We start from the raw sequence: 111528 nt of genomic DNA, 5'->3' as shown, positions 1-111528 counted from the left end.
GGACACGCGGTCCTTGAGGAGGTACCCGACGCCCTCGCTGCCGGCTGCCAGGAGCTCGGCGGCGTAGACCTCCTCGACGTACTGCGAGAACACCAGGACCGGGAGGCCCGGCCGGGTACGGCGGGCCTCGATCGCGGCGCGCAGTCCCTCGTCGGTGAAGGTGGGTGGCAGCCGTACGTCGACGATCGCGATGTCGACCTCGTGCTCGGCGATCGCCTTGGCGAACTCGTCCGCGTCGGTGGTGATCGCGGCGACCTGGAAGCCGGAGTTGTCGAGCAGCAGGCTCAGTCCCTCGGCGAGGATCGGGTTGTCCTCGAGGATGATCACCCGCACGGCAGGATCACCTCGACGCTGGTCGGCCCGCCGATCGGGCTCTGCAACTCCATATGACCGTCGATCGCCCGCACCCGGTGCAGCATGCCATGCAGGCCGCTCCCCCGGCCGAGCAGGTCGCTCTGCTCGCTGATCCGGGCTCCGCCGATTCCGTCGTCGGTGACGGCCAGGTAGAGCTCAGAACCTCGCCGCTCGAGCTGTACGTCGACGTGCCCGGCCGCGCTGTGCTTGGTGACGTTGGTGAGCGATTCTGCGACCACGAAGTACGCGGCGGCCTCTACTGCGGCTGGGACGTCGCCCAGCTGGCCTATGCGCAGTTCGACGGGTAGCGGGCAGCGGGCGGCCAGTGCCGAGACCGCGCCGGCAAGACCGCGGTCAGCGAGGATCGGCGGGTACATGGTGCGCAGGACTCCGCGCAGCTCGGTCATGGCCTGTTCTGCGCCGTCTCTGGCGTCGTCCAGCAGTTTGGCGGCCTTCTCCGGGTCTTCGGCCATCAACTGCTTGGCGACGCCGATGCGCATTGCCAGCGAGACCAGCTGCGCCTGGGTGCCGTCGTGCAGGTCCCGCTCGATGCGGCGCAGTTCGGCACCGTGTGAATCGACCGCGCCGGCCCTGCTCTTCGTCAGCTCTTCCACCCGCTGCTCCAGCCTGGCGGTCTCCAACTGCTCCGCACTCGGCGCGAGCAGCGTCAGCGCCGCCCTGGCATGGGCACGCGCTACCGCAGGTGCTACCCAGCCCAGGAATCCCAGGCTGACCAAGATCTGCACCGGGCCGTTCGTCAGCGCCTCGAACCAGCTGTCCACCCCCACGCCCATCAGGCTGAAGTTGCCTGGGTCAAGCTTCCACAGGAGCATGCCCGCCACAGCAGCAGGTGCGCCGAGGACAGCGAAGACTGCGACGCACAGCTCGGGGATCATGACCACCGGCATCAGCAAGCATTTGAGGCTGCGCCTGAAGGACTTGTCCCGGAACAACGTCACGACGTCCCCGGACTGCCTCGGCAGAGCTGGAGGCAACTCCTCCGCCTGCGGAGCGCCCAGGTACTTCGCAGCGCGGTACCGCTCACTGTTCGCCAACCGCACCAGCCCAGCGGTGGCGCCCGGGATGATCCAGCCCAGCAACAGGCTGATCGGCAGCGCGGCCAGCAACGTGACCGACTTGAGGAACCGCACCATCAGGTACGCCGCAGCCGGACCACCCCGGGACAGAATCTTCGAGAGCATGCCCCTATCTTCCGGCACTCGAGTCCGGAAGGTCGGTACAGCAGGCTCTACCTTTCCCCTTCTAGCAGTCTGGTACGCCGGGGAGCTTGGCGTTCGGGTCGTCGATGTAGATGTTGGTGACGTAACCCTTCTGGTCGCGGAGCTTGGACCACCAGCTGTTGGTGTAGCCGCCGGCGGTGACCGTGTCGCCCTGGACCTGACACTCGACGAACACGCGGGTCGGGCCGGCCAGGGACGTTACGACCGAGGCGGACAGCTTCGGCGCGGAGCGGACGTTCACGCCACTCCCCCAGGTGGTGAAGTTGTACTGCGGCGGGTTCGGGTTGCCGTCGTTCACCAGCTGCATGTAGTAGTCCCAGTTCCAGTTCGGACCGGGGTCGGTGTGGTCGTTGCCGGGCATCTCGCTGTGGCCCTTGATGTGGTCGCGGTCCTTCGGGATGCCTCGCCGGTCGGCGATGTTCTTCACCAGCGCGGCCGATGACCGGTACATCGCGTCGGTGAACCACGACGGCTGGTCGACGTACCCTTCGTGCTCGATGCCGATCGCGTACGGGTTCGCGCTGCGGGCGTGCCACGCGGTGTCCTTCTCGGCCACCATCTGGGTGATCTGGCCGTCGCTGGAGCGCACCACGTAGTGCGCGCTCACCTGCGCCGACGGGTTCTTGAACCAGCTGATCGTCCCGGCGTACGAGCCCTGGGTGACGTGGATGACGATCGTGGTGATCGCCTGCGTCCGGCCGACCTGGTAGTTGCTGGAGCTCGCCGGGTCCCAGCTCGCGCCCGGATAGTCGGCGCCTTGCACCTTCGCGCCGAGCGGCGCGACCTTCGCGTAGGCGCCGCGGTCCGGCGCGACCTGCCGCGGATCGGTCGAGACGCCGGCCGTCCGGACGCCGAGGCCGATCACCTTGTAGACCTCGTCGGTGTACAGCCGGGCGGTCGCCGCGTCGGCGGAGTGCGAGTACTTCGCGATCACGGAGTACCACTCGCCGAGCTCGGAACGGTCCTTCAGGCCGGCCTGGTCGGCGTACGAGTCGAGGACGGCGGCAGCGCCGAGGATGTTCGACGTGTCGTCCTTGGACAGCTTCGCGACCGGCAGCCCGGTCAATTTGCTTGCCTCGGACATCGTTGTGTTCGTGTTGTTCGCGGCGAGATGCATGACGCCGTAGCCGTTGGCCTGGCTGGGCGCACCGTTGTGGCCGTCCAGATGCGTCTCGGCGAAGCCGACGCTCACCAGCACCTCACGCGGTACGTCGTACTTCGCCGACGCGCTCTCGAACGCCGCGGCGAGACTCGACCGGGACGACTGTGCCGCGTTGCTCGGGAGGGCGGTCAGTGCGAGTGCACCGACGCCCAGGAGCGCGGCCAGCTTGGGTACTCGGGACATGGGGCGGTCCTTCCCGTATCTGGTCCGCCGAGGGGCGTCGGCGGTCCCGAGAGCCACGCTAAGGGAAGATCTTCCGCGGAGGCCACCCTCTCAGGAAGATTTTTCCGTCATCGGGAGAAGAGCACGCGTCCACGCAGCGCGATCAGTCGCGGGTGCGTCAGGATCCCCGGATTCGCCCGCGGGTCCTCGTCGTACACGACCAGATCCGCCGGATCGCCCGGGCGCAGCTCGCTCGGCGCACCGAGCCACTCGCGCGCCGCCCACGACCCGGCGGCCAGCGCCTGCTCCCCCGACAGCCCGATCTCGGTCAGCGCCTGGATCTCCTGCGCCACCAGCCCGTGCCCGAGCACCCCGCCCGCGTCGGTCCCCGCATACACCGGCACGCCGGCCTCGAACGCGTCCCGCAACCGCTGCAGCCGGCGCTCGTACAGGTCCGTCATGTGCGCGGCGTACACCGGGAACTTGCCCGCGGCCTGCTCGGCGTACTGCGGGAAGTTCTCCAGCTGGATCAGCGTCGGTACGACGGCCACCTGGCGCTCGGCCATCTCGCTCAGCAGGTCGGGCCCGATGCCCGTACCGTGCTCGAGGCAGTCGATGCCCGCGGCCAGCAGGTCCGGGAGGGCGTGCTCGCCGAAGACGTGCGCGGTGACCCGGGCGCCGAGCTCGTGGGCGCGCGCGATCGCCGCGTCCAGCGCCTCGGCCGGCCAGCACGGCGTCAGGTCGCCGGCCTCGCGGTCGATCCAGTCGCCGACCAGCTTCACCCAGCCGTCGCCCCGGCGGGCCTCCTGCTCGACGTACGCGACCAGCTCCTCAGGCTCGATCTCCCAGCCGTAGTTGCGCAGATACCGCTTCGAGCGGGCGAGGTGCCGGCCGGCCCGGATGATCTTCGGCAGGTCCTCGCGGTCGTCGATCCAGCGGGTGTCGACCGGCGAACCGGCGTCCCGGACCAGCAGCGCGCCCGCGTCCCGGTCGGCGATCGCCTGCTGCTCCTGGGTCTGCTCGTCGACGCCGCCGTGCTGGTCGAGGCCGATGTGGCAGTGCGCGTCCACCAGCCCCGGCACGATCCAGCCGCCCGTGTGCACGGTCGTCACGTCAGCAGCGGCGGGCCGGTCGACGACCAGCCCGCCGCTGAGGTGGATCTCCTGCTGCTCACCGGCCGGCAACACGGTGCCGGCCAGCCTCAGTACACCGGTCATACAGCGACCGTATCTGCTACCCGTGCGAGCCGCCGCCCGGCGTACACGTCGGGGTGGTGGTCTCGTTGCCGGCGCACGGCGTACCGCTCGGGGTACTCGTCGGGGTGTCGGTCGGCGTCGGGGTCGGCGTCGGAGTGGGGGTCGGCGTCGGCGACGGCGTCTTGGTGGGCGTCTTCGTCGGCGTCTTGGTGGGGGTCTTGGTCGGCGTCCGGGTCGGGGTCGCCGTCGGGCGGTGGGTCGGCGTGTCGGTCGGCGTGTCGATCGGCCGCGGCAGCGTCGGCGTCTCCCACGGCGTCGTCGGCTCCTCGGTCGGCACCGAGGTGGTGGTCACCGGCGGCGGCGTCGGGGTCGGGGTCTTGGTGTCGTCCGGAACGTTCGGCACCTTGCGCGGGTCGACCCGGCGGTCAGCATTGCCGGTCGGCTTCGCGGGCGCGATGTTGCCCTTCGCGTTCGGCACCAGGACGGCGTCCTTGCTGTAGAGCCGCATCCACTTCAGGACCGTCGCGACGAAGTCCTTGGAGTGGTGGTAGCGCAGCAGTGAGGCGACCAGGTCGCGCGGGTTCCGCAGGTCGTCGCCCTCGGCGCAGAGCACCACCGCGACGGTCGTGACCGCGTCGTACACGTTGTTCGGGTTGCGGAAGCCGTCGCCGTTGCCGTCGGCCCCGAACTCGCTCCACACCTGCGGGATGATCTGCATCGGCCCGACGGCGCGGTCCCAGGTCTGGTCGCCGTCGTACTTGCCCTTGTCGGTGTCGGCGATCCGGCCGTTGCCGTGCCGTCCGTTCAGCTCCGGGCCGAGGATCCGGCCGCGGGTGGTGCCGGCCACGTCGACCCGGCCGCCGGCGGCGTGGTCCGACTCGACCTTGCCGATCCCGGCCAGCAGCGGCCAGGTCAGCCCACAGTTCGGCCGCACGACCGCGAGATTCGCGGTGGCGCGGCGGTACGCGGGGAACACCCCGCGCGGGATGCCGTTCACGGCACCCGGCCGCCCGGGACGGACGACCGACCGCCCGTCGGTGGCCCCCTGCACGGGGACGTCGGCGAGGGCGGGTTTGTCGGATCCGAGCTGCCCGTCCACTCCGGGACGCTGCGGCACGATCATCGTCAGCTCGTCGAACTCGCCGCTGTTCAGCCCGGCTCCCGGTGACGGGGCGACCGGGCTGCCCGCCGTCAGCTGATCGGCGGCACCGGTCCCTCCCGAGGCGACGGTGACAACGGCCCCGACCAGGAGCGGGGCGGTACAGAGTGAAGCGATGATGATTTTGACCCGACGGTTACCACTACGGGTTAGGCGCATAGCCCCTTCAACGAACCATGCGCCAGAAAGTTACATCAAGACGACGCAAAGTTACGGGCCACAGAATCCGCTCGGAAAACCGGCACCGAGGTAACGACAGGCGCTACCTCGGAGAGCGTTCATCGGCCGGATCGGCGCGCTTCAGTTCGCCGGCTGCGACGCGGCGGCGGTGTTCGCCGTTCTCGTCTGGTCGCCTGCCGGAGCAGCCGAGTCACACGGGCTCGGCGTCGGGGTCGGGGTCAGGGTCGGCGAGTCCGACGGAGCCGGGGTGGTGGACGTCTCGGTCGGCGTCGAGCTCGGCGGGCAGCTCGGGTCCGCGGGAGTGGTCGGCGGCGTGCTCGTCGGAGTATCGGTCGGCGTATCGGTCGGCGTGCTGGGCGGAGTGCTGGTCGACGTGCTCGAGGTCGGGCCGGTCGGCGTCGGCGTCGGCGTGTACGGCGGCTTCTTGGTCGTCGTCGTGGTCACCGGCGCCGGCGTCGTCTTCGAGGTGGTCGGCTTCGTCGAGCCGGTGGCGCTGCTCGTCGGAGGCGGGGTGGACACCGGGCGCGTGGTCGAGGTCGTACCGGTGGTCGGCGCCGAGGTCGGGACCGTCGTCGGCGTGGCGGTCGGCGGCGGCGTCGTGGTCCGGGTCGAACCCTTCTCGTCGCCGCCCGCGTTGCCGCCGTCGTCCGGGGTGACGATCTGGCCCGGCTTGTCCGGAACGCTCACGGTGTCCTTGCTGTACGACTGCATCCAGCGCAGGACCGTCGACACGTAGTCCATCGAGTGGTTGTAGCGCAGCACCGCCTGCACCAGGCCCTGCGGGTCGGACAGGTTCGCCCCGCCGGAGCACAGGTAGTCGCCGGCCGCGCGGGCCGCGTCGAACACGTTGTGCGGGTCCTTGACGCCGTCACCGTTGCCGTCGGCACCGAACGTCTTCCAGGTCCCCGGCACGAACTGCATCGGCCCGACGGCGCGGTCCCACGTCGGGTTCCCGTCGTACACGCCCTGGTCGGTGTCGGCGATCGCCGCCATCCCGGGGCCGCCGTCGAGGACCGGGCCGAGGATCCTGCCGCGGGTGTTGCCGTTCGCGTCCACCTTGCCGCCGCTGGCGTGGTCGGACTCGACCTTGCCGATCCCGGCCAGCAACGGCCAGGTGATGTGGCAGCCGGGCATCGACATCGCCAGATCGCGGGCAGCCTTCTGGTACGCCGCCAGCACGGTGCCCGGGATCCCCGAAGCGTCACCGAACGCGCCGGGGATCGGCTGCACGGTGCCGTCCGTCGTACCGGTGAACGGGACCTGGATCGTGGACTTCGCCTGCGTCGGCAGGCTGCCGTCGACTCCGGGTTGCGCCGGCACGTTGTTCGCCAGGTCGTCGAAGACCGCGTCCTGGCGCGGCGCGGCCAGCGCGTGGGCGTCGACGATGAAGGTGTTCGAGGTGACTCCACCGACCACGAACACGGCGACCATCGCGGTGGGCGGAGCCAGGCAGACCCAGGTGGCGTTCAGCTTTCCCCGCCACGTGTCCAGGTTCTTGAACTGCTGCCTCATCCGAACCGTCCTCGACGCATTCCGCAGTTGGTGTTGCTCTTGGGCGTAGGGACGATCCTAACCGTTGGAAGATCAGCCACAACCGCTGCCGGTGCGCCGTGACCGAGTACCGAACAGTCAGTTCAGCTACTCGTCCCCCGGTGTTCACTCCCCCACTCACACCACCGTAGGCCCGGAAACCGCGGAGCGCGCCGGGTGAACGGATGACAGTCCTGTCATCCGTTCAGCCGTGCCCGTCCGGACTGTGCCCGTCCGGACTGTGCCCGTCCGGACTGTGCCCGTTCGGACTGTGCCCGTTCGGACTGTGCCCGTTCGGGAAGGGGTCAGTTGCCGCCGAGCATCTTCTTCAGGTCGTCAGGCAGCTCGAACTCGCCGTCCTGGCCGGCGCCGCCGAACGCGGCCGGCAGTTGGCCGGGCTGCGGCGCCTGCGGCTGCTGGTTCACCTGGTTGGCCCGCTTGGCCGGGTTGCCCGAGCCGCGCTTCTTGCCCTTCTTGGCCTGCTGCTTGGCCTTCCGGCCACCGCCGCCGCCACCCATGCCCGGCATCCCCGGCATTCCGGGCATCCCCGGGAGGCCCTTGCCGGACGCCATCGCGGACATCATCTTGCGGGCCTCGAAGAACCGCTCGACCAGGCCGCTGACGGTCGCCACCTCGGTCCCGGAACCCTTCGCGATCCGGGCCCGGCGGGAGCCGTTGATGATGTTCGGATCGGCGCGCTCGGCCGGCGTCATCGAGTGGATGACCGCCTCGATCCGGTCGATCTCGCGCTCGTCGAAGTTCTCCAGCTGGTCCTTGAACTGGTTCGCACCCGGGAGCATGCCGAAGATCTTGGTCAGCGGGCCCATCTTCCGGACCGACTGCATCTGGGCGAGGAAGTCGTCCAGCGTGAAGTCCTTGCCGCCCTTCTTCTGCAGCTTGGCGGCGGTCTTGGCGGCCTGCTCCGCGTCGAAGGTCTGCTCGGCCTTCTCGATCAGGCTCAGCACGTCGCCCATGCCGAGGATGCGCGACGCCATCCGGTCGGGGTGGAAGACGTCGAAGTCCTCGAGCTTCTCGCCGTTCGACGCGAACATCACCTGACGGCCGGTGACCTGCGCGATCGACAGCGCGGCACCACCGCGGGCGTCGCCGTCGAGCTTGGACAGTACGACGCCGTCGAAGCCGACGCCGTCCAGGAAGGCCTGCGCGGTGGTAACCGCGTCCTGGCCGATCATCGCGTCGACGACGAACAGGATCTCGTCCGGGCTGACGGCGTCGCGGATGTCCGCGGCCTGCTTCATCAGCTCCTCGTCGACACCCAGCCGGCCGGCCGTGTCGACGATCACCACGCTGTGCTGCTTGGTCCGCGCCTCGTCCATCGCCTTGCGGGCCACGTCGACCGGGTCGCCGACGCCGTTGCCGGGTTCCGGGGCGTAGACCGGCACACCGGCGCGCTCGCCGACGACCTGGAGCTGGGTGACCGCGTTCGGCCGCTGCAGGTCCGCGGCGACCAGCATCGGGGTCTGGTGCCGGGTCTCCTTCAGCCACTTGGCGAGCTTGCCTGCCAGCGTGGTCTTACCGGCACCCTGCAGACCGGCGAGCATGATCACCGTCGGCGGCCGCTTCGCCATCCGCAGCTCGCGGGTCTCGCCGCCGAGGATGTTGATGAGCTCCTCGTTGACGATCTTGATGACCTGCTGCGCCGGGTTCAGCCCGCCGCGCACCTCGGCCCCGCCGGCCCGTTCCTTGACCGCCGCGATGAACTCCCGCACCACCGGCAGCGCGACATCGGCCTCCAGCAACGCGATCCGGATCTCCCGGGCGGTCGCGTCGATGTCGGCGTCGGTCAGCTTGCCCTTGCCCCGCAGATTCTTGAACGCGGTGGAGAGCCGATCGGAAAGCGTGTCGAACACGAGAAACAGTCCGTTTCCTCGAAGCGATGAACTCCCCGAGTCTACCGGCCCCCCAACCTGTGGATAACTCCCACGCCCCACTCGTCCCCTTCGATACCGTGCCGCCACCGCCCCAGCCCCGAGGAGACCACCGATGCCCCTGGACATCCCCGCGTTCACGACGGCCTTCAACCGCGCCTACGACCGCCTGCATCGGAGCAGTCAGCCGTCCGATCTGGCCGCCGAGCAGGAGAAGCTGCGCGCGCTGATCCCGGAAGATGCTTCCGAGCACGACCGGGGCTGGACCGGCCAGCTCGTCGACGACCTCGCCGTACCGCCGCCACCGCCACCGGAACGCAGCGAGCTGTACGAGGAGGCAGTCCGCATCCACGTCGCCGTCTACCCACCCGAGGGCACCACCGAGGAGCAGATCGCCATGCTCGAGCAGGGCAGCCGAAAGATCTGGCAACTCGCCGCCCGCGCCGAGAAGGACGAGCAGGAGGACATCCGCGCGATGACCGAGGACCTCAAGTCGCTCGAGGACTGGCTGCGGGACCCACCGTTTCCGCTGACCGACACTCCCTTCCCCACCTCCGATGGCTGAGACGGGTCAGCGGGTTCCGGAGAACTCCGCGACGTACCAGCAGTTCGCCAGGCTCTACGACCTGGCGCGACACCTCCCCACCGGGCACCTGCTCACCACCGGGCGAACGGGCGCAGGGGTGACAGCACGGGCAGAGGAGGCGGCCGCGTATGAGGACCGGTGCGCGGAGATCCTCCGGGCTCGTCGCTGGTTGCTGATCGCGCAGGTCAAGGACCGGGCGATCAAGGCGGAACAGGCCGTTCCCCGAAGCGATGCACTCCCTGGAGTGCTCAACACCCGCCGGCAGCCCCGTCCCCATCCCGGTCAAACCCACCAACCGGTAACCGCCTAACCCGCGCCACCCAGAACTTTCCTCGCGCTGGGGCCTTGAACAGAAGCTGGTGGCTGAGCACCGGCCACAACCTGTTCAACGCCCCAGGCGCGCGGGTCCGGCCCCGACGCCGGGCTAGACCTTCACGCCCAGCAAGGCGTCACAGGCCTACCCGGCCAGGGCGGACCGCCCCCGACCTGTGGATAACTCCCACGCCCCACCCGCCTTCCCCGATACCGTGCTGCTACGCGACCTGCCCCGAAGGAGCCCGCCTATGCCGCTCGACCTGCCGGCCTTCAATGACGCGTACATCCGCGCCCGCGACCGGGTCCGCGGCGACGCCCCGGCGGTCGATGTGACCGCCGAGCAAGAGCGGCTGCGCGCGCTGGTCCCGGCCGACGCGACCGACCACGACCGCACCTGGACCGCCCGCCTGATCGACCGCCTGGGTACGCCGCCACCACCGCCACCCGCGCGCAGCGAGCTGTACATGCAGGCCGAGCAGATCCACGCCGAGGTCTACCCACCACAAGGCACCGCCGAAGAGAAGATCGCTCAACTGGAAGCCGGCCGCCACCGAATCTGGTCGCTGGCCGACCGCGCCACCCCGGACGAGGAATACGACATCCGAGCGCTGACGTACGACCTCAAGTACCTCGAGGACGTCCTCCGCGACCCCCCGTTCCCCCTGACCGACGAACCGTTCCCCACACCCGATGCCTGAGCCGACGCAGCGCGTTCCCGAGGACTCACCGGCGTACCGCGAGTTCGCGCGCCTGTACGACCTGGCCCGACAGCTCCGCCCGACCGAGGTCGACCGCTGGAAGGGCGACCTGTACGCCACGGACGGCCCCGGCGGCTTCGACCGGAGGACCGGCGCGATCGGCATCGACGAGCCGCTCTTGCTCCACGAGCTGACCGGACGGGCGTCGAGCACGCCTCGCCGTCAGGCCCAGGCGCTGGCAACTGTCCTGCACCGCGCGACGGAAGCCGGGATGCACCAGGACGCGGCGGGTGCGGTCAACGCGGTTCGGAACGGTCGGTCGCTGGCGTTGCACGACGGATTCGCGTCGGTCCGTGCGGCCAGCGACCTCGGTACGTTCGCCGAAATGGCCGGTTATCCGGAGCCCCGGTTCGATCCAGCCCGGACCGGTGGCACGTACGCCGCGGCGAACAACCTGATCAACCAGGTGTCCGGAGCGCGGGTCGATCGGGTGGCGTTGCTCCGACAGCTCAGTCACGGGCCGGTGGCGATGCACTTCGACCAACTGGCTGACGCCGTCGTACAGAATCGTCTGCACGACACCGTGCGGGACGAGCCAGGGGCTCAGCAGCGGGTTCGGCGCGAGTTGATCGCGACGATGCTTCATCCCGCTTGGGACTCCTTGGCCCAGCGATCGCCTGAGGCTGGTGCGCGCGTGGCAGAAGAGATCGGCTCCGCCCTGAACGCCAAGGTCGACGAGATACGTCGTCGTTCGCCGCAAACGCCCCAGGTCGCTGCCTCCGACGGCCCGCAGCCGGAGCCCACCAAACCACGTCCTCAGCAGGAATCAACGGCACGCTTCCTGACCGGCCTGGCGCCGGCAGGCAGAGCGACTGGGCAGACGCCCTCACTCGGAGACGGCTCACGCGCGGCCGCGCAGCACGCCACCCCGGCGGCCCGGCCACGAACACCTGGTGAGCCCACGCGCAGATCGGAGCGCTGATGGACCGCGAACAGTTCCGAGTGAGTACGTCGCCGCCTGGGAAGGACTGCAGCTAGGCACACTCACCGATCTCGCCGCGGCCCAGGCCCGGCTGAGAGAGTCGGCCGCGAAGCTCGAGAGCGAGTGGGAGCGGCAATCCGCGGAGCGATTGATCAGCAAGCTGGAGAAGGCCGTTCAGCCACCGCCTCCAGATCAGTCGCCGGAGATGACCGAAGCACTCCGGCTGCTCCTGATCTCGGACTTCGAGAGCGGCACCAAGGAGGAGCGGCTCGCGGCCCTGGCGGCACCATGCGGCTGAACCGACGCTTTCCTCGATCACCTCACCGGCGAGCCCAGCGGCGACCCTGTGCGCAGGGACACGCGCTGGCAACCGTCCTGCACGAGTCCAAGCTCGCCCGAACGCACATGGACGCCCTGGACGAGCGGAATGCAGTACGGCGCCTGGAGTCGCTCGGCCTGGATGAGGGGCTGACAGAGCTCAGCAGGATGGACGATTTCCAGGGTTTCGTCCAGCGGGCCCGGTATGACGGTGTACCGCAGCCCGACCCCGAGTCAGAAACCTGTGTTCGGGGACGGAGCTCGCGGTGCCGGGTCGGCCGGGCGGGCGGCGCACCGGGCGACGTCCGACCGGGGTAACACGCCTACCGACCGGGGCGGGCGCTGAGATAGGTTAACCGGAAGAGAGGCGTCTACCGGTTAGGGGTGTCGGATGCGGGTTGTGGTGGATGGGGTTTCTAATTTGGGGTTGCGGGCGCCGGTGGCTGGGGTGGTGCCGGGGTGTTACAAGTTGGCGGGGGCGGTGCGGGATCTGGGGTTTGTGGGGCGGGTCGGGGCTGAGGACGGTGGGTATGTGACGCCGCCTCGGTACGACGTGGGGGCGTGGCGGCCGGGGGACGGGGTGTTCAACGCGGGGGCGATCGCGGCGTACACGGTGCGGCTGGCGGATCGGGTGGAGCGGTTCCTGGGGCAGGGGAAGTTCGTGGTGCTGCTCGGGGGTGAGTGCAGCAATCTGTTCGGGCCGGCGTTGGCGTTGAAGCGGCGCGGGCGGTACGGCGTGGTGTACGTCGACGGGCACTCGGACTTCCGGACGGTGGACAACTCGCCGTACGTCGGGGCCGCCGGTGGTGAGGCGTTGGCGTTGGTGACCGGGCGGGGGCAGCGGGATCTGACGGACTTGGAAGGCCGCGGGCCGTACGTTCTCGACGCCGATGCCGTGTTGCTCGGGATCCGGGAGGACGACGAGTACGTGGCGGACGTGGAGAAGGCGGGGATCCCTGTCTGGCGGGCGGGCCGGATCGCCGAGGATCCGGAGACTGTCGCGAGCCGCACTCTGGCCCACCTGAACGGGGTCGAGGGATTTTGGGTGCATCTGGATGTGGACATCCTGGATGCGGCGGTCATGCCGGCTGTGGACAGTCCGGACCCGGGTGGGATCGACCACGCGCAGTTGCGCGCGTTGCTGACGCCGTTGCTCGCCGACCCGAAGTGTGTCGGCCTGGACGTCGGCATCTTCGACCCGGACCTCGACCCGGACGGCAGGTACGCCGCCGAGCTCACCGACACCCTTGTGGCGGTGCTGCAGTGAGCATGCTGGAGCTCTTGAAGGCTGACGGCCCGGACCCGGACCACGCCGAGGCGTTGATGCTCTACGGCCGCCTGGTCGGCACGTGGGACATCAGCAACAGCTACCGCTTCCCGGACGGCGAGTGGCGGACGGCTGCAGGCGTGTGGCGGTTCGGCTCGTACTTCACGCAGATCGGCCGGTCCGACGGTGCCGGCGGAATGATTCAGGAAGGGGTCGACGACGACGGCCGGCGGTCGCGGTGGACGTTCAGCGAGGTGACCCCGAGCTCGTTCCGCTGGCAGGGGTTCACGGCCGCGCCAGGTGGTGAGTTCGAGCTGTTCCAGGAGATGCGCGCGACGCTCAGCTGACCCAGACCAGGTCCTGGCCGTGTGGTGCCGCGGTGCCGAGGGTGCGGGTTTTTCCGGTCGGCCAGAGCGTGAGGTCGATGCGGTAGTCGTATCCGTCGTTGCCGCGGTCGTGGGTGAGGACGCGGTGCGGTTCGAGGCTGAGGTGGGCGAGGGGGGCGGTGGCCGTGGCCTGGGCGCCCAGCTCGGCCAGGCGGGCGTCGACGGCGGCGCGGTCGGGACGACGCAGGTACTGCCACATGATCGAGTGCCACACGACGGTCACGTGGCCCTCCGACAACTCGAGCCCCTGCAGGAACGAGACAGCGTCCTCCGGTCGTACGTCGGCCGGTACGTCGTGCGCGATCGCCAGGGCACCACGGAGCCGCGCCAAGCGGTCCGTCATGTCCGGCCAGACGTACGACGTCAGCGTGAGGGCACCGTTGGACGTCAGCGGGTCCACGGGCGCGATGTCGCAGCCGACCCGTTCCGCGATCCGCAGGTCCACCGACGGCACCCGGCCCGTCCACGCCGGGTCGAACACGACGGGGCTGTCATCGGGCCCGTACGACGTCCCGCCCGCTACGTAGCGGTACTGGTCCGCCCGCAGGTTCAAGCCGCCGCTCGCCCCGATCTCGAACAGCCGCACCGGTAACGGCACAGCCGAGACCAGCTGCAGCAGCCCGCCGTACAACGCGGCTGACCGGCCCACCTCGTTCGTCTGCGGAGGCTGTGTCAGCAGGGACCGCACCTCCCCCAGCCGCGACTGCAGCACCTGTTCGAACGCCTCCCAGCCGAGCACCGGATCCCACGTACCGCCCGTACTCGGATAGAACGCCGCCAGCTCAGGCGCCGTACCGGACAGCACCAGACCGTGTACGGCGGCCAGTAGCCGCAGGCCGATCGCCTCGCCGAACGACCGGCCGTCGTACCCCTGCAGCACGCGCACCGAGACCCCACCGACCTCGTAGTCGTCGACGAGCAGCCGGAGCAGCTCGGCGTACATCGGGGAGCCCAGGTCCTCACAGGCGGTCGCTTGGCGCTGCAGCGCTTCTACAAGATCCACGTAGCGAGATTAGAAGCTCAGCCGATCCAGCACCGACTTTGCGGTCGTCCGCGCGTCCTCGGGTTCCAAGGGCGCACCATGGCGATCCGTTAGATAGAAGACATCCACGCACTCCGCCCCGAGCGTGCTGACGTGTGCAGATCGGATATCCGCGCCGGTAGCCGCAATAGCTGCAGTCACGTCGTACAGGAGTCCAGGGCGGTCATGTGCCCGCACTTGCAGCACCGTTGCCGTCTCGGACGCTTCTGCCAACAAGTCGACACGGCTCGCAACACGTGGCTGGGCCGAGTCCCGCGCAGCAAGCCGCCGTACGACGTCTGACGAGTCCCGTAGCGCCACCGCCAGCCGGTCCCGGAGCCGCACCGGATCGGGAGCCGATCCGGCAACCGTCCACTGCGAGATCCCGAGGCCGTCAACGGATGTCACGACGGCAGACCGCACGGCCAGCCGGTCTACGGCCAGTACTGCGGCAACCGTCGACAGAGTGCCCACCTGGTCGGGTACGGCGACGTTGACGCGCAGATCGCCGTGGTGCTCGGTCACCGTGACGCCCACGCGCCCGACACCGACCACCTGGTGCAGAACGGGGACGGGAACGGGCGGAGTTTCGGTCCACATGCTCTCGCCACCTGCGAGCTCACTGCGGACCCGACGGCACAGGTCCCCGACCAGCCGCATCCGCCACGGCGACGACGCCGCCGGTCCGGCCGCCCGCGCGTCGGCGTACGTCAACGCCTCCAGCAGGTCCAGATTCTCGGTGGTACGTACGATCCCGGCGACCATGTCCACAGTCATCGGGTCGTCCAGATCGCGCCGGGTCGCGACCTGCGCGAGCATCAGGTGCTGGCGGACGAGCAAGGTGATCGTGTCAGAGTCCGCCTCGTTGAACCCGATCCGACGAGCTACCCGCGCCGCGATACCCGCACCGGTCACACTGTGGTCGCCGTCGAGTGCTTTGCCGAGGTCGTGCAGCAGGGCAGCCACCAGCAACAGGTCAGGCCGGCGTACGTCGCGCACCATCGCCGACGCCTCGACACAGGTCTCCAGCAAGTGCCGGTCGACCGTGAACCGGTGGATCGCCGACTGCGGCGGCCGGAACCGTACGGCGTCCCACTCGGGCAGCAGCCGCGAGATGTACCCGGCCTGGTCCAGCGCCTCCCACACCTCCAGCAGCCCGGAGCCGGCACCCAGCAGAGCGCAGAGCAACCGCCGTGCCTCCCCCGGCCACGGCTCCGGGAAGTCAGCAGCCGACGCCGCCAGCCGCGCACAGACAGCAGGCGAGAGCACCAGCTCCCGGTCAGCAGCAACCGCGGCAGCACGTAGCCCTAGCACCGGGTTGCGCTCCGGGCGCGCGTCCGGCATCAGCACGACCTCACCCTCGTGCTGAGCCACCCCTTCGTCCAGCGCGAGCAGCAACGGCCCACCGGTCCGCTGCCGGCGCCGGGACCGCGGCGGCTTGGTCATCAGGCTCTCGACGCGGCGCCACGACACGTCGCACACGTGCGCCAGCGTCCGTCCGGTCGCGTACACGTGCCGCAGCAACTCGTCCCGTCCCGACAACCCGAGCCCTGCCGCCACCTCACCGGCCAGGTCTGCCACCAGCCGGTCGGTAGCCCGCCCTGCCACCTCATGCAGTACGTCGCGGATCTCCAACAGGTCACGCCGCGCCCGCTCGACCACAGGGTGCGGTACGTCGACCAGCCAGGACGCCACCAGGGCACGCAGTACGACGGCGTCCCGCAGACCGCCGTACGCCTCCTTGAGGTCCGGCTCTGCGAGATGCGCGAGCTCTCCGACCGTGGAGGCCCGGTCACGGCACGCCTGGGCCAGCCCCGGCAGCCGGGACTTCGCCGTACGTCGCCAGTCGGCCATGAGCACGGACCGGAGCTGCAGGGTGAGGTGGGTGTCGCCCGCGACGTGCCGCGCGTCCAGCAGGCCCAACGCCACCCGGTCGTCAGCCGCGGCTGCCTGCTGCGCCTCGGCCAGCGTGCGGACGCTGTGGTCCAGCTTGGTCCTGGAGTCCCACAGCGGGTACCAGATCTGGGCGGCCAGCTCGTCGATCCGCGGGTACCCGTCGGCGTGCACGAGCATCACGTCGAGGTCGCTGTACGGCGACAGCTCCTCGCGCCCGTAGCCGCCCACCGCGACCAGCGCGACGCCCTCGGCAGGTACACCGAGGGCGTCGCAGGCCTTCGCGAGCAGCAGTCGCAGCAGCTCGTCGGCCTCTTCGGCACGAACCCGCCGCTGCTCTGCCCGATCGACCATCTAGAGTGCGTCTCCGTCCAGTTCACCGGTGCGGACCCGGACGATCGTCTCCACCGGGGTGACCCACACCTTGCCGTCGCCGATCTTTCCGGTCTGCGCGGCCTTCACGATCACGTCCACCACGTCGGCGCTGTCACCGTCCTCGACGACCACCTCGAGCCGGACCTTCGGCACCAGGTCCACCTCGTACTCGGCGCCACGATAGACCTCGGTGTGGCCCTTCTGCCGCCCGTACCCACTCGCCTCGGTGACCGTCATCCCGGTGACGCCGAACGTCTCCAGAGCGGCCCGCACGTCCTCCAGCTTGTGCGGCTTGACCACCGCCGTGACCAGCTTCATGCGTCGACCTCTGCTTTCTCGGTGGGCTCGGTGGCGTCATTGTCCTTCGCGGCCGGCGCGGGCGCCGCAACGGGGCGGGCGGCCAGCGCACCGCGCAGACCCGCCGCGCTGAGGTAGTCGTACGCCGTCTCCGCGTGCTCGACCTGGTCGACACCGGTGACCTCGTCGTCCTCGGTGAGCCGGAAGCCGATCGTCTTGTCGATCACCTTGCCGAGGATGAACGCCACCGAGAACGAGTAGATCGCGACGACGACGTTCGCGAGCGCCTGCCGGCCGAGCTGCGTGACACCGCCACCGTAGAACAGGCCGTTGACGGCCGACGGGGCGGCGGCCGAGCCGAACAGACCGATCGCCAGCGAGCCGAACAGACCGCCGACGAAGTGCACGCCGACCACGTCGAGGGAGTCGTCGAAGCCGAGCTTGTACTTCAGCGAGACCGCGAAGGCGCAGATCGCACCGGCCAGCACACCGACGGCGATCGCACCGAGCGGGGTGACCGCACCACAGGACGGGGTGATCGCGACCAGACCCGCGACCGCGCCGGACGCCATGCCCAGCGTGGTGGCCTTGCCGTGGGTGAGGCGCTCCACGATCAGCCAGCCGATCACCGCCGCGGCGGTGGCGACCTGGGTGTTCACGAACGTGACGGAAGCCGTCGTACCGGCGCTCAGCGCGGAGCCCGCGTTGAAGCCGAACCAGCCGAACCACAGCAGGCCGGCGCCGAGCAGCACCAGCGGCAGGCTGTGCGGCCGCATCGGGTCCTTCTTCCAGCCGACCCGCTTGCCGAGCACGATGGCCAGCGCGAGCGCGGCGGCGCCGGCGTTCAGGTGCACCGCCGTACCGCCGGCGAAGTCGACTGCCTTCAGCTTGTCACCGATCCAGCCGCCGTTGCCCTTGTCCAGGAACCACACGGAGTGCGCGACCGGGAAGTACACCAGGCAGGTCCAGCCGATCACGAACGCGATCCAGCCGCGGAACGTCGCCCGGTCGGCGATCGCGCCGGAGATCAGCGCGGGGGTGATGATCGCGAACATCAACTGGAAGGCGACGAAGGCGAGCGTGGGCGTCGTCCCGCTCACCGCCTTCGGGTCGAGCAGGCCCTGCAGCCCGACCTCGGAGAAGTTCCCGATCACGTGCCCGGTGTCACCGGCGAACGTCAGCGAGTAGCCGACCACCACCCAGAGGATGGTGACGACGGCGATGGTGATGAAACTCATCATCATCATGTTCAGCACGCTCTTCACGCGCACCATGCCGCCGTAGAAGAAAGCCAGTCCCGGGGTCATCAGCATCACCAGGGCGGCACTGGCCAGCACCCAGGCGGTATCGCCGGCGTTGATCTCCATCAACGTCATCCCTTCCATCGAACGGGGTGGCCGGCGTCCTCAGTCGGGAGGTCTCCACAACGCCGGGGAGCCCGCCGCTCGGCCACACGGACACGGTGCCGAGGTGCGGTTTCAGCCGATCGGTCCGTTTGTTTCAGGCATGTGACAAAGCGGGCTCCCAGGTGACAACGAGGTGACGTCGCCCACTACGGAGCGGAGTGTGGCACTCTGGCCTGGACCACACGGGACCGCAGCCGCGCCACTGCACCCGTCCGAACTGGGGAACGACGCCATGGAGCCGAGCCACGGGGTGAGGCCGCGCCGCGGCAGACCACGCGATCCGGAAGCGGAACCGAGGATCCGCCGGTACGCCGTGCAACTGCTGCTGGAGCGGGGATTCGACGGAATGACGGTGGACGACGTCGCCGAGGCCGCGGGGGTCGGCAAAGCGACGATCTACCGGCGGTGGGCCAGCAAGGAGCTGCTCGCCAACGACGCGATGTCCGACCTGTTCGACCTGGAGATCCCGGACGCGGACACCGGTTCGATCGCCGGGGACCTGCGCCAGGTCTACCGGGTCGCGCTGGCGTTCGCGAACAGCGAGCGCGGCCGGGCGATGATCCGGCTCGCGGTCTCCGAGGCGAACCGCGACGAGGGGTCCGCGGCCGTGTACCGCGGCGTGCTGGAGCGCCGGGTCGAACTGACCGCGCAGGCGCTGGAGCGGGCCCGCGCCCGCGGTGAGCGGATCAGGCGCTCCGCCGATCCGGTGCTGATGGTGGAGTGGATGGCCGGCGTGTTCGTGATCCGCGCGTTGACCGGCCAGCCGATGCCACCGCCGGAGGAGGCCGACCGGCTGGCCGAGCTCACGCTCCGGACGATCCTGGAGCCGTAGGAGACACGCCCTAGCCGACCTGGATGACGATCGACACGACGGTCAGGGCCACGATCACGGCCACGACTGCGAGCATGACGGTACGGCGCTGACGGCGCCGTGCCGCCAGACCCGCGGCCCAGGCCGCGTCCGCCAGGTTGAGCTCCGGCAGCAGGTCGCCGGCCCGGACGAGCAGCGGTGGTACGTCCTCACGCCTCATGGGGCATCCCGCCGGTCCCCGCGCCGAGCGCCGTCCGGAAGCGGCTGAACGCGGTCATGCCATGGGTGTGTACCGCGGGCTGGGACATCCCGAGCAGATCGGAGATCTCGAACTCGGTCAGCTCCTCCAGATGCAGCAGGACGAACACCGCGCGCTGTGCCGGCGTCAACTCGCCCAGGGCGACCTTCACCGCGTCCTCCTCGCCCTGGAACGGCTTGTCACGGTTCCAGGGCCGCAAAGCCGGCTGGTAGAGCAAGCGCTGGACGAAGACGTCCGGGTCGTCCACCTTCGTCCAGCGCATCGACAGCCGTGTGAAGGCACGCAGCAGCACCTGTTCAGCTCGTTGCAGGTCGCCGTACACGAGGTACGTCGTACGCAGCCATCTGCCCTGTCGTGCATCGACGAACGAGGCGAAATCCGGGTCGACCGTGTCGCGCATCCGCCCTCCCGGACCTATTCAACTCCTCAACTACGGCGGGCGGCTACTGCCAGCCGCGTCTCTTCGTTGATGAGGTCGAAGTTGATCGCGGCTCCGGCCATCAGCCCGGCGGCCGCGGACGGCATGACCTGCGCCATCGGGTTGCTCACATTGCCTGCGGCGAACACGCCTGGCACCTGTGTAGCGCCCATTCCGTCGACCTGGATCGCGGTACCGACCTCAACACCGTTCGACTCCACCATGGTCGTTTCCAGTCCCAGATCGGCCAGGAAGCCTGCCCGGGCGCGAACAGTCGTTTGAATCGCCAACACCTGCCGTGGGACCACCGTGCCGCCTTCCAGACGTACGCCGGTGATCTTGTCGTCAGCCACCTCCACCTGCTCGACCTTGCCCTGTACTACGGCGATTCCACGGGCAGCCAGCTCTTCCCACTGCTCCTCGGTCGGCTCCGGTGCGGTGTGCAGGAACAACGTCACGTCGTCGCTCAACTGCCGGAACAGCTGCACCTGGTGCATCGCCATCGGACTGGTCGCCAGTACGCCGATCGCCTGGTCCCGCGCCTCCCAGCCATGGCAGTACGGGCAGTGCACCACGTCCTTCCCCCACCGTTCGGCGAGCCCAGGTACGTCAGGCAGCACGTCCACGAGCCCAGTGGTCACCAGCAGCCGCCTGCCGAGGTACGTCGTACCGTCCGCAAGCTCCACCACGAAGCCGTCCGCCGTACCCCGGGCCGTCGTCACGGTGCCGTCGGCGAACTCACCGCCGTACCCCTGCACCTCCCGGCGGCCGAGCGCGTAGACCTCGGCGGGCGGTACGCCGTCCCGCGTGAGGAAGTTGTGGACACCGTCGGCGGGCGCGTTGCGCGGCGTACCGTCGTCGATCACCAGCACCGACCGGCGGGACCGGACCAGCGCCTGCGCACCGCTCAACCCGGCCGCACCGCCGCCGATCACGATCACGTCGTAGTTCTCTGTTCTCGAGGTCATGCCCCGATGATGCGTGGTGATTTTCATTTTCGACAAGTAATGTTGCCGGCATGGCAAACGACGACGATGTCCTGGAGTCGGTCGGCCCCCGGCTGCGAGCACTCCGGACCGAACGCGGTACGACGCTGGCGCAGCTGTCCGACGCCACCGGCATCTCGGTCAGCACCCTGTCCCGGCTGGAGTCCGGGCAGCGCAGGCCGACCCTGGAGCTGCTCCTGCCGCTGGCACGTGCCCACCAGGTGCAGCTGGACGAACTGGTGGACGCGCCGCCGACAGGCGACCCGCGGATCTACGCCAAGCCGATCATGCGGCACGGCGCCGTGCACGTCCCGCTGAGCCGCCGGCCGGGCGGCCTGCAGGCGTTCAAGCAGATCCTCCCCGAGGGTTACCCGGGCAACGACATGACCCAGAAGACCCACGAGGGCTACGACTGGTTCTACGTGCTGTCCGGCCGGATCCGGCTGAAGCTCGGCGACCAGGACTTCGTGGTCAAGGAGGGCGAGGTGGCCGAGTTCGACTGCCGGGTGCCGCACTGGTTCTCCAACCCGGGACCTGGTCCTACCGAGGTGCTATGCCTGTACGGCCCGCAGGGAGAGCGGATGCACGTCAGAGCACGGACCAGATGACAGGAGACACCGAGTGACCGTCGCGTTGTTCACCTTGGGCGGGACCATCTCGATGGCGGGCAGCCATCGGCTGACCGGAGCAGACCTCACCACCGCGATGCCCGGTCTCACCGACCTCGGGCACGAGGTGGAGATCCAGGACGTCGAGAAGATCCCCAGCGCCAACCTGACCGCGGCCAAACTGCTCGAGGTCGTCGAGGCCGCCGCCAAGGCCGTTGCCGCCGGTGCCGCCGGGGCCGTGATCACGCAGGGCACCGACACCCTCGAAGAGAGCGCCTTCCTCGCCGACCTGGTCTGGCCACATCCGCAGCCGCTCGTGTTCACCGGTGCGATGCGCAACCCAACGCTGGCCGGTCCGGACGGCCCGGCGAACCTACTGGCCGCCCTGCGGGTCGCGTGTTCCCCCGCAGCACGCGACCTGGGCGCACTGGTCGTCTTCACGGAAGAGATCCACGCAGCCCGCTGGGTCCGCAAGACACACAGCACGAGTACTGCGACGTTCCGGTCACCGAACGCCGGGCCGCTCGGCCACGTCGTCGAGGACCAGGTCCGCGTACTCACCCGCCCGGCGCGCCTGGAGAGCATCCAAGCCCAGGCAGACCTCGACAGCATCCGGGTGGCGCTCTACACGGTCACCATGGACGACGACGCCCTGCTGTTGCAGGGCCTCGCCGACACCCACCAGGGCCTGGTCGTCGCCGGGTACGGCGTGGGCCACGTGCCGGCGGCACTCGCCCCGGTGCTCGGAGACCTCGCCACCCGGATCCCCGTCGTACTGACGTCCCGGACCGGCGCCGGGTCGGTGGTGCGGAACACGTACCACTCCCCCGGCTCGGAAACCGATCTGTTGCGGCGCGGGCTGATCGACGGCGGCTTTCTCGATCCGTACAAGGCGCGCATCCTGCTTCGGTTGCTGCTGGCAACGAACTCCGGGATCGCCACAGTGTTTGAAAAGTACGTTTGATTATTGCCTCTGGCAACCTTCCCGGTGACAGAGTTCTTACCCGCCCCCAGGACACCCAAACCAGGCGGCACGATCATCGGACGAATTACGGGAATTACCGGTTTTGCGCTTGACCGCGGCACCCGTGAGTGCTCGGATCGTCACCGCTCGGGGACCGAATTTTCGAGGTTGGGAGATGGTTGCGCCGTGGTCGAGAAGACACCGGACGGCACTGATTACGACGCGGTCGGCGGGGGGCCGGCGATCGCGTCGGTGGTAGAACTCTTCTACCGGAACGTCCTCGCGGACCCGCAGCTCAGCGGCTACTTCACGAACAGTGACCTGACCAAGCTGAAGCGGCACCAGGTGCAACTGGTCTCGCAGGTCATGGGCGGCCCGGTGACGTACGAGGGCCAGGCGCTGGCCGACGCGCACAAGGGCCGCGGGATCACCGGCGGCGACTTCGGCCGGGTGGTGGTGCACCTGGTCGGTGCGCTGGAGGCGCACGAGGTACCGGACGACATCATCGGCCGGGTGGTGAAGGCGCTGGGCGCGACCCAGGGCGACATCGTCACCGCCAGCTGACGCGGGATGGATCCGGCCGCTCTGAAGAACAGCTGGGCCCTGGTCACCAAGGCCGGCGACGAGGTACCGCTGTTCTTCTACTCACACCTGTTCCTGTCCCACCCCGAGGTCCGGGAGATGTTCCCGGTCTCGATGGCCGCGCAACGCGACAAGCTGGTCGGCGCCCTCGGCGCCGTGGTCAGCAACGCCTCGCAGCTCGACGAGGTGGTGCCGTTCCTGCAACAGCTCGGCCGCGACCACCGGCGCTTCGGCGCCGTGGCCGACCACTACTCGGCGGTCGGTGCGTCCTTGCTCGCCACCCTGCAGCACTTCCTGGGGGCCGCGTGGACGCCGGACCTGGCAGCCGACTGGGCCGCGGCGTACGGCCTGGTCTCCAGCGTGATGGTCCAGGCCGCCGAGGAGTCCGCGGAGGACGACGCGCCCGCCTGGTGGGCCGGCGAGGTGCTCGGCGTGGACCGCCGCACGATGGACGTGACCGTCGTGCAGATCCACCCGGAGCAGCCGCTGGACTACCTGCCCGGGCAGTCGGTGGCGATGGAGATCCCGTACCGGCCGCGGCGCTGGCGTTACTACACGCCGGCGAACGCACCCCGGCCGGACGGCTCGATCGAGCTGCACATCGGGCTGGTCCCGGGCGGGCAGGTCAGCGGGCCGGCGGTGCGGTCGCTGAAGCGCGGTGACCCGGTCCGGCTCGGTGCTCCGGTCGGCGACTCGCTGAAGCTGCCGGCCGACACCGACCGCGACGTGGTGATGATCGCGGGCGGTACCGGGCTGGCCCCGTTCCGGGCGATGCTCGAGCACCTCGACCGGCAGGCCGCCGACCGGCCGGTACCTCGCGTACACCTGTTCCACGGCGCCCGGATGCCGTGGAACCTGTACGAGCACAGACAACTGACCAGCCTCAGCCAGAGGCCCTGGTTCAACTACACCCCAGTGGTGTCGGACGACACGTCGTACCCCGGTCAGCGTGGCCAGGTCGGCGCGGTCGCCGCCGCCCAGGGGCCGTGGGCCGACCGCACCGCCCTGGTGTGCGGTTCGCCCGCGATGGTCCGGCACACGGTCGCGGAGCTCACCGCGGCCGGCATGCCGGCCGCCGCCATCCACACCGAGTCCTTGGGGACCACCACCTCGGCAGGGAGTCAGCAGTGACGCGCCAAGATCCGTTCGGCCGGAAACCGGCTCAGTCGCCGTACTCGATCCGGAACCAGCTGTTCAGCATCCGCCGGAAGGGCTACGACACCGCCGAGGTGTCCGCCTACCTGGCCGATCTGTCGGACCAGGTGGAGTACGCCGATGCGGACCGGGCGGAGCTGCGGGCCGAGGTGGAGCGGCTGCGCGCGAGCACGACCGACACCGAGCAGCGGGCGCACATCACCGCACACGCCGTCGGGCTGCTCAGCCAGGCGCAGCAGATCGCCGACAACCTGGTGTCCGAGGCGGAGCAGTACGCCAAGGACCTGGTGGAGAACGCCCGGTCGCAGCAGCGTGAGGCATTGAAGCAGGCGCACGAGTCGGTGGAGTCCGCCGTGAAGCACATCCCGGCCGCTGATGCCCCGGTGGCCGAGCTGGAGTACGTGCGGACGTTCACCCGGGTGGCTCACGTCCAGCTGCGGTCGGTGCTCGACGCACTGGCCGAGCAGGTGGAGCGGCTGGGCAAGCTGCCGGAGACACCGTCCCAGCCGGATCACGAACCGGCTGGTGAGGTGTTGTGGTGGAACGACCTGTCCGCTGCAGCGGAAGACTCCGTCCTGGACACCAGGTCCCCGGTCGGCGGTCACCGGCGTACTAGCTGAGAGCTCCGGCCTTGGCCAGTAGGTAGTCGCGCTCCGGCGTGCTCGTCGTACCACGGGCCGCCGCCCGGAAGTGTCCGGCGGCGGTCTCGTGGTCACCGCGCATCTCGTACAGGTGCCCGCGGGTGGCGTCGAGCCGGTAGTGGCCGGCCAGTTCGTCGTCCAGCGGTTCGAGGAGCTTCAGGCCGGCGTCAGGACCGTCCACCATGGCGGCCGCGATCGCACGGTTGAGTTTGACCATCGGGTTGCCGGACAGGTCCTCCAGCAGCCCGTACAGCGCGAGGATCTGCGGCCAGTCGGTGTCTTCGGCGCGGGCCACCTCGTCGTGCAGCGCGGCGATCGCCGCCTGCAGCTGGTACTCCCCCAACGGTGGGCTGTTGAACGCCTCCACCGCGAGCGCCACGCCCTCAGTGATGTACGCCTGGTCCCAGAGCGTCCGGTCCTGCTCGGCCAGCGGGACGAGCTCCCCACGCTGGCCGGTCCGTGCTGCACGCCGGGCATCGGTCAGCAGCATCAGGGCGAGCAGCCCGGTGACCTGTCCGTCGTCAGGTAGCTGAGCATGCACGGCCCGCGTCAGGCGGATCGCCTCGCTCGACAGGTCGCTCCGGTGCAGCTGTGCGCCACTGGTACTCGTGTAGCCCTCGTTGAACATCAGGTAGAGGACATGCAGCACGTTGCGCAGCCGGTCCGCATCCGCGTCCAGTTCGAAGCTGGCACCCTTCAGCTTCTGCTTGGCGCGGCTGATCCGCTGCGCCATCGTCGCTTCGGGCACCAGGTACGCCGTGGCGATCTCAGCCGTGGTCAGTCCGCCGACCGCCCGGAGCGTGAGCGCGATCGCCGACGCCGGTGTGAGCGCGGGGTGACAGCACAGAAACAGCAGCCGAAGCGTGTCGTCGTGCTCCTCGACCTCACCCAGCGGTACCTCGCGGAGCGCCGCACGCTCCTCCCGGCGCCGCCGGGCCTGCTGCTGGCGTACCTCGTCGATGAACCGCCGTGAGGCCGCCTGGATCAGCCAGGCCTTCGGGTTGTCCGGCCGGCCGGCCCGGGGCCACGTGGTCACAGCCGCGACCAGGGCCTCCTGTACGGCGTCCTCGGCCGCCGCGAAGTCTCCGGACCAGCGCACGACCGCGCCGAGGACCTGCGGTGTCAGCTCCCGGAGCAGATCCTCCAGACCCTGCCCGCCGGTACTCCCGCCGGCAGTCCCGTCAGAAATCTTGGAGGTCGCCATCCGAGTCCATCACCCGGCGGACCTCGATCGGCTGCTCCAGCGGTACGCCGCCCGGCCCGGGAGCGCTGGACTGCTCCGCGGCGATCTCCAGCGCCCGCTCCTCCGACTCGACGTCGATCATCGTGTAGCCGGCCAGGACCTCTTTGGACTCGGCGTACGGGCCGTCGGTCAGCACCGGCGCGCTCACACCGGTCGCGCGGACCACCTTGGCGTGCTTCGGCCAGGTCAGCGCGTTCACCTCGACCAGCTCGCCGCTCTGACGCAGCCGCTCCACGTGGTCGCCCAGGTACTTCATGTGCGCGTCCATGTCGGCCTTGTCCCACTCCAGCATCGGAGTGTCGCAGTTCCCGCCGTCCATGGTCATCAGCAGCATGAACTTGGTCATCCCGGTCCCCTTTGCTCAGTCCAGCAGTGCGTCGACGAACTGCTCAGGGTCGAACGGTGCCAGATCGTCGGCTCCCTCGCCCAGACCGACCAGCTTCACCGGTACGCCGAGCTCGCGCTGGACGGCGATCACGATGCCGCCCTTGGCCGTACCGTCGAGCTTGGTCAGGACCAGGCCGGTGACGTCGATGACCTCAGCGAACACCCGGGCCTGGGTGAGCCCGTTCTGGCCGGTGGTGGCGTCGATGACCAGCAGCACCTCGTCGACCGTGGCGGACTTCTCGATCACCCGCTTCACCTTGCCGAGCTCGTCCATCAGACCGGTCTTGGTGTGCAGGCGGCCGGCGGTGTCGACGAGGACGACGTCCGCCTCTTCCTCGATGCCTTCCTTGACCGCGTCGAACGCGATGCTGGCCGGGTCGCCGCCCTCGGGTCCCCGCACGGTCCGGGCGCCGACCCGCTCGCCCCAGGTCTGCAGCTGGTCGGCGGCGGCCGCACGGAAGGTGTCGGCGGCGCCGAGCACGACGTGCTTGTCCTCGGCGATCAGCACCCGGGCCAGCCGGCCGACGGTCGTGGTCTTGCCGGTGCCGTTCACGCCGACCATCAGGACGACGGCGGGCTGGCCTTCCTTGCGGCTTGCCTTGATCGACCGGTCCATCGACGGATCGACCAGGCTTACCAGCTCCTCGCGGAGGATCTGCCGGGCCTGGTCGGCGCCGACGCCCTCGACACGCATCCGCGTCCGCAGCTTGTCGACCAGCTCCTGGGTCGGTGCGACGCCGACATCGGCGGTGATCAGCGTGGTCTCGATGTCCTCCCACGCCTCCTCGTCTAGCTTGTCCCGGGACAGCAGCGCCAGCAGACCCTTGCCGAGCGAGCCCTGCGAACGGGCCAGCCGGGCCCGGAGCCGGACCAGCCGGCCCTGCGCGGACTCCGGCTTCTCGAGCGTGGTCTCCGGCTGCTCGAGCGTGGTCTCCGGGAGGTCGGTGTCCTCGAGGGCGCGGGTCGGGGTGTCGCGCGGTTCCCCGGCGTCCTCGCCGACCTGCGGTTCGGCGCCGGCCTCGGGGGTGGTTTCCGGCGCCTCGACGGCCGGCTTGGTGGCCGACGGCAACTCTCCGCGGCGCCGCCGGGCGACGACCAGACCGGTGGTACCGACGACCAGGACGACCGCGATCACGACCACGATCGTGATCAGCGCCTGGTCGGTGAGCAGCGAGACGAGCTGTGGGGTCAACACGGTTCCCCATCTTGACAGACACCCGGCCCGCCGCACGCATTCGTCACGTCAGGCAAACCAGTTGTCGCGGAACGTGAGGAGGAACCAGCTCGGGCCTGTGGGTGAGCAGCACCACCGTACGGTCGCCTGCCGCGGCGAACAGGTCGGCCAGGAGCGCCCGGCCGGTCTCCTCGTCCAGGTGCTCCGTGGGCTCGTCCAGAACCAGTACGTCCCGGTCGGCGAGCAGCAGTCGCGCGAAGGCGAGTCGCTGGCGTTCACCGCCGGACAGGCGGGCGCCGTGCTCGCCGACCATCGTGTCCAGGCCGTCGGGCAGGTTCTCAACGAAGACGCCGAGGCGGGCGCGGTAGAGCGCCTTCCAGAGCTGCAGGTCACTCACGCCCGGCTTTGCCAGCAGCAGGTTCTCCCGGATGCTCGTGTCGAAGACGTGACTCTCCTGGGTCAGTAGACCGACGACTGTACGTACCTGGTCGCCTTCGAGGCTGGAGAGGTCTACGCCGTCCAGGAGGACCTCTCCGCCGCGTGGCTCGAGGAAACGGAGCAGGACCGCCGCCAGGGTGCTCTTGCCTGATCCGCTCGCTCCCGTGATCACGACGCGGCTGCCGGCAGGCATGTCGACGGTGAGACCGTCCAGTACGTCGGTGTCGTCGTACCCGACGCGGAGGAGGTTCACCTGGAGATCCCGGCCGGGTGGGAGCGGGAGGGGGTCGCGCGGGTCGGTGACCGGTTGTGGGGTGTCCACGAGTTCCTCGACTCTGGCGAGGGACGCCCGTACGCGGAGCGCCAGTTGAGCGGCGGCGGGGATGCCTCCCAGTACGTCGGCGAGGGCCAGCGGGGTGAGGACCAGTACGGCGAAGACCGCGCCGGCGATGTTCGCCGTACTGCCGAGGACCAGCGCGGCAATGCTCGCGCCGCCGACACAGACGACGAGCAGGGCGCTGCCGAGGCCGGTGCTCCAGGCAGATCGGCGTTCGGCCGCTGCCAGGTGCGCGTCGCGGCGGGTGAAGTCGTCCAGGACCGTCTCTACGGCGTCGTAGGCGAGTACGTCGGCTGCGGTGAGCAGGGTCTCGGTGGTGGTGGCTGCTACGTCACCACGGGCGCCTGCGATGCTGCGCTCGGCGTGCTCCGCGGTACGGGCTGTCAGCCACGGCACGACGGTGCAGGCGATGAGTACCGCGAGGGCGACTGCTACGCCTGCTGCTGGGAGCAGTAGGACGAGGAGGGCAACCGTCGCGGTGGCTGTTACCGCTGCGACCGCAACAGGCAGCAGGACACGCAGCCACAGGTCGAGTACCGCGTCCACGTCCAGCACTAGCCGCGCCAGCAGGTCGCCTTGTCGTTGACTCTTCAGCGGCGCCAGCTTCTCGAGTCGACCGGTCACGCGAGCCCGCGTCTCCCCGAGCACCCGGTACGCCGCGTCGTGTCCCACCAGGCGCTCCACGTACCGGAAAACACCCCGTCCGACCCCGAAAGCCCGTACGGCCACGATGGGGACCATCAACAGCAGCACAGGCGGCTGAGCGGACGCAGCCGTGATCAACCAGGCAGACGTAGCCAGCAAAGCCACGGCAGATCCAGCCGCAGCAACCCCCAGTACGAGTGCCAGGACGAGCCGCCACACCATGCCCCGCTGCGGACGAGCCAACTCGTTCATGCGTTCACCAACTGTCGGGATCCTACGGAGACGGTGCGGTCGGCCGCTGCTATCAGGGCGGGGCGGTGGGCTACCAAGAGGATCGTGCGGCCGGTGGCGCGGAGGGACGTGATGACCTCGGCTTCGGTGTCGGGGTCCAGGCCGGCGGTGGGCTCGTCCAGGAGAAGGACGGGGGCGTCGGTCAGGAGGGCCCGGGCCAGTGCCACGCGGCGTTGCTGGCCGCCGGAGAGTTGGTGACCTTGTTCGCCGACGGCCTTGTCCAGCGGCAGGTCGGCGGCCCCCGCGGCAGTCAGCGCCGCGCGGACCTGGGCGTCGGTGGCGTCTGGGCGGCCGAGGCGGACGTTGCCGGCGACGGTGCCCAGGCGAAGACCCGGGTTCTGCGGGACCCATGCGAACTGGCGCCGCCACACGGACGGCACGAACTCGTCGGCGGCGCTCCCACCCGCGACCACCACCCCGCGATCCGGTACGACGAAGCCGAGCAGCACGGCAAGTACGGTCGACTTCCCGGCGCCGCTCGGACCGGTCAGCGCGACCACCTCCCCCGGCCGCACCTCCAGGTCGAACCCGTCGAGCGCCGGCTCCTCCCGCCCCGGATACGTCACGGTCACGTCGTACAGGTGCAGCGGCGTCACGCGCAGATCCGGTACGTCGGTCCGCTCGCCCCGCTCCGGCAGCCGCGTCTCCAGCACCCGGAACACCTCTTCGCTCGCCGCCACCCCGTCCGCGCTCGCGTGGAACTGCATGCCGACCTGGCGCAGCGGGAGGTACGCCTCAGGAGCCAGGATCAGCACCATGAGCGCCGTCTCCAACCCGAGCTTCCCGTCCACCAGCCGAAGCCCGACGCCCACCGCGACCAACGCCACCGACAGGCTCGCCAACAACTCCAACGCGAACGACGACAGGAAAGCGACCCGCAGACTCCCCATCGACGCGACCCGGTGCTGATCGGTGACCCGCCGTACGGCGGACTCCTGCGCCTTGGCCCGGCCGAACAGCTTCAACGTGGTCAGCCCGCCGACAACATCCGCGAAATGATGGGCCAACACCGCCAACGCATGCTGCCGCCGCCGGCTCCGGGCTTGCGTCACCCACCCGATCAAGACCATGAAGATCGGAATCAACGGCAACGTGATCAGTACGGTCCCAGCAGCAATCAGATCGCCCGTAGCCATCCATCCGATCACTCCGGCCGGCACAGTGGACGCCAGCACGAGCTGAGGCAGGTACCGGGCGAAGTACGGGTCCAAATCGTCCAAGCCCTTTGTCAGCAGCGTTGTGAGCGCACTGCTGCGCTCACCGCTCAACCACACCGGCCCTAGCTTCAACGAGTGCTCCAGCACCTGCCGCCGCAGCGTTGACTTCACAGCAGCCGCGGCACGTTGCGCGACGACCTCTTGCGCCCACACCAGCAACGCCCGCGCAGCCACCACAGCGGCCAGCCCCCACGCGACCGCACCGACCCCAGTGCCATGCAGCACGACGCCCGCGATGCCATGCGCCAGCAGCACCGCCTGCGTGATGATCAGCACGCCGCTGAGCACACCGATCACCACAGACGCGGCCAGGAACACCCGGGCGCCTCGTGCTCGCCGCAGCAGCCGCGGGTCGAGCGGCTTCATGCGGCCACGACCCGCTTGCGGAACACCCAGTACGTCCAGCCCTGGTACAGCATCACCAGCGGCAGGAAGATCGCCGTGATGATCGTCATCGCCTTGAGCGTGTAGGGCGAGGAGGCGGCGTCGGCCGCGGTCAGGGAGGTGCCTGGAAGCGTCGACGGCATCACGTCCGGGAACAGCGCGACGAACAACGACACCACGGCCAGCCCGATCGCGAGCGTCGTACCGACGAAGGCCCAGCCCTCGCGGCGCAGCAGGTTCGCGACCAGACCGCCGGCGAAGGCGGCGATCGCGGCGACTGTCAGAACCAGCGACGCGGTGTCGCCGCCCCGCAATTCCTGCGCCCACACCAGGAACGCGATCGTCAGCACCGCGGCGACCGCGCCGGCGCGGGTCGCGAGCCGGTTGGCGCGGACGCGCAGGTCGTCGGTGGTGCGCAGCGCGAGGAAGATCGCGCCGTGCGTGACGAACACGGCCACGAACGTCAGCCCGCCGAGCAGCGCGAACGGGTTCAGCAACGTCCCGAAGCTCCCGACGTACTCGTGCCGCGCGTCCAGCGGCACCCCGCGCACGATGTTGCCGAAGGCAACGCCCCAGAGCAGCGCGGGCAGCACCGACCCGGCCACGATCATGCCGTCCATCCGGGACCGCCAGACCGGATCGTCCCGCTTGCCGCGGTACTCCAGCGCGACACCGCGGACGATCAGCCCGACCAGGATGAAGAACAGCGGCAGGTAGAACCCGCTGAACAGCGTCGCGTACCACTCCGGGAACGCCGCGAACGTCGCCGCGCCGGCCATGATCAGCCAGACCTCGTTGCCGTCCCAGACCGGTCCGATGGTCTCGATCGCGGCCCGTCGCTCGGTCTCGTTCCGGCCGAGCACGCGGTACAGCATGCCGACGCCGAAGTCGAACCCCTCGAGCACGAAGTACCCGGTCCAGAGCATCGCGATCGCGATGAACCACACAGTCGTCAGTTCCATCTCGAGCCCCTCAGTACGCGAACGACAGCGGTTTGTCGGGCTGGTCGGTGCCGGTGTCCGGCGGTGCGTCGGTCCCGGCCAGGCCGCCCCGGATCGTCCGCAGCATCAGCTTGGTCTCGACCACCGCGAGAGCGCCGTACAGCAGGGTGAACCCGACCAGCGACGTGATCACCTCACCGCTCGTCGTACCGGGTGAGACACCCGAGGCCGTCCGCAACAACCCGAACACCAGCCAGGGTTGCCGTCCGGTCTCGGTGAAGATCCAGCCGAAGGTGTTCGCGACCAGTGGCAGCAGCGGCAGCGGCGCCACCACCCAGATCAGCCAGCCGGCCGGCGCGCGGCCGCGGCGGGTGGTCCACAGCAGCCAGAGCGCGATCGCCGCGGACAGCATCCCGACCCCGATCATCAGCCGGAACGTCCAGTAGGTCAGTGGGATGTTCGGCTTGTACGAGCCCGGTCCGTAGAGCTGTTCGTACGCGTCCTGCAGCGAGTTGACGCCCTTCACCTCGCCGCCGAAGTGCCCGGTGGCCAGGAACGACAGCAGGTACGGCACCTTGATCGAGAAGATCTCCTTCGACCCGTCCAGCGTGCCGACCGTGAACACCGAGAACGACGCCGGCTTCTCGGTCTCGTACAGCGCCTCGGCCGCCGCCATCTTCATCGGCTGCACCTCGGTCATCACCTTGCCCTGCAGGTCGCCGCTGATCGCGACACCCACACTCGCCACCAGTACGACGGACGCCCCGATCTTCAGCGCCGACCGGAAGACGTCGCGATCCGCCTGCCGCCGGAGCAGGTGCCACAGCGCGACACCGGCCACGAACGCACCACCGACCATGAACGCGGCGAAGATCGTGTGCGGATAGGTGACCAGCACGACCTTGTTGGTCAGCACCGCCCACAGGTCGGTCAGCTCCGCGCGACCGCGGGCGGCGTTGTAGCGGAAGCCGACCGGGTGCTGCATCCACGAGTTGGCCGCGAGGATGAAGTACGCCGAGAGCTGCGTGCCGAGCACCACCATCCAGATACAGCCGAGGTGGACCAGCTTCGGGAGCCGGTCCCAGCCGAAGATCCAGAGGCCGATGAACGTCGACTCGAGGAAGAATGCGAGCAGGCCCTCGAGCGCCAGCGGGGCGCCGAACACGTCCCCGACGAACCGCGAGTAGTCGCTCCAGTTCATCCCGAACTGGAACTCCTGGACCAGGCCGGTGACCACGCCCATCGCGATGTTGATCAGGAACAGCTTCCCGTAGAACTTGGTCAGCCGGAGGTACTTCTCCTTCCCGGTCCGGTACCAGGCGGTCTGCAGGCCGGCGGTGATCGCGACCAGCGAGATCGTCACCGGCACGAAGAAGAAGTGGTACACGGTGGTGATCGCGAACTGCCACCGGGCCAGATCCAGGGTGTCCATCGGAAGGCCTCCCAGCCCATCTACGACGCTACGTAGTAGATGCTAGCGCAGATCTACTACGAGCTGTAGTTATACTTGCCACGTGGCGAGTGAGGAGAAAGGACCGCGCCCCCTGGGCGACCTGGAACGCCTGGTGATGGAGCAGCTCTGGGCGGCTCCGGCCGCACTGACGGTGCGCGAGGTGCACGAGAAGCTGTCCGGGACCCGTGAGCTCGCCTACACCACCGTGATGACCGTTCTGGACCGGCTGGCGAAGAAGAAGCTGACCGAGCGCGAGCGCGACGGCAAGGCCTGGCGCTACCGCGCCGCCGCGCCACGTGAGGAGCTGGCCGCGGACCTGATGCGGGACGCGCTGAACGGCGCCGGCGACCGGCGGGAGGCCCTGGTCCGTTTCGTGGGTCAGGTCTCCGAAGAAGAGGCTGCGCTGCTGCGTGACGCCCTGTCCAGGTTGGACAACCAGGGGTGACGACCCCGGTTCTGCTGGCCGTCCTGGCGCTGGTGCTCACCGGTCCGGCTCCGGCACTGCTGGCACGTTCCGACTGGCCGTATCGGGTTCCCCGGGCCGCGGTCATCCTCTGGCAGTCGATCGCCCTGGCCGCCGTACTGGCTGCTCTCGGTGCCGGTATCGCGTTGTCCTACTGGATCGCGGGAAGGCCCGGGCACCCGCGGTTCGATCCGTCGTCGCCACGGGACCTCCTGGCTGCTCTGATCCTCGCCATGGTCGCGTCAGTCGTCGTACGGCTCGCGTGGGCCGTCGGGCGCGTGGCGGTCGGTACGCGCGCCAGGCGCAAGCGGCACCGCGACCTGGTCGACGTACTCGCGACACCGGACGGGCTGATCCCGGGGCTGCGTGTGCTGGCCGAGGAGACACCGCTGGCGTACTGCCTGCCCGCGCTGCGTGGTGCGCGCGTTGTCGTGTCCGTCGGCGCACTGGACCGGCTGGACGACAACGAACTCAAGGCAGTACTCGCCCACGAGCAGGCGCACCTCCGCGCACGGCACGACCTCGTACTCGAGGAGTTCACCGCACTGCACCACGCGTTCCCCCGCTGGGTACGCAGTGACGTGGCGCTCGAGCAGGCACGCACCCTGGTCGAGTTGCTCGCCGACGACGAGGCCCGTCGCCGCAACGGCCCGCGACCGCTGGCCCGCGCACTGGTCGCACTGGCCGGAGCCCCGGCACCCGAGGCCGCCCTGGCCGCGGCCAAGTCGGCCACCGTACTGCGGGTCGAGCGACTGGCCGGTCCCGCGGCCAACGAGCGCGGACTGTCCGCCATCACCTACACCGGCGCGGCCGCACTACTCGTCCTGCCGACGATCACCATCGCCGCCCCGATCGTCAAGGCGATCGTGGACGCGCTCAGCTAGCCGAAACGCTTCCCCTCACCTCGTGCCACGGCCAGCAGCACGAGCCCCGACAGAACCAACAGAACAACCATCGTGACGACGAATGTCAGCACTTCTCTCCCCGGATCCCCACACCCAACACACTCCCTGACGTACCTACCGCGTCAGAAGTTCCCCGAAGGCCTTGGCGATTTCGTCGACCTGCCATTCCAGCGTCAGCGGCGTCATCACCAGCTCGATCCACGACCATCCGGGTACGTCGGCCGAGGTCCACGGACCGCACAAGGACTCGCGTGTCCGCTCCATCCGCTCGACGGCCGCGCGCTCCATCGACTCGGCGGCGCGCGGCGCGTAGACCCGGAACGAGTTGCTGTGCGGCGGCTCCGGGAACACCCGGAAACCCTCGCTCTGCAACGCCATCGCGACCTCGACGGCCCGCTGGTGCAGGTCGTCCATCAACGGAAGGACCGTCCGCAGACCGTGGCGCGCGGACACGGCGTACGGGAACAGCGAGTAGAGGTTGCCGCCGAGCCGGCGCTGCCACCGGCGTACCTCGGCGATCACGTCCTCGGGTCCGGCGAGTGCCGCACCGCTGACCGCACCCAGGATCTTGTAGAACGACACGTACACGGTCGACGCCAGCGCACCGACCTCCGCCAGGCTGTGACCCAGGTACGGCGTGCTCTCCCAGAGGCGGGCGCCGTCGAGGTGCAGCGGTACGCCGCGCCCGGCGCAGGCCTCGGAGAACATCACCAGCTCGTCCCACGTCGGCAGTACGAACCCGCCGTCCCTCAGCGGCAGCTCCAGCGTCACGGCAGCCAGCGCGCCGGGAATCGCGGCCAGCTCGTCCGGCCGCGGCTGACGCAGGTCCGACGTCATCCGCTCGATCCGCAGGTGGTGCACCTCTTCCAGCGCGTTCAGCTCGTGCACCAACAGGTGTGCCAGCCCGTGCACAGCCACCCGGCTGGTGCCTGCGCGGTCGGCGTAGACCCGCAGCACGGCCTGCTGCGCCATGATGCCGGTCGGGAGGAACACCGCGGCCGGTTTGCCGAGTAGCTCGGCTACCTCCTGCTCCAGCGCTGCCACCTCACCGCCGTTGCCATAGACATCGACTTGGTCGTCGGTGACCACCTCCGCGAGCTGCCGCAGGCGTTCTGCTGCCGGCACCCGCCGGTTCGACAGCCAGCGCTCACAGTTGTTCGCCGCGTTCTTCCGGCGCTCCCGCAGGTCCTCGGAGGTAGTAGCCACGGCTCCATCCTCCCCTACAGCGTGGCTGTCACCACATGCCGTCCTTGGACAGTCCGGATCTCCACCGAGTGAACTTGGTCGAGCGGGACCAACACGCCGCCCCCGAACGTGCTCCCGTTCTCGGCAGCCTTCTCGGACACCAGCCAGCTGCCTGCGGTCCAGCTGTAGCCGGCTGTGTCTGTGACGATCATTTCGCACTGGTCGCCCGCCTTGAGACCCGTCAGCTGGACCTGCACCCAGCTCCAGCCCGGCCGCGGCTCGACAGAGGCGGTCATGTGAGCGCCCGTGTTGGTGTCCACCGTCGTCACCTGCTTGGACCCAGCGACCGGCTGGTCGTTGGCCGGCGCCGTCGCCCGTCCGATCGCCACGCCGCCGCCCAGTACGCCTGCCACAAGCACCAGCGCCGCGGCAACGAGCAGCCAGCGCGACCGGCGCCTCACGGGAGCTGCCGCCTCCTCGGGTGGCTCTGAGCGTGCCTCACGCAGCGTCCGCTGCAGCAACAGGTCGCCACCCTCCGGCGGGCCGTCCAGGAACGCCTCCGGCGGCACGTCGCCCAGGAGGTCCGTCAGCTCGGTCAGCTCGTCCAGCTCCGTGCGGCACTCCGCACAGGCAGCCAGGTGTGCCTCGACCTCGGCAGCCTCGGCCGGCTCCAACGCACCGAGCGCGTAGGCGCCCAGCTGGGTACGGTCGTGCTCACTCATGGGACACCTCCGCGGTCTTCTCTGCCAGCACCGCGCGCAGAGCTCGGAGGGCGTAGTACGTACGTGATTTGACGGTACCGGGCGGCACCCCCAGCTCCTTCGCAGCCTCCGCCACTGACCGGCCGCGGTAGTACAGCTGCACGAGCACCTCACGATGCTCGGACGACACCTTGTCGAGGGCCTCCATCACCACCATGGTGTTCACCACGGACTCGGAGTGGTCCAGCTCGACGGGCGGCCGGTCCACCACGTCCGCCACCTCGGCCGGACGCGCCGCCCGGGCACGGGCGCGATCCGTGACCAGGTTCCGCGCCACGGTCAGCAGCCACCCCCGCACCGATCCCTTGCCGGCCGCCAGGTCGTCCGCATGCCGCCATGCTCGCAGCAGCGTCTCCTGTACGACGTCCTCCGCCGCGGCCCGGTCTCCGGTCAGCCGGGTAGCGTACGCGAGGAGGCTGCGCCCGTGCTCGGCGTACAGCGTGCGAATCAGCGTCTCGGCGTCCGGCGACGCTGGGTTGTCACCCACCGACCGCACGATACCGGGAGCCGTGGCCGTCCACATCAGATCGGCGCTGGTCGGGTCAGTAGCCGTTGCCATTACCCGAGCCACCCGACTGGGTGGTGATCTTCTTACCGTCCGCGCCGACCGCCCACCAGACGCCGCCGACCGCTTGACCCTTGGCCTGGCCGGCTTGGGTGTCCTGCGCGTACAGGTACAGCGGCATGCCGTTGAGGGCCAGCTGCTTGCTGCCGTCGGACCTCGTGATGGTGCTGATCAGCGAGGCGTCGATGCCGGTCAGCTGGGGCGTGCCGGCCCCGCCCGCGAGCGCCGGCCACTTGGCCAGACAACCGCCTTCGCAGTTGGACTTGCCCTTGCTGTCCTTGTCGTACACGTACACCGTCCGCCCGTTGCCGTCGACAACGACCTTGCCCAGGGAGCCGACGGTCGCGGTCGCGAGCTTCGCCGTACCCCCGGCCGGGGTCGACGCCGGCGCGGAACCGGACCCGGAACCCGAACCTGACCCGTAGCCGCCCCCGCCGCCGCAGGCGGTCAGTCCGGCGAGGCCGAGCACCACCACACCCGTCACACTGGCCACACGCTTCATGACAACCTCCTCGGTCGAGCGACATCACCCCGCACACGTACGGAACGCCCGATCGGTTCAACTGCCGGTTCAACTATGGTCGGGAACATGAGCCAGGAGATTCCCGCACCGGTCCAGCGCGCCCTCGACGCGATCGACGCCCTCGACAACGACGCGTTCGTCGCGGCGTTCGCGCCCGACGGCTACGTGAACGACTGGGGCCGCGAGTTCCGCGGTCCCGACCAGATCCGCGCGTGGAGCGACAACGAGCTGATCGGCAAACAGGCCACCTTCACCGGCACCGAGGTCAGCACCCCGGGCAACCCGCTGACCGTCCTGACCCAGGTGGGCGGCAACGGCTTCAACGGCCCGTCCCACTTCACCTTCGACGTCCGCGGCGACCGGCTCGCGTCGATGACGATCACGGCCTGAACGGGCTAGACGGGCTAGACGGCCTAGACGGGTTCGGGCTCGCGGATGCGCTGGGAGATGACGGCGGAGACGCCGTCGCCGCGCATCGTGACGCCGTACAGAGCGTCGGCGACCTCCATGGTGCGCTTCTGGTGGGTGATGACCAGGAGCTGGCTGTTCTCGCGGAGCTCTTCGTAGATCTCCAGGAGGCGGCCGAGGTTGGTGTCGTCGAGCGCGGCCTCGACCTCGTCGAGGATGTAGAACGGCGACGGGCGCGCCTTGAACAGGGCGACCAGGAAGGCGACCGCGACCAGCGAGCGCTCACCGCCGGACAGCAGTGACAGGCGCTTGACCTTCTTGCCCGGCGGGCGGGCCTCGACGTCGATGCCGGTGGTCAGCATGTCCGACGGATCGGTCAGCACCAGCCGGCCCTCACCGCCCGGGAACAGCCGGCTGAAGACGTGCTCGAACGCGATCTCCACGTCCCGGTACGCCTCGGTGAACACCTGCTCGACCCGCTCGTCGACCTCCTTGACGATGTCCATCAGGTCGCGGCGGGACTTCTTCAGGTCGTCGAGCTGCTCGGAGAGGAAGCGGTGCCGCTCCTCCATCGCCTCGAACTCCTCGAGCGCGAGCGGGTTGATCTTGCCGAGCTGGTTCAGCGCCCGCTCGGCCTGCTTCAGCCGCTTCTCCACCTTGGTCCGGTTGAACGGCTCGCCCTCGGGCTGCTCGTCCTCGGCGGAAGAGTCCGGCGAAGGCACCGGCGGGACCAGCTTGTCCGGCCCGTACTCCGTGACCAGCGCGTCGACCTCGATCCCGAGCTCGCCGAGCGCCTTCTCGTACAGCGCCTCGAGCCGCATCTTCTGCTCGGCCCGCGCCAGCGCGTCCCGGTGCACCGTGTTCGTCAGCTGCTCCAGCTCGGAGCTGAGGTTCCGGGTCTGGGACCGGGCCTGCGCCAGCGCCTGCTCCCGGTCGGCCCGCTGCGCCTGGATCTCCGCACGCTCGGCGGCGGCCAACTGCAACGACGATTCCAGCCGCGCCAGCACGTGACCGGCAGCCAGGTGTACGGCGTTCGCCGCCTCGGCCTGGCGCGCCCGGCGGGCCGCCCGCGCGATCGACCGGGCCCGCGCCTCGCGCTCCTGCCGCGCCGCCCGCTCCAGCGAGTCCGCACGGCCGGACAGCGCCCGCGCCCGCTCCTCGGTGGTCCGCAGCGCCAGCCGCGCCTCCATCTCGGCGGCACGCCCGGCCTTGGCGGCCTCGGCCAGCCGGTCGCGCTCGGACGTGTCGGGCTCGTCGCCGTCCTCGTCGAACGCCTCGGCGTCCATCAGCCGCTCTTCCAGCTCGGCCAGGCCGGACAGGTTCCGGTCGCGTTCCTCCTCGGCCGCCGCGATCGCCTCGGCCATCCGCTCCGCTTCACCGCGGGAGGCCTTGGCCAGCGATCCGAAGTGCCCCAGCTGCTCGGCGACCGCGGCCATCGACGCGTCCGACTCGTGCAGCCGGGCCAGCGTGATCTCGACGGATTCCTTCTGCCGGGCGCGCTCCTGCTCCAGCGCCTGCAGCTCGAACCGCAGCCGCTCGCTGCGCGCCGTCGCCTCGGTCAGCTTCTCCGCCGCCTCGTCGACCGCGGACTGCACCTCGATCAGGCTCGGCGCCGCGTCTGACCCGCCGTATACGAAATGCGCCCCGAGTACGTCGCCCGCCCGCGTCGTGCAGGTGACGTCGGGCAGGTTCCGGATCAGCGACCGCGCCGTGTCGACGTCGTCAACGACCGCGACCTTGCGCAGCAGCCGTCGCAGTCCGGACCGCAGGGTCTCCGGGCACTCGACGACGTCCACGGCGTACGACGCGCCGTACGGCAGGACGGGCCACAGCGAGTAGTCGTCGGCCGGGGCGTCGCCGAGCAGCATCCCGGCGCGGCCGAGGTCGTGCTCCTTGAGGTGGCCGACCGCGTGCAGCGCGGCGTCCGTGTGGGTGACGGCGACCGCGTCCGCTGCCTCGCCGAGCGCCGCCGCGATCGCGGTCTCGTACCCGGTCCGGACGCTCAGCAGCGCGGCGACCGACCCCATCAGGCCGTTGACCTGCTCGGACGCGGCCAGCAGCGCGCCGGCGCCGTCCTTGCGGTTCAGGCCGAGTTCGAGGGCTTCCTTCCGGGCCGTCAGACCGGTGCGCTCGCGCTCGGCGTCGCGCTCCTCGGCCCGCAGCTTCGCCAGCCGCTCGTCCAGCTCGTCGAGAACCGCCTGGGCGCCCTCGTACTCCTCGTCGAGGCCCTTCTCGCCGGCGTCCAGCCCGGCGACCTGGGTCTCCAGCGCGGTGAAGTCGTGCTGCGCCTTCGCGGCCCGCTCCTCGGCCTCGCGGCGGTTGTTCGCCAGCCGGCCGATCTCGGACTCGGCGGCGGCCGCGCGGCTCTTCAGCGCGTTCACCTGACCGGTCAGCCGGGCCAGGCCCTCGCGACGGTCCGCGGCGGCCCGGATCAGCGCGGAGATCCGGCGCTCCTCCTCCGCCTCCTGCGCTTCCAGTTGCTGGCGGCGCTCGACGGACTCGGCCAGCAGCTCGGAGTGCGCCTCGACCTCGGCCTCGATCTGCGCCTCGGTCTCTCGGACCCGGGCGGCCTCCAGCTCGAGCTCCTCGGGGTCGCGGCCCGGCCGCGGCTCCTCGGCCTCGTCGTTCAGCGAACGGATCCGGTCCGCGGCGATCCGCGCCGTACCCTTGATCTTCTCGCCGAAGCCGGACAGCTGGTACCAGGTGTCCTGCGCGGCCTGCAGCGCCGGGGCGTCCTCGCGGAGCGCGTCCTCCAGCTCGGCCTCCAGTTCCCGCGCTTCGCGGAGCTTCGCCTCGACCTCGGTACGGCGTTCGGTCAGCCGGGCCTCGTCGCGCAGCTCGGCCTCCAGCGCCGACTGGGCCTGGACGATGTCGTCGGCCAGCAGTCTGGCCCGGCCGTCGCGGACCTCGGCCTGGATCGTCACTGCCCGGCGCGCCACCTCCGCCTGGCGCCCGAGCGGCTTCAGCTGGCGGCGGATCTCCTGGATCAGGTCCCCGAGCCGGTGCAGGTTGCCTTCGGTGGCCTCCAGCTTCCGGATCGCCTTTTCCTTGCGCTTGCGGTGCTTCAGGACGCCGGCCGCCTCCTCGACGAACCCGCGGCGTCCTTCCGGCGTGGCGCGCAGGATCGAGTCCAGCTGGCCCTGGCCGACGATGACGTGCATCTCACGGCCGATACCGGAGTCGCTGAGCAGTTCCTGGACGTCGAGCAGCCGGCAGTTCTGGCCGTTGATCTGGTAGTCGGAGCCGCCGTTGCGGAACATCGTCCGGCTGATCGTCACCTCGGCGTACTCGATCGGCAGCGCGCCGTCGGTGTTGTCGATGGTGAGGACGACCTCGGCGCGGCCCAGCGGCGAGCGGCCGGAGGTGCCGGCGAAGATGACGTCCTCCATCTTGCCGCCGCGCAGCGACTTCGCGCCCTGCTCACCCATCACCCAGGCCAGTGCGTCGACGACGTTGGACTTGCCGGAGCCGTTCGGCCCGACGATGCAGGTGATGCCTGGTTCGAAGTTCATCGTCGTCGCGGACGCGAACGACTTGAAACCCCGGAGCGTCATGCTCTTCAGGTACAAGGCGAAGGTCTCCAACCCGTGAAAGGACAGACGGTACCTAAGGAACCGCCGTAGCTGTTCGTCACGCTGCCGCTACCCCGGGGGAAGGTGTTCCGCTTCGCAGTCTACAAAGAGATTCGCGCAATCCGGCGGAGGCCGAGCCGTTCAGAGGTGGCCGGCGAAAGGTCTGGGAGCACAACAACGGGTGAACAGACAACCGGCGGAGGCCCGGACGGGGGCCACCGCCGTTCGTAGCGTAGTGCGGACGGTCGAGAAGTACTTCTCTTGAAGCGTCAGACCGAAGCGGGAGCGCGCAGAGCCTCGTCGACGGTGAGCAGCCGACCCTCGTGGATCTGGGCCACCAGATGATCGTTCTCTGCCTGGAGCCGCATCACGTGCGCCTCCAGATCTGCGACACGCCGGTTGAGCAGACGAACCTGCTCGAGCATGCGCGGGTCAGTGCCTCCAAGATGCCCTAGAAGAGCCTTGGCCATTGTGCTGTCCTCCGGAAGGGTTCTGGCCGGGCGCGCTCCTGAGTCGTGGTCATGAGGGAGCGCCGAAAAGGTGTGCCGTCTTTCAGGGTGACACCGGCGGGGGCGACGGGTCAACCTGGGCCACACTTGTTAACGATACCTCGTTCACCAGCGGACGTGCCGTGGAACGGGCTGACATTTCGGGCACCGGTACGACGAACGGTTCATGAACGGCTCGCGACGGATCGGCCGGCCGTCCCGCGGGCACGGCGAGCCCTCCTGGCCGTAGACGTTCAGACCGCGCTCGAAGTACCCGGATTCGCCGTTCACGTTGACGTACAGCGCGTCGAAGCTGGTGCCACCAACGTTCAGCGCCTCGGCCATCACGGCCCGGGCCTGCTCGAGGATATCCCTTGCCTGTAAGGGTTTCAGCGTTTCCGTGGCCCGCGCGTAGTGCAGCTTGGCCCGCCAGAGCGCCTCGTCGGCGTAGATGTTGCCGATCCCGCTGACCGCGGTCTGGTCCAGCAGCGCCCGCTTCAGGCCGGTCTTCCGGCGCCGGATCTTCGCGATCGCGGCGTCGGTGTCGAACAGCGGGTCGAACGGGTCCCGGGCGATGTGCGCGATCTCGGCGGGCAACTCCGCGCCGCCTTCGGAGTACGACAGACCACCGAACATCCGCTGGTCCACAAAACGGACCTCTCCGCCGCCGTCCGCAAACCGGAACCGGACCCGGAGGTGCGGCTCGTCCGGCGCGCCGACCGGCTGCACCCGGAACTGGCCGCTCATCCCGAGGTGGGTCAGGACCGCGTCACCGGAGGTCAGCGGCAGCCACAGGTACTTCCCGCGCCGGGCCGGCTCGGCGAACACCTGGCCCTTGAGCCGGGACACGAAGTCGTCCGGCCCGGCGGCATGACGCCGTACCGGGCGGGGGTGCAGCACCTCGACGGACTCGACGGTCCGGCCGGTGAGGAACTCCACCAACCCCCGCCGCACGACTTCTACTTCGGGAAGCTCGGGCACCCTACGGCTGCTGCGAGGGGTCCACGCTGTCCGGATGCGCGGCGCGCAGAGCCTTCCAGGCGGTCTCGGCGGCCTGCTGCTCGGCTTCCTTCTTGCTCCGGCCGATGCCGTGACCGTACGTGTCGGCGCCGATCCGGACCCGCGCCTCGAACGTCTTCGCGTGGTCCGGCCCGGACTCCGCGATCACGTACTCCGGGACCCCGACGCCGAGCTGGGCGACCAGCTCCTGCAGCGAGGTCTTCCAGTCCAGGCCGGCGCCGAGCCGGGCCGACGACTCCATCAGGTCGTCGAACAGCCGGTGCACCACCCCGCCCGCGACCTCGAAGCCGCGGTCCAGGTAGACGGCGCCGATCAGCGCCTCGACACAGTCGGCGAGGATCGAGGACTTGTCCCGACCACCGGTGGCCTCTTCCCCGCGGCCGAGCCGCAGGTACTTGCCGAGCTTGAGCTCGCGGGCAACACCCGCGAGCGCACGCATGTTGACCACCGCGGCGCGGAGCTTGGCCAGCCGGCCTTCGCTCAGATCCGGGTGGTTCCGGAACAACGACTCCGTGACGATGACGCCGAGCACGGAGTCCCCGAGGAACTCCAGCCGCTCGTTCGTCGGCAGCCCACCGTTCTCGTACGCGAACGAACGGTGGGTGAAGGCGTGCTCCAGCAAATTGTCAGCCAGCGATACGCCGAGCCGCTGGTTCAGCTCGGCGTAGAGCCCCGTTTCGTTGACCGAAGAATTCACTGACTGGTGCCGTTTAGCTCTCGACGACCTGGCGACGCTCGCCCTTGGCGCCGTACTGGCCGCAGTTCGGGCAGACGGTGTGCTGCAGGTGCTTCGCGCGGCAGGCGGGGTTCACGCAGGTCACCAGCGACGGGGCAGTGGTCTTCCACTGGGCCCGGCGGCTACGGGTGTTGCTGCGCGACATCTTCCGCTTCGGAACGGCCACGGTTATGACTCCTCGGTTCGGCCGGAGGCCCGGAGGGGCCCGGCCGGCTCAGTCTGACGATTTCGGTACTGCGGTGGAGCTGTTCAGTTGTCCTGCTCGGGTTTGTCGAGCAGTCCGCCGAGGGCGGCCCAGCGGGGATCGGTACGTTCCCCGTGGTTGTGGCCGGGCTCGTCCGCCAGGCGCACCCCGCAGTCGGGGCACAGTCCCGGACAGTCGTCCGTACACAACGGCTGGAACGGCAGTGCGAGCACCACCTGGTCCCTCAGCACCGGCTCGAGGTCGATCAGATCGCCCTCCATCCGGCTGGCCTCGTCCGGCTCGGCTTCGCTCTCCGGGTAGACGTACAGCTCCTGGACGTCAGCGAGGAACTCGTCCTCGATATCGACCAGGCACCGCGCGCACTCCCCGACCAGGCGGCCACGGGCCGTTCCGGTGACGAGCACCCCTTCGACCACCGATTCCAGCCGTAGATCGAACTGGATCGGATCGCCTTCGGGGACGCCGATCACGTCGATTCCGAGATCTGCCGGCGCCGGCGCCGTGAAGCTGACTTCGCGTTGGGACCCGGCGCGGCGTGTCAGCTCGTGCGTATCGATCACGAGTGGGGACCGCGGGTCCAGGACGCTCAGGACAAACCTCTCAGGCGTGGGCAGGCAAGATCTCGGTCTCGTCGAGACCGGTTGTCAAGACTACCAACTCCCCGGGCGTACCGCCCAATCGGGGCGGCCTAGACCTTGTCCCGGACCTTGTTCAGTAACCGTGCGTGAACGGCCGGGGTCACGAACGAGCTGACGTCGCCGCCCAGCCGGGCGATCTCCTTGACCCAGCTGGAGGAGACGAACCCGTTCTCCGGCGCGGTCGGGAAGAACAGCGTGTCGACGCCGGTCATCCGCCGGTTCAGCTGCGCCATCTGCAGCTCGTAGTCGTAGTCGGCGGCCGAGCGCAGGCCCTTCACGATCACCCCGGCGCCCTCGGCCGTGCAGTAGTCGACCAGCAGGCCGTCGAAGGTGCCGACCCGGACGTTCGGGAACGGCTCGACCAGCTCGGTGAGCATCTCGATCCGCTCCTGCGGGCCGAACAGCCGGTTCTTCGACTGGTTCACCCCGGTCGCGACGATCAGCTCGTCGAAGGCGGCGGCCGCCCGGGTGACGATGTCGAGATGCCCGACCGTGGGCGGGTCGAAGGTGCCGGGGAAAACCGCTCTACTCATGCGCGGAGCCTGCCGTCCTAGCCTTGGCCATGGCGGTGACCGTACCAAAGGCGGGCCTCGCCGTACTTGCGGTCCCGGAGCGCGGCGAACCCCTCCGGCCACTCCCACGGCTCCCGCTTCCCGCGCTCGACGACCAGTACGGCGTCGTCCGCCAGCCAGCCCTGCGCCGCGAGACCGGTCAGCACGTCCTGCAGCTCGGCGGTCTCCAGCTTGTACGGCGGGTCCGCGAAGACGAGGTCGAACACGGCCGGGGCGTCACTCGCTGTGATCTTCTCCACCGGCCTGGTGAGCAGCGTCGCGCCGGGTAGTCCGACGATCTTGATGTTCGCCGCGATCACCTCGGCCGCCCGCCGGTCCGACTCCACCAGCACGGCCTGCGCCGCACCCCGGGACAGCGCCTCCAGCCCGATCGCGCCGGAACCGGCGTACAGGTCGAGCACCGACAGCCCGTCGAAGCTGCCGAACTCGGACTCCAGCGACGAGAACAAAGCCTCCCGCACCCGATCCGCCGTCGGCCGCGTCCCACTCCCCGCCGGCACCCCGATCCGCCGCCCCCCGGCCACCCCCCCGACGATGCGCGTCACGTCTTCTCCAAGTACTCGGTGGTCTCGGACTCGAGGGCATCTCGTACGACGGCTCGTAGCGCGGGGTACTCGGCCAGCTCCGCGTCGACCGAGACGATCGAGTTCGCCACGTGGCGGGCGGCGAGGATCACGTCCTCGTCGCGGAGCACGCTCAGCAGCTTCAGGCTCGACCGCCGCCCGGACTGCGCGACCCCGAGCACGTCGCCCTCGCGCCGGGTCTCCAGGTCGATCCGGGACAGCTCGAACCCGTCCGTCGTCGACGCGACCGCCTCCAGCCGCCCGTACGACTTCGACCCGGCCCACAGGTCCGTGACCAGCAGGCACAGCCCCGGCACCTTGCCCCGCCCGACCCGGCCGCGCAGCTGGTGCAGCTGCGAGATCCCGAACCGGTCGGCGTCCATGATCACCATCGTCGACGCGTTCGGTACGTCGACCCCGACCTCGATCACGGTGGTCGCGATCAGTACGTCGACGTCCCCGGCCGCGAACCGCGACATCACCGCGTCCTTCTCGTCGGCCGGCAACCGCCCGTGCAGGATCTCCACCCGCAGGTCGTGCAGGATCTCCGCCAGCGCCTCGGACACCTGCATCACCGAGATCGGCGGCCGGGCCTGCTTCTTGCCGCCCTCGTCGGTCTCGAGGAGCTCGCCCTCCTCGTCCTTCGCGTTCTTGACGTCGTCCCCGATCCGCGGGCACACGACGTACACCTGGTGCCCCTTGCCGACCTCCTCGCGGACCCGCGCCCACGCCCGCTGCAGCCAGTCGGGCCGCTCCTTCGCCGGGACCACGGACGACTGGATCGGCGACCGGCCGGCCGGCAGTTGGGTGAGCGTCGACACCGCGAGGTCGCCGAACACCGTCATCGCGACCGTCCGCGGGATCGGCGTCGCGGTCATCACCAGCACGTGCGGGGTGTTCTCGCCGGACTTCGCGCTCAGCGCGGCCCGCTGCTCGACGCCGAACCGGTGCTGCTCGTCGACCACGACCAGCCCGAGATCCGCGAACTGGACCTTGTCCTCGAGCAGCGCGTGCGTCCCGACCACGATCCCGGCGGCGCCGCTGGCCGCGTCGAGCATCGCCGTACGCCGGGCCGCCGCGTTCAGCGAACCGGTCAGCAGGCCGATCTTCGTGGCGTGCTCCGCACCGCCGAGCATGCCCTGCTCGGCCAGCTCGCCGAGCATCTTCGTCAGCGTCTTGTGATGCTGGACCGCGAGCACCTCGGTCGGCGCCAGCAGCGCGGCCTGGCCGCCGTTGTCCACCACGGACAACATCGCCCGCAGCGCGACCACGGTCTTCCCGGAGCCGACCTCACCCTGCAGCAGCCGGTGCATCGGGTGCGGGCGCGCGAGATCCGCGAAGACCTCCTCCCCGACCTCGGCCTGTCCCTCGGTCAGCTCGAACGGCAGTCGCTTGTCGAAGTCGTCGAGCAGCCGGCCCTGGACCCGCGGCCGCGGTACGGCGTTCAGCGCGTCGGTCACGGCGCGCCGCTGGGCGAGGATCGTCTGCATCACCAGCGCTTCCTCGAACCGGAACCGCTGCTGCGCGTCGTGGATGTCCTTCTCGGTGTCCGGCAGATGCACCTTCTGCAAGGCGTCCCGGAGCCCGAGCAGCTTCTCGTTGCGCAGGATCAGGTCCGGGACCGGGTCGTCGATCCGGTCGTCCAGGCTGTCCAGCACGATCTTCACCGACCGCTCGATCGTTGCCGTCGACAACTTCGAGGTGGCCGGGTAGAGCGGGCGGAACGGCCGAGCCCGGCGCTCGATCTCGGCCTCCGTGAGGTCTTCGGAGTCGAGGACCTCGGTGCCGGGGTTCTTCAGCTGCATGGTGGTGCGGAACATCGTCACCTCGCCCCAGAACAGGGCGGAGGTGCCGGGCGTCAGCTTCGTCAGCAGCCAGGGCTGGTTGAAGAACGCCGCCTCCAGGTCGTTCCGGCCGTCGGTGACCACGACCTTGGTGATCGTCCGCCGTTTGCGGAACTTGTGGGCGTCCTCGGGCTTGATCTCCAGCTTGGTGTCCAGCGCACGGGCGGTGACCTTCTTGACCCGGCCGTTCACGGTCGCCTGGTCGCCGACCTCGAGCTCGTCGAACGGCGTCAGCTCGCCCTTCTTCAGGTACCGCCGCGGGTAGTGCCGCAGCAGCTCGCCGACGGTCTCGATCCCGAGCACCTCGGCGAACGTCTTGGCTGTCTTGGCACCGAGGAAGTCGCGAAGCTTCCTCTCCATGTCAGTCTTCATTCGACCCCGATCAACAACGGGTACCTGTCCTGCCCTCCGTCGTACACCATCACATCGACATCTTTGCGTGCCCGCCGGACATGCCGCTCGACGGCCGCCGCGAGTCCCGGGTCCGCGTCCCGCCCGGTGACGATCGTCAGCAGTTCGCCGCCACCGCCGAGCAGCCGGTCGACGACGCCGTACGCCGCCTGTTCCAGATCCTCGGTGATCAACGCGAAGTCGCCGTCGACCACGCCGAGCGCGTCCCCGACCCGGCACCTCCCGGCCATCGTCCAGGCGTCCTTCACCGCGACCGTGACCGCGCCATGCCGGGTCTGCCCGGCGGCGGCCGAGAGCTGTACGACGTCGTCGTCGAAGCTGCGCTGCGGATCGTGGACCGCGACCGCGGCCAGTCCCTGGACCTGCGCGCGGGTCGGGATCACCGCGACCCGGATCCCGTCCTGGCGGGCGGCGGTCGCGGCCGCTTCGGCGACGGCGATCGAGTCCGAGTCGTTCGGCAGGATCACGATCTCCGGTGCCTTCGACTCCTCGATCGCCCGCAGCAGTTCGCCGGTCGAGCAGCGGCGCCCCGGACCGCCGCGGATGATCCGCGCGCCGGCCTCGGTGAACAGGTCGGCCAGTCCGTCGCCGGCCACGACCGCGATCACCGCCCGGCCGGGCACCGGCTCGTGCTGGTGCCCGGAGTGTGCGTGGTCCGCGAAGTGCGTGACCCGGATCCGGTGCGGTCGGCCGATGCCGATGCCGTGCTCGATCGCCCCGCCGACGTCGTCGGTGTGCACGTGGACGTTCCAGAGCCCGTCGCCGCCGACCACGACGACCGAGTCGCCGAGCGCCGCCAGCCGCAGCCGGAAGCCGTCGACCTGGTCGTCCGGCGCGTCCAGCAGGTACATCACCTCGTACGCCGGACCGTCCTCGCCGACCGTGTCCTCGCCGCGCGGCTCGACCCGGGCCGGTACGTCGACGCGGACGTGCCGGCCGGTGAGGACCGACTCCATCGCGCCGAGGATCACCACCAGGCCGGCTCCCCCGGCGTCGACGACCCCCGCGCGCCGCAGTACGTCGAGTTGCTCCGTCGTCTTCGTGAGCGCCTGGCGGGCGGAGGCCACCGCGGCAAGGCAGACGTCGGCGAGCGACTTGCCGTCGTTCGCGGCCGTCATCGCGCCGGCGGCGGCCGCGCGGGCGACGGTCAGCATGGTCCCCTCGACCGGCTGCGCGACCGCGCCGTACGCGGCGTCGGCGGCGTACCGGAGCGCATCGGCGAACGCGGCCGCCTCGCTCATCCTCGGCTCGACCAGGACACCCTCGACACCACCGGCACCGTCGACGCCGGAGGCGCTGGATCTGTTGTCGCGCGGGAGGTTCTCGTCGAGCCGGAGGCCGCAGGCGCGGATCAGTTGGGAGGTGATCACGCCGGAGTTCCCGCGGGCGCCGAGCAGGGCGCCGCGGCCGAAGGCCTGGATCGCCTCGGTGAAGGTCAGTTCGCCCTTCGGCAGCGCGTCGCAGGCGGCCTCCCAGGTCAGGTAGAGGTTCGTCCCGGTGTCGCCGTCCGGCACCGGGTACACGTTCAGCTCGTCGATCCCGGCCCGCGCCCGGGCCAGGTCGGCCAACGCGGTCCGGGCCCACGCCCGCAGCACCTCAACCGTCAGTTGCTCCACGCCCGGAAGGCTAACGCGTACCGAACGACAGGAGATGTCCCCCTCCGGGCCGGTTCGGCGCGGTTCGCCAGGCGTGGAGCGGCGTATGCGTACACGACTACGTCCTGTCGTTCGGTACGGTTCCCCGGTGAGTGTGTTGTTCTCGGCCGCAGCCGACAGCTACGGGTTGGCGGTGCGTGAGCTGCGCGGCGAGTTCGGGCGGGACCTACGGATCGAGCGGGTCGGGGCCGAGCTCGGGCGGGTGGACGGGGTGCCGGTGCGGGAGCTGGCCGCGGCGTGCGACGCCGGCCGGATCATGTTCGTCCGGCATCTGACCGTCGAGATCGCGAGCTTCGAGGAGCTGCCGCCGGAGTACGAGCTGGCGGAGCTGGTGCTGGCCGAGCTGCCGGAGTACCCGAAGGCGCTGGCCGTCCAGGCGTGGACCGACGGTCCGGGCGGCGGCTCGTACTACCACCGGATCGAGGAGGCGCTGGCCGCTCGCGGCGTGGCCGTCACACGCTCGGGCCAGGAGTACGTCGTCTCGTGCTTCGGCGGCCGGAAGGCAATCCTGCTCGGGGTGAACCGGCTCGCGGACAGCCTCTCCGACTGGCCCGGCGGACGAATGCGGCTGGCGCGCGGCGAGGAGCGGGTGTCGCGGTCCGAGTTCAAGCTCGAGGAGGCGATCGCGACCTTCGGGCTGGAGTTGCCGCGCGGCGGGAAGGCCGTGGATCTGGGGGCGTCGCCGGGCGGCTGGACGCGGATCCTGCGGCAGCACGGGCAGGAGGTGTGGTCGGTGGACCCGGGTTCGCTGGACCCGCGGCTGCGCGGCGACCGGCGGATCCACCACGAGGCGACCACGGCGGGGCGGTTCTTCGCGACCAACCGGGTCCGGTTCGACGTGGTGGTGAACGACATGCGCATGGACCAGGTGACCAGCGCCCGGATGATGCTCGACGCGGCCGCCCACCTGCGCCGCGACGGCCTCGCGATCGTCACCCTCAAGGGCGGCGGCAAGAACCCCCTCGACGGCGCCCGCCGCGGCATCCAGGTCCTCGGCGAGCGGTACGACGTACTCCACGCCCGCCAGTTGCACCACAACCGCAACGAGATCACCGTGGTGGCCCGGAAACACGACTAGGCGCCCGGGGTGAACCCCGGGCGCCTGGTCAAAGGCCCTACACGGAAGCTTTGCTGGGGTCAGCCGACGACGCGCTGAACCTTCCCGGCCTTGATGCAGGAGGTGCACACCTTCATCTTGGTGGGCGTGCCCTTGATGATCGCGCGGACCGGCTGGATGTTCGGGTTGAAACGGCGCGGCGTACGCGCCTTGACCCGCCGGATCATCGCGCCCTTACCCAGGCGGGCAACGCTGTTGCCGAACGTCGGCTGCTTGCCGCAGACATCGCACTTCTTAGACATGATTCTCCGTGTTCAGGGTCGTGACTCCGACAGATCATGTTACATGCGTGTCAGCACACGACCAATTCGGCTGCCCAGGCCTGCCTAGGCAGTGAGATAGGCCACTTCGTCGTCGGTCAGCGTCACCAGCAGACCAGGGGTCGAGGTCCGGGTCTCGCTGACGTGCCGCGGCCCGATCAGCGGGAACACCGGGTACGGCTGGTGCAGCAACCAGGCCAGGGCGATCGCCGTCGGCTCCACGCCCTTCGCCGCCGCGAGCTCCCGTGCCCGGTCCAGCCGGCGGAAGTTCTCGTCGGAGTAGAAGCATCGCACGAGCTCGGAGTCCGACGTGTCCTCGGGCTTGGCCCGCCCGGTGAAGAACCCGCGCGCCTGGCTCGACCACGGGAACAACGCGACCTGCCGCTCCCGGAGCCACGCCTGCGACTCGTCGTCCGCCACGTGCCGGCAGCCGGCCCACGGTACGTCGTACGCCCGCGCGAGGCTGAGGTGGTTGCTGAGCAGCGTGAACGGCTGCTTGCTGTTCGCCTCGGCGTACGCGTTGGCCTCGTCGAACCGCTCCAGCGACCAGTTCGACCCGCCGTACGCCTTGATCCGGCCGGCCTTGAAGTGCTCGTCCAGTACGTCGACGAACTCCGACACCGGGATGTCCTCGTTGTCCCGGTGCATGAAGTACAGGTCGACGTGATCGGTCTGCAGCCGCTCGAGGCTCTCGTGCAGCTGCCGGGTGATCGACTCCGGGTCGCAGTGCGGCGTGTGCGCGCCCTTGCAGATCACCACCACGTCGTCCCGGTTGCCGCGCGACGTCATCCACTGCCCGAGCAGCTTCTCGCCGCGCCCGCCGCCGTAGATGTACGCCGTGTCGAACGTCGTACCGCCGCGCTCGACGAAGTCGTCGAAGACCACCGCGGCGTGCGGCAGCGTCTGCTGGTTGTCCACGCCCATCACCAGGCGGGACACCTGCTTGTCGACGCCCGGCACGTGGCCGTACGTCATCGGCGCGTCCGCGCGCTTCCGCAACGGCCGGCCGGTCGCGGTCGGGATCGTCGCGTCGTCCCGCTCACTGGCGTACTGCTGCCCGATCGCGGCCCGCCACTGGTCCTGGACGGTGAGGTTGCCGAGCGTGTCCGCCCAGGTCATCTCCGGTGCCTCCTTCGCACCGGAGGCGATCGCGGCCTGCACGGCCTCGGCCTCCGCGGTGTAGATCAGGGCCGGCTCCGCGGACAACTCCCGCGGCTCCTCCCCCACCTTGTGCAGGACGACCTTGTTCGGCTTGCCGTCGCCGCCGAACCACGGGTCGTCGACCTGCAGGTAGCCCTTGCTTCCGTAGATCCGGACCTGGTTCTGGTCGGAGAGCCGGACGCCGGTGCTGATCTGCGCGGTGATGCCACCGTCGAAGAACAGCGTCGCCGCCGTCCATTCGTCGGCGCCGGTCTCTCCGACCGTCCCCACCGCGTTCACCGCGGCCGGGTCGGCGAACGGCTTCCCGGCCGCCACGCCGGCGATCAGCCGGGCCATCGAGACCGGGTAGCCGCCGACGTCGAGGATGCCGCCGCCGGCCAGGTCGTCGGCGAAGATCCGGCTGCCGGGGTTGTACCCGGCGGCGAACGCGAAGGTGGCCTGGATCGAGTGCACGGTGCCGAGTTCGCCGTCGCGGACCAGCTGGGTGATCAGCTTGGTCTGCGGCAGGCACCGGTACATGTACGCCTCCATCAGGAAGACGTCGTTGCGTACCGCGGCCTCGATCATCGCCTCGGCCCAGGCCCGGTTGATCGCCAGCGGCTTCTCGCACAGCACGTGCTTGCCGGCTTCGGCCGCCTTGATCGCCCACTCGACGTGCATCGGGTGCGGGGTCGCGATGTACACCGCCTCGACGCTGTCGTCGGCGAGCAGGTCCTCGTACGACGCGTGCCGGTGGGCGATGTCCCACTTGTCGGCGAACGCGTTCGCCGAGTCGAGGGACCGGCTGCCGACGGCGACGACCTCGTTGGTCTTCGACGTCGGCACCTGGCTGGCGAACCGGGACGCGATGTTGCCGGTGCCGATGATGCCCCAGCGGAGCTTGTGGTCAGTCAAAAGAGATCCCGTGGTTTGGTGTGTGGTTTCAGGTCAGAACTTCATGGCGCCCGCCGCCAGGTCGGCGATGAACGAACGCGCGCCGATCAGGAAGACGCCGATCAGGGGGATGACGCTCATCAACGCACCGGCCATCACCATCGAGTAGTCGGTGCCGTAGATGCCGTTCAGCTGGTCGAGGGCGACCTGCAGGGTGAGGCGGTTCGGGTCGGTCATCACGATCAACGGCCAGAGGTAGTCGTTCCAGACGTTGATGAAGGTGAAGATCCCGAGGAAGGCCAGACCGGGCCGGAGCACCGGCAGGCCGACGGTCAGGTACTGCCGGAAGAAGCCGGCGCCGTCGACCTTGGCGGCCGAGATCAGTTCGTCGGGGATCGCGCCCTTGGCGTACTGGCGCATCCAGAAGATCCCGAACGCGTTCGCCGCGCCCGGGATGATCAGAGCCTTCAGCGACCCGATCCAGCCCAGCTGCGCGAGCACCACGAACTGCGGCACCAGCGACAGCTGGGTCGGGATCATGAACGTCGCGAGCAAGATGCCGAAAAGTACGTTCCGGCCCGGGAACTGGTACTTCGCGAACGCGAACGCGGCCAGCGAGTCGAAGAACAGCACGAGCACCGTGACGGCCAGCGACGCGATCAGCGTGAGCAGCATCGAGCCGAAGAAGTCGATGTTGTCCAGCACCTTGCCCATGTTCTCGAACAGGTGCGAGCCGATCAGCAGCTTCGGCGGGTAACTGAAGATGTCCGGGGTGGTGTTGGAGGCCATCACCACCATCCAGTAGAAGGGGAACAGCGAGACCAGCACGCCGAGCATCAGCACGATGTGGCCGACGGCGGTGCGCACGCGCTCAATGGACATCTGCGGCCTCCCTCTTGGCATTCTGGGCTGCGATCTTCCGTTCCACCCGCCGAGCGGCGCGTCGGGTCACTCGTTCCTCGTCGCTGCCGCCGATCAGCCGCCAGTTGATGATGCTGAACAGCACGATCAGCACGAACAGCGCCCAGCCCACGGCCGCGCCGTACCCGAACTGGTTCTTGATGAACGCGCTCTGGTACAGGTACGAGACGATCGTCAGGCCGGCGTCGCCCGGGCCGCCGATGCTGCTGGTGTCGCCGAACAGCACCCGGGACTCGGTGAAGATCTGCAGGCCGCCGATCGTCGAGGTGACCGCGGTGAACAGGATCACCGGCCGCAGCATCGGCACCGTGATCCGCCAGAACGTCTGCCGCGGCGAGGCACCGTCCACCTTGGCGGCCTCGTACACGTCGGCGGAGATCGCCTGCAGGCCGGCCAGGTAGATGATCGCGTTGTAGCCGACCCAGCGCCAGGTGACGATGGTGGCGATCGCGATCTTGATCCCCCAGGGCGACGTCAGCCATTCGACCTGGCCGAGCCCGATCGACTGCAGGAACGCGTTCAGCAGGCCGAAGTTGTTGCTGAAGATCGACCCGAAGACCAGCGTGATCGCGACCACCGAGGTGACGTTCGGGACGAAGTACGCGATCCGGTAGAACGTGCGCAGCCGGGTCGCGTTGTGCAGTGCGTTCGCGATCACCAGCGCGAGCAGCAGCATCGGGATCGTGGACAGCACCCAGATGATCAGGGTGTTGCCGATCGTCTTCCAGAACGTCGCGTCGGTGAGCAGGTAGTGGTACTGCTCCAGCCCGACCCACTTCATCTGCCCGATGCCGTCCCAGGAGTGGAACGAGATCCAGATCGAGAACAGCACCGGGAAGGCGCCGAAGATCGCGAACAGGACGAAGAACGGCGCCACCGCGGTGTACTGCGGGAGCGCCTGCCGGTACTTGTTCGGCGGCTTCTCCGCGACGGCGGTCGTGGTCCCTGAGCCTTCGGTGGCGGGGGCCGCCTTGCTCGTGACTGCCATGTCAGATCGCCCCCGCTCGGCTGAGTTCGCGCTGGACCTGGTGCTGGGCGTCGGCCCAGGCCTGGTCGGGGTCCTTCCCCGCTGCCTCGATGTTCACCAGTTCGGCGCTGATCGGGGTGTCGATGATCGAGTCGTACGGAGAGAAGTAGGCGCCCGGGTACTTCTTCGCGGACTCCGCGAACACGTCGACGATCTTCTGGCCGCCGAAGAACGGGTCCGGCGCGGACAGCTTCGGGTCGGTGTACGACGCCGGCGTGGACGGGAACAGCACCGGGTCCAGGAACGCCTGGGCCTGGTTCTTCGCCGACTCCAGCCAGCTGATGAACGCGAACGCGGCCTGCGGGTTCTTGCAGTACTTCGTGATCCCGAGGAAGGACCCGCCCTTGTTGCCGGCGCCACCAGGAGCCGCCGTCACCCGCCAGAGTCCCTTGGTCTTCGGGGCCGCGTTCTTCGGCCCGAGCTGCGCCCACCAGACGGCGCCGTTGTAGGCGACGAGCTTGCCGTTCGTGACGACGGCGTTCTTGTCGCTCGAGTTCTGCGCGTTCGCCGACAGCCCTTCCTTCACGACCCGTACTGCGAGGTCGAACGACTGCCGCACGTGATCCTGGTCGCCGATGTACTGCCCGTCCCGCGTCATGTACTTCTTCGGCAGCTGGGCCATCCGGTAGCCGTAGATGCTCGTGATGTTGTCGGTGATCGACGAGCCCGGGACGGCCTGCTTCACCTTCTTGCCGAGGGCGATGAACGCGTCCCAGTCCGGGGCCAGCCCGGCGACGGCCGCCGGGTCGATGTCGATCCCGGCCTTCGTGAAGATGTCCGTGCGGTAGAACAGCGCGGTCGGGCCGGTGTCCATCGGATACGCCATCATCTTGCCCTGCGGCGTCACTCCCCAGTTCCACTTCCAGGGCAGGAAGTCCTTCTCGAGCTCCTTCGCGCCGAGCTCGTTCAGGTCGTGGAACTGATCCGCGTTCGGGAAGTACGTCGCGACGTCGTCGTTGATCGCGACGATGTCCGGCACCAGGGACTTCCCGGCCAGTGCGGTCAGCACCTTGGTCTTGTAGTTGCTCCCGATCCGGGTCATCGCCAGCTTCATGCCGTCGTACCCCGGGATCGCCTTCTCGGCCTGGCCGATCAGGTCGTCGTTCACGGACCCGACCCAGGTCCACATGCTGAGCTCGTTCTTTCCACCCAGCGAGCCGACAGAGCCGCATCCGGTGAGTCCGGCGGCGGCTGCGGCGGTGCCGGCAGCCAGGAATGTCCTTCTACTCAGTGTCATAGCCTCACCTGGCGCTTTCTGTTGGATTTCGCCGGAAGGTGTCCACTCATGTTTACGTAGCCATAGGTAAGCGCATACCGACTGAACCGGTCAAGGGCTCCGATGACAAGATGACGCCATGACCTCACGCGCCGTCCTGTTCGATGCCGACGGAGTGATCCAGCGGCCCACGTTCGACTGGTTCACCCATCTCGGGTCGCTGGTGCCGGCCGACGGGGACGCCTTCGTGGCCGACCTGATGGCCGCGGAGAAGCCCGCGCTGGTCGGCAAGGGTGAGTTCCCGGACGCGCTCGCCGAGGTGCTACAGCGCTGGAACTCGACCGCGTCCGTCGAGGAGGCACTCGAGCCGTGGAGCTGGTTCGCCGCCGAGCCCGAGGTGGTCGAGCTGATCCAGGCGCTCCGGGTGGCCGGCGTCGAGTGCCACCTGGCCACCAACCAGCACGCCTACCGGCGGGCGATCATGCAGGACGAACGCGGGTACGGCGCCTGGTTCGACCGGACGTTCTACTCCTGCGACCTCGGCCTCGCGAAGCCGGACCCGGCGTACTTCCGGGAGATCCTGAACACGATCGGCGTACCCGCGTCCGAGGTGCTGTTCGTCGACGACAACGCCGCCAACGTCGAGGGCGCGCGGACCGTCGGCCTGCGGGCCGAGCTGTACGACCTGTCGGCCGGCGTACCAGCTCTCGTCGAGCTGCTCCGCCGGCACGACCTGCCGCTCTGACTCGCCGCGCTCAGGCGGCCGGTGGTACGGCCACCGGGACGGTGTGGATCTGGCCGGTGTGGGCGCCGCTACGGAGGCGGGCGAGGTTGTTCGCGATCGTGTCGTCCATGTGCCACTCGGACGTCAGGATGCACAGGGTCGGTCCGTCGAAATCGACCAGCGTGAGCGCGAACGGGGCGCGGTTCTCCGGGAGGTCGATGCGCTGCAGGATCTCGCCGCCGTCCGCGACCCGGACGACGCCCTCGCTGCCGGTCTGCGACCAGATCGCGCCCTCGGCGTCGAGGCAGATCCCGTCCGGGCCGAGGTTCTCGGCGTACACCCGGCGGTTCGTCAGGTCGCCGTCCGGCTGCACGTCGAACGCCGTCAACCGACCGGCGAACGACTCCGCGATCACCAGCGTACGGCCGTCCGGGGTGAGCACCATGCCGTTCGGGAACTCGATCTCGCCGGCCACCTCGCGGATCGCACCGTCCGGTGTGACGAGCTTGATCCAGCCGGGCTTCGGCGCCTCTCCCCCGGAGAAGTCGAAGTCCGCGCCGTCCAGGTAGATGTTGCCGTGGGCATCGACCACGATCTCGTTGGCGTGCTGCTCGGCGAGCACGGTGACCGAGCCGTCGGGCTCGTACCGGCGGAGCTTGTCGCCGGTGGTCAGCAGCCGGCCGTCGGGCGTCCACTCGATCGACCAGCCCATCAGCTGTTCGACCGGTACGTCGAAGTACTCGGCCTTGCCGCCGGCGTCGATCGCGACCACCTGCTGCTCGACCCAGTTGCAGAACCACAGCCGGCCGTTGTGCCGGCGCGCGGACTCGGGCATCGCCAGGCCGTCGATCAGGAGCTTCATGGTGCCACCTTCCTCGTTCGGGTGCTTTCACCCACTACACGAACGAGGTACGGCCCGATCGACGGCTGAGCAGGAAAAGTACGGCGAGCAGCGGGAGCGTGATCAGGTACGCCGTCCGCAGGTCGAGGACCCGTGCCAGTACGGCGAGCAGCGCCGGGGCGACCAGGATCGCCGTACCGGAGGCAAGCGCACCGACCGCGGCGAGACGGGCCGAGCTGATCCCAGGGGTCGCGACGAGTGCCGCGAGCGTGACCGGGTAGAGCGGCGCGACGCCGAGCCCCGCCACGACCAGCCCGGCGGCTACTACTGCCGGTACGTCGAACAGGCTCACCAGCAACGTGCCCGCGGCGGCAAGCACGCTGGACGGCAGCACCGGGGACCACCCGTTGAGACGGATCGGCCCGATCGCGCGCCCGACCGCCATACCGATCGGAAACGCGCTCCCCAGCAGGGCAGCCGTCGCCGTCGGCAACCCGCTCGCCACCAGCCGAGCCACCGCCCACACCACAAAGCAAAACTCGACAGCCACCGCCAGCACCACTCGCAACCACCCCACCCCCACATCCACCACAACCCGCCGCCCCCACTTCCCCACCAACCCCACAGCAGGCGCCGAGTCAATCAACACAGCCACGGGTGGTTCCTCAGCCTGAGGTGTTTGCTTGGAACGACGGCTCAGGAGGGCCAGGAGCAGGAGTGGTGGTGCCGCAGCGAGCATGGCTAGCCGGCCTGTGGGGCCTAGGGAGTCCAGCGTGCCGATGGCGAGCGGCGCGAGGATTCCCGTCCCGCTGGCGACTGCATTCACCCGACTGAGCCGAGAAGCAGCAGTGGGACCGTTCAGCATCAACGGAGCGACCAACACCAGTAACGCCCCGCCCAGGCCGACAAACAGCCCGCCCGCGATCGCCACGACGTACGACGGAGCGACTGCGATCAGCACCGCTCCCACCGCACACACAACCGACCCCAACGCCAACACAGTAGGCATCGCCCACCGCCGAAGCATCCGTGGACCGACCACCGCGACCACCATCAGCCCGACAGCGAACCCCGACGACAGCAACGCCAAGCGGTCGGTCGGCTCGTGCAGATCGCGCGCAAGGATCGCCACGCAGGCCCCCAGACCGGCCAGCACGAACCCCATCGCCGACAGCGCGATCCCGATCCGGATCTCGTCGCTGCGGCTCCCGGCCTCCGCCGGGGCCTGCGCGGTCATTCCAGACCTTGGAACAAGGCGTCGAGCCGATGCAGGTCCGGAAGCTCGATGTCCGCCGGCACGCCCTTCAGCCCGGCCGTCAACGCCCCGGACGCGCGCCCGGCGGTCAGCCCGACCACGGTGTCCTCGACCACCAGACACTCCGTCACCGGTACGCCGAGCAGTTCCGCCGCCCGCAGATACCCCTCCGGATCCGGCTTGCCCCGGCTCACGTCGTCAACGGTGACGAGCACGGACGGCGCGATCCCGCCCGCGGTCAGCCGCACCTTCGCCAGCTGCGCCGGCGCACTGGTGTAGACCGCCCACGGCGTCCCGATCCGCTCGAGGGTGGCGATCAGCTCGACCGCGCCCGGCTTCGCCACCACACCGTCGACGTCGTTGACCTCGAGGTCGTACACCCGCGCCCACGCCGCCGCCCGCTCGGCCGCCGACGCGTCCGGCAGGAACTGCGCGACCGTCGCGGCCGCCGGGTTCCCGTGCGCGACCGCGAGCACCGCGGCCGGGTCCAGGCCGCACTCGACCGCCCAGCGGCTCCAGCACCGGTCCACGACCGCGTCCGAATCCACCAAGGTGCCGTCCATGTCGAACAGCACGGCGCGGATGTCCCGGATCTTCATCAACCCTCCCATTAAACTCGTCCTCCGAGCATAAACGGAAAGGCCGCAATGACTCCAGTACGCCGGGGACAATGGCAGACGGCCGCGGACGTCCTCAGCCAGGTCGCGCGTCAGCCGGGGATCACCCGCGCCGCGGTAGCACGCACGCTCCGGCTGAGCACCGGTTCCGCGACCGAGGTGACAGCCCGGCTACGCGACGTACACCTGCTGACCGAGGCCCCCGCGCCCAGCCAGGGACGCGGTCGCCCGACGACCGTGCTGCAGGCGCATCCGGAAGGCCCTGTGGTGCTCGCGCTCGACCTACGGCAGAGCAGTTGGCGCGGTGCGGTGGTAGCGCTGGACGGCACACTGCAGCACCCGCAGAGCCAACGGCACCGCAGCCGCCGTGCACAGGTGGTGCTCAAGAACCTGCGGCAGGCGGTAGAGCGGACACAGGCGCAGTACGGCGACCGCCTGCAGCTCGTGAGCCTCGCAGTACCGGGCACTGTCCGCGACAACCACCTCATGCAGGCGCCCACGCTCGAGTGGGCCGAGCTGGACCTCGCACAGGTCACGGCCGACGTCGACGTACCGCTACTCGCCGGCAACGACGCAACGCTCAGCGGTGTGGCCGAGGCACGGACCGGTGCGGCCGCGGGAGCCGGTACGGCGGTGCACCTGATCATCGAGGTGGGTATCGGCGGGACGTTGCTGATCGACGGCGTACCGGCGCAGGGCGCGTCCGGCGCGGGTGGTGAGTACGGGCACATGCCGTTCGGCGACCGCTCTCGCACCTGTCCGTGTGGTGCTCGCGGCTGCTGGGACCTGGAGATCGACGGGCGCGCGTTGGCGCGTCACCTGAAGCAGCCGACACCTGACGACCCCGTGGCGTACGCAGGAGAGGTACTGGGACGTACCGACCGTCCCGCACGCGCAGCCGTCACCAGGGTGGTCACGGCACTCGGCTACGGCATCGCGGGGCTCGTCAACGCGCACGACCCGGACGTGGTGACCATCGGCGGTCTGGCCATCCCACTACGCGCTGCTGCCGAGGACACGTTCCGAGAGGCTTATGAGAGCGGCCTGATGACCTTCCACCGCGGTTCGCCACCACCAGTGCTGCCGGCAACCCACCAGCTGGACGGGCCACTGCGTGGTGCGGCTGCGTTGGCCCTCGACCAGCTGACCAGTGAGCCGGCGGTCGCCGCCTGGGCCGCTCAGCGTTAGTCGGCGGCCTCTTCCGCAGCCTCTTCCTCTTCAACAGGCCGGGGCTTCGGGACGATCGGTGGCTCGACCTTCGCGAGGATCTCGGTGATGTCGTGCCGGTGGTGCTGGATCTCGTGGGCGGTGTGCCGGATGATCCAGCCCAGCGTCCGCGGCGCCCGCACCGGATAGTTGTACAGGCCGAGCTTCCCCAGCTGCTGCGGCTGCAGCACCCGCGCCGCCGCGCCGAACTCGCGCGCGAACCGCATCAGCGCGGCCGCGACCTCCGTCGGGTCTTGGTCCTCGTACTTCAGCTGCTTCACCCGCCCGGTCCGGTCCATCGGCGCATACACCGGCCGGTCCTCCGCCAGGCACTGCGCGATCCGCAACCGCTGCACCTCGAGCACGTCGCGCACATGGCACGCGTACTCGATCGCCGACCACACCTCAGGCTCGGGCCGCAGCCGCACCACGTTCACGTCCGGACCGGCGGCCGCCTTGGTCAGCGCCATCGCACAGTCCGCGGCCTGCCGGATCAGCAGCGTCACGGTGCCCTGCAGGTCACCCGTGTCGTAGTTGAAACCGCACTGCTCGCAGTATCCGTCGACCGGGGGCCGCTGCTCGTTCAACTGCTACTCCCTCTGAATCTCCATGCGTGGTCGACCGGACCGATTCCGCCGCCCAGGGCGAAGCCGGCCGCGATCGCACCGGTCACGTACTCCTTCGCGGCGCCGACCGCGTCCGGTACGTCGTACCCACGGGCAAGGTATGCCGCGATGGTGCTCGCCAGCGTGCAACCGGTCCCATGCGTATGCCGGTTGTCGGCGCGGGCCGCACTGTACGCGCGGCGTACCCCAGGGCCGTACAGGACGTCGACAGCCGCCGTGCCGACATCGTGGCCGCCCTTCACGAGCACCCAGGTCGCACCGGCGTCGAGCAGCACCTTCGCCGCACTGTCCCGGTCCTCGACGGTCTCCAGCTCCACACCGGACACCGGGCCGAGCTCCGTGAGGTTGGGTGTCAGCACGGTGGCCAGCGGGACGATCTCGGACCGTACGGCGTCCATCGCGTCCGCCGCGAGCAACGCGTCGCCGTGCTTGGACACCGACACCGGGTCGACCACCACCGGTACGTCGCCGGGCAGCGTGCGCAGCAGCGAGGCCACCACGCGGACCATCGACTCGGACGCCAGCATGCCGGTCTTCACCGCGTCGACGCCGATGTCGTCGACGACGCTGCGGAACTGCGCGCGGACCTGCTCCTCGGGCAGCTCCCAGGCACCCTGGACGCCGAGGCTGTTCTGGGCCGTGATCGCGGTCAGCACGCTCATGCCGTGCACGCCGTTGGCGAGCATCGCCTTCAGGTCCGCCTGGATCCCGGCCCCGCCGCCGGAGTCGGAACCGGCGATCGTCAGCACTCTGGGGGGCGGCATCTCAACTCCTGAAATGTGCGTGTCCGGTCTCTGCAGCATACGGCGCGCCGTCCACCGTCACGGTCCCGGGCGGACGTTCCTCGTTGCCCTCAGCAACCGAGCCGATGACGGTCCAGCCCTCGGGTACGTCGGCCGGCTCGAACGTACCGACCAGGGCGTGGTCCTCGCCGCCGGTGAGCACGAACTTGAGTGCGTCCGCACCCGTCGCGGCAGCCACCGCCTGCAGCGGCTCCGGCACGGTCAGCGCCTTCGTGTGGACGTCGATGACGACCTGGCTCGCCTCCGCGACGTGGCCGAGGTCGGCCAGCAGCCCGTCGCTCACGTCGCACATCGACGAAGCGCCACGGAGCGCCGCCCGCGGACCGTCGGCGTACGGCGGCTGCGGGCGCCGGTGCGCCTCGACGACGGCCCGCGGCGAACGGAACCCGCGGGCCAGCACCGTCCAGCCCGCCTCCGCCCAGCCGAGCCGGCCGATGTACGCGACCTCGTCGCCCGGGCGCGCGCCGGAGCGCAGGACAGGCGCCCGGCCGTCCAGCGAGCCGAACGCGGTGACCGACACGACGATCTTGTCCGACTGCACCGTGTCGCCGCCGACGATGCTCGCGCCGACCAGTTCGCACTCGTCGACGAGACCCTGGTTCAGCTCCAGCGCCCAGGCGGTCGGCAGGTCGGCGGGGCCGCCGAACCCGACCACCAACGCGGTCGGCCGGGCGCCCATCGCGACCACGTCGGCCAGGTTCTGCGCGGCGGCCTTGCGGCCCACGTCGTACGCCGACGACCAGTCCCGCCGGAAGTGCCGGCCCTCCACCAGCAGGTCGGTGGTGATCACCATGCGCCCGTCCGGCACCGCCAGCACGGCCGCGTCGTCGCCGGGACCCACCAGGACGTCCTCACTCTGGGACAGCCCCTTGGTGACGGCCGCGATCAGGCCGAACTCACCCGTGCTCCCCAACGTCTCTGTCACGTCAGCAGACCTCCCATATCGCTAGCCGGAGTCTAGGCGGTACCGTGACGGAGCAACGAGTACGCCCGGCCACCTGGCAGTACTGTGGCTGGAGCCAGCTGAGGACGACTGAGTGGAGAACGACGTGGTGGTCCAGGCCTACATCCTGATCCAGACCGAGGTCGGCCGCGCGGCCGACGTGGCGGCGCAGATCGCCGAGGTCCAGGGCGTCACCCTGGCCGAGGACGTCACCGGTCCGTACGACGTGATCGTCCGCGCGGAAGCCCGCAACGTCGACGAACTCGGCAAACTGGTGGTTGCCCGGGTCCAGAACGTCCCCGGCATCACCCGGACCCTGACCTGCCCCGTCGTCCACATCTGATCGACCGCACGGGGAATCCTGCTGCTTTCGCCATGCCCAAGTTCCTGCTCGCCGCACTCTGCGTGACCGTGCTCGCCGGGTGCAGCCCCGGCGCCGCACCGGTCCCGGTCCCGTTACCGGCGCCCGAGGTCGCTGCCGCCTGCACGAGCCTGGTCAAGGCCCTCCCCGACAAGGTCCTCGACGCCAAGCGCCGCAAGACCACGCCCGAGAGCCCGCTCACCACGGCGTACGGCGACCCGCCCATCGTGGTGACCTGTGGCGTCGCCGCACCCACCGGCACGACCGAGGCCCTGTCCAAGTGCTTCGAGGTGAACGGCGTCGGCTGGTTCGCCAAGCAGGTCGAGAACGGCTACATCTTCACCACCATCGGCCGCTCGGTGTACTTCGAGGTCGCCGTCCCCAGCAAATACGCCCCCGAGGCCAACGCCCTCACCGATGTCTCGGACGCCGTCCAGAAGCACGACAAGCTGGTCACCCCCTGCCTCTGAAGCCGGCGATCTGCCGAAGCCGGTGCCTCCCGTTCGTGGAGGATGCAAGGAGCCGAAAGCCGACACCCTTGCCCCGGTCGTGGCCGAACTGGCCGGACACTAGTCCTGAAAGTCGGCTGCGAACCTTGTCCGGTTCGGGCCGGTAGACGCGACGTCTCTGGTGGAAGCACCCGGTGCGGGTGCTCGGACGGACGGAGAAGCTGATGAAGTACATGATCCTGACGTATGCGTCGCAGCAGGACTACGACGGGATGGCGGGGAAGGCGAGCGACAAGCCTGCCTGGGAGGCGGCGGACTTCGCGGCGCTGGGCGAGTTCATGGAGAAGTTCAACCGGGAACTGGCCGAGTCCGGAGAGCTGGTGGAGACACGCGGGCTGGCGGCGCCGGTGCTGACCCGGCGGTTCGGGTCGAAGGACGGGCAGCCGGTGGTCACCGACGGGCCGTACGCCGAAACCCAGGAGGTGCTCGCCGGGTACTGGATCGTCGAGTGCGAGTCCTTCGACCGGGCGACCGAGATCGCGTCCCGGCTGGCCGACAGCCCGGCGCCGGAGTTCCTGCGGGCCACGGCGTACGCCGATATCCGGCCGGTCGTCGAGGGCCGCAACGAACTGGTGGAGTAACACTCGATGGTGAACGACGATCTGCTGCGGGAGCTGGCGCCACAGGTGCTCGGCGCGCTGGTACGGCGGTACGGGCACTTCGACACGGCGGAGGACGCCGTACAGGAGGCCTTGCTCGCGGCGGCTCGGCAGTGGCCGGTGGACGGCGTACCGAGTAGTCCGCGTGGGTGGTTGATCACGGTCGCGTCCCGTCGGCTGACGGATCTGCTCCGGCGTGAGCAGGCCCGTCAGCTGCGGGAGGAGCGAGTTGCGCGGTGGGCGCCACAGGGTGATCCGGTGGGCGACACCGACGACACGTTGGTGCTGCTGTTCCTGTGCTGCCACCCGTCGTTGTCGCCTGCGTCCCAGATCGCGCTCACGCTCCGGGCGGTCGGCGGTCTGACGACGGTGGAGATCGCGCGCGCGTTCTTGGTGCCCGAGGCAACGATGACGCGGCGGATCAGCCGGGCGAAGGCGAGCGTCAAGGAGAGCGGCGCGCGGTTCAGGGTGCCGGCCGATCGCGAGGAGCGGCTGGGCGCGGTGCTGCAGGTCGTCTACCTGATCTTCAACGAGGGCTACGCGAGCACGACGGGCCCGCACCTGCAGCGGGTCGAGCTGGCCGCCGAGGGGATCCGGCTGGCGCGGATGCTGTACCGGCTGCTCCCCGACGACCCCGAGGTGGCCGGGCTGCTCGCGCTGCTCCTGCTGACCGACGCCCGCCGCCCGGCCCGGACCGGCTCGCTCGGCGAGCTGGTGCCGATGGCCGAGCAGGACCGGTCGCGCTGGATTCCGGAGCTGATCCGCGAAGGCGTCGACCTGATCACCGCGACACTCCCCCGCGGACCGGTCGGCCCGTACCAGCTGCAGGCCGCGATCGCCGCGATCCACGACGAGTCCCCGTCCGCGGACGAGACCGACTGGCCGCAGATCGTCGCGCTCTACGAGGTACTGCTGCAACTCACCGACAACCCGATGGTCGCCCTCAACCACGTGGTCGCGGTCGCGATGTCCCGCGGCCCGGCCGAGGGCCTGCGGCTGCTCGCGACGATCGAGCACGACGACCGGATCGCCGAGGACCACCGGTTGTACGCCGTCCGGGCGCATCTCCTGGAGATGTCCGGCGACCTGTCCGCCGCCCGGGCCGCCTACGCGGAAGCTGCGAGCCGAACCACCAGCGTCCCCCAGCAGCGCTACCTGAACGCCCGCGCTCACGACGTCGGCTGAGGGGGGCCAGGCCCGCGTGCCGGGGACCGTGAACAAGTTATTGCCGGTGCATCCCCACGACAACCTGTGCACGGCCCCGCTAGTGGGGCCAGCTGAGGCGTTCGTCGGGGCGGTCGTTGGTGGTGATGCCGGAGGCGCTCGCGAAGTGGCGGCTGAGGCGTTCGGGGCGGGTGTACGCCGGCCAGCCCGGGTCGCCGGTCTTCGCGAAGTCGACCCAGGCCCGGTGCACCAGGTCCGCGAGGTGCTGCGGCGGCCTCCGGCCGAGCATCGGCGCGATCGACGGGTCGTCCAGGTTGTCGAAGACGAACGGCAACTCGATCACGTGACAGGCGCCGAGCGTGCCGTTACAGGCCGGCGAGCGCCAGCCGAACTCGTACAGGTAGGTCCCGGAATGCGCCTCGGCCAGCCGGATCGCGGGGATGCGGTAGTACGAGTCGGTCATGATCGCGGCCAGGACCTCGCCGGGCGTGGCGTCCGGGCGGTTCGCGCGGTAGCGGCGGACGCCGTTCATCGACAGCCCGAAGCGCGTCCCGGCCGCGGCGTACAGCAGCGGGGTGTTGATCCTGGCGGCGACGCCGGTCGGGATCAGGAAGAGCCGCGCCTCCTCGCTGTTGGTCCCGACCATCAGGTCGACGTCCGCGGCCGCACCGGCACGAAGGCGGTCGATCGGCGGCGCGGGCAGCAGCTCACCGTCGACCACCGGGCTGAACGGCAGCAGCGTGCGCGCGACCTCGCCCCACACCTTGGCGCGCGCCTTGCCCATCACCTGCCGGCCGAGCTGGTCCTGCGCGGTGAGCAGCCGCTGGAGCGGTACGCGGGCGATCGCCTCGCGGGTCGGCGCCGTCCCGAGGAGCGCGGCCAACCGCTCGCCGACCAACTGGGCGGTGGCGACGCCGATCGTGTTGTGCGCCGCGCCCGACTCGGCGATCGCGCGGTGGAACAGCCCCGCGGCGGCCGGCATCGCGAGCAGCGTGCAGACGCTCATCGCCCCGGCCGACTCGCCGAAGACCGTCACGTTGCCAGGGTCGCCGCCGAACGCCGCGATGTTGTCGCGGACCCAGGTCAGCGCCGCGATCTGGTCCAGCAGCCCGAGATTCGGCGTACCGTCGCCGAACCACAGGAACCCGTCCGCGCCGAGCCGGTAGTTGATCGTCACCAGCACGACGCCGTCGCGGGCGAACCGGCTGCCGTCGTAGACCGACAGCGCCCCGGACCCGCTGGTGAACGATCCGCCGTGGACGAACACCATCACCGGCGCGTTCCCGTCCAGGTCCGGGGACCAGACGTTCAGGTTCAGGTAGTTGTCACCCGGGACGATCGTCCGCGGGACCAGCTCACCCAGCGCCCCGACGGTGCCGGTCTGCGGCGCCGTGGGCCCGTACGCCGTCGCGTTCAGCGGCGCGCTCCACGGCTCCGGCGGGCGCGGCGGGCGGAAGCGGTCCGGCCCGACCGGCGGCGCGGCGTACGGGATGCCCTTGAAAACGAGTGCGTCGGTCCCCAGGACGGGTCCGTACCGCGTGTCGGCGAGCGCCATGCCGAGGGGTCAGCGGAGTCCGGTCGGACGGTTCATCGCCAGCTGCAGCAGGTGCTCGACGAGGCTCGCGTAGTCCTTGCCGGACGCCGCCCACAGCCGCGGGAACATGCTGGTCGGCGTGAACCCGGGCATCGTGTTGATCTCGTTGATGATCACCCGGTTGTCGGCGTCGACGAAGAAGTCGACCCGCGCCAGCCCCTCGGCCTCGATCGCGTCGAACGCGGTCAGCGCCTTGGCCCGGATCTCGTTCGCGAGCTCGGCGGGCAGGTCGGCCGGCACCGAGAGCGCCAGGTACTCCTCGCCCTCCGGCAGGTACTTGGTCTCGAAGTCGTAGAAGTCGTGCCCGCCGCCGGACACCGCGACCTCGCCGCAGACGCTGACCTGCGGCTTGGTGCCGTCCAGCCCGCCGAGGACGCCGACCTCGATCTCCCGCGGGGCCTTCGCCGAGGCCTCGACGATCACCTTCGGGTCGTGCGCGCGGGCCTCGACCATCGCGTCGTCCAGCTCGTCCGGGCCGTTCACCTTGGTGATCCCGAGGCTCGACCCGCCGCGGCACGGCTTCACGAAGACCGGGTAGCCGAGCGCGTCGACGGCCTCCCGGCAGCCGGCCGCGTCCTGCCTCCAGTCCCGGTCCCGGATCACGACGTACGGCGTGACCTCGAGGCCGGCGGCCTGGAACACGACCTTCATGTAGTGCTTGTCCATCCCGACCGCGCTGGCCAGTACGCCGGACCCGACGTAGCGGATGTCCGACATCTCGAGCAGGCCCTGAATGGTGCCGTCCTCGCCCCACGGGCCGTGCAGCAGCGGGAACACCACGTCGACCTCGCCGAGCGTGCTCGGCACCTGGTCCGGCTCGCTGACCACGAGCTCGCGGTTCGCGCCGAACAGCACCGGCATCGCGGTGACGTCGACCTCGGGGAGCTTGCCGTCGGTGATCGACAGCCGCTCGGGATCGCCGCTCTCCAGCACCCAGTGCCCGCTGGTGCTGATGCCGACCGGGACGACGTCGTACCGGTCCCGGTCGATGACCTGCAGGACGTTCGCCGCGGTCACGCAGGAGATGGCGTGCTCGCTCGACCGGCCGCCGAACACGACGGCGACCCGGGGCTTGCGCTTGTCTTCCGAGTACTCACTCACCGGCTCGACTGTAGCGGTCCCGGGATCGTGATCCGACCGGGGTTCGGTTAAGAACTGTTCAGATCGGCGCGTCCCAGGTGACTGGCAACGCTGCCACTCCGTACACGAGCGTGTTCTCCCGGTAGTCGATTTCGTCGAACGGTACGGCGAGCCGCAGCGTCGGGATGCGCGCGAACAGCCGGGTGAACACCTCCTGCAGTTCGAGCCGCGCGAGCTGCTGCCCGATGCACTGGTGCGGCCCGAAACCGAACGCGACATGCGCCGCCGCGTCCCGCTCCACGTCCAGCCGGTCCGGATCCGGGAACACCGTCTCGTCGCGGTTCGCCGAGGACAACGCGGCGATCAGGTACTCCCCCGCGTCGATCGTCGACGGCCCGACCGTCAGCTCGTCCGTCACCTCCCGGAACAGCCCGAAGTGCACGACCGACAGGTACCGCAGCAGCTCCTCCACCGCGGCCGGCACCTGGGACGGGTCCGCCCGCAGCAGGTCGAGCTGGTCAGGGTTCCGCAGCAGTGCGAGTGTGCTGAGCGCGATCATGTTCGCGGTCGTCTCGTGACCCGCGATCAGCAGGGTGACGCCGACCGTCACCAGCTCCTCGACGGTCAACGGCGTACCGAGCTCCTCGCCGCGGGTGATCAGCCGGGAGAGGATGTCGTCCTCGCGGTTCGCCTGCTTCGCCAGCACCAGGCCGAGGATGTACTGGTTCAGGTCGTCGCTGGCCCGCTGAGTCTCCTCGGTCCAGCCGTCCACGCGGACGAGCAGCGCGCTCCGCTCCTGGAACTCGTCGCGGTCCGCGTACGGGACGCCGAGCAGCTCGCAGATCACCAGCGACGGGATCGGCAGCGCGAACTCCCGCACCAGGTCGACCGGCCCGCCTGCCGCGAGCAACCCGTCGATCCGCTCGTCGACCATCGCCGCGACCCGGGGCCGCAGCGCCTCCATCCGCTTGACCGCGAACTCGGTCGCGAGCATCCGGCGCAGCCGTTTGTGCGCCGCGCCGTCGACCTGCAGGATCGAGCCCGACTCCACCTCCCGGTCCAGGTCCGCGTCCGGTACGACGTGGTCGGACGGCGCGAGCCGCGAGCTCAGCCGGCTGTCCCGGAGCAGCGTGCGGACGTCGTCGTACCGGCTGATCACGTACGCGTCGACGCCGGCCGGTGTGGACACCTTCGCGGGCACCTCGGACCGGCGGTACCCGGCGTACTCGGGCGCCGGGTCGAACGGGCAGCCGGACGGCCTGCTGACGGGGAAGCTCTCGGTCATCACGCGTGCCTCTCGTCGGGAAATTTGGTAGTGACTACCATATGGCTGACGCTCCCGCTACGGAAGGGTGGCGGTAGTCTGCCCGCGGAGGTGCTGATGGGACTGCGCGAGGTGAAGCGGGAGCGGACCCGCCGGCTGATCGCGGACAAGGCGTTCGAGCTGTTCTGCGACCACGGGTTCGGCCGGACCACGGTCGAGCAGATCGCGGCCGCGGCCGAGGTCGGCCCGAGCACGCTGTACCGGTACTTCCCGACCAAGGAGACGCTGGTCCTCGAGTTCGTCGACGACTGCCTGGCCGACGCCGTCCGCCGGTTCGGCGACCAGCCCGCGGTGGAACTGAGCGACGGCCTCCGGACCGTGATCGAACGCGTCCTCGAACAGCTGGAGACCAACCCGGACCGGGTCCGCGCGGTGTTCGACCTGGCCGAGCGGAACGAGTCGGTGAGCGCGCACCTCAACGAGCTGATCTGGCGGTTCCGCAACGACCTCGCCGCGCAACTGGTCCGCCGGCTGTCGGGCGACCCGGTGCGTGCGGAGTTCGTCGCGGCGCTGTCCGCCGGGATCACGATGAACATCATCGAGAACGTGGTCCGGGTCTGGGGCGACACCCCGGACGCAGTCGACGCCCGCCAACTCGCCCGCCAGGCGATGGCGCTCCTGGAGAACGGCAGTCTCCCGCTCCCCGGCTCCCGCTGACCGGCCCCCCTCCCCAGCACCCGCTGACCGGGCCCCCCGGCCCAGCACGCGCTGGCCCGCCCCCCACTCCGGCGCCGCGCCGCACCCGACCCCCGTCCCGGCGCACGTCGCCCACCGCCCCGGGGCCACTTTGTGCACCAGATCCGCGTTTCGTGGCGGCCGCCGTACGGATCCGGTGCACAGAGTGGACGGGAGGCGGTCCGGTCGGCCGCGGGGCCGGTGGGCGGGGCCGGTGGGCGGGGCCGGTGGGCGGGGCCGGGGACGGGTGTTCGGGGTGTCCTGTTGCCACCCGGCGACCGGCGCCGGGAGGTTGGCAGCGACAATCCGGCTATGACTCCTGACCTCGACCCGTCCACCGTCGTCGTCCACGCCGGACGGCCGGAGCGCGTGCCGAACGCTCCCGTCGGACCGTCACCGGTGTTCAGCTCGACGTACGTCGCCGGCGGCGATCGTGGCTACGGGCGGTTCGGCAACGACGCCTGGTCCGCGCTCGAGGACACCCTCGGTCAGCTCGAAGGCGGACGCGCGCTGAGCTTCGCCTCCGGGATGGCCGCGGCCGCCGCGGTGATCGACCTGGTCCCGGTCGGCGGTCGCGTGGTCGCGCCGCAGCACGCGTACTCCGGCGTCCTCGCGCTGCTCGACCAGTACGCCGGGACCGGCCGGCTCAGCGTCGTACGGGCCGATATCGCGGACACCGAGGCGGTCGACCTCGACGGCGCCGACCTGCTGTGGATCGAGTCGCCGACCAACCCGGCGATGGAGGTCGCCGACATCCCGGCCCTCGCCGCGGCCGCGCACGCCGCCGGCGCGACCGTGGTCGTCGACAACACGTTCGCCACTCCCCTGCTCCAGCAGCCGTTGCGGCTCGGCGCGGACGTGGTGATGCACTCGGCCACCAAGTTCATCGCCGGCCACTCGGACGTGATCCTCGGCGCGGTGGTCACCGCCGACGACGACCTGTGGTCCGCGATCGAGCTGCGGCGCCGCAGCCTCGGCGCGATCCCCGGATCGATGGACGCCTGGCTCGCGCTCCGCGGCCTGCGGACGCTCGCGCTCCGGCTCGAACGCGCGCAGTCGAACGCCGCGTACCTGGCCGAGCGGCTGCTGCGACACCCGCGGGTCAGCCGGGTCCGGTACCCCGGGCTGCCCGACGACCCCGGTCACGCCCGCGCCGCGGCGCAGATGTCCGGCTTCGGCGCGATCCTCGCGATCGAGCTCGGCGGCGACGCGGAGTACGCGCAGAAAGTCTGCGAGAGCACGAACCTCTGGGTACACGCCACCAGCCTCGGCGGCGTCGAGTCGCTGCTCGAACGCCGCCGGCGCTGGCCGATCGAGGTGCCGACCATCCCCGAGGACCTGATCCGGCTGTCCGTCGGGATCGAGCACCCCGAGGACCTCTGGAACGACCTGGACCAAGCCCTCAACGCTTCTTGAGCACCGGTCCGCCGAGGAACGTCAGCACGCACAGCACGACCGGCAGCACGAACGCGATGTTCAGCGGCATCCAGTGCGCGAGCCCGCCGATCAGCGCCGGGCCGGCCAGCAGGCCGACGTACCCGAGGCCGACCACGCGGGCCATCAGGGCGCCCGAGGACCGCGGGTCGAGGTTGCCGGCGGCGGTGAACAACTGCGGCACGCCGCCGGCCAGGCCGAGGCCGAAGACCGCCCAGCCGACCAGCGCGACGGGCACCCACGGGATCACGATCACCAGCGTCAGGCCGACCGCCGCCATCGCGGCGCCCCAGCGCACGATCGCGGCCGGGCCGACGACGGCGGCCACCCGGTCGGTGAGGAAGCGTCCGACGGTCATCGCGACCGCGAACGCGCCATACGCGTAGGCAGCGGTGCTGACCGACGTACCGAGGACGTCGCGGAAGTGCAGGGCCGCCCAGTCGTTGGCGACACCCTCGGACAGCATCAGCCCGAAGGCGAGCCCGCCGAGCGCCCAGACCAGCTTCGCCGACGGCTTGTCCCGCGGCGCCTCGTCGTGCTCCTCGGGAGGTTCGGTTGCCTCCAGCAAGAATCGGCTGGCGATCAGCGACAGTACGATGCAGATCAGGCCGGCCAGCGCGAGTGTGACCTCGGTCGGTACGCCGGCCCGCAACGTGGCCGCACCGACGACCGCGGCGATCGCACCGCCGATCGACCACATCGCGTGGAACGCGGCCATGATCGGCCGTGGATACCCGCGCTCGACCACCACGGCCTGGGCGTTCATCCCGACGTCGATCGAGCCGTTGCCGAAGCCGATGAAGATCAGCGCGATCCCGAGGGTCCACCAGTTCGTGGCGAGGCCGGGACCGGCGAGCGCGACACCGAGCAGGATCCCGGCCGCCGGGACCAGCCGGCGCTGGCCGAGCTTGTCGACAAGTGGCCCGGCGACCTGCATACCGGTGAACGCGGCGGCGCCGAGCACCAGCAGGAGCAGCCCGAGCGTGCTGTGCGTGATCCCGGTCGCCTGCTCGATGCTCGGGATGTGCACCACCCACATGCCGACCGCGAACCCGTTCAGCCCGAAGTACAGCCAGGTGGCAACCCGAGCGGCTCTCGGTGGTGCGGTTTGAAGTTGTGCGTCGGTGGTGGTCAAGACGCGACCTCTACGAGGGCGCCGCGTTGGATGAGCACAGTTCGTTGGTCCTCGGGTGCGGAGTCGTCGGTGATGATCAGGTCGGGGCGTTCGGCCGGGCAGACGAAGGCCAGTGCGGCGCGGTCCCACTTGGCGCCGTCGGCGAGCACGATCGTCCGGGTGGCGACGTTCATCGCCTCCTGCTTGACCTCGGCGTCGCCCAGGTCGAAGGCGGTCAGCCCGGCGTCGAGGCTGAAGGCGCACGGGCTCAGTACGGCGGCGTCGAAGCGGAGCGCCCGGAGCGAGGCAACGGTCAGCGGGCCGACCAGCGAGAGCTCGCCCTTGCGCGCCTCGCCGCCCGGCATCAGCAGCCGGATCCGCGGCGCGTCCGCCAGCTCGTGCGCGACGTGCAAAGAGAGCGGCATGACGGTCAGCGCGCGGTCGTGCAGCAGCTTGGCGGTCTCGAGTGCCGTCGTACCGCTGTCCAGCACGATGGTCTCGCTGTCGCGGAGGTGCTCGACCGCGGCGCGGGCGATCGCCTGCTTGGCGGCGACGGCGGCCTGCGAACGCAGCGAGTGCGGCGGCTCGAGACCGGACGGCATCGCGGACACCGCGCCGCCGTGGACGCGTTTCAGCACACCCTGTGCGGCCAGGAAGTCGAGATCGCGGCGGACCGTCATGTCCGACGCCTCGGTGGCCTCGACCAGTTCCTGGACCGACACTCGGTCGACGACTCGTAGGCGTTCTACGATCACTTGGTGCCGTTCCGCACTTCTCATGCGCAAAAAACTACCATCCGCCTGATCGTTCAAACAGATAGCGTGTTCACTTGTGACAGATGACACCACGCTCGTCAAGCGCTCCCGGTACGCCGTCGCCGCGGTCTTCTGCGTCCACGGATCGGTGACCGGTTCGTTCGCGACCCGGGTGCCGTGGATCCAGGAGCACGCCGGGGTGTCCGCCGGGCAGCTCGGGCTGGCACTCGCGTTCCCGGCGCTCGGGGCCGCGCTGATGATGCCGCTCGCCGCCCGGGTCAGCCACCGGTTCGGCACCCGGACCGCGCTCCGCGGACTGCTCGCACTCTGGACGCTCGCGCTGATCCTGCCGTCGTTCGCACCCGGCCTGCTGACGCTGTGCGCGGCGTTGCTGATCTACGGCGGTACGGCGGGGATGGCCGACGTGGCGATGAACGCGCTCGGCGTCGAGGTCGAACGGCGCCTGAAGAAGTCGATCATGTCCGGGCTGCACGGCCTCTGGAGTGCGGGCGTACTGCTCGGATCCGCGGTCGGCACGGTCGCGGCACACAAGAATCTGAGTGCGCAGGTCCATCACACGATCGCCGCCCTCGTACTGACCGTCGCCGGGCTGGTGGTCTGCCAGTTCGTACTGAACGTGCATCCCGAGGAGGACGAGGAGCCGCCGGCGCGGTTCGCGCTGCCGCCCAAGTCGGCGCTGCTGATCGGCGCGGTGGGCTTCTGCGCGGTCTTCGCCGAGGGCGCGAGCCTCGACTGGTCCGCGGTGTACCTGCGTGACGTGCTGGACAGCTCGGCCGGGATCGCGGCCGGTGCGACCACCGGGTTCGCGGTGACGATGGCGATCGCCAGGCTCACCGGCGACGCGGTGGTCGACCGGTTCGGCGCGGTCCGGACGGTCCGGGGCAGCGGCGTCGTCGCGACGCTCGGCGGGTTGCTCGTTGTCGTCTCGCCGAACGCGGTCGTCGCGATGATCGGCTTCGGACTGATCGGCATCGGGATCGCGGTCGTCGTACCTCTTGCCTTCGCGGCCGCCGGCCATACCGGCGCCAATGCCAGCCAGGCGATCGCCGGCGTCGCCACGATCACCTACGCGTCCGGGCTGGTCGCCCCCTCGATCATCGGCGGCATCGCCCAGGCCAGCAGCCTGACCATCTCGTTCATCGTCGTCACGGCCCTGGCCGCCGGACTGGCCGTGTTCGCCCGCGTGCTCGCAACCAAGACAGAAGCTGGAGAACTCCGACGGTGACGACTTTTCGGGTAGCGGGACCGGAGGACGCGGCCGCGGTCGCCGAACTGCACGGTGACAGCTGGCGGCGGCACTACCGGGGCGCGTACGCGGACGCGTTCCTCGACGACGAGTCGCCGGAGTACCTCGGCGCGATGTGGGCGAAGCGGCTGGCGAACCGCGACGGCACGCGCACCACGGTAGCGGAGCACGACGGGCAGCTGATCGGGCTCGCACACGTCGTGTTCGACGCGGACCCGACGTACGGCGCACTCGTCGACAACCTGCACGTCCGCGCACCGCTCAAGCGCCAGGGCATCGGCACCAAGCTCCTCGCCCACGCGGCCACCGACGTACCCACCGGCCTGTATCTCTGGGTGCTCGAGCAGAACACCGCCGCGCAGGCGTTCTACGAAGCCCGCGGCGGTCTCCGTGGCGATCGCAAGGACGTCCCACCGCCGGGCGGCGAACCCCGCCGGCTGAACGGCACCCCGGCCTGCTTCCGCTACTACTGGCCGGACCCCGTCAGCTTGACCGTCTCGATCAACGCGTAGGACGCCTGGCTCGCCGCCTCCGGATCCCCGGCCCGGATCGCCTCCAGTACGTCGACGTGCGCATCGCCGAGGCGGTGATCCTCCGGGATCGTCGCGGTCTGGTGGATCGACTCGGTCATCACCTCCGCCAGCGCGTCGTACAGCCGGAGCAGCAGCGGGTTCCCGCTCGCGACCACGACGCTGCGGTGGAAGTCGGTGTCGACCGCCACGAACGCGTCCAGGTCGCCCGACTCGAGCGTCGCGGCGCGAGCCTCCAGCACCTCCTCCAGGCCCGCCAGGCTCTCCGGGGTCGCCTTGCGAGCCGCCAGCCGGGCAGCCGCGGCCTCGATACCGGCACGCGCGTCGAGCACGTCGGTGAGCGACGCGGACAGCTCGTCACGGACCAGTACGCCGCTGATCTCGTTGGTCGCGCGGACGTACGTCCCGTCGCCGACCCGCGGCTCGAGCAACCCGGTCAGGCTGAGCGAACGCAACGCCTCGCGCACGGTGCCGCGACTGACGCCCAGCTCCGTGGCGAGCTGGTGCTCGCCCGGGATCCGCGCACCGCGCGGCCAGTCGCCGGACTCGATCCGGGCCCGGAACTGCTCCGACACCTGCAGCACGAGCGGCACCTGCCGCACCAAGGGGTCCATGCCGTACAGTATATAAATGTCGGACATCTACACAGAAGTGTCAGGAGAGGTGTGTTGTGGCAGTGCTGACCGAACGCATGGCTCGAGAGCGGTCGTCGCTGGTCACAGCGACCGCCTTCGTGGTCGCGCTGAGCCTGCGGCCGGCGCTGACCGCCGTCGGGCCGGTGCTGCCGCGGATCGGTGACGCGCTGCACCTCGGTGAGGCCGCGCAGGGTCTGCTCGGGACGCTCCCGCTGCTCGCGTTCGCGGTCGCCTCTCCCCTGGTGCACCTGGCGTCCCGGCGGTTCGGGATGGAGCGGGCCGTGTTCGTCTCGCTGCTCGTGCTGGCCGCCAGTAGCGCGGTCCGCCCGTATGCGGGCCAGGCCGGCCTCTGGATCGGGACCGCGGTGGTCGGCGCCGCGATCGCCGTCGGCAACGTGCTGGTGCCGGTGATCATCAAGCGCGACTACTCCGCGCACGTGTCCCGGGCGACCGGGATCTACACGGCGTTCATCACCGGCGGCGCCGCGATCGCCTCGATCCTCGCCGTACCGATCGCCGACGCCGTCGACTGGCGGTTGTCGCTGGCGGTCTGGGGCGGTCTCGCGCTGCTGGTAGCGATCGTCTGGCTGCCGCGCACGCTCTCGCCGGAGCCGATGCCGGCGGCAACCACCGACGAGGGGACGCCGCCGGTGAGTGTCTGGCGGCAGCCGATGGCGTGGCTGGTGACCGGCTTCATGGGGCTGCAGTCGACGAGCTTCTACCTGTTCGTCAACTGGCTGCCGACGATCGAGATCTCGACCGGCGGCGTGTCCGAGCGCGCCACCGGCGTGCACCTGTTCGTGTTCCAGGTGTTCGGGCTGATCGGCGGGCTCAGCATCCCGTTCCTGCTGAAGCATCCGGCCAACCAGCGGGCCGGTCTGATGACGGCGAGTACGCCGATCCTGCTGGCGCTGATCGGGCTCCTGGTGGCGCCGCAGCTCGCGATCGTCTGGGCGGTCGTCGGCGGTCTCGGCCAAGGCGCCGGGCTGGTCGCCGCGCTGTCGCTGATCAGCCTGCGCGGGCGCGGGCACCACGAGACCACGCAACTGTCCGGGATGGCGCAGGCAGTCGGCTACACGCTCGCCGCCGCCGGTCCGGTCGTCGCCGGGTACCTGACGCAGGTGACCGGCGGCTGGAGGACGACGCTGATCGTGTTCGCCGTCCTCGCAGCCACGCAGGTCACGCTGGGATTCGTCGCAGGTCGCGACAACCGCTGAGTACTACTTGTCGGTCGCGAAGGCGGCGTCGAAGGCGGCCGCCGGCTTGTCGAAGGCCAGGTTGCGGATCACGTTGACCGCCTCCGCCGCGCCGATCTTGCGGTCCATGCCGGCGTCCTCCCACTCCACCGAGATCGGGCCGTCGTAGCCGATCGAGTTCAGCACCCGGAAGCAGTCCTCCCAGTTCACGTCGCCGTGCCCGGTGGAGTAGAAGTCCCAGCCACGACGCGGGTCCGCCCACGGCAGGTGCGAGCCGAGCCGGCCGTTGCGGCCGCCGCCGACCCGCATCTTGGTGTCCTTGCAGTCGACGTGGTAGATCCGGTCCTTGAAGTCCCAGAGGAACGCGACCGGGTCGATGTCCTGCCAGACCATGTGCGACGGGTCCCAGTTCAGGCCGAACGCCTCCCGGTGGCCGATCGCCTCCAGCGCGAACGTGGTGGTCCAGTAGTCGTACGCGATCTCCGACGGGTGCACCTCGTGCGCGAACCGGACGCCCTCCTCGTCGAACACGTCGAGGATCGGGTTCCAGCGGTCGGCGAAGTCCTGGTAGCCGGCCTCGATCCGCTCGGCCGGGACCGGCGGGAACATCGCGACGTACTGCCAGATCGACGAGCCGGTGAAGCCGATGACGGTCTTCACGCCGAGCTTCTTGGCCGCCCGGGCGGTGTTCTTCAGGTCCTCCGCCGCGCGCTGCCGGACACCCTCGCCGTCGCCGTCGCCCCAGATCCGGGACGGCACGATCGCCTGGTGCCGGAAGTCGATCGGGTTGTCGCAGACCGCCTGCCCCACCAGGTGGTTGGAGATCGCGAACACCTGCAGGTTGTACTTCTCCAGGATGTCCTTGCGGCCCTGGACGTACGAGTCGTCGTCGACGGCCTGCTGGACGTCGAAGTGGTCACCGGAGCAGGCGATCTCGACGCCGTCGTACCCGGCCTCGGACGCGAACTGGCAGACCTCCTCGAACGGCAGGTCGGCCCACTGGCCGGTGAAGAGAGTGATCGGACGAGGCATCTGACGGGCTCCTAGTTGTCGACGGTGATCCAAGCAGAGTCGTTGGCGGCCGAGCGCAGTACGGCGTCGACCACGCGGGCCGACCGCGCTCCGGCGGCGAAATTGGGCAGACCGTCCGGGGTCTCCCCCAGGACGGCGGCGTAGCTGTCGGCGACGAACGAGTCGAACGCGTCCTGGTACCCCTGCGCGTGGCCGGCCGGCAGCCGGTTCACCCGCGCCGCGTCCGGGCTCAGCGTCTCGGGATCCCGGGTCAGCAGCTGCGACCCGGCGCGGTGGCCGACCCACAGCCGGTCCGGGTCCTCCTGGTCGAACCCGAAGCTCGACTCGGTGCCGGACACCTCCAGGTACAGGCGGTTCTTCCGGCCGGCCGCGACCTGGCTGACCACGATCGTCCCGACCACACCGGCTTCGGTCCGGAACTGCGCGGTGGCGAGGTCCTCGGTCTTCACCTCGACGCCGCCGCGCTGCGCCCGTACCGTCCGGAGCTGGGCGCTGATCGCGGCGATCCGGTCGCCGGTGACGAACTCGGTCAGGTCGCACCAGTGCGAGCCGATGTCCGCGAACGTCCGCGACGGGCCGCCGGTGGTGTCGTCCACGCGCCAGTTCTGGTCGTCGGCACCGGCCAGCCAGTCCTGCAGGTACGAGCCGTGCAGGCTGGTAATCACGCCCGCCTCGCCTGCCGCGATCTTGGTCCGCAGCTCGCGGACCATCGGGTGGTAGCGGTACACGAACGGGACCGCGCCGACGAGCCCCGCGTCCGCTGCCGCCGCCTGCAGTCCGCCGGCGTCCTGCACGGAGGTGGCGAGCGGCTTCTCGCAGACGACGTGCTTGCCGGCTTCGAGCGCCTTGAGCGTCACCTCGCGGTGCGTGTTGTTCGGCGTACAGACGTGAACCACGTCGACGTCCGCGGCCAGCAGTTCGTCGAGGGTCGCGAACCCGCGCTCGGCCCCGGTCGCCTCGGCGGCCGCTGCCGCTCTCGCGGGCGACGATCCGACGGCGCCCACGACAGTCGCGCCGGAGACCAGCGCCGACCTCCCGTGGACCTGGCCCATGAATCCGCCGCCGACGATCCCGACCCTGAGCTTGCGCGCACTGGTGGACACGTTCGAGGACGCTATGGGACCCTTTTGAACCCTGTCAAGCAAAAGTCCACGCCCTGTACGACGAAAGTCCGGTGAATGAGCGATCTCGGTACGGCGGACCCGCTGCTGCGGGTGCTCCGGGACGGGCAGCCGCGGACGCGCGCCGAGTTGATCGAGCTCAGCGGGCTGGCCCGATCGACCGTGACCGGGCGGATCGAGGCGCTGCTCGCGACCGGGCTCGTCGTACCGTCGGGCGAGGCTGCCTCGACCGGCGGGCGGCCGCCGGCGCGGTTCCGGTTCAACCCGACCGCGCGGCTGGTGCTCGCCGCGGACGTCGGCGCGACGCATCTCTCGGTGGCGCTCACGGATCTGACCGGCGCGATCCTGGACCGGTCGACGACGCCGCTGGCGATCGCCGAGGGACCTGAGGTCGTGCTCGACGCCGTCGCCGCGGCGGGGCAGGCGTTGTTGCGGGCGGCGGGGCGGTCCGTGGCGGATCTGGCCGGGACCGGGGTCGGGTTGCCGGGGCCCGTCGAGCACAGCACCGGGCGGCCGAACCATCCGCCGATCATGCCGGGCTGGGACTCGTACGACGTCGTCGGGCGGTTGAGCCGGACGCTGCCCGGGCCGGTACTGGTCGACAACGACGTGAACATCATGGCGCTCGGCGAACACGCGACGGCGTACCCGGACGTCGAGCACCTGCTGTTCGTGAAGGTCGCCACCGGTATCGGTGCGGGCGTGATCAGCGGCGGCCGGCTGCACCGCGGGGCGCGCGGGGCGGCCGGCGACATCGGGCACATCCAGGCCCCCGGGCACACCGAGGTGTGCCGGTGCGGCAACACCGGCTGCCTGGAGGCGATCGCGTCCGCGGCCGCGCTGGCGGCCAAGCTCGGCGTCGAGACCAGCCAGGACATCGTCGACCTGGTCCGGGCCGGCAACACCGAGGCGACCACCGCCGTACGCCAGGCCGGCCGCGAGATCGGGACCGTACTGGCCGCGGCCGTCAGCCTGCTCAACCCGTCGGTCATCGTCGTCGGCGGCTCCCTCGCCCAGGCCGGCGACAGCCTGCTGGCCGGCCTCCGCGAAACCGTCTACGCCCGATCGTTGCCCCTGGCCACAACCCACCTGCACGTCGTCCCGTCCCAGGCCGGCCCCGACGCAGCCCTCCTCGGCGCCGCCACCCTGGTCCTGACCCACAGCGCCCTCAGCTAGCGTCCTAGGAGCCGACATCTCCTGTCGGGCTGCACGTCTACTCGCCCCAGGCGATGGCGACCTGGTCGATCAGGGAGATCACCCGGGCGAGTTCGCTGCCGCCGCGGGCGCGGCCGAAGCCGTTGCGGCGGCCCCAGAACGACGCCTGTACGGCGATCAGCTGCGTCCAGCGCCGGATCCGGTCGGCCTCGATACCCGAGGCCTCGGCGAACTGCTCCAGCTCGGTCCGCAGATACCGCAGCAGGTCGTCCACGGCGAGACCGTCCCCGAGGAGCAGGTGATACGCGCGGGTGCGCAGGAAGATCGCGGCGTCGAAGGCCGGGTCGCCGACGTACCCCTTCGGATCGACAGCCAGCCAGGGCTCGCGATCCGCCCGCAGGATGTTGTTCGGGTGGAAGTCGCCGTGGACCATGGTCTCCGGCTGCTCGCGGCACAGTTCGTCGACGACGGCCATCGCCCCGGCCACGACGGAATCGGGCAACGGGTGGTCAAGCTCGGCAGCATCCTTGCCCAGGTCCTCGGCCCAGCATGCAGCCTTCTCCGACATCCGCGGCAAGCCGTCCGGCGCCGGGATCGTCAACTGGCGGAGCAGGTCACCGGCGATCGCGGCGACGCCTTCGCTGTGCACAGCCGTGTGCTGGGCAGCGTGCTGGGCCATGGTGCTGGCGTGCGCCCGTTCGAGGAGCATCGCGTACCGGTCGTCGTCACGCTCGTAGAGCCGCACGGCACCACGACCGGCCCACACCTCGAAGGCGTCCGGCTCGTACACGTTCCCCGGATGCGGGAACGACACCTTCAAGACGGCGTCTCCCGCCACCGGCACCACCACGCCGACCTGGCCGTGCAGTACGTCACCGTCCCGCTGGAGGCTCCAGCGGTCGAGCAGGTCCTCGACGATCGTCGGCAGCTCGTCGAGCCACGCCTGCCCGGCCGCGCCTTCACGATCCACCGTCGTCCTGGCGAACGCCTCCGGGATCACCAGCGCTCCGACTTCGCTGAGCGGGAGACCAGGCTGAAGAGCATGTCCTTGGGGGTCATCTCGCCGGCGACGACCTTGGTCACGTGTTCGGCGATCGGCATTTCGACGTCGTGGTGGTGGGCGAGTTCGCTGATCGAGGCGCAGGACTTGACCCCCTCGGCGACCTGACGGGTGCCCTCCAGGATCTGCGCGACCGACATGCCCTGGCCGAGCTTCTCGCCGAACGTACGGTTGCGCGACAACGGCGACGAGCAGGTCGCGACCAGGTCGCCGAGCCCGGCGAGGCCGGAGAACGTGTGCTCCTGCGCGCCCAGCGCCGTACCGAGCCGGGCGATCTCCGCCAGCCCGCGGGTGATCACCGAGGCTCGGGCGTTGTCGCCGAAGCCGAGGCCGACGGCCATGCCGACCGCCAGCGCGATCACGTTCTTGCAGGCGCCGCCGAGCTCGCACCCGATCACGTCGTTGTTCGTGTACGGGCGGAACGTCGGCGAGTGGCACAGCTTCTGCAATCGTGCCGCGGTCCCCTCGTCCGCGCAGGCCACGACGGACGCGGCCGGCTGGCCCTCCGCGATCTCGCGCGCCAGGTTGGGCCCGGAGACGACCGCGATCCGTTCCGGCCCGGCGCCGGTGAGCTCGGCGATCACCTCGCTCATCCGCTTCGTCGTACCGAGCTCGACACCCTTCATCAGGCTGACCAGCGGTACGGCGTTCGGCAGGACGCCGGCCCAGTCCGCGAGGTTGTCCCGCAAGGACTGCGACGGCACCGCGAGCACGACGGCCTCCGCCCCGTCGGCCGCGGCGGCGGGGTCGTGGGTCGCGGTGATCGCCTCGGACAGCCGGATCCCAGGCAGGTACTCGGCGTTCTCGTGCTGGGTGTTGATCACCTCGCAGAGCGACTCCCGTCGGGCCCACACCGACACCTGGTTCCCCGCATTCGCCAGCACCGTGGCGAACGCCGTACCCCAACTACCGGCACCGAACACCGCAACCCTGGTCATCGGGCCTCCCGTTCTGGACTGAGGAGCGCAGGGAGCGTAGCGACCGGAGCGACCGGAGCGACGAGGGAAGAACGGGAGCTAAAGCCCGATGACCCGCCGCGCCGGAGGCGTGGCATCAGTGCGGTCATTCTTTCCCCTCACGTCGGGCTTTGCGCCAGTCGAAGAGTTCCTTGGGCGGTTCCTCGCCGCGCAGTTCGCCGAGTGTCTCGGCGACCCGGGCCATGATCACCTCGGTTGCCTCGCGCAACAGCTCGTTGGTGATCGGCCGGCCCTCGAACGCGCTCAGGTCGACCGGCTTCCCGGCCCGCACCAGCAGCGTCTTCCGCGGCAGCAGCCGGATCCGGATCCTGCCGGTGTAGGACTTGATGATCTCCTGGGCGCCCCAGTTCGCGACCGGGATCACCGGGCAGCCGGTCATCAGCGCGATCCGGGCCGCGCCGGTCTTCCCGGTCATCGGCCACATCGCCGGATCTCGGGTGATCGTGCCCTCTGGGTAAACGCCCACGCACTCACCGCGTTCGACCGCCGCGACCGCGTCCCGGAAAGCGTCCGCGGCCTGCGCGGATTCGCGGTACACCGGGATCTGCCCGGCCCCGCTGATAATGCTGCCGAGCACCGGGACCTTGAAGACCGACGCCTTGCCGAGGAAGCGCGGGATCCGCCGGCACTCCCAGATGAAATAGCCGAGCAGCACCGGGTCGAAATGCGAGATGTGGTTCGGCACGTACACCACGCCGCCCTGCCGCGGCATGTTCTCCCGGCCGCTGAACCGGCACTTGGTGAACACGATCATGAACGGTTTGACGATTGCCACGATGATGCCGAACCAGAATCCGCGCGGCGGCCGTGGATCGGCACCCTTGCTGTCCACTGCTGCCTCCTGGTGGTCGAATGCGCCGTCGGTCATGGGAGAATCCTGCCTGATGGCAGACCTACAGGTCGCTCCCTGGACCCTGGTGATCCCGGTGAAGCGTACGGCGATCGCGAAGAGCCGGCTCGCTCCGGCCTACCCTCAGCACCGTCCCGAGCTGGCCCGTGCCTTCGCCGTCGACACTACTGCGGCCGCGCTCCGATCTCCCCTGGTGCACACGGTCCTGGTCGTCACCGACGACCCGCAGGTCGGCCCCGACGTGACCGCGGCCGGTGCCCGGGTGGTGCCGGACCTGCCCGCCGCGGGACTCAACGAAGCGCTGCTGCACGGAGCCACTGTGGCGGCTGCGGAGTTCCCGGGCAACGGCATCGCGGCACTGTCCGCGGATCTTCCCGCACTCCGTCCGGCCGAGCTCACCGCCGTGCTCGCGGTCTGTACCGCAGCCCGTTCCTTCGTCGTCGACGAGCCCGGCACCGGTACGACGTTGCTCGCGGCGGCTCCCGGCGTACCGCTGGATCCGCGCTTCGGCGTCGGCTCCGCCCTGGCCCACCAGGCGTCCGGGGCGGTCCCGATCGAGGTGGCCGGCATCGAGTCGGTACGTCGTGATGTCGACACCGCGGCCGATCTCGCGCACGCCGTACAACTCGGCGTCGGTCCGGCGACGGCCGAGGTGCTGTCGCTGGTGCTCGGTGCCGCGACCGGGACCGAAGGTCTAGCCTGCTGACATGCAGGCGACTGTGAGCAAGTACGACGGTGAAACGTTCTCCGGGGCCGTGCTGACCGACAGCGGGATCGAGCTCCCGTTCACGGTGCACGCCGTCGCGGACACCCCGGTGCGGCATCTGCGGGTCGGCCAACGGGTCCGGATCGAGACCACCGGCTCGGGTGCGACGCTGGCGATCACCCGGGTGGAGTTCGCCACCCACCTGTAGACAGTTGCCCCGAACAACGGCGAAGGCCGGTCATCCCCTGGAGTGGGGTGACCGGCCTTCGCTGTTGTGCGGTACGCCGCAGTGCCTGAAGATCAGCGAGCGGTACGCTTCGCCGCGGTCTTCTTGGCGGGGGCCTTCTTGGCCGGCGCCTTCTTCGCGACGACCTTCTTGGCCGGGGCCTTCTTCGCCGGGGCCTTCTTGGCAACGGTCTTCGCCGGTGCCTTCTTGGCAACCGTCTTGGCCGGGGCCTTCTTGGCGACCGTCTTCTTCGCAGCGGCGGTCTTCGTAGCAGCGGCCTTGGCCGGGGCGGCCTTCTTGGCCGGGGCAGCCGCCTTGGTGGCGGTCGCGGCCGGCTTCGGGGCTACCAGCTTCGGCAGCTTCTTGGCGCCGGAGACGACAGCCTTCAGCTCCGCACCCGCGCGGAACTTCGGAACCGTGGTCTTCTTGGCGCGCTTGGTCTCACCGGTCCGCGGGTTGCGCACGATGCGCGCGCCACGCTCGATGGCCTCGAAGGCACCGAAACCGGTGATGGCGACCTTGCCACCCTTCTTGGTCAGCTCGCGCTGGACGGTGTCGATCACCGACTCCAATGCGTGCTGGGCCTGGCGGCGGTTTCCGTCGAAGTGCACTGCGAGCGCTTCGACCAACTGGCTCTTGTTCACTGCTTCCCTCCGTGAACACTAGGCGTCGAGCACAGCGCTCGATCTCACAGGAACGTTATGGACTGAACAGGCCATGCACAAACACCAACGCGGCAATTTGGCCTTGTTTTAGGCGATTCGGACCACAATTTGGCCCGATCCGGGTCCCTGGAGAGGTTTTGGCGGCTGTTTGCCGCCGGCTTCACAGCCAGCCGCGGCGCTTGAAGATCTGGTGCAGACCTCCACACACCAAGGCCATCAGGCCGATCGCGAACGGGTATCCGTACTCCCAGTGCAGCTCCGGCATCTTGTCGAAGTTCATCCCGTAGACGGTGCCGATCAGGGTCGGCGCGAACAGGATCGCCGCCCAGGCAGAGATCCGCTTCACCTCTTCGTTCTGCTCACTGCTGGCGATCGCGAGGCTCTTCATCTCCTCGTTCTGCTGCTGCGCCACCAGGGTCGCGTTCACGGTCAGGATGTCGCGCAGGAGCTCGCGGAAGCCGTCGACCTTCTCCACCACCTCGGTGACGTGGTCGGCCACATCCCGCAGTGAACGTTGCAGTTCCTCGTCCACGCCGTACTTCTGGAAGCCGCCGCGGAGCTGCTCGAGGATCCCGATCAACGGCCGGGTGGCGCGCTGGAACTCGATCACCTCGCGGGACAGTTCGTAGATCCGCCGCGACACCTTGGGATCGCCGCGGAAGACCTCGGTCTCGATCTCGTCGATGTCGTTCTCCAGACCGGCGACCACCGGCGCGTAGCCGTCCACGACCTTGTCCACGATCGCGTACAGCACCGCTTCGGCGCCGCGGCTGAGGAGCTCCGGATCGCGTTCGACACGACGCCGTACGGCGGCCAGGTTCGGCGCTTCGGCGTGGCGGACCGTCACCACGAAGTCCGGGCCGACGAAGACGTGCACCTCACCGAACTCGACCTCCTCGGTCGCGTCCCGGTACCGCGCGGCCTTGAGGACGACGAACAACGTGTCGCCGTACCGCTCCAGCTTCGGCCGCTGGTGCGCCTCGTTCGCGTCCTCGATCGCCAGCTCGTGCAGGTCGAACTCCTGCGCCAGCGACGCGAGCTCGCGGCGGTCCGGCCGGTACAGGCCGATCCAGGCCAGGCTCTGCGGCGCGTCATGGAGCGCCGAGTAGGTGTCGGCCAGCGAATGCGGGGACGCGACGCGGTTGCCGCCGCAGTAGATCGCGCTGTCGACGACGCTGTGCCCCTTGGGCTTCAGCGGATCGCGCTGCTGCTTGGCCTCCGGCTCGATCCCGGCGGTGGCGACGGCTGCGGCGTGCTTGCGCGCGGCGGCACGCAGTGACGGAGTACGGCTGAACGCACGGAAGGTGCGCAGGCGCAGGTCGGACATGAGTCCTCCAGATGCGGGTGATTCAGGCGAGTGATGAGCGCACGTCTGCCCGACCCCACAACTACTGGAGGAAGATCAGTCCCCCGAAGGCCGAGCGAGACCGGTATGTCTGGAGGGATCGCTGTTGTTCATGCGTCCTCACCTCCTCGGTCTCGCAAGCCTTGTTCTGACAACCCCAGAAGGGTAACACCAGAGTTATCGCCCCCGCCCCCTCGAACGTTACGGGGACGATAACTCTGCGAGAGCTTTCAGGCCTTCGCGGGAAGGGTTGCCGGCTTGAAGGACGGCCGGGTTGCTTCGTACGCGGTGATCTCGTCGGCGTGCGACAGCGTGATGCCGACGTCGTCGAGACCGTTCAGCAGCCGGTAGCGCGTGTAGTCGTCGATCTCGAAGGGTGCCGAGACGTCACCGGCCGAGATCGTCTTGTTCTCCAGGTCGACCGTGACCTTGGTGCCCGGGTCGGTCTCGACCGCGGTCCACAGCTGCTCGACAACGTCCTGCGTCACCAGCGCGGCCAGCAGGCCGGCCTTGCCGGAGTTGCCGCGGAAGATGTCCCCGAACCGCGACGAGACGACCACCCGGAACCCGTAGTCGAGCAAGGCCCAGACCGCGTGCTCGCGGGAGGATCCGGTGCCGAAGTCCGGTCCCGCGACGAGCACCGAGACCCCTTCGTACTCGGGCTGGTTGAGGACGAACGACGGATCGTTGCGCCAGGCCGCGAACAGCCCGTCCTCGAAGCCGGTCCGGGTGACCCGCTTCAGGTACACGGCCGGGATGATCTGGTCGGTGTCGACGTTGCTCCGGCGCAGCGGGGCCGCCGTACCGATGTGCTGGGTGAAGGCTTCCATGATTCCCTTGCTCCTCAGGCGTTCGCGGGTACGGCGACGGGCGGCAGGTCGGCGGGCGCGGCCAGCGTCCCGGTGACCGCGGTCGCGGCGGCGACCAACGGCGACACCAGGTGGGTCCGGCCGCCCTTGCCCTGACGGCCCTCGAAGTTCCGGTTCGAGGTGGAGGCACTGCGCTCCCCCGGGGCCAGCTGGTCCGGGTTCATGCCCAGGCACATCGAGCACCCGGCCCCGCGCCACTCGGCGCCGGCGTCCTTGAAGATCGTGTCCAGACCCTCGGCCTCGGCCTGCAGCCGGACCCGGCCGGAGCCCGGGACCACCAGCATCCGGGTGCCCTCGGCAACCTTCCGCCCGGCCAGTACGCCGGCCGCGGCCCGCAGGTCCTCGATCCGGCCGTTGGTGCAGGACCCCAGGAACACGGTGTCCACGTGGATCTCGCGCAGCGGCGTACCGGCGGTCAGGCCCATGTACTCCAGCGCCCGCTCGGCGGCGACCTTGTCGTTCTCGTTCTCGAAGTCGTCCGGCGACGGGACAACGTCCGCGAGGGCGACGCCCTGGCCCGGGTTCGTGCCCCAGGTGACGAACGGCGTGATCTCCTCGGCCCGCAGCACGACCTCGCGGTCGAAGGTCGCGTCCTCGTCGGTGGCCAGGCTCTTCCAGTACTCGACGGCCGCTTCCCAGTCCACGCCCTGCGGCGCGTGCGGCTTGTCCTTCAGGTACTCGAACGTGGTCTCGTCCGGCGCGATCATGCCGGCCTTCGCGCCCCACTCGATCGACATGTTGCAGATCGTCATCCGGGCTTCCATGCTGAGCGCCCGGATCGCCTCGCCGCGGTACTCGACGATGTAGCCCTGGCCGCCGCCGGTGCCGACCTTCGCGATCAGCGACAGCACCAGGTCCTTGGCCGAGACACCCTCGGGCAGTACGCCGTCGACGGTAACGGCCATCGTCTTCGGGCGGGCCTGCATCAGCGTCTGGGTGGCCAGCACGTGCTCGACCTCGCTGGTACCGATGCCGAAGGCAATCGCGCCGAACGCGCCGTGCGTGGAGGTGTGGCTGTCTCCGCAGACCACGGTCATGCCGGGCTGGGTCAGGCCGAGCTGCGGGCCGATCACGTGCACGACGCCCTGGTCCGGGTCGCCGAGGGTGTGGATCCGGATGCCGAACTCCTCGGCGTTCTTCCGCAGCGTGTCCACCTGGGTCCGCGACACCGGGTCGGCGATCGGCTTGTCCACGTCGAACGTCGGCACGTTGTGGTCCTCGGTGGCGATCGTCAGATCCGGCCGCCGGACCTGTCGGCCGGCCAGCCGGAGACCGTCGAAGGCCTGTGGACTGGTCACCTCGTGGACCAGGTGGAGGTCGATGTAAAGGAGGTCGGGTTCTCCGTCGGCATGGCGCACGACGTGCGCATCCCAGACCTTTTCCGACAACGTCCTACCCATCAGACTTCTCCTTTGAGGTATGTGGTGAGGTGCTTTCGCTCACAGTGCTCTCGATTGGGCCTCTGAAGCGACTTGCGTTCCACGATTCGAGACGGCAGTATCGTCTCATGGACAACTCTAGCGGAGTCGGCGTTCTCGACAAAGCAGCTCTCGTTCTGTCCGCACTCGAGTCCGGGCCGGCGACCCTGGCCGGACTGGTGGCGGCGACGGGGCTGGCGCGCCCGACGGCACATCGTCTCGCGGTCGCTCTCGAGCACCACCGGCTGGTCGGGCGCGACATGCAGGGACGCTTCGTGCTCGGCCCGCGACTGAGCGAGTTGGCCTCCGCGGCCGGCGAGGACCGGCTGCTCGCGACCGCCGGCCCGGTGCTGGCGCGACTGCGTGACATCACCGGCGAGTCCGCACAGCTCTTCCGCCGCCAGGGCGAGTACCGCGTCTGCGTCGCGGCCGCGGAGCGCCCGTCCGGTCTGCGGGACACCGTGCCGGTGGGCAGCCAGCTGACCATGGCGGCCGGGTCGGCCGCGCAGATACTGCTGGCCTGGGAGGACCCGGAGCGGATGCACCGCGGCCTCCACAACGCTTCCTTCAACGCGGCGGCGCTGGCCGGCGTACGGCGCCGCGGCTGGGCACACTCGGTCGGCGAGCGCGAGCAGGGCGTCGCGTCGGTCTCGGCCCCGGTCCGCTCCCCCAGCGGCAAGGTGATCGCGGCGGTCTCGGTCTCCGGCCCGATCGAACGCCTGTCCCGCCAGCCCGGCCGCATGCACGCCCCGGCCGTCATGGCCGCCGCCGAGCGCCTCTCGGAGGCCCTCCGCCGCGCGTCCGAATAGTTCAGAGCGGCCAGCGGCGCCCGGTGCTGCTGTCGATCAGGGTGGGATGGGCAGCGGTGGCTTCCAAAGGAAGTACGTCGTAGACGGCCGCTGCCAGGGTCGGTAGCGCTGCGAGGGGAACGCGGGGCGCGACCGTGCAGTGCGGCACCCATCTGCCTGGCTGGTAGTGGCGGTGGAGGTCGGCCCCGGTTGTCGTGACCGCTGCTACCACTTGCTGTTGGAGCTGGAGAAGTTCGGCGCCGACAGCCGGCACCAGCCACGCTCGTCCACGTCGGAACGTTCCGAGCGCATCGAAGTACACCTCGGCCGACTGTTCACTCAGCAGTGGCTGGGCGGCCTTCGTCACCTCGTCGTGGTCCCACTCACGCAGTACGGCGAGCGACAGGTGCGGCACATGGCGGCCGTGCGTGTGCGATCTCAGCGTCGGTACGCCGAGATCCTCCAAGCGGTCCCACAACGCCCGAAGCAGCCGGTCGGTGCGCCGGTCGAACAGCAGGCAGACGGCAAGTGCCACCCGACCACAGTAGGCCGGAACTCAGGCGGCTCCGCCGTACGGGACCGTGATGATCTCCAGGTTGTGCCCGTCGGGATCGTCCCAGTACAGACCGCGCCCGCCGTCGTTCGTGTTGATCTCACCCTCCTGACGATGGAACGGGTCCGCCCAGTAGGTCAGCCCGCGCTCGACGATCCGGGCGTGGATCTGGTCGAACTCCGCCTCGCTCACCAGGAAGGCGTAGTGCTGGCCGTGCACCTGCCCGTTGCTCTCGGCGAAGTCCAAAGAGGTGCCGTTCCCGAGCTGGACCACGGCGAACGGCCCGTAGCTCGTCGGTTCCTCCAGCCCGAGAATCCCGGCCAGGAACCGCGCGGAGGCCAGCTTGTCGGTAGAGCTCACGATCGTGTGGTTGAACTCGACTGCCATCGATCCAGCGTAGAGGCTGTTGTCACAGAGCGCAGCTGAGATCACTATGAGGATTACGAGCCCTCAAGGAGGTCCGACATGGAGCGGGACTGGTTGACTCTCGGCTGGAAGATGCTGCTCGTCCGGGGCGTGCTGGGGATCGTGTTCGGGATCCTCGCGATCGCGTGGCCGATCTCGACGGCGATCGCGCTCGCCCTGCTGTGGGGCATCTGGGCGCTTGCCGACGGCATCGGATCGATCGCGCAGGCGTTCCAGCCGGAGTCCAAAGGCGGCCGGCTCTGGCTGATCGTGCTCGGTGTGATCGCGCTGCTCGCGGGGTTCTTCGCCATCGTGCATCCCGGCATGACCGTGGCCACGCTGACCTGGATCCTCGGCATCTGGCTGATCGTCCGCGGCATCTTCGAGCTCGCGGGCGCGTTCAGCAGCCACCTGCCGATGCCACGCTGGCTCCTTGTCCTGAACGGCGTGCTGTCGCTGCTGATCGGCATCCTGTTCGCCGCCAACCCCGGCGCCGGCGCGGTGAGCATCGCCGTACTCCTGGGCATCACCGCCCTCATCTGGGGCGCCGTACTGATCGGCGTCGCCTGGTCGGTACGCCGGACCGCCACCGGCCCTACGACGACCGAGACCCCGTCACCTGCCTAACACCCGCAGGACGTACTGGGAACCAACTCGTAGTCGAGCACGTGCCGCGCGGCCGCCGGCTTGCTCCGGTCGAGCAGCAACCCGACCGCCTGTCGCGCGGTCTCCTCGATCGGCTGCCGCACACTGGCCAACGGCGGCACCGTCACCGTGCACTCGCTCGTCCCGTCGAACCCCATCACCGCCACGTCCTCCGGCACCCGCAACCCCGCCTCCCAGGCCGCGAACAGGACGCCGAACGCCTGCTCGTCCGTCGAGCAGTAGATCGCCCGTGGCGGCCGCTTCTGCCGGAACCACGGCCGTACGGCGTCCCGCGCCGCGAACCGGGACACCGGCGCCGCGACGTACCGCGCCGTCGACCGCGGATGCGCCACGAGCGCGCGTTCGATCCCGCGCCGGTGTTCCGCCGTTCCGGGCGATTCCTCCGGACCGGTGACGACGCCGAGGGTGCGGTAGCCGTGGGACAGCAGGTGATCCGCGGACGCCTCGGCGCCCGCCACGTAGTCGATCGACAACGTCGAGACCGTGACGCCGTCGGGCACCGGGTGCAGGGCCACCACCGGTACGCCGGCCGCCGCGAACCGCTGGATCGCCGGCTCGACGAGCAAGGAGACGAGAACGACGCCGTCGACTTTGCGCTCGATGAACGACCCGATGTGCGCGGACTCCTGCGCCGGGTCGCCTGCCGAGTCGCCGATCAGCAGCAGGTGGTCGTGCCGCCGGGCGAAGTTCTCCAGGTGCTCGGCGAGGGTCGCGAAGTACGGGTTGCGGATCTGCGGGATCAGCAGCCCGAGCGAATACGTACGGCCCGCGCTCAGCGCCCGGGCCAGGATGTTCGGCCGGTACTCGAGCTCCGCGGCCGCCTCCAGCACCCGCCGCCGGGTCTCCGCGGACACCGGCCGCGGCCCGTTGTTGAAGACGTAGCTGACCACCGCGGTCGACGTACCGGCGCGCTCCGCGACGTCACGCGCGGTCGCCATCGATCTCCCCACGCCCGACAGCGTAAGCCGTACCGGCGACCACGATCCGACGTGTGATCTCCTCGGCCACGTCCTCGGCCTCGACCGCGGTCACGATCCGCACCGTCCCCTCGCTGTCGGCCGCGAACGTGCTGTGCCCCGCACGCTCTCCTCCGACCTCGATCGAGACCCGGCCGAGTCTGGAGAACGTGAACAGCTCCGGGCGGCTCAGCGCGAGCACCGCGACCGGATCGTGCGGCACGTTCCAGGTCTCGTTCCAATAGGCCCACCACTGCTCGATGTCCGCCCCGAGCGCCGCTCCCAGCGGACCGGCCGCCCGGATCCGCTCCAGCCGGGCCTTCTCGATCGTGACCTGCCGGGTGATCTCCAGCCCGGTGATCGTCGTCGGGATCCCCGCACCGAGCACGATCCGCGCGGCGAGGTCGTCGGACTTGAAGTTGTGCTCGCACACGTCGTCGCCGAACGACCCGCCCATCACCCACAGATGGCGGATCCACCACGCCGCCTGCGGCTCCAGCTGCAGCACCTTCGCGATGTTGGTCAACGGCCCGATCGCCGCCACGTCGAGCTCACCAGGACGCGCCCGCAGCAGCTCGACCAGCCGCTCGGGTGCACTGTCCGCGCTGATCGTCTCGGCCGCCAGCCCGTCGTGCAGCGTGCCTTCGTGGCCGGCCCACCAGACGTCCCGCCCGGACAGCGGATCGACGCGCCCCGGCACGACGGTCAGCTCACGCCCGGCGAGTACGCCGTACCGCCGGGCGAGCTGGGCCCGCAGCCGGGTGTCGCCGTACACGGTGTGCACCTCGGCGAGGTCGATCTCCGGGCTGCCGAGCAACTGCGCGAGCGCCATCGCGTCGTCCACGTCGGAACCGATGTCGGTGTCCAGGATGAGGGATCGCACGTATCTCCTTTACTTGAGCCCGGTGCTCGACACGGACTGGACGAAGTACCGCTGGAAGCCGGCAATGACCACCAACGGGATGACGGTGAGGACCACGGCACCCGCGAACACGAGCCCGTAGTCGGCGAAGTTCTGGCCTTGCAGGTTGGACAGTGCGACCGGGCCGAGGATGTGTTTCGCGTCGGTACCGATCAGCAGCGGCCACACGTACGCCTGCCACTGGAAGAGGAACAGCATCAGCCCGGCGCCGATCAGCGCGGGCTTCGACAGCGGCAGGTAGATCCAGCGGAAGACGCCGAACCATCCCAGCCCGTCCAGCCGGCCGGCCTCGACCAGTTCGACCGGGACGCCCAGGAAGAACTGCCGGAGCAGGAAGATCGCCATCCCGTTCCCGATCCCCGGCAGCACCAGCCCGGTGAACGTGTTGGTCAGGTGCCAGTCCCGGAACATCGTCGACAACGGGATCGCGATCGCGTCGAACGGCACCAGGAAGCTCAGTACGACGATGCCGAACACGAGACCGCGACCACGGAACTCGAACGCCGCCAGCCCGAACGCCGCGGTCGCGCAGACCACGAGCCCGATCGCGACCGTGAGCGCGCTGACCAGGATCGAGTTCAGCGTCGCCCGGCCGATCTCACTGCCCAGCAGGGCCGAGTAGTTGGTGAGCGTCGGGCGCAGTTCGAAGAACGTCTGCCAGGACAGCGGGTTGAGATGCGCGAACGTCTCCGAGCCCGGGCGCAACGAGTTCGTCACGACCCAGAGCAGCGGCAGGAAGAACAGGATGCCGACGACCCCGCCGAGCACCGACAAACTGGCGCGCTTCACTGGTCACCTCGCAGCAGCCGGAACTGCCCGGCCACGATCGCCAGCGTCAGCACGACCAGGATGACCACCTCGGCGTTCGCCACGTGGATGTCGCCGATCGCGTACGCCCGGTTGTAGACGTCGTACATCAACAGGTTGCTGTTGCCGTTCGGCCCGCCCTTGGTCAGGATCTGCACCGGCGCGAACACGAGCAGGTTCGACACCGTGTCGGCGACCAGCACGAACGCGAGCGGCCGCCGTACCAACGGGAGGATCACCGAGATCATCCGCCGCCACGGTCCGGCGCCGTCCAGCAGCGCGGCCTCGCGGACCTCGACCGGGACCTCCTGGATCCCGGCGATCAGGAACAGCATCCAGTACCCGACGCCGATCCAGGACAGCAGCACGATCAGCGACGGCAGCACCTGGTTCGGCGACGTCAGGAACGGCTGTGCGGGCAGGCCGAGGCGTTGGAGTACGCCGTTCCCGAGGCCGTCGGGGCGGTAGATGACGCTCCAGATGACGGCCGACACGGCCGGCGGGGTGGCGATCGGGAGGATCACCAGCGTCCGCCAGAGCTTCGAGCCGGCCGCCTTCTGGGTGAACAGCACCGCGAGCAGGAACGAGACCATGACCTGGATCGGGTTCACCAGCACGGTGAAGAGCAACGTGACACCGACCGACTGCCGGAAATCCTTGCTGCCCAGCAGATCCGTGTAGTTGCTCAGCCCGGTGAACACCCGGCCGCCGCGCAACAGGCTCTCGGTGTAGAAGCTCTCCACCACCGCGGAGATCGCCGGAACGATCCGCAGGACGGCGAGGCACACCAAGGCCGGTGCGAGGAAGGCCAGGGCGATCAGCCCCTGCCGCTGTCTCACTTGATGGTCTTCCAAGCGTCGTTCAGCTGCTGAGTGGCCTGCTGCAGCCGCTGATCCGAGTTGGTCCCGTTCCGGATGTCGGCGAACGCCTTGCCCAGCACTTCCTCGAACTGGATGTACCCGACGCTGACCGGCCGCGACACCGCGGTGTGCTCACTCTCGTACGCCGTGATCGCCGCCGCACCGACCGTCTTCGCGCCGGAGAACGCGTCCATCTTCGGGGTGTACTGCTTCTGCGCGTCCAGGTTCGCCGGGATGATCGTCGTCGTACTCGTGGTGGCCAGGTTGCCGGCCGGATCCAGCGTCGCGAACTCGATGAACTTGCGGGCCATCCCCTGCTGCTTCGAGGCCGGGTTGATGCCGAGCGACCACGACCCGGTCGGAGTGACCGGCTTGCCGCCCTGGAAGTACGGCAGCGGCGCGACGCCCCAGTCGATCTTCGAGCTGCCGAAGATCTTCAGGTCCCACGGGCCGCCGACGAAGAACGCCACGTCGCCGTTCGAGAACACCGGTCCGGTCTGGAACCCGCCGATCCCGCGCGGCGACAACCCGCTGGCGAAGGTCGCGCCGTACCACTGCATCGCCTTCTTCCAGCCGTCGGTCTCGATCGCCGGCGTCAGCGCGTCGTCTCCGGTGATCCCGGATCCGCCGCCGAGCGACTCGGCCAGCGGCTGCAGCTGGTAGTACGCCTCCGGCTGCTCCATGAACAAGCCGTACTTCGTGCCGCCCGCCTGCATGCTCTTCCGCCCGGCCGCCTCGACCTGCTCCCAGGTCCAGCGCTGCTGCGGGTCCGCGGTCGGCGGCGTGACCTTCGCCTTCGCGAGCGCGGTCTTGTTGTAGAAGAGGTACTGCGTCGAGTTCCACATCGGCAGCGACCAGAGCTTGTCGCGGAAGTGGTTGGTCTCGTACGCCGCTTTGGTGAAGCTGCCCTTCACCTTGCCGTCCAGGTCGCTGAGATCGGTGAGGAACCCCTTCGCGGCGAGCTGCGAGACCCGCGGCTCGTCGACGGTGTAGACGTCGATCCCGGTGTCCTTCGCGCTCAGCCGCTGCTGCATGGTCGCGTTGAACTGGTCGAACGGGATCTGCGTGTAGGTGACCTTGATGCCCGGGTTCTTCGCCTCGAAGGCCTTGATCACCGGCTGGTAGGTCTCGGCGTTGTCGGTACCGGTGAACGTGATCGTCCCGGTCTCAGGCCCGGGGTCGGCCGTCGTGCTGCCGGATCCGTTGCCGCCGGACGAGCCGCCGCAGCCGGCCAGCAGCAGGGCCGCGGCGACCGCCACGGCCGGAAGAGCGAAGAGGTTCCGCCTCATGGCGATCCCCTTTCCATCACGCAGGGAGAAGGTCTAAGCGCTTAGACTCTAAGCGCTTAGACCTTGAGCTGTCCAGAACATGACGAAGGCCCCCGTCCGCGAGGACGAGGGCCTTCACTCTGGTAGCCCCGACGGGATTCGAACCCGCGCTACCGCCTTGAGAGGGCGGCGTGCTAGGCCGCTACACAACGGGGCCAGAGGTTTTGTCATCCGAACCTTGCGGCTCGGGCAACGAGGTTGAACTTTACCGATTTTCATCGGCGCGGTCCAATCCGCTGGGGTACCAGGACTCGAACCTGGACTAACTGAACCAGAATCAGTCGGGCTGCCAATTACCCCATACCCCAAAGGCATTTTCACTGAAGTTGGAGAGTTTGTTTCCGCCCTCACCAACCCGGCTCGGAGAGCTTACCCGAGCATGCGACCGGACACCAAAACGGGTCCCCGTCGGCGGGTTGTCACTCCCGTCACACCCGTCGCGGAGCCGTCGCCGGCAGCGTCGCGAGCGGCAGTTCGGCCCCCGTCCGCAGCTGCATCCGGCCGGCCATCCAGGTCGCGATCGCACCGAAGGCGACGAACTTCGCGACGTCGATCACGACCAGCGGCCAGGGCGCGTCCTTGACCTCGAGGCTCGCCCCGAGGCTGTTGGTCAGGCCGGCGAACACGAACGTCACGACGTTGTTCGCCGCGTGCGACGCGATCCCGGATTCGAGTCCGCCGGTCCGGATCGCGAGGAACCCGGCGACCAGGCCGAACGCGAGCCGGTCGACGAACAGCGCCGGGCTCTGCCACGGCCAGATCCCGTGCGCGAGCGTGAACAGCACGCCGGTGACGACCACCGCCACGATCGTGCCGCGCAGGTACGACCCGACCGCCTGTAGCAGGTAGCCGCGGAAGTAGTACTCCTCCCCCGCCGCCTGGATCGGTGAGGTCAGCAACGTGATCACGATGATCGCGACCACGTCCGGCGCCGCCGGCCCGCCGTGCCGCTCACCGGTGGCGAGCGGCACGTTGCCGAACTGGACGACCGCGAAGGCCAGCAGTTCGAGCACGATCGCCACCAGCGAGAACCAGGCCAGCGGCCGCCAGCGGAGCTTGCCGACCACCGAGGACAGCAGCCCGGGGGTCTGCCGGTTCAGCAGCCGGGCGACCAGCATCGACAGCGGGATCAGGATGATCAGCGTCAGGTTCGTCGCCAGCAGCCCGAACCAGGACAACGTCCCGGGCGGGTCTTTCCGGATCCCCTGCTGGATCCCGAGGATGACGATGCCGCCGATCATCCAGCCGACGAGGATCGTCAGCGTGCCGAGAACGACGTACGCACGCGGCGTGACGTCGTTCTTCAGCAGCCTCTGGTACGGCGTACCGCTCATGACGCTGACAGGGTACGGCGGGCCTGCTCGAGCCGGTGCAGGGACTTCTCCCGGCCGAGCAACTCCAGCGACTCGAACAGCGGCGGCGAGATCCGGCGGCCGGAGATCGCCACCCGGACCGGGCCGAACGCGTTCTTCGGCTTCAGCCCGAGCCCGTCGATCAGCGACGCCCGCAGCGCCGCCTCGATCGCCTCGGTCGTCCATTCTGCAGGGCCGAGGTCCGAGAGTGCCTTGGCAGCGGCGGCCAGGACCGCGTCCGCGTCCCCGGTCAGCACCTTCGCCGCGGCGTCCGGGTCGACCGCGAACCGCGCGTCGTCCACGAACAGGAACCCGAGCATGTCGGCGGACTCGCCGAGCGCGTTCATCCGCTCCTGCACCAGCGGCACGGCGGCCCGCAGTACGGCGAGCTGCTCGTCGGACGGCTGCTCCGGCAGCACCCCGGCCTTGGCCAGGAACGGGACCATCCGCTGCGCGAAGTCGTCCTGCGGCAGCATCCGCATGTGCGCGGCGTTGATCGCTTCACACTTCTTCGGGTCGAAGCGGGCCGCGTTCGCATTCACCTTGCGGATGTCGAAGGCCGCGATCATCTCCGCCATCGTGAACACGTCGCGGTCGTCGGCGATCGACCAGCCGAGCAGGGCCAGGTAGTTCAGCAGGCCCTCGGGCAGGAAACCGCGCTCCATGTACTCCCCGAGGCCCGCGCCCGGGTCGCGCTTGGACAGCTTCTTGTTGCCCTCGGTTCCCATCACGAACGGCAGGTGCCCGAACCGCGGCGTCCGTCCGCTCCCGATCCCGATCTCCGCGAGCGCCTCGTACAGCGCGATCTGCCGCGGCGTCGACGACAGCAGGTCCTCGCCCCGCAGGACGTGGGTGATCTCCATCAGCGCGTCGTCGACCGGGTTCACCAGCGGGTAGAGTGGGTAACCGTTCGCCCGCACGAGCACGTAGTCGCCGAGGTTCTCCGGCAGGAACGTGATCTCGCCGCGGACCAGGTCGTCGAACACGATCGGGCGGTCCGGCATCCGCAGCCGGACGACGGGACGGCGCCCCTCGTCGACGTACGCCTGGATCTGCTCGGGGCCGAGGTTGCGGCAGTGGCCGTCGTACCCGCTGTGCTGGCCGGCCGTGCGCGCGGCCTCGCGGCGCTGGTCGAGCTCCTCCTGCGAGCAGTAGCAGTGGTACGCCCGGTTCGCGCTGAGCAGTTTGGCGACGACGTCGGCGTAGATGTCCATCCGCTCGGACTGTTTGTACGGACCGAAATCGCCGCCGTTGTCCGGTCCTTCGTCCCAGGTCAGGCCGAGCCACTGCAGGGACTCCAGCGTGTACCGGTAGCCCTCCTCGGTGTTGCGGGCCGTGTCGGTGTCCTCGATCCGGAGGACCAGCTTGCCGCCGTAGTGCCGGGCGAACGCCCAGTTGAACAGCGCGCTGCGGATGTTGCCGACGGTCAGCAGGCCGGTCGGTGACGGTGGGAAGCGGACCCGCACCGCAGCGGGTTCCAGGTCGCCCAGCACGTCGTCAGTCACGCACGATCACCTTGTTCGTCAGAGTTCCGATTCCTTCGACGCTGACCGAGACCTCGTCGCCGGGCAGCATCGGACCGACCCCCGCCGGGGTGCCGGTGAGGACAACGTCGCCGGGCAGCAGCGTGGTGAAGGAGGTGATGTAGGCCAGCACCTCCGGGATGTCGAAGATGAACTGGCTGGTCCGCCCGTCCTGCTTGGGCTCACCGTTCAGCTCGGTGCTGACCCGAAGGTCGGACACGTCCAGCTCGGTGCTGATCCACGGGCCGAGCGGGCAGAACGTGTCGTACCCCTTGGCCCGGGCCCACTGCCCGTCGGACTTCTGCAGGTCACGCGCGGTCACGTCGTTCGCGATCGTGTAGCCGAAGATCACCTCGTTGACCCGCTCCTTGGGCAGGTCCCGGCAGATCCGGCCGATCACGATCGCCAGCTCGCCCTCGAAGTGCAGGTCGTTGGTCTGCTCCGGGTAGACGATGCCGTCCCGCGGGCCGATCACGCTGGTGTTCGGCTTCAGGAAGATCATCGGCTGTTCCGGTACGTCGTTCCCGAGCTCGGCGGCGTGCGCCGCGTAGTTCCGGCCGACGCAGACCACCTTGCTGCGCGGGATCACCGGCGCCAGCAGCCGGACGTCCGCGAGTTGCAGCTTCTCCCCGGTGAACTGGGCCGACCGGTAGAGCGGGTCCGAGTCGAGAACGTTGACAGTGCCGACGAGCCCCTCGGGGTCGTCGGTCTCGACGACGCCGTACTTCGGCTCGTCGTCCACGGAGAATCTGGCGATACGCACGGCCTGAGCCTACCGTCGGCGCGGAATGAGACAGTATTGCGGTGACTTTCGAGATCCGGCCGGCGGTTCCTGACGAGTACGACGCGGTGGGCGAGCTGACCGTGGAGGCCTACTCGCACGACGGTTTCGTCCGCGGTGAGTACGCGATGACGCTCCGTGCGGCCGCCGACCGCGCAGCCAAGGCGGAGCTGTGGGTGGCGGCTGATTCCTCCGGGTTGCTCGGGACTGTTACTTATTGCCCCGTCGGCTCTGTGTACCGGGAGATCGGCAAGGACGAAGAAGGCGAGTTCCGCATGCTCGGCGTGGCCGGCCGGGCGCGGGGCCTGGGTGTCGGTACGGCGCTGACCCAGCGGTGCATCGACCGCACCCGTGAGCTCGGCCAGCGGCGGATCGTGATGAGCAGCGCCACCTACATGACCGCCGCCCACCGCCTGTACGAACGCTTGGGCTTCCACCGCCTGCCCGAGCGTGACTGGGCCCCGATCCCGGGCGTCGAGCTGTACGCCTTCGCCCTCGACCTATGACGACGCTGCCGTTCGCCGAGTGGACGTCGTACGCCGAAGCCCACGCCCGGCGGGTCGACGTACTGCTTGCTGATCACCTGGCACGACGAAAGCGCCGCGAACCGCATCCCGTCGAGGATTTCCTCTTCACGTACTACCCCACCCGTCCGAACCAGTTGCGGGTCTGGCACCCGGGGCTCGGGGTGCGGCTGGAGGGTGGCGTTGCTTATGAAGGCCGACGCGGGTATGTGGTGGTGGACGGAACCGCTTCGCTCGACCCGGACGAGGTGGAACGCCGTAAGGACAGCATCACGTGGATCCGGGCCTTGCTGTCGTCCACGCTGGACCGCCAGCCGCAGTTCGGCTGTTTCGGGCTGCACGAGTGGGCGATGGTCTACCGGACTCCCGAAGTACGGCACGACGCCTGGTCGCTGCGACTAGGTGCCGAGGGCACCGATCAGGTCGTCGAGTCGCACAAGATCGGCTGCTCGCACTTCGACGCGTTCCGCTTTTTCACCACGCCCGCACGCCCGCTCAACACACTGCAACCCACCCGCGAGTCCCAGCCGGCGCTGGAACAGGGCGGCTGCCTGCACGCGAACATGGACCTCTACAAGTGGGCCTGCAAGCTGATGCCGTTCACCCCCAGCGCGCTGCTGCTGGAGTGCTTCGAGCTGGCCCGCGACATCCGCACCCTCGACATGCGCGCCTCGCCGTACGACCTGGCCGCGCTGGGCTACTCCCCCGTCCGCATCGAAACCCCCGACGGAAAAGCCGAGTACACGGCCGCCCAACGCACCTTCGCCGATCGCGCCCGCCCCCTCCGCCGCCGACTCGCCGACCTCTGCGACCAGTTGCTCGGCTAGGCTCGCTGTATGGGAAAGATCGTCGCGTTCGCCTTCGCCGCACTGCTGATCGCGACCGGTGGCGTCTGGACCCTGCAGGGCCTCGGCTACCTGAAGGGCAGCTCGATGACCGGCCAGACCCTCTGGGCAACCGTCGGCCCGATCGTCGCCGCCTTCGGCGTAGCCCTGGTCTTCGTCGCGATCCGAGGTCCGAAGAAGCGCTGACTGTCGGCCGGCGTGCCAGGCGACGTACAGGATCGCGGGGATGATCAGCACCTCGAGGATGCTGTTGACGGCGATGTAGTACGGGATCGACGGCAGGAACATCTGCTCCAGGGCCTCACCTGACAGCGAACTGCTGTGCAGCGCACCGTTGAGCAGGAGGATCGCCATCAGCCCGCCGCACCCGGCGAAGGCGAACCCGACCCCGCGGATCGCCGACGCGTCGTCGTCCAGGTCGTCCCGGAGCGGGTGGCCGACGTGTCGCGGTACTACGAACCGATGGGCGATCGCTGGCAGCAACAGGTCGCGACGTACACGGACAGCCAGCTGGAGTTCCTCGTCGAGTTCCTCCGGCAAGGGCGTGGAAGTGCCCAGGCCGAGACCACCGCCCTACGCACCAACGGCCGGCCACATGCCACCCGCCGCCGCGGCGCCTAAAGCCGAAGTACAGCCCACTGGTAGTGCATAGCGCGGTCGTTGTCCCAGGTCGCCCACTGCTCCACTTCGCCGTACCGGGCGAGAACCGACCGGAGCCCGTCGTCGGAGCGGATGCTGAAGAACCGCGCGGGGCCGTAACCCGTCCCGTCCTCCCAGGTCTGCTCGCTTCCGTTGGCGTCTCCCCACAACCCGATCGCCAACGGAGCGCCGGGCCGCAGAACGCGCACGATCTCCTGCAGGGCTTGGTCGAGGTCCTCGTCGGCCACGTGCAGCAGCGTGCTCATCGTCCACCCGGCGTCGAAGGTGCTGTCCTCGAACGGCAGCTCGAGCACCGAAGCGACCTCCGCGCGCAGACCCGACGCCCGGCAAGCCTCCACACTCGCGGGCGACAGGTCGACACCCGTGTAGTCCAAGCCCGCCGCCGCGATCGCCTCGCCGTCGCGGCCGGGTCCGCAGCCGATCTCCAGGACCGTTCGCCGGCCTTCTCCCTGCAACTGGTCGAGGTACGCCGTACGCCGGGAGACGCGTGGCTCGGCGAGTTCGCGATCGACCCGCGCGTGCAGCTCGCCCGTGTAGTACGCGACCAGATCGCGTTCCCTTGCCGCGCGGTTCATCGGGTGGCCTTCAGCGCGAAGAACAACGGGATCCGCGGCGCGTCGTCGGGCAGGCGCCACCAGCCGTCGGGGGTTTGCTCCATCTGCGGCCAGCGGGGCCACGGCAGCACTTCGGACTCGCGCAGGGTGGTGATCCGGAAGCCGGCGGACGCGAGAGTGGTGACGATCTCGCCGAGTCCGTGGCGCCATTCGTAGCTGGTCTGGCGACCGGGGACCTCGTCGCCGGTGTAGGTGACGGTGGAGTCGTGCGCGATCGCGCCGCGCCCTTCGAGGTAGTCGGCGCGGAGGACGAGGTCATCGGATTCGCCGGGGAGGCCGACCTCGCGGAGGGCGTTGAGCAGTGGGTGGAACTCGACGACGTACAGGAACCCGCCGGGCTTCAGCAGATCGCGGACGGTTTCCGCCCATTGCTTCAGGTCCGGGAGATAACAGAGCGCGCCCTTGCCCGTGTAGACGACGTCGAACTGCCGCCCGTCGACCGCCTGCACCGCGTCGTACACGTTGGCATGCAGGTATTCGACCTCGACCCCCGCACCGGCGGCGATCCGCCGCGCTGCCTCCAGCGACTTCTCCGACAGATCGAGCCCGCTGGTCCGCGCACCGCGGCGCGCGAACTCGATCGTCTCGGTGCCGAGATGACACTGCAGATGCAGTACGTCGCGACCGTCGAGCGGGCCGAGGTCCGCCCATTCGTAGTCGGCGAACCAGTACTCGGCGGGCTTGTCGTAGAACGTGCTCGCCGCGTGCAGCGGCGCTCGGGCGTCCCAGTCGGCCTGGTTGGCTGCCACCATCTGCTGCGTCTGCTCGTCCAGAGTCACAGCAGCAGTCTGCCCGCTGTCCGGGCCACTTTATCCACAGCCCTTGTTCAAGGTTTGTGGATAAGCTTGAATAAGAGTATGGCGAGAGTCGAGTTGCACCGCTGGCCCGGGCACCCCGACGGGTTCACCCGGGCGGAGCGCCTCGGCGGGCCGTACGAGCTGTATCTGCCCGACCCGCTGACCGGGCGCGAGTTCGACCTGCCCGACGACGTGCTCGCGCTGCTCGAGGACGCCGCCGGCGACCTCGCCCGCCTGGACGCGACCGCCGCCGTACTGACCAACAGCGAGGCGCTGGCGCGGTTGCTGCTGCGGGCCGAGGCGGTCGGGTCGTCGCACATCGAGGGCCTGGTCGTCGGCGCGCGCCGGCTGCTCAAGGCCGACGTACTGCGGGACCGGACGCACGACGTGACCGCCGAGGAGGTGCTCGGCGCGGTCGACGCGATGACCTGGGTGACCGAGTCCGTGCAGGCCGGCGACAAGCTCGAGGTCGACCACCTGCTGGAGGCCCACCGCCGGCTGATGGCACCGTCGCCGACCCCGGAGTACGGCGGCGAGATCCGCTACCTGCAGAACTGGATCGGCGGCCGCTCCCCCGCCGAGGCGTACTACGTCCCACCGCCGGCGCAGCTGATCCCGGAACTGCTCGCGGACCTGATGACATTCGTCCGCGAGTCGCCGCTGCCGGTGCTCGCGAAGACCGCGATCGCGCACGCACAGTTCGAGACCGTCCATCCGTTTGCCGACGGCAACGGCCGGACCGGGCGCGCGCTGATCCACCTGATCCTGCGCGCCGACGGGCTGATCACCCGGACCGTCCCGCCGGTCTCGCTCGCACTCGCCACCCACGCCGGCGATTACGTCGAGGCACTGACGGCCTTCCGGTACGTCGGACGCGCGACCACCGCGAAGGCTCGCGCGGCGGCGAACCCGTGGCTGCGGATGTTCGCGACGGCCTGTACGCACGCGACCGCGGAGGCGGCCCGCTTCGAGCAGACCGCGACCGATCTCAAGGCCGCCTGGCGGGACCGGGCCGCCCCGTTGCGCGCCGGGTCCGCGGCCGAGCTGCTGATCGACGCGCTGCCGGCCGCACCGGTCCTCACGCTCGCGGCAGCCGCCCGGCTCATCGACCGCTCGCAACAGGCCGCGAACCAGGGCCTCGCGCGGCTCGTCGAGGCCGGCGTACTGCGGGAGCTCACCGACGGACGGCGCAACCGAGTCTACGAGGCGCCGGAGCTGATCGACGCCTTCACGTTGCTCGAACGCCGCTTCGCGAGCCCGGCCGCGGACACGCGGATCGAGCGGCCTAGCAGACCGGTGCCGCCGAGGCCAGGACCGACACACTAGGCGTTTGACTTTCCTCCGGAGAGCGAGCAAGAATTCGAACACATGTTCGATCGTACCGGGGAGAGTTGAGATGGCGGCGTTCGACTGGGACATCCTGCACCGGCCTTCGGCGATGGCGATGGTCCGCGGCCAGCTGGGCTTCAGCTGGATGGTGCTGTCCGGGCGCCTGGCCCAACTGACCGACGAGCAGTACTTCTGGCGACCCGGCAGCGAAGCACTCACCGTCGTCCGGCGGCACCACGCCGGGCGGTACCGGCCGCTCGGGTCGGGCGAGTGGGTCGCCCAGTGGCCGGACGAGCCGGACCATCGCGGGCCGCGGACGATCGCCTGGCTGATCGCGCATCTGACCGAGACGTTCTTCGAGCGCTGGGAGTGGACGTTCGGCGCCGGCCGGCAGGGCCGCGCCGACATCACGCTGCACGGCAACGCGCAGGACGCGGTCGCCTGGCTGACCTACTGGGTCGAGGCCTGGCAGGAGGCGATCGCCGACCTGGACGAGAGCGAGGCGATGACCGTCGGACTGAGTCAGGCGAACGAGCTCGACGCCTCAGAGCCCTTCGGGCACGTCGTGCTGCGGCTCAACCGGGAGCTGATCCACCACGGCTCCGAGATCATGACCCTCCAGGATCTCTACGCAGTCGCGGCTTGAGGACACAAGATGTGCGACCTGCGGCGTGGCGCTACCACAAGATCTAGTTCGCTCCACCTAGCATCACTACTACTGGTGGTTCAGCCTGCCGCATGCCACAAGATGTGGTATCGGCATGCCCGAGCAGCTGCCATCGGTGCGTGTACCGCCGGTGCACGCGGTCCGAGACCTCACGGGTCTCCGAACTCTTCTGGAGCGCACACCTGTGACCATTGCTTCTTCATCATCCGTGGCGACCACCGGCCAGGCGGTCGAGCTGACCGTCGTCCGCCGCGACGGCAGCAGTACTCCGTTCGATGCCACCAAGATCTCCGTCGCGATGTCGAAGGCGTTCCTCGCCGTCGAGGGCACCGACGCCGGCAGCACCCACCGGGTCCGGGACCTGGTGGCCGACCTGACCGGACGGGTCGTGACGGCCTTGACCAGCCGCGGTGAAGTCCGCCGCAGCGTGCAGGTCGAGGACATCCAGGACCAGGTCGAGCTGGCGCTGATGCGCGCCGGCGAGCACCAGGTCGCCCGCGCCTACGTGCTGTACCGCGAGGAGCGGACGAAGGCCCGCACCCCCGCTGATCCTTCCGGCATCACCGACAGGCCGGCCCTGACCGTCCGCGCGGCCGACGGCAGCCGGTCCCCGTTGGACGTCGACCGGCTCCGGGTCGTGGTCGCCGAGGCCGCCGCCGGTCTGGACGCCGTCGACCCCGAGCTGATTCTGAACGAGACACTCGGCGCCTGCTACGACGGAATCGCCCAGCACGAGGTCGAGCTCGCGCTGGTGATGGCCGCCCGGTCGTACGTCGAGACCGAGCCGCAGTACAGCCTCGCCGCATCCCGCCTGTTGCTGGACCGGATCCGCCGCGAGGCGCTCGGCCGGGTGCACGGCGAGCCCCGGCAGGCCAGCCAGGCCGATATGCGGCAGGCCTACACGTCCTACTTCGCGCAGTACATCGAGGTCGGCATCGAGGCCGGGCAGCTCGACCCCGAGCTGGCCACGTTCGACCTCGACCGGCTGGCCGCCGCGATCGACCCCGACGCCGACCTGACCTTCACGTTCCTCGCCCTGCAGACGCTCTACGACCGCTACCTGCTGCACCTCGACAAGGTGCGCTACGAACTGCCGCAGGCGTTCTTCCTCCGCGTCGCGATGGGCATGGCGCTCCGCGAGGACGACCGCGAGACCCGGGCCATCGAGTTCTACCGGCTGCTGAGTTCGTTCCGCTTCATGTCGTCGACACCCACCCTCTTCAACTCCGGCACCACCCGCCCACAGCTCTCGTCGTGCTTCCTGACCACGGTCCAGGACGACCTGTCCGGCATCTTCACCGGCATCCGCAACAACGCCCTGCTCGCCAAGTACTCCGGCGGCCTCGGCAACGACTGGACCCCGGTCCGCGGCATCGGCGCCAGGATCCGCGGCACCAACGGCGAGTCCCAGGGCGTGGTCCCGTTCATGAAGGTCGCCAACGACACCGCGGTCGCGGTGAATCAAGGCGGGCGTCGAAAGGGCGCGGTGTGTGCGTATCTGGAGACGTGGCACATCGATGTCGAGGAGTTCCTCGACCTGCGGAAGAACACCGGGGACGAGCGCCGGCGGACGCATGACATGAACACCGCCAACTGGGTGCCCGACCTGTTCATGCAGCGGGTCGAGGCCGGTGGTGAGTGGACGTTGTTCTCGCCGGACGAGGTGCCGGACCTGCATGATCTCTACGGCGCGGCGTTCGCGGCGGCGTACGTCGCGTACGAGGCGGCGGCGGATCGAGGGGAGATCCGGGTGTTCAAGCGGGTCAAGGCGGTCGACCTGTGGCGGCGGATGCTGACGGTGCTGTTCGAGACCGGGCATCCGTGGATCACCTTCAAGGACGCCTGCAACCTGCGGTCGCCGCAACAGCACGACGGGGTTGTGCACTCGTCGAACCTCTGCACCGAGATCACGCTGAACACGACGGTCGACGAGACCGCGGTCTGCAACCTCGGCTCGGTCAACCTGGTCGCCCACCTGACGGCGGACGGGCTCGACGCCGAGCTGCTCCGGGACACCGTCAGGACGGCGGTCCGGATGCTCGACAACGTCATCGACGTGAACTTCTACACCACCCCGGAGGCCGAGCGAGCGAACCAGCGGCACCGGCCGGTCGGGCTCGGGCTGATGGGGTTCGCGGACGCTCTCGCCGTGCTCCGGCTGCCGTACGCGTCCGACGCGGCGGTCGAGTTCGCGGACAGCTCGATGGAGCAGATCAGCTACCACGCGATCGAGGCGTCCAGCGACCTCGCCGCCGAGCGCGGCCGGTACTCGTCGTACGACGGATCGCTGTGGAGTCTCGGGATCCTGCCGATCGACTCGCTCGACCTGCTGCACACCGCCCGCGACGGTGAGGTGGTCATCGACCGGAGCACCCGGCTGGACTGGGAGGCGCTGCGCGCGAAGGTCCTCCGCGACGGCCTGCGGAACTCGAACGTGATGGCGATCGCGCCGACCGCGACGATCTCGAACATCTGCGGCGTGAGCCAGTCGATCGAGCCGACGTACAGCAACCTGTTCGTGAAGTCGAACATGTCCGGCGACTTCACCGTCGCGAACCCGTACCTGGTCGCGGACCTGAAGGCCCGCGGGCTGTGGGACCAGGTGATGGTGTCCGACCTGAAGTACCACGACGGCGTGCTGGCCGGGATCGAGCGGATCCCCGCGGACCTGCGCGAGTTGTACGCGACCGCGTTCGAGATCGACCCGCTGTGGCTGGTGAAGGCCGCCTCGCGGCGGCAGAAGTGGATCGACCAGGCACAGTCGCTGAACCTCTACATGGCGAAGCCGTCCGGGCGCGCGCTCGACGAGCTGTACCGGTCGGCCTGGCGGTACGGCCTCAAGACGACTTATTACCTGCGTTCCCAGTCAGCTACCCATGTGGAGAAGTCCACCTTGCAAGGCACCGACGGACGGCTGAACGCCGTCTCCGTGGCCGTTCCCGAGCCGACCGGAGCGGTCTGCGCCATCGACGATCCCGACTGCGAGGCCTGCCAGTGAGCACGATTTCGATCGGAGCGGACCGCGTGCACGTCGCCGACAAGGCGATGATCAACTCGCGCGCGGACGTCAACCAACTGCTGCCATTGAAGTACACCTGGGCCTGGGAGAAGTATCTGGCCGCCTGTAACAACCACTGGATGCCGACCGAGGTTTCCATGCAGGCTGACATCTCGCTCTGGAAGTCCAAGGACGGTCTGACCGAGGACGAGCGGCTGATGCTGAAGCGCAACCTCGGGTTCTTCGCCACCGCGGAGTCCCTGGTCGCGAACAACATCGTCCTCGCGGTCTACCGCCAGCTGAGCAACCCCGAGTGCCGGCAGTATCTGCTGCGCCAGGCGTTCGAGGAGGCAGTGCACACGCACACCTTCCAGTACATCTGTACGTCGCTGGGGCTGGACGAGGGCGAGCTGTTCAACATGTACCGCGAGGTCCCGTCGATCTCCGACAAGGACGCGTGGGCGCTGAAGTACACCCAGCACCTGGAGGACCCGGACTTCCGCACCGGTACGCCGGAGGCCGACACCGCGTTCCTGCGCGACCTGATCGCGTTCTACGTGGTGTTCGAGGGGATGTGGTTCTACACCGGGTTCGCGCAGATCCTGTCGCTCGGCCGGCGCAACAAGATGGTCGGGATCGCCGAGCAGTACCAGTACATCCTGCGCGACGAGTCGATCCACCTGAACTTCGGCATCGACTGCATCAACCAGATCAAGCAGGAGAACCCGCAGCTGTGGACGAGTGGGTTCCAGACCGAGGTCCGGCAGATGCTGACCGAGGCGTGCGAACTCGAGGTCGCCTACGGCCGGGCCACGATGCCGAACGGGATGCTCGGCCTGACCGCGGACCTCTGCGAGCAGTACATGCACTTCGTCACCGACCGCAGAGCGGAACAAATCGGACTCAATCCGATTTTCGGTGAAACGCGGAACCCCTTCGGATGGATGTCAGAGGTGATGGATCTGAAGAAGGAGAAGAACTTCTTCGAGACCCGCGTGATCGAGTACCAGTCCTCCAGCGGCCTGAGCTGGGACTGACCACCCCGATCAGGAAGGCCCGCGGTGCAACTCGCCGCTCCGCGGGCCTTCCGCCCGGCGCATTCACCCGAGCAGGGCGAGGATTTCCGCGGTGCTGCCGGTCTCGCCGAGGCGCGGGAAGATCCGGGTCAGGGAGTTGTGGTGGGCATCGGCGGACAGGTCGGTCATCGCGTCGGTGGCCAGGGTGACGTGGTAGCCGTGCTCGAACGCCGCCCGCGCCGTCGACTCGACGCCGATGCTGGTCGCGATCCCGGTCAGCACGATCTGCGTGATGCCGCGGCGGCGCAGGTGGAGGTCGAGGTCGGTGCCGTGGAACGCGCCCCAGTTCCGCTTGGTGACGACGATGTCCTCGGCACGACCGGCCAACTGCTCGACGATCTGGTCGGCTCCCGGCGGCGGCGCCTGCCGGGCGGAGCGCGGGGGCTGCTCGGTGCGGCCCGGGACCCAGTCGGCGCCGTCGGAGGCGATGCTCACCCGGACCAGCACCACCAGCAGGTCGTGCTTGCGGAACGCGTCGGCGAGCTCGACCGTCCGGGCGATCACGTCGGGCGTCGGATGCGGTTCGCCCGGGAGCGCGGTGACGCCGTTCTGCAGGTCGACGACGACCAGCGCCGTCTTCGGGTCAAGGGTTGTGACAGGCACAGCAGTACCTCTCTATTCGGGGAGTTGCAGGAAGGTCACCAGCACCAGCAGGCCGGCGATCACGACCAGGAAGACCGCCATCTCGTGCAGACCGGCGGTCGTCGCGCCGTGCTGGAAGAAGTGGGCGTTGGCCGCCGCGGAGATCAGCGCGCCGACGTACACACAGGTCCGCAGCAGGCCCGCGGACGAGCCGATCCGGGCCGGGTCCGCCTGCTGGTACAGAGCGGTCTGGTTGGCCAGGTTGTTCAAGCCCTGCGGTACGCCGGCGATCACCACGACGACCACGAGGATCCACACCGGGGTCGACGAGCCGACGAACAGCTGCGCCGCCGCGGCCGCGAGCAGAAAGGAGCCACCGGCAACCAGTTTGCCGCGGACCGCCGCTCGCCGTCCGGTGATCGCGGTGACCACCACCGCTGCGAAGGACAACGGCAACAGCAGCAGGCCTGCCTTCGACGCGTTCAACCCGCGCGCCTCCTCCAGCCACTGCGTGAAGCCGTAGAGGAACGAATACGCGCCGACGTAGGCGAGCACCTGGCGTAGGTAGGTCATGATCAGCGGACGGTTGCCGCCCAGCACCCGCAGGTCGATGAACGGCGCCACCACCCGCAACTGCGCGATCACGAACCCGACGCCCAGAGCGAGCGCGAGCACCAGCAGGTACCAGCGTGAGACGGCCGGGCGCATCAGGAACAGCATCAACGAGACCAAGGTGGCGGCGAACAACACGATCCCCGCGTAGTCGAGTCCCCCGGCGCTCCGCGAGCGCGCGGTCCGCGGCAGCCAGAGCGCGCCGAGCACCACGCAGGTCAGCGACAGCGGCACGTTGATCGTGAAGATCAGGTGCCAGCCGCCGAGTCCGATCAGCAGGCCGCCCAGCGTCGGGCCGATCACCGCGATCACCTGGTTCGCGATCGACAGGCTGCTCAGGATGACCGCGGGCGTCTCCATCCCGGTCCGGTCCGCCTCGGTCCGGATCAGCGACATCGCCGCCGGATACGCCGCCGACGTACCGAAGCCGAGCAGGACCCGGGAGGCGATCAGTACGCCGAGGTTCGGGGCGAAGGCGGCGAGCAGGCCGGCGACGCCGACCAGCGAGGTGGCGATCAGGTACAGCGGGCGCGGGCCGAAGATGTCGACCAGTCGACCCATCACCGGCTGACCGACGGCGGTCGCCAGGTACAGGCCGGTGACCAGCCAGGCAGTCTCCGACGGCGGTACGCCGAACGCGGCGCCGATCGGGATCAGCGCGACGGCCAGCATCGACGAGTTGATCGGGTTCAGCACCGATCCGACCAGCATCGGGGCGATCAGTCGCCGGTCGAAGCGCTCCGTCACCGCTCGGTCGCCGCCTCGAT

General features: G+C 69.6%; 115 protein-coding genes, 2 tRNA genes and 1 pseudogene (2 of these 118 running past the window's edge). 40 read left to right on the top strand and 78 right to left on the bottom strand.

What is annotated here, in order from left to right; translation table 11 throughout:
* The 7 genes from AB0M51_RS09875 to ffh all read right to left on the bottom strand — a co-directional run.
* Positions 1-333: the 5' portion of a response regulator transcription factor gene (locus tag AB0M51_RS09875; RefSeq protein ID WP_344188151.1), read on the bottom strand. It extends 306 nt beyond the left edge of the window; only the first 333 of its 639 coding nucleotides appear in the window; its start codon is at positions 331-333; its stop codon lies beyond the left edge, outside the window.
* A complete protein-coding gene (locus AB0M51_RS09870; RefSeq protein WP_344188152.1) occupies positions 324-1556 on the bottom strand; it encodes a histidine kinase in 1233 nt (410 codons plus the stop codon). The genes AB0M51_RS09875 and AB0M51_RS09870 overlap by 10 nt, the downstream gene beginning before the upstream one ends.
* A gap of 61 nt (positions 1557-1617) precedes the next feature.
* The gene (locus AB0M51_RS09865) at positions 1618-2940 is read right to left on the bottom strand and encodes an N-acetylmuramoyl-L-alanine amidase (protein ID WP_344188153.1); all 1323 of its coding nucleotides are present in this window, start codon (positions 2938-2940) and stop codon (positions 1618-1620) included.
* A gap of 107 nt (positions 2941-3047) precedes the next feature.
* Positions 3048-4136 carry an amidohydrolase family protein gene (locus AB0M51_RS09860; protein WP_363748785.1) on the bottom strand — a complete coding sequence of 363 codons (1089 nt, stop codon included), beginning with the start codon at positions 4134-4136 and terminating at the stop codon, positions 3048-3050.
* A 16-nt stretch (positions 4137-4152) separates the two neighbouring features.
* Entirely contained in the window at positions 4153-5433 is a 1281-nt protein-coding gene (locus AB0M51_RS09855; protein WP_344188155.1) for a lytic transglycosylase domain-containing protein, read from the bottom strand.
* A gap of 141 nt (positions 5434-5574) precedes the next feature.
* Positions 5575-6966 (bottom strand): lytic murein transglycosylase, encoded by a 1392-nt coding sequence (locus AB0M51_RS09850; RefSeq protein ID WP_344188156.1) that lies wholly within the window; start codon positions 6964-6966, stop codon positions 5575-5577.
* A 323-nt stretch (positions 6967-7289) separates the two neighbouring features.
* Positions 7290-8855, bottom strand: coding sequence for a signal recognition particle protein (gene ffh, locus AB0M51_RS09845; protein WP_344188157.1), 1566 nt, complete (start codon positions 8853-8855; stop codon positions 7290-7292).
* A gap of 133 nt (positions 8856-8988) precedes the next feature.
* Here ffh and AB0M51_RS09840 point away from each other — a divergent pair, with 133 nt between their 5' ends.
* The 6 genes from AB0M51_RS09840 (at position 8989) to AB0M51_RS09815 (ending at position 13386) form a co-directional block, all read left to right on the top strand.
* The gene (locus AB0M51_RS09840; protein ID WP_344188158.1) at positions 8989-9438 is read left to right on the top strand and encodes a hypothetical protein; all 450 of its coding nucleotides are present in this window, start codon (positions 8989-8991) and stop codon (positions 9436-9438) included.
* The gene (locus AB0M51_RS09835) at positions 9431-9769 is read left to right on the top strand and encodes a hypothetical protein (RefSeq protein WP_363748781.1); all 339 of its coding nucleotides are present in this window, start codon (positions 9431-9433) and stop codon (positions 9767-9769) included. Before AB0M51_RS09840 ends, AB0M51_RS09835 begins: the two co-directional genes overlap by 8 nt.
* 253 nt (positions 9770-10022) lie before the next feature.
* Positions 10023-10472, top strand: coding sequence for a hypothetical protein (locus tag AB0M51_RS09830; protein WP_344188160.1), 450 nt, complete (start codon positions 10023-10025; stop codon positions 10470-10472).
* Positions 10465-11454, top strand: coding sequence for a hypothetical protein (locus AB0M51_RS09825; protein ID WP_344188161.1), 990 nt, complete (start codon positions 10465-10467; stop codon positions 11452-11454). Before AB0M51_RS09830 ends, AB0M51_RS09825 begins: the two co-directional genes overlap by 8 nt.
* 850 nt (positions 11455-12304) lie before the next feature.
* Positions 12305-13039, top strand: a complete 735-nt coding sequence (locus AB0M51_RS09820; protein ID WP_344188162.1) for an arginase family protein — start codon at positions 12305-12307, stop codon at positions 13037-13039.
* 2 nt (positions 13040-13041) lie between these two features.
* Positions 13042-13386, top strand: coding sequence for a hypothetical protein (locus tag AB0M51_RS09815; RefSeq protein ID WP_344188163.1), 345 nt, complete (start codon positions 13042-13044; stop codon positions 13384-13386).
* On the opposite strand, the gene AB0M51_RS09810 is transcribed toward AB0M51_RS09815, so the two are convergent.
* From AB0M51_RS09810 to AB0M51_RS09795, 4 genes are read right to left on the bottom strand one after another with little or no spacing between them, the layout of a single operon-like run.
* Positions 13379-14428: a DUF2332 domain-containing protein gene (locus tag AB0M51_RS09810; protein WP_344188164.1), complete on the bottom strand. Its 1050-nt coding sequence runs from the start codon at positions 14426-14428 to the stop codon at positions 13379-13381. The genes AB0M51_RS09815 and AB0M51_RS09810 overlap by 8 nt on opposite strands.
* A gap of 9 nt (positions 14429-14437) precedes the next feature.
* On the bottom strand, positions 14438-16693 hold the full coding sequence (locus AB0M51_RS09805) for a [protein-PII] uridylyltransferase (RefSeq protein WP_344188165.1): 2256 nt from the start codon (positions 16691-16693) through the stop codon (positions 14438-14440).
* Positions 16694-17032 (bottom strand): P-II family nitrogen regulator, encoded by a 339-nt coding sequence (locus AB0M51_RS09800; RefSeq protein ID WP_344188166.1) that lies wholly within the window; start codon positions 17030-17032, stop codon positions 16694-16696. It lies immediately after the preceding gene.
* Positions 17029-18387, bottom strand: coding sequence for an ammonium transporter (locus AB0M51_RS09795; protein WP_344188167.1), 1359 nt, complete (start codon positions 18385-18387; stop codon positions 17029-17031). Before AB0M51_RS09795 ends, AB0M51_RS09800 begins: the two co-directional genes overlap by 4 nt.
* Before the next feature lie 343 nt (positions 18388-18730).
* Between AB0M51_RS09795 and AB0M51_RS09790 the strand changes: the two genes are divergently transcribed.
* Positions 18731-19249: a TetR/AcrR family transcriptional regulator gene (locus AB0M51_RS09790; RefSeq protein ID WP_344188168.1), complete on the top strand. Its 519-nt coding sequence runs from the start codon at positions 18731-18733 to the stop codon at positions 19247-19249.
* A 10-nt stretch (positions 19250-19259) separates the two neighbouring features.
* Here the strand turns inward: AB0M51_RS09790 and AB0M51_RS09785 are convergent, their stop codons facing one another.
* Genes AB0M51_RS09785 through AB0M51_RS09775 form a run of 3 tightly spaced genes read right to left on the bottom strand, consistent with a single transcriptional unit; the run spans position 19260 to position 20873 of the window.
* Positions 19260-19448, bottom strand: a complete 189-nt coding sequence (locus tag AB0M51_RS09785) for a hypothetical protein (RefSeq protein WP_344188169.1) — start codon at positions 19446-19448, stop codon at positions 19260-19262.
* Complete coding sequence (locus AB0M51_RS09780) at positions 19438-19887, bottom strand: sigma factor-like helix-turn-helix DNA-binding protein (protein ID WP_344188170.1); 450 nt, start codon at positions 19885-19887, stop codon at positions 19438-19440. The genes AB0M51_RS09785 and AB0M51_RS09780 overlap by 11 nt, the downstream gene beginning before the upstream one ends.
* Positions 19888-19913: 26 nt before the next feature.
* Positions 19914-20873: an NAD(P)/FAD-dependent oxidoreductase gene (locus AB0M51_RS09775; protein ID WP_344188171.1), complete on the bottom strand. Its 960-nt coding sequence runs from the start codon at positions 20871-20873 to the stop codon at positions 19914-19916.
* Positions 20874-20923: 50 nt separating this feature from the next.
* On the opposite strand from AB0M51_RS09775, the gene AB0M51_RS09770 reads away from it, so the two are divergent.
* From AB0M51_RS09770 to AB0M51_RS09750, 5 genes are all read left to right on the top strand, one after another.
* A complete protein-coding gene (locus AB0M51_RS09770) occupies positions 20924-21499 on the top strand; it encodes a helix-turn-helix transcriptional regulator (protein WP_344188172.1) in 576 nt (191 codons plus the stop codon).
* 13 nt (positions 21500-21512) lie between these two features.
* Complete coding sequence (locus tag AB0M51_RS09765) at positions 21513-22463, top strand: asparaginase (protein ID WP_344188173.1); 951 nt, start codon at positions 21513-21515, stop codon at positions 22461-22463.
* Between the two features lie 186 nt (positions 22464-22649).
* A complete protein-coding gene (locus tag AB0M51_RS09760) occupies positions 22650-23027 on the top strand; it encodes a group 1 truncated hemoglobin (protein WP_344188174.1) in 378 nt (125 codons plus the stop codon).
* A gap of 6 nt (positions 23028-23033) precedes the next feature.
* Positions 23034-24176: a globin domain-containing protein gene (locus tag AB0M51_RS09755; RefSeq protein WP_344188175.1), complete on the top strand. Its 1143-nt coding sequence runs from the start codon at positions 23034-23036 to the stop codon at positions 24174-24176.
* Positions 24173-24820 (top strand): DivIVA domain-containing protein, encoded by a 648-nt coding sequence (locus tag AB0M51_RS09750; RefSeq protein WP_344188176.1) that lies wholly within the window; start codon positions 24173-24175, stop codon positions 24818-24820. Before AB0M51_RS09755 ends, AB0M51_RS09750 begins: the two co-directional genes overlap by 4 nt.
* Here AB0M51_RS09750 and AB0M51_RS09745 read toward each other — a convergent pair.
* From AB0M51_RS09745 to AB0M51_RS09715, 7 genes are read right to left on the bottom strand one after another with little or no spacing between them, the layout of a single operon-like run.
* Entirely contained in the window at positions 24813-26045 is a 1233-nt protein-coding gene (locus tag AB0M51_RS09745; protein WP_344188177.1) for a sigma-70 family RNA polymerase sigma factor, read from the bottom strand. The genes AB0M51_RS09750 and AB0M51_RS09745 overlap by 8 nt on opposite strands.
* The gene (locus AB0M51_RS09740; RefSeq protein WP_344188178.1) at positions 26023-26430 is read right to left on the bottom strand and encodes a YciI family protein; all 408 of its coding nucleotides are present in this window, start codon (positions 26428-26430) and stop codon (positions 26023-26025) included. Before AB0M51_RS09740 ends, AB0M51_RS09745 begins: the two co-directional genes overlap by 23 nt.
* 15 nt (positions 26431-26445) lie before the next feature.
* Positions 26446-27666, bottom strand: coding sequence for a signal recognition particle-docking protein FtsY (gene ftsY, locus AB0M51_RS09735; protein WP_344188179.1), 1221 nt, complete (start codon positions 27664-27666; stop codon positions 26446-26448).
* Positions 27667-27709: 43 nt separating this feature from the next.
* Positions 27710-29317 (bottom strand): thiol reductant ABC exporter subunit CydC, encoded by a 1608-nt coding sequence (gene cydC / locus AB0M51_RS09730; RefSeq protein ID WP_344188180.1) that lies wholly within the window; start codon positions 29315-29317, stop codon positions 27710-27712.
* Positions 29314-30939: a thiol reductant ABC exporter subunit CydD gene (gene cydD / locus AB0M51_RS09725; protein WP_344188181.1), complete on the bottom strand. Its 1626-nt coding sequence runs from the start codon at positions 30937-30939 to the stop codon at positions 29314-29316. Before cydD ends, cydC begins: the two co-directional genes overlap by 4 nt.
* Complete coding sequence (gene cydB / locus AB0M51_RS09720; protein WP_344188182.1) at positions 30936-31919, bottom strand: cytochrome d ubiquinol oxidase subunit II; 984 nt, start codon at positions 31917-31919, stop codon at positions 30936-30938. The genes cydD and cydB overlap by 4 nt, the downstream gene beginning before the upstream one ends.
* A gap of 10 nt (positions 31920-31929) precedes the next feature.
* Positions 31930-33330 (bottom strand): cytochrome ubiquinol oxidase subunit I, encoded by a 1401-nt coding sequence (locus AB0M51_RS09715; protein ID WP_344188183.1) that lies wholly within the window; start codon positions 33328-33330, stop codon positions 31930-31932.
* An 82-nt stretch (positions 33331-33412) separates the two neighbouring features.
* Between AB0M51_RS09715 and AB0M51_RS09710 the strand changes: the two genes are divergently transcribed.
* Together AB0M51_RS09710 and AB0M51_RS09705 are read left to right on the top strand one after the other, a co-directional pair.
* Positions 33413-33796: a BlaI/MecI/CopY family transcriptional regulator gene (locus AB0M51_RS09710; protein WP_344188184.1), complete on the top strand. Its 384-nt coding sequence runs from the start codon at positions 33413-33415 to the stop codon at positions 33794-33796.
* Positions 33793-34698, top strand: a complete 906-nt coding sequence (locus AB0M51_RS09705; protein ID WP_344188185.1) for a M56 family metallopeptidase — start codon at positions 33793-33795, stop codon at positions 34696-34698. Before AB0M51_RS09710 ends, AB0M51_RS09705 begins: the two co-directional genes overlap by 4 nt.
* 135 nt (positions 34699-34833) lie before the next feature.
* On the opposite strand, the gene AB0M51_RS09700 is transcribed toward AB0M51_RS09705, so the two are convergent.
* The 4 genes from AB0M51_RS09700 to AB0M51_RS09685 are packed head-to-tail and all read right to left on the bottom strand — an operon-like array spanning position 34834 to position 37732.
* Entirely contained in the window at positions 34834-35925 is a 1092-nt protein-coding gene (locus AB0M51_RS09700) for a beta-eliminating lyase-related protein (protein ID WP_344188186.1), read from the bottom strand.
* A gap of 14 nt (positions 35926-35939) precedes the next feature.
* Positions 35940-36626 (bottom strand): zf-HC2 domain-containing protein, encoded by a 687-nt coding sequence (locus AB0M51_RS09695; RefSeq protein ID WP_344188187.1) that lies wholly within the window; start codon positions 36624-36626, stop codon positions 35940-35942.
* Positions 36619-37152, bottom strand: coding sequence for a sigma-70 family RNA polymerase sigma factor (locus AB0M51_RS09690; RefSeq protein ID WP_344188188.1), 534 nt, complete (start codon positions 37150-37152; stop codon positions 36619-36621). The genes AB0M51_RS09695 and AB0M51_RS09690 overlap by 8 nt, the downstream gene beginning before the upstream one ends.
* Positions 37153-37207: 55 nt before the next feature.
* Positions 37208-37732 (bottom strand): hypothetical protein, encoded by a 525-nt coding sequence (locus AB0M51_RS09685; RefSeq protein ID WP_344188189.1) that lies wholly within the window; start codon positions 37730-37732, stop codon positions 37208-37210.
* A gap of 87 nt (positions 37733-37819) precedes the next feature.
* Here AB0M51_RS09685 and AB0M51_RS09680 point away from each other — a divergent pair, with 87 nt between their 5' ends.
* The gene (locus tag AB0M51_RS09680) at positions 37820-38143 is read left to right on the top strand and encodes a nuclear transport factor 2 family protein (RefSeq protein ID WP_344188190.1); all 324 of its coding nucleotides are present in this window, start codon (positions 37820-37822) and stop codon (positions 38141-38143) included.
* A gap of 23 nt (positions 38144-38166) precedes the next feature.
* On the opposite strand, the gene smc is transcribed toward AB0M51_RS09680, so the two are convergent.
* The 10 genes from smc to AB0M51_RS09630 form a co-directional block, all read right to left on the bottom strand.
* On the bottom strand, positions 38167-41730 hold the full coding sequence (gene smc, locus AB0M51_RS09675; protein ID WP_344188473.1) for a chromosome segregation protein SMC: 3564 nt from the start codon (positions 41728-41730) through the stop codon (positions 38167-38169).
* A 272-nt stretch (positions 41731-42002) separates the two neighbouring features.
* Positions 42003-42158 carry a hypothetical protein gene (locus tag AB0M51_RS09670; protein WP_233715190.1) on the bottom strand — a complete coding sequence of 52 codons (156 nt, stop codon included), beginning with the start codon at positions 42156-42158 and terminating at the stop codon, positions 42003-42005.
* A 189-nt stretch (positions 42159-42347) separates the two neighbouring features.
* Positions 42348-43202: a bifunctional DNA-formamidopyrimidine glycosylase/DNA-(apurinic or apyrimidinic site) lyase gene (mutM, locus tag AB0M51_RS09665; RefSeq protein ID WP_344188191.1), complete on the bottom strand. Its 855-nt coding sequence runs from the start codon at positions 43200-43202 to the stop codon at positions 42348-42350.
* A gap of 1 nt (position 43203) precedes the next feature.
* On the bottom strand, positions 43204-43899 hold the full coding sequence (rnc, locus tag AB0M51_RS09660) for a ribonuclease III (RefSeq protein WP_363749471.1): 696 nt from the start codon (positions 43897-43899) through the stop codon (positions 43204-43206).
* A 52-nt stretch (positions 43900-43951) separates the two neighbouring features.
* Complete coding sequence (rpmF, locus tag AB0M51_RS09655; protein WP_130387616.1) at positions 43952-44143, bottom strand: 50S ribosomal protein L32; 192 nt, start codon at positions 44141-44143, stop codon at positions 43952-43954.
* Positions 44144-44226: 83 nt separating this feature from the next.
* Positions 44227-44742, bottom strand: coding sequence for a DUF177 domain-containing protein (locus AB0M51_RS09650; protein ID WP_344188192.1), 516 nt, complete (start codon positions 44740-44742; stop codon positions 44227-44229).
* Positions 44743-44870: 128 nt separating this feature from the next.
* On the bottom strand, positions 44871-45353 hold the full coding sequence (gene coaD / locus AB0M51_RS09645) for a pantetheine-phosphate adenylyltransferase (protein WP_344188193.1): 483 nt from the start codon (positions 45351-45353) through the stop codon (positions 44871-44873).
* A gap of 17 nt (positions 45354-45370) precedes the next feature.
* Positions 45371-45937: a 16S rRNA (guanine(966)-N(2))-methyltransferase RsmD gene (gene rsmD / locus AB0M51_RS09640; protein WP_344188194.1), complete on the bottom strand. Its 567-nt coding sequence runs from the start codon at positions 45935-45937 to the stop codon at positions 45371-45373.
* Complete coding sequence (recG, locus tag AB0M51_RS09635; RefSeq protein ID WP_344188195.1) at positions 45934-48171, bottom strand: ATP-dependent DNA helicase RecG; 2238 nt, start codon at positions 48169-48171, stop codon at positions 45934-45936. The genes rsmD and recG overlap by 4 nt, the downstream gene beginning before the upstream one ends.
* Positions 48168-49826 carry a DAK2 domain-containing protein gene (locus AB0M51_RS09630; RefSeq protein WP_344188197.1) on the bottom strand — a complete coding sequence of 553 codons (1659 nt, stop codon included), beginning with the start codon at positions 49824-49826 and terminating at the stop codon, positions 48168-48170. The genes recG and AB0M51_RS09630 overlap by 4 nt, the downstream gene beginning before the upstream one ends.
* A 127-nt stretch (positions 49827-49953) precedes the next feature.
* Between AB0M51_RS09630 and AB0M51_RS09625 the strand changes: the two genes are divergently transcribed.
* The gene (locus AB0M51_RS09625; RefSeq protein ID WP_344188198.1) at positions 49954-50943 is read left to right on the top strand and encodes an SAM-dependent methyltransferase; all 990 of its coding nucleotides are present in this window, start codon (positions 49954-49956) and stop codon (positions 50941-50943) included.
* Between the two features lie 59 nt (positions 50944-51002).
* Here AB0M51_RS09625 and rpmB read toward each other — a convergent pair whose 3' ends face one another.
* From rpmB to AB0M51_RS09600, 5 genes are all read right to left on the bottom strand, one after another.
* A complete protein-coding gene (rpmB, locus tag AB0M51_RS09620) occupies positions 51003-51224 on the bottom strand; it encodes a 50S ribosomal protein L28 (RefSeq protein ID WP_130387610.1) in 222 nt (73 codons plus the stop codon).
* Between the two features lie 84 nt (positions 51225-51308).
* On the bottom strand, positions 51309-53297 hold the full coding sequence (locus AB0M51_RS09615; protein ID WP_344188199.1) for an aldo/keto reductase: 1989 nt from the start codon (positions 53295-53297) through the stop codon (positions 51309-51311).
* 33 nt (positions 53298-53330) lie between these two features.
* Positions 53331-54158 (bottom strand): carbohydrate ABC transporter permease, encoded by an 828-nt coding sequence (locus AB0M51_RS09610; protein WP_344188200.1) that lies wholly within the window; start codon positions 54156-54158, stop codon positions 53331-53333.
* Complete coding sequence (locus AB0M51_RS09605) at positions 54148-55185, bottom strand: sugar ABC transporter permease (protein ID WP_344188201.1); 1038 nt, start codon at positions 55183-55185, stop codon at positions 54148-54150. Before AB0M51_RS09605 ends, AB0M51_RS09610 begins: the two co-directional genes overlap by 11 nt.
* A 1-nt stretch (position 55186) precedes the next feature.
* Positions 55187-56461 (bottom strand): extracellular solute-binding protein, encoded by a 1275-nt coding sequence (locus AB0M51_RS09600; RefSeq protein WP_344188203.1) that lies wholly within the window; start codon positions 56459-56461, stop codon positions 55187-55189.
* A gap of 118 nt (positions 56462-56579) precedes the next feature.
* Between AB0M51_RS09600 and AB0M51_RS09595 the strand changes: the two genes are divergently transcribed.
* Entirely contained in the window at positions 56580-57185 is a 606-nt protein-coding gene (locus AB0M51_RS09595; protein WP_344188204.1) for an HAD-IA family hydrolase, read from the top strand.
* Positions 57186-57195: 10 nt separating this feature from the next.
* Here AB0M51_RS09595 and AB0M51_RS09590 read toward each other — a convergent pair whose 3' ends face one another.
* The 3 genes from AB0M51_RS09590 to AB0M51_RS09580 are packed head-to-tail and all read right to left on the bottom strand — an operon-like array spanning position 57196 to position 59859.
* Positions 57196-58026: an SMP-30/gluconolactonase/LRE family protein gene (locus AB0M51_RS09590; RefSeq protein WP_344188205.1), complete on the bottom strand. Its 831-nt coding sequence runs from the start codon at positions 58024-58026 to the stop codon at positions 57196-57198.
* Positions 58027-58060: 34 nt separating this feature from the next.
* Positions 58061-59242 (bottom strand): MFS transporter, encoded by a 1182-nt coding sequence (locus AB0M51_RS09585; protein ID WP_344188206.1) that lies wholly within the window; start codon positions 59240-59242, stop codon positions 58061-58063.
* Positions 59239-59859 carry an HAD-IA family hydrolase gene (locus AB0M51_RS09580; RefSeq protein ID WP_363748763.1) on the bottom strand — a complete coding sequence of 207 codons (621 nt, stop codon included), beginning with the start codon at positions 59857-59859 and terminating at the stop codon, positions 59239-59241. Before AB0M51_RS09580 ends, AB0M51_RS09585 begins: the two co-directional genes overlap by 4 nt.
* A gap of 48 nt (positions 59860-59907) precedes the next feature.
* Here AB0M51_RS09580 and AB0M51_RS09575 point away from each other — a divergent pair, with 48 nt between their 5' ends.
* On the top strand, positions 59908-61065 hold the full coding sequence (locus tag AB0M51_RS09575; protein WP_344188208.1) for an ROK family transcriptional regulator: 1158 nt from the start codon (positions 59908-59910) through the stop codon (positions 61063-61065).
* Here the strand turns inward: AB0M51_RS09575 and AB0M51_RS09570 are convergent.
* The 3 genes from AB0M51_RS09570 to AB0M51_RS09560 are packed head-to-tail and all read right to left on the bottom strand — an operon-like array spanning position 61062 to position 63437.
* A complete protein-coding gene (locus AB0M51_RS09570) occupies positions 61062-61670 on the bottom strand; it encodes a DinB family protein (protein ID WP_344188209.1) in 609 nt (202 codons plus the stop codon). The genes AB0M51_RS09575 and AB0M51_RS09570 overlap by 4 nt on opposite strands.
* Positions 61667-62473, bottom strand: a complete 807-nt coding sequence (gene thiD / locus AB0M51_RS09565) for a bifunctional hydroxymethylpyrimidine kinase/phosphomethylpyrimidine kinase (protein ID WP_344188210.1) — start codon at positions 62471-62473, stop codon at positions 61667-61669. The genes AB0M51_RS09570 and thiD overlap by 4 nt, the downstream gene beginning before the upstream one ends.
* A 1-nt stretch (position 62474) precedes the next feature.
* Positions 62475-63437 (bottom strand): thiamine-phosphate kinase, encoded by a 963-nt coding sequence (locus tag AB0M51_RS09560; RefSeq protein WP_344188211.1) that lies wholly within the window; start codon positions 63435-63437, stop codon positions 62475-62477.
* Between the two features lie 127 nt (positions 63438-63564).
* Here AB0M51_RS09560 and AB0M51_RS09555 point away from each other — a divergent pair, with 127 nt between their 5' ends.
* The 4 genes from AB0M51_RS09555 to AB0M51_RS09540 all read left to right on the top strand — a co-directional run bounded on the left by AB0M51_RS09555 (position 63565) and on the right by AB0M51_RS09540 (position 66109).
* Positions 63565-63798, top strand: coding sequence for an Lrp/AsnC ligand binding domain-containing protein (locus AB0M51_RS09555; RefSeq protein WP_198682133.1), 234 nt, complete (start codon positions 63565-63567; stop codon positions 63796-63798).
* A 32-nt stretch (positions 63799-63830) separates the two neighbouring features.
* Positions 63831-64286, top strand: a complete 456-nt coding sequence (locus tag AB0M51_RS09550; RefSeq protein WP_344188212.1) for a DUF3515 domain-containing protein — start codon at positions 63831-63833, stop codon at positions 64284-64286.
* A 203-nt stretch (positions 64287-64489) separates the two neighbouring features.
* Positions 64490-64906 carry a YciI family protein gene (locus AB0M51_RS09545; RefSeq protein ID WP_344188213.1) on the top strand — a complete coding sequence of 139 codons (417 nt, stop codon included), beginning with the start codon at positions 64490-64492 and terminating at the stop codon, positions 64904-64906.
* 6 nt (positions 64907-64912) lie between these two features.
* The gene (locus AB0M51_RS09540; protein ID WP_344188214.1) at positions 64913-66109 is read left to right on the top strand and encodes a DUF6596 domain-containing protein; all 1197 of its coding nucleotides are present in this window, start codon (positions 64913-64915) and stop codon (positions 66107-66109) included.
* A gap of 79 nt (positions 66110-66188) precedes the next feature.
* On the opposite strand, the gene AB0M51_RS09535 is transcribed toward AB0M51_RS09540, so the two are convergent.
* From AB0M51_RS09535 to AB0M51_RS09525, 3 genes are read right to left on the bottom strand one after another with little or no spacing between them, the layout of a single operon-like run.
* The gene (locus AB0M51_RS09535; RefSeq protein WP_344188215.1) at positions 66189-67643 is read right to left on the bottom strand and encodes a carboxylesterase family protein; all 1455 of its coding nucleotides are present in this window, start codon (positions 67641-67643) and stop codon (positions 66189-66191) included.
* 9 nt (positions 67644-67652) lie between these two features.
* Complete coding sequence (locus AB0M51_RS09530; protein WP_344188216.1) at positions 67653-68783, bottom strand: D-alanine--D-alanine ligase family protein; 1131 nt, start codon at positions 68781-68783, stop codon at positions 67653-67655.
* A gap of 58 nt (positions 68784-68841) precedes the next feature.
* Positions 68842-70047: a cytochrome P450 gene (locus AB0M51_RS09525; RefSeq protein WP_344188217.1), complete on the bottom strand. Its 1206-nt coding sequence runs from the start codon at positions 70045-70047 to the stop codon at positions 68842-68844.
* Positions 70048-70143: 96 nt separating this feature from the next.
* On the opposite strand from AB0M51_RS09525, the gene AB0M51_RS09520 reads away from it, so the two are divergent.
* Positions 70144-70743, top strand: coding sequence for a TetR/AcrR family transcriptional regulator (locus AB0M51_RS09520; RefSeq protein WP_363748757.1), 600 nt, complete (start codon positions 70144-70146; stop codon positions 70741-70743).
* A 330-nt stretch (positions 70744-71073) separates the two neighbouring features.
* Positions 71074-72177, top strand: coding sequence for a PLP-dependent transferase (locus AB0M51_RS09515; protein ID WP_344188219.1), 1104 nt, complete (start codon positions 71074-71076; stop codon positions 72175-72177).
* Here AB0M51_RS09515 and AB0M51_RS09510 read toward each other — a convergent pair.
* On the bottom strand, positions 72164-73330 hold the full coding sequence (locus AB0M51_RS09510; protein ID WP_344188220.1) for an MFS transporter: 1167 nt from the start codon (positions 73328-73330) through the stop codon (positions 72164-72166). The two genes, AB0M51_RS09515 and AB0M51_RS09510, sit on opposite strands and share 14 nt — an antisense overlap.
* On the bottom strand, positions 73327-74088 hold the full coding sequence (locus AB0M51_RS09505) for a DeoR/GlpR family DNA-binding transcription regulator (RefSeq protein ID WP_344188221.1): 762 nt from the start codon (positions 74086-74088) through the stop codon (positions 73327-73329). The genes AB0M51_RS09510 and AB0M51_RS09505 overlap by 4 nt, the downstream gene beginning before the upstream one ends.
* A 52-nt stretch (positions 74089-74140) precedes the next feature.
* Here AB0M51_RS09505 and AB0M51_RS09500 point away from each other — a divergent pair, with 52 nt between their 5' ends.
* Both AB0M51_RS09500 and AB0M51_RS09495 read left to right on the top strand, forming a co-directional pair.
* Entirely contained in the window at positions 74141-75310 is a 1170-nt protein-coding gene (locus AB0M51_RS09500) for an MFS transporter (protein ID WP_344188222.1), read from the top strand.
* Entirely contained in the window at positions 75307-75843 is a 537-nt protein-coding gene (locus AB0M51_RS09495; RefSeq protein WP_344188223.1) for a GNAT family N-acetyltransferase, read from the top strand. Before AB0M51_RS09500 ends, AB0M51_RS09495 begins: the two co-directional genes overlap by 4 nt.
* On the opposite strand, the gene AB0M51_RS09490 is transcribed toward AB0M51_RS09495, so the two are convergent.
* Positions 75798-76475 (bottom strand): FCD domain-containing protein, encoded by a 678-nt coding sequence (locus tag AB0M51_RS09490; RefSeq protein WP_344188225.1) that lies wholly within the window; start codon positions 76473-76475, stop codon positions 75798-75800. The genes AB0M51_RS09495 and AB0M51_RS09490 overlap by 46 nt on opposite strands.
* Positions 76476-76531: 56 nt before the next feature.
* Between AB0M51_RS09490 and AB0M51_RS09485 the strand changes: the two genes are divergently transcribed.
* Positions 76532-77713, top strand: a complete 1182-nt coding sequence (locus AB0M51_RS09485; protein ID WP_363748753.1) for an MFS transporter — start codon at positions 76532-76534, stop codon at positions 77711-77713.
* Positions 77714-77716: 3 nt separating this feature from the next.
* Here the strand turns inward: AB0M51_RS09485 and AB0M51_RS09480 are convergent, their stop codons facing one another.
* Both AB0M51_RS09480 and AB0M51_RS09475 read right to left on the bottom strand, forming a co-directional pair.
* Positions 77717-78724 (bottom strand): sugar phosphate isomerase/epimerase family protein, encoded by a 1008-nt coding sequence (locus AB0M51_RS09480; protein ID WP_344188227.1) that lies wholly within the window; start codon positions 78722-78724, stop codon positions 77717-77719.
* A gap of 11 nt (positions 78725-78735) precedes the next feature.
* Positions 78736-79827: a Gfo/Idh/MocA family oxidoreductase gene (locus AB0M51_RS09475; RefSeq protein ID WP_344188228.1), complete on the bottom strand. Its 1092-nt coding sequence runs from the start codon at positions 79825-79827 to the stop codon at positions 78736-78738.
* Between the two features lie 75 nt (positions 79828-79902).
* Here AB0M51_RS09475 and AB0M51_RS09470 point away from each other — a divergent pair, with 75 nt between their 5' ends.
* A complete protein-coding gene (locus AB0M51_RS09470; protein ID WP_344188229.1) occupies positions 79903-81021 on the top strand; it encodes an ROK family protein in 1119 nt (372 codons plus the stop codon).
* A 37-nt stretch (positions 81022-81058) separates the two neighbouring features.
* Here the strand turns inward: AB0M51_RS09470 and AB0M51_RS09465 are convergent, their stop codons facing one another.
* From AB0M51_RS09465 to AB0M51_RS09455, 3 genes are all read right to left on the bottom strand, one after another.
* A complete protein-coding gene (locus AB0M51_RS09465; protein WP_344188230.1) occupies positions 81059-82000 on the bottom strand; it encodes an aminoglycoside phosphotransferase family protein in 942 nt (313 codons plus the stop codon).
* The gene (locus AB0M51_RS09460) at positions 81997-82998 is read right to left on the bottom strand and encodes an NAD(P)H-dependent glycerol-3-phosphate dehydrogenase (protein ID WP_344188231.1); all 1002 of its coding nucleotides are present in this window, start codon (positions 82996-82998) and stop codon (positions 81997-81999) included. The genes AB0M51_RS09465 and AB0M51_RS09460 overlap by 4 nt, the downstream gene beginning before the upstream one ends.
* Positions 82999-83122: 124 nt before the next feature.
* A complete protein-coding gene (locus tag AB0M51_RS09455) occupies positions 83123-83905 on the bottom strand; it encodes a lysophospholipid acyltransferase family protein (protein WP_344188232.1) in 783 nt (260 codons plus the stop codon).
* 16 nt (positions 83906-83921) lie between these two features.
* On the opposite strand from AB0M51_RS09455, the gene cofC reads away from it, so the two are divergent.
* Both cofC and AB0M51_RS09445 read left to right on the top strand, forming a co-directional pair.
* On the top strand, positions 83922-84593 hold the full coding sequence (cofC, locus tag AB0M51_RS09450; RefSeq protein WP_344188233.1) for a 2-phospho-L-lactate guanylyltransferase: 672 nt from the start codon (positions 83922-83924) through the stop codon (positions 84591-84593).
* A gap of 1 nt (position 84594) precedes the next feature.
* Positions 84595-84801 carry a hypothetical protein gene (locus AB0M51_RS09445; RefSeq protein WP_344188234.1) on the top strand — a complete coding sequence of 69 codons (207 nt, stop codon included), beginning with the start codon at positions 84595-84597 and terminating at the stop codon, positions 84799-84801.
* A gap of 92 nt (positions 84802-84893) precedes the next feature.
* On the opposite strand, the gene AB0M51_RS09440 is transcribed toward AB0M51_RS09445, so the two are convergent.
* The 4 genes from AB0M51_RS09440 to leuC form a co-directional block, all read right to left on the bottom strand.
* The gene (locus AB0M51_RS09440; RefSeq protein WP_131291739.1) at positions 84894-85463 is read right to left on the bottom strand and encodes an HU family DNA-binding protein; all 570 of its coding nucleotides are present in this window, start codon (positions 85461-85463) and stop codon (positions 84894-84896) included.
* A gap of 181 nt (positions 85464-85644) precedes the next feature.
* Positions 85645-86811, bottom strand: coding sequence for a magnesium/cobalt transporter CorA (gene corA, locus AB0M51_RS09435; protein ID WP_344188235.1), 1167 nt, complete (start codon positions 86809-86811; stop codon positions 85645-85647).
* Between the two features lie 248 nt (positions 86812-87059).
* Positions 87060-87659, bottom strand: a complete 600-nt coding sequence (gene leuD / locus AB0M51_RS09430) for a 3-isopropylmalate dehydratase small subunit (protein ID WP_344188236.1) — start codon at positions 87657-87659, stop codon at positions 87060-87062.
* Between the two features lie 14 nt (positions 87660-87673).
* Positions 87674-89098 carry a 3-isopropylmalate dehydratase large subunit gene (gene leuC, locus AB0M51_RS09425; RefSeq protein ID WP_344188237.1) on the bottom strand — a complete coding sequence of 475 codons (1425 nt, stop codon included), beginning with the start codon at positions 89096-89098 and terminating at the stop codon, positions 87674-87676.
* Positions 89099-89205: 107 nt separating this feature from the next.
* Here leuC and AB0M51_RS09420 point away from each other — a divergent pair, with 107 nt between their 5' ends.
* On the top strand, positions 89206-89925 hold the full coding sequence (locus tag AB0M51_RS09420) for an IclR family transcriptional regulator (protein WP_130387568.1): 720 nt from the start codon (positions 89206-89208) through the stop codon (positions 89923-89925).
* A gap of 1 nt (position 89926) precedes the next feature.
* On the opposite strand, the gene AB0M51_RS09415 is transcribed toward AB0M51_RS09420, so the two are convergent.
* Together AB0M51_RS09415 and AB0M51_RS09410 are read right to left on the bottom strand one after the other, a co-directional pair.
* Entirely contained in the window at positions 89927-90439 is a 513-nt protein-coding gene (locus AB0M51_RS09415; protein ID WP_344188238.1) for a 2'-5' RNA ligase family protein, read from the bottom strand.
* Between the two features lie 21 nt (positions 90440-90460).
* Positions 90461-90844 carry a VOC family protein gene (locus tag AB0M51_RS09410; protein WP_363748746.1) on the bottom strand — a complete coding sequence of 128 codons (384 nt, stop codon included), beginning with the start codon at positions 90842-90844 and terminating at the stop codon, positions 90461-90463.
* A gap of 78 nt (positions 90845-90922) precedes the next feature.
* Between AB0M51_RS09410 and AB0M51_RS09405 the strand changes: the two genes are divergently transcribed.
* Positions 90923-91489, top strand: a complete 567-nt coding sequence (locus AB0M51_RS09405) for an HdeD family acid-resistance protein (RefSeq protein WP_344188240.1) — start codon at positions 90923-90925, stop codon at positions 91487-91489.
* Here AB0M51_RS09405 and AB0M51_RS09400 read toward each other — a convergent pair.
* The 10 genes and pseudogenes from AB0M51_RS09400 to AB0M51_RS09355 all read right to left on the bottom strand — a co-directional run.
* Positions 91486-92478: a LacI family DNA-binding transcriptional regulator gene (locus AB0M51_RS09400; protein WP_344188241.1), complete on the bottom strand. Its 993-nt coding sequence runs from the start codon at positions 92476-92478 to the stop codon at positions 91486-91488. The genes AB0M51_RS09405 and AB0M51_RS09400 overlap by 4 nt on opposite strands.
* Positions 92450-93367: a nucleoside hydrolase gene (locus AB0M51_RS09395; RefSeq protein WP_344188242.1), complete on the bottom strand. Its 918-nt coding sequence runs from the start codon at positions 93365-93367 to the stop codon at positions 92450-92452. Before AB0M51_RS09395 ends, AB0M51_RS09400 begins: the two co-directional genes overlap by 29 nt.
* Before the next feature lie 9 nt (positions 93368-93376).
* A complete protein-coding gene (locus tag AB0M51_RS09390) occupies positions 93377-94195 on the bottom strand; it encodes a carbohydrate ABC transporter permease (RefSeq protein ID WP_344188243.1) in 819 nt (272 codons plus the stop codon).
* Positions 94192-95052, bottom strand: coding sequence for a sugar ABC transporter permease (locus AB0M51_RS09385; protein ID WP_344188244.1), 861 nt, complete (start codon positions 95050-95052; stop codon positions 94192-94194). The genes AB0M51_RS09390 and AB0M51_RS09385 overlap by 4 nt, the downstream gene beginning before the upstream one ends.
* On the bottom strand, positions 95049-96362 hold the full coding sequence (locus AB0M51_RS09380; RefSeq protein WP_344188245.1) for a sugar ABC transporter substrate-binding protein: 1314 nt from the start codon (positions 96360-96362) through the stop codon (positions 95049-95051). Before AB0M51_RS09380 ends, AB0M51_RS09385 begins: the two co-directional genes overlap by 4 nt.
* Before the next feature lie 120 nt (positions 96363-96482).
* A tRNA-Glu gene (locus AB0M51_RS09375) sits at positions 96483-96558 on the bottom strand.
* Positions 96559-96637: 79 nt separating this feature from the next.
* A tRNA-Gln gene (locus AB0M51_RS09370) sits at positions 96638-96709 on the bottom strand.
* A gap of 120 nt (positions 96710-96829) precedes the next feature.
* On the bottom strand, positions 96830-97735 hold the full coding sequence (locus tag AB0M51_RS09365) for a CPBP family intramembrane glutamic endopeptidase (protein WP_344188246.1): 906 nt from the start codon (positions 97733-97735) through the stop codon (positions 96830-96832).
* Positions 97732-99246: a glutamate--tRNA ligase gene (gene gltX, locus AB0M51_RS09360; protein WP_344188474.1), complete on the bottom strand. Its 1515-nt coding sequence runs from the start codon at positions 99244-99246 to the stop codon at positions 97732-97734. The genes AB0M51_RS09365 and gltX overlap by 4 nt, the downstream gene beginning before the upstream one ends.
* Before the next feature lie 10 nt (positions 99247-99256).
* Positions 99257-100039, bottom strand: a pseudogene (locus AB0M51_RS09355) (fumarylacetoacetate hydrolase family protein); the annotation flags it as partial.
* A gap of 41 nt (positions 100040-100080) precedes the next feature.
* Here AB0M51_RS09355 and AB0M51_RS09350 point away from each other — a divergent pair.
* From AB0M51_RS09350 to AB0M51_RS09335, 4 genes are all read left to right on the top strand, one after another.
* Positions 100081-100563, top strand: coding sequence for a GNAT family N-acetyltransferase (locus tag AB0M51_RS09350; RefSeq protein WP_344188247.1), 483 nt, complete (start codon positions 100081-100083; stop codon positions 100561-100563).
* Positions 100560-101408: a 3-methyladenine DNA glycosylase gene (locus AB0M51_RS09345; RefSeq protein WP_344188248.1), complete on the top strand. Its 849-nt coding sequence runs from the start codon at positions 100560-100562 to the stop codon at positions 101406-101408. Before AB0M51_RS09350 ends, AB0M51_RS09345 begins: the two co-directional genes overlap by 4 nt.
* Positions 101409-101417: 9 nt before the next feature.
* Positions 101418-101612 (top strand): hypothetical protein, encoded by a 195-nt coding sequence (locus AB0M51_RS09340; RefSeq protein WP_363748741.1) that lies wholly within the window; start codon positions 101418-101420, stop codon positions 101610-101612.
* A 135-nt stretch (positions 101613-101747) separates the two neighbouring features.
* Positions 101748-102047: a hypothetical protein gene (locus tag AB0M51_RS09335; RefSeq protein ID WP_363748739.1), complete on the top strand. Its 300-nt coding sequence runs from the start codon at positions 101748-101750 to the stop codon at positions 102045-102047.
* On the opposite strand, the gene AB0M51_RS09330 is transcribed toward AB0M51_RS09335, so the two are convergent.
* Both AB0M51_RS09330 and AB0M51_RS09325 read right to left on the bottom strand, forming a co-directional pair.
* Complete coding sequence (locus AB0M51_RS09330) at positions 102044-102661, bottom strand: class I SAM-dependent methyltransferase (RefSeq protein ID WP_344188252.1); 618 nt, start codon at positions 102659-102661, stop codon at positions 102044-102046. The genes AB0M51_RS09335 and AB0M51_RS09330 overlap by 4 nt on opposite strands.
* Positions 102658-103479, bottom strand: a complete 822-nt coding sequence (locus tag AB0M51_RS09325) for a class I SAM-dependent methyltransferase (protein ID WP_363748736.1) — start codon at positions 103477-103479, stop codon at positions 102658-102660. The genes AB0M51_RS09330 and AB0M51_RS09325 overlap by 4 nt, the downstream gene beginning before the upstream one ends.
* Positions 103480-103557: 78 nt before the next feature.
* On the opposite strand from AB0M51_RS09325, the gene AB0M51_RS09320 reads away from it, so the two are divergent.
* From AB0M51_RS09320 to AB0M51_RS09305, 4 genes are all read left to right on the top strand, one after another.
* On the top strand, positions 103558-104823 hold the full coding sequence (locus tag AB0M51_RS09320; protein ID WP_363748734.1) for a Fic family protein: 1266 nt from the start codon (positions 103558-103560) through the stop codon (positions 104821-104823).
* Positions 104824-104893: 70 nt separating this feature from the next.
* Positions 104894-105472 carry a DinB family protein gene (locus AB0M51_RS09315; protein WP_344188255.1) on the top strand — a complete coding sequence of 193 codons (579 nt, stop codon included), beginning with the start codon at positions 104894-104896 and terminating at the stop codon, positions 105470-105472.
* Positions 105473-105701: 229 nt separating this feature from the next.
* Positions 105702-108491 (top strand): ribonucleoside-diphosphate reductase subunit alpha, encoded by a 2790-nt coding sequence (locus tag AB0M51_RS09310; RefSeq protein ID WP_363748732.1) that lies wholly within the window; start codon positions 105702-105704, stop codon positions 108489-108491.
* Positions 108492-108538: 47 nt separating this feature from the next.
* Positions 108539-109528: a ribonucleotide-diphosphate reductase subunit beta gene (locus tag AB0M51_RS09305; RefSeq protein ID WP_344188475.1), complete on the top strand. Its 990-nt coding sequence runs from the start codon at positions 108539-108541 to the stop codon at positions 109526-109528.
* 63 nt (positions 109529-109591) lie between these two features.
* Here the strand turns inward: AB0M51_RS09305 and AB0M51_RS09300 are convergent, their stop codons facing one another.
* The 3 genes in view from AB0M51_RS09300 to AB0M51_RS09290 are tightly spaced (at most 12 nt apart) and all read right to left on the bottom strand, a layout consistent with a single transcriptional unit that may run on beyond the window.
* Entirely contained in the window at positions 109592-110170 is a 579-nt protein-coding gene (locus tag AB0M51_RS09300; protein WP_344188257.1) for an isochorismatase family protein, read from the bottom strand.
* A gap of 12 nt (positions 110171-110182) precedes the next feature.
* Positions 110183-111508, bottom strand: a complete 1326-nt coding sequence (locus AB0M51_RS09295) for an MFS transporter (protein WP_344188258.1) — start codon at positions 111506-111508, stop codon at positions 110183-110185.
* On the bottom strand, positions 111505-111528 hold the 3' portion of the coding sequence (locus AB0M51_RS09290) for a MarR family transcriptional regulator (protein ID WP_344188259.1). It continues 420 nt past the right edge of the window; 24 of the gene's 444 nt are visible here — the last part of the coding sequence; its start codon lies beyond the right edge, outside the window — the gene reads right to left on this strand; it ends in the stop codon at positions 111505-111507. The genes AB0M51_RS09295 and AB0M51_RS09290 overlap by 4 nt, the downstream gene beginning before the upstream one ends.

It is taken from the genome of Kribbella sp. NPDC051137, from assembly GCF_040682535.1.
In the GTDB taxonomy this organism is placed as follows: domain Bacteria; phylum Actinomycetota; class Actinomycetes; order Propionibacteriales; family Kribbellaceae; genus Kribbella; species Kribbella karoonensis.
Note: the sequence above shows the minus strand (reverse complement) of the source record. Positions and strands in the feature narration are given on the sequence as shown.

Excerpts from the sequence above, each read along its gene's own strand:
- AB0M51_RS09870 (WP_344188152.1), bottom strand. The coding sequence starts at position 1,556 with ATGCTCTCGAAGATTCTGTCCCGGGGTGGTCCGGCTGCGGCGTACCTG.
- AB0M51_RS09865 (WP_344188153.1), bottom strand. The coding sequence starts at position 2,940 with ATGTCCCGAGTACCCAAGCTGGCCGCGCTCCTGGGCGTCGGTGCACTC.
- AB0M51_RS09860 (WP_363748785.1), bottom strand. The coding sequence starts at position 4,136 with ATGACCGGTGTACTGAGGCTGGCCGGCACCGTGTTGCCGGCCGGTGAG.
- AB0M51_RS09855 (WP_344188155.1), bottom strand. The coding sequence starts at position 5,433 with ATGCGCCTAACCCGTAGTGGTAACCGTCGGGTCAAAATCATCATCGCT.
- AB0M51_RS09850 (WP_344188156.1), bottom strand. The coding sequence starts at position 6,966 with ATGAGGCAGCAGTTCAAGAACCTGGACACGTGGCGGGGAAAGCTGAAC.
- AB0M51_RS09840 (WP_344188158.1), top strand. The coding sequence starts at position 8,989 with ATGCCCCTGGACATCCCCGCGTTCACGACGGCCTTCAACCGCGCCTAC.
- AB0M51_RS09835 (WP_363748781.1), top strand. The coding sequence starts at position 9,431 with ATGGCTGAGACGGGTCAGCGGGTTCCGGAGAACTCCGCGACGTACCAG.
- AB0M51_RS09830 (WP_344188160.1), top strand. The coding sequence starts at position 10,023 with ATGCCGCTCGACCTGCCGGCCTTCAATGACGCGTACATCCGCGCCCGC.
- AB0M51_RS09825 (WP_344188161.1), top strand. The coding sequence starts at position 10,465 with ATGCCTGAGCCGACGCAGCGCGTTCCCGAGGACTCACCGGCGTACCGC.
- AB0M51_RS09815 (WP_344188163.1), top strand. The coding sequence starts at position 13,042 with ATGCTGGAGCTCTTGAAGGCTGACGGCCCGGACCCGGACCACGCCGAG.
- AB0M51_RS09805 (WP_344188165.1), bottom strand. The coding sequence starts at position 16,693 with ATGGTCGATCGGGCAGAGCAGCGGCGGGTTCGTGCCGAAGAGGCCGAC.
- AB0M51_RS09800 (WP_344188166.1), bottom strand. The coding sequence starts at position 17,032 with ATGAAGCTGGTCACGGCGGTGGTCAAGCCGCACAAGCTGGAGGACGTG.
- AB0M51_RS09795 (WP_344188167.1), bottom strand. The coding sequence starts at position 18,387 with ATGACGTTGATGGAGATCAACGCCGGCGATACCGCCTGGGTGCTGGCC.
- AB0M51_RS09785 (WP_344188169.1), bottom strand. The coding sequence starts at position 19,448 with ATGAGGCGTGAGGACGTACCACCGCTGCTCGTCCGGGCCGGCGACCTG.
- AB0M51_RS09780 (WP_344188170.1), bottom strand. The coding sequence starts at position 19,887 with ATGCGCGACACGGTCGACCCGGATTTCGCCTCGTTCGTCGATGCACGA.
- AB0M51_RS09775 (WP_344188171.1), bottom strand. The coding sequence starts at position 20,873 with ATGACCTCGAGAACAGAGAACTACGACGTGATCGTGATCGGCGGCGGT.
- AB0M51_RS09770 (WP_344188172.1), top strand. The coding sequence starts at position 20,924 with ATGGCAAACGACGACGATGTCCTGGAGTCGGTCGGCCCCCGGCTGCGA.
- AB0M51_RS09755 (WP_344188175.1), top strand. The coding sequence starts at position 23,034 with ATGGATCCGGCCGCTCTGAAGAACAGCTGGGCCCTGGTCACCAAGGCC.
- AB0M51_RS09745 (WP_344188177.1), bottom strand. The coding sequence starts at position 26,045 with ATGGCGACCTCCAAGATTTCTGACGGGACTGCCGGCGGGAGTACCGGC.
- AB0M51_RS09740 (WP_344188178.1), bottom strand. The coding sequence starts at position 26,430 with ATGACCAAGTTCATGCTGCTGATGACCATGGACGGCGGGAACTGCGAC.
- cydC (WP_344188180.1), bottom strand. The coding sequence starts at position 29,317 with ATGAACGAGTTGGCTCGTCCGCAGCGGGGCATGGTGTGGCGGCTCGTC.
- cydD (WP_344188181.1), bottom strand. The coding sequence starts at position 30,939 with ATGAAGCCGCTCGACCCGCGGCTGCTGCGGCGAGCACGAGGCGCCCGG.
- cydB (WP_344188182.1), bottom strand. The coding sequence starts at position 31,919 with ATGGAACTGACGACTGTGTGGTTCATCGCGATCGCGATGCTCTGGACC.
- AB0M51_RS09715 (WP_344188183.1), bottom strand. The coding sequence starts at position 33,330 with ATGGACACCCTGGATCTGGCCCGGTGGCAGTTCGCGATCACCACCGTG.
- AB0M51_RS09695 (WP_344188187.1), bottom strand. The coding sequence starts at position 36,626 with ATGAGTGAGCACGACCGTACCCAGCTGGGCGCCTACGCGCTCGGTGCG.
- AB0M51_RS09685 (WP_344188189.1), bottom strand. The coding sequence starts at position 37,732 with ATGAAGCGTGTGGCCAGTGTGACGGGTGTGGTGGTGCTCGGCCTCGCC.
- AB0M51_RS09680 (WP_344188190.1), top strand. The coding sequence starts at position 37,820 with ATGAGCCAGGAGATTCCCGCACCGGTCCAGCGCGCCCTCGACGCGATC.
- AB0M51_RS09670 (WP_233715190.1), bottom strand. The coding sequence starts at position 42,158 with ATGCTCGAGCAGGTTCGTCTGCTCAACCGGCGTGTCGCAGATCTGGAG.
- coaD (WP_344188193.1), bottom strand. The coding sequence starts at position 45,353 with ATGAGTAGAGCGGTTTTCCCCGGCACCTTCGACCCGCCCACGGTCGGG.
- recG (WP_344188195.1), bottom strand. The coding sequence starts at position 48,171 with ATGAAGACTGACATGGAGAGGAAGCTTCGCGACTTCCTCGGTGCCAAG.
- rpmB (WP_130387610.1), bottom strand. The coding sequence starts at position 51,224 with ATGTCTAAGAAGTGCGATGTCTGCGGCAAGCAGCCGACGTTCGGCAAC.
- AB0M51_RS09610 (WP_344188200.1), bottom strand. The coding sequence starts at position 54,158 with ATGTCCATTGAGCGCGTGCGCACCGCCGTCGGCCACATCGTGCTGATG.
- AB0M51_RS09605 (WP_344188201.1), bottom strand. The coding sequence starts at position 55,185 with ATGGCAGTCACGAGCAAGGCGGCCCCCGCCACCGAAGGCTCAGGGACC.
- AB0M51_RS09600 (WP_344188203.1), bottom strand. The coding sequence starts at position 56,461 with ATGACACTGAGTAGAAGGACATTCCTGGCTGCCGGCACCGCCGCAGCC.
- AB0M51_RS09595 (WP_344188204.1), top strand. The coding sequence starts at position 56,580 with ATGACCTCACGCGCCGTCCTGTTCGATGCCGACGGAGTGATCCAGCGG.
- AB0M51_RS09590 (WP_344188205.1), bottom strand. The coding sequence starts at position 58,026 with ATGAAGCTCCTGATCGACGGCCTGGCGATGCCCGAGTCCGCGCGCCGG.
- AB0M51_RS09585 (WP_344188206.1), bottom strand. The coding sequence starts at position 59,242 with ATGACCGCGCAGGCCCCGGCGGAGGCCGGGAGCCGCAGCGACGAGATC.
- AB0M51_RS09580 (WP_363748763.1), bottom strand. The coding sequence starts at position 59,859 with ATGAAGATCCGGGACATCCGCGCCGTGCTGTTCGACATGGACGGCACC.
- AB0M51_RS09575 (WP_344188208.1), top strand. The coding sequence starts at position 59,908 with ATGACTCCAGTACGCCGGGGACAATGGCAGACGGCCGCGGACGTCCTC.
- thiD (WP_344188210.1), bottom strand. The coding sequence starts at position 62,473 with ATGCCGCCCCCCAGAGTGCTGACGATCGCCGGTTCCGACTCCGGCGGC.
- AB0M51_RS09550 (WP_344188212.1), top strand. The coding sequence starts at position 63,831 with ATGCCCAAGTTCCTGCTCGCCGCACTCTGCGTGACCGTGCTCGCCGGG.
- AB0M51_RS09545 (WP_344188213.1), top strand. The coding sequence starts at position 64,490 with ATGAAGTACATGATCCTGACGTATGCGTCGCAGCAGGACTACGACGGG.
- AB0M51_RS09540 (WP_344188214.1), top strand. The coding sequence starts at position 64,913 with ATGGTGAACGACGATCTGCTGCGGGAGCTGGCGCCACAGGTGCTCGGC.
- AB0M51_RS09535 (WP_344188215.1), bottom strand. The coding sequence starts at position 67,643 with ATGGCGCTCGCCGACACGCGGTACGGACCCGTCCTGGGGACCGACGCA.
- AB0M51_RS09525 (WP_344188217.1), bottom strand. The coding sequence starts at position 70,047 with ATGACCGAGAGCTTCCCCGTCAGCAGGCCGTCCGGCTGCCCGTTCGAC.
- AB0M51_RS09520 (WP_363748757.1), top strand. The coding sequence starts at position 70,144 with ATGGGACTGCGCGAGGTGAAGCGGGAGCGGACCCGCCGGCTGATCGCG.
- AB0M51_RS09515 (WP_344188219.1), top strand. The coding sequence starts at position 71,074 with ATGACTCCTGACCTCGACCCGTCCACCGTCGTCGTCCACGCCGGACGG.
- AB0M51_RS09505 (WP_344188221.1), bottom strand. The coding sequence starts at position 74,088 with ATGAGAAGTGCGGAACGGCACCAAGTGATCGTAGAACGCCTACGAGTC.
- AB0M51_RS09490 (WP_344188225.1), bottom strand. The coding sequence starts at position 76,475 with ATGGACCCCTTGGTGCGGCAGGTGCCGCTCGTGCTGCAGGTGTCGGAG.
- AB0M51_RS09480 (WP_344188227.1), bottom strand. The coding sequence starts at position 78,724 with ATGCCTCGTCCGATCACTCTCTTCACCGGCCAGTGGGCCGACCTGCCG.
- AB0M51_RS09470 (WP_344188229.1), top strand. The coding sequence starts at position 79,903 with ATGAGCGATCTCGGTACGGCGGACCCGCTGCTGCGGGTGCTCCGGGAC.
- AB0M51_RS09460 (WP_344188231.1), bottom strand. The coding sequence starts at position 82,998 with ATGACCAGGGTTGCGGTGTTCGGTGCCGGTAGTTGGGGTACGGCGTTC.
- AB0M51_RS09455 (WP_344188232.1), bottom strand. The coding sequence starts at position 83,905 with ATGACCGACGGCGCATTCGACCACCAGGAGGCAGCAGTGGACAGCAAG.
- cofC (WP_344188233.1), top strand. The coding sequence starts at position 83,922 with ATGGCAGACCTACAGGTCGCTCCCTGGACCCTGGTGATCCCGGTGAAG.
- AB0M51_RS09445 (WP_344188234.1), top strand. The coding sequence starts at position 84,595 with ATGCAGGCGACTGTGAGCAAGTACGACGGTGAAACGTTCTCCGGGGCC.
- corA (WP_344188235.1), bottom strand. The coding sequence starts at position 86,811 with ATGTCCGACCTGCGCCTGCGCACCTTCCGTGCGTTCAGCCGTACTCCG.
- leuD (WP_344188236.1), bottom strand. The coding sequence starts at position 87,659 with ATGGAAGCCTTCACCCAGCACATCGGTACGGCGGCCCCGCTGCGCCGG.
- leuC (WP_344188237.1), bottom strand. The coding sequence starts at position 89,098 with ATGGGTAGGACGTTGTCGGAAAAGGTCTGGGATGCGCACGTCGTGCGC.
- AB0M51_RS09420 (WP_130387568.1), top strand. The coding sequence starts at position 89,206 with ATGGACAACTCTAGCGGAGTCGGCGTTCTCGACAAAGCAGCTCTCGTT.
- AB0M51_RS09410 (WP_363748746.1), bottom strand. The coding sequence starts at position 90,844 with ATGGCAGTCGAGTTCAACCACACGATCGTGAGCTCTACCGACAAGCTG.
- AB0M51_RS09405 (WP_344188240.1), top strand. The coding sequence starts at position 90,923 with ATGGAGCGGGACTGGTTGACTCTCGGCTGGAAGATGCTGCTCGTCCGG.
- AB0M51_RS09380 (WP_344188245.1), bottom strand. The coding sequence starts at position 96,362 with ATGAGGCGGAACCTCTTCGCTCTTCCGGCCGTGGCGGTCGCCGCGGCC.
- AB0M51_RS09365 (WP_344188246.1), bottom strand. The coding sequence starts at position 97,735 with ATGAGCGGTACGCCGTACCAGAGGCTGCTGAAGAACGACGTCACGCCG.
- AB0M51_RS09345 (WP_344188248.1), top strand. The coding sequence starts at position 100,560 with ATGACGACGCTGCCGTTCGCCGAGTGGACGTCGTACGCCGAAGCCCAC.
- AB0M51_RS09340 (WP_363748741.1), top strand. The coding sequence starts at position 101,418 with ATGGGAAAGATCGTCGCGTTCGCCTTCGCCGCACTGCTGATCGCGACC.
- AB0M51_RS09330 (WP_344188252.1), bottom strand. The coding sequence starts at position 102,661 with ATGAACCGCGCGGCAAGGGAACGCGATCTGGTCGCGTACTACACGGGC.
- AB0M51_RS09320 (WP_363748734.1), top strand. The coding sequence starts at position 103,558 with ATGGCGAGAGTCGAGTTGCACCGCTGGCCCGGGCACCCCGACGGGTTC.
- AB0M51_RS09315 (WP_344188255.1), top strand. The coding sequence starts at position 104,894 with ATGGCGGCGTTCGACTGGGACATCCTGCACCGGCCTTCGGCGATGGCG.
- AB0M51_RS09305 (WP_344188475.1), top strand. The coding sequence starts at position 108,539 with ATGATCAACTCGCGCGCGGACGTCAACCAACTGCTGCCATTGAAGTAC.